The organism is Saccharospirillum alexandrii (genome assembly GCF_004000275.1).
In the GTDB taxonomy this organism is placed as follows: Bacteria; Pseudomonadota; Gammaproteobacteria; order Pseudomonadales; family Natronospirillaceae; genus Saccharospirillum; species Saccharospirillum alexandrii.
The window spans coordinates 1-114560 of sequence record NZ_RCIP01000002.1 but is presented as its reverse complement, the minus strand read 5'-3'; the positions used below and the strand labels follow the sequence as shown (position 1 = coordinate 114560).

Sequence of the window (114560 nt, the reverse complement as noted above, 5' to 3'; positions counted from 1 at the left end):
GGCTTTTACCGGCACCAACCTGATGACTCTGCTGCTTTACGGGACGCTGTCCGGCACCCTCTTTCTGGTGCCCATTGACCTGATTGAGTACCGGGGTCTGACGCCCACTCAGGTAGGGCTGGCGATGATGCCGTTCGGGCTGATAATTGGCTTTTTGTCGAGTCAGGCAGGCAAACTGGGCGACCGAATAGGCGCGCGCCCGATGTTGTTGGGTGGCTCTCTAGTGGTGGCAGCAGGGGTTTTCGGACTGGCATTCCAGTTCGATAACTTCTGGCTGGGTGTGGAGCTGCCACTGTGCATCATGGCATTGGGCATGGCCATCGTCGTATCGCCGCTGACGACAACGGTCATGAATTCGGTACCCGATACCCGTGCCGGAAGCGCCTCGGGCATCAATAACACGGCCAGTCGGCTGGCTGGGTTGTTTGCCATTGCCGGCGCGGGTGCTTGCGCGGCAGTCCTGTTTCAAACATTCAATCAGGCAGACCAGGGGAAATTTGGTCTCTTCCCTGATCCCAACACCAGCGGGTATGACTCCGTAGTCAGCGTTTATCAACTCGCTTATGCGGGCAGTCTGGTTATGTTGGCAGTTGGCGCATTGGGCGCAGCGTTAATAGCCGCCTGGCTCATTCCCTCAATACCGGGCGGTAAAAAGGTTGATTGAATACGCGCGAGTCGACATTCAGAAAAGGGAACCAGGATAGAAGCGAGTTCAAAGTTTGAGGAACCACCGTTCAACCGATCTTTTTAGCGTCCCTTAATGTTCTGCGTCTCTTATTCGATTGCGTCAATAACTTGTTTTACGTCTTTCAGTGTTTCGAGTCACTGGACGTCCAGCGCTCCAGGTCTTCGCTCATCATTTCGTCATACGCCGGTTTACCGGCAATTTTATGTCCTTCACTCGCCCACTCGCCCAGATCTATCAGCTTGCACCGTTCCGAGCAGAAGGGCCGCCAGGCATTGTCTTTTGAATAGGATATGAGCTTCTTGCACGTAGGGCAGGGCACCTGCGGTGGCGCTTTGGCTGACATGCCGGTATTCCTCTTGATTCAGTTCAGGTTATTGTGCGTTTTTTGCCACAAAGTGGTGGTGCAATGCAAGAATGGCGGTTTCCAGTTGCGCCAGAGTGCCGGTGTTTTCTATGTAATGCGTGGCTCTGGCCTGTTTGTCGGCACGGCCCATCTGGCTATCAATTATGCGCTGAACCTGGTCTGCATTGACTGAGTCGCGTTGTGTCACCCGCTGACGTTGAACGGATTCCGGTACGTCTATCAGTACCGTTTCGTCGCACAACGCCTCAAGGCCGTTTTCGAACAATAATGGCGCTACCAGAACCGAGTAGGGGGGCGGTTGCTGTTTCAGCTGAGCGAGTATTTGCTCGCGAATCAGAGGGTGGAGCAGGGCTTCAAGCCAGGTTTTGTCTTCATTAGAGGTGAAGATTCGCTCACGCAACGAGGCCCGGTTTAGCTGGCCTTTAGTGGTCAGAATGTCTGAACCGAACCGTTCGGCAATGGCACTCAGTGCCGGCGAGCCTTTTGCGACCACATCGCGGGCGACAACATCAGCATCCACACAGCCAATACCGAGCGACTCAAAAACCCGGCTGGCCGCTGATTTGCCGGAACCAATGCCCCCGGTTAACCCTATAATCATGCAAAACTGCCCAGATACCAGGCGGTGATGGCGCTGCCCCAGAACACATAGACCAGCGCCGCACCGCATAAATAGGGGCCGAACGGAATGGGTATCTGGCGGTCACGTCCGAGCATGACGATCATCGCAATGCCTACGATCGCCCCGACCAGGGAAGATAACAGAATAATCAGCGGCAACGCGGCCCAGCCGAACCAGGCGCCGAAGGCGGCAAACAGCTTGAAATCACCATAGCCCATGCCTTCCTTACCCGTCAGCAGCTTAAAGGCCCAGTAAATGCTCCACAGAGAGAGGTAGCCCGCAACGGCGCCGACAACAGCCTGCTCAAGTGGAATGAAGGTTTCCCCGATATTCAGCAGTAAACCCAGCCACAGCAGCGGCAGAGTAATGGTATCGGGCAGTAGCTGGTGATCGACATCAATCATAGTCAGCGCGATCAGTGCCCAAAAGAAAACCAACAAAGCTATTGTTTGAAGCGTGCCACCAAACTGCCAGGCGACCGCGAGAGACAGGAGGCCAGCTGTCAGCTCAACGATAGGGTAGCGTGGTGATATACGGGTTTTGCACTGGGAACACTTGCCGCCCAGAGCCAGGTAACTGACAACGGGAATATTCTCCCAGGCACGAATCAGATGGCCGCAGGAAGGGCAGGTGGAGTCTGGCTTGATCAGGTTGAACCGAGGCTGCTGCGGTTCAGGTTCACCCTGCATCTCCGCTGCTTCACGCACCCAGGCGTTTTGCATCATCACCGGCAGTCGGTAGATCACGACATTGAGGAAGCTGCCTACGAGCAGCCCCAATACGAAAACGGTCGCCAGCAGGGCGACCGTGTTGGATTGCAGTAGTTCGAAAAATGCCATCAGATGACGTTACCCATCTGGAACATAGGCAGATACATGGCAATAACGAGACCGCCTACCACGACGCCCAGGAATGACATAATTAATGGCTCCATCATAGAGGTTAGGCCGTCAACAAGGTTATCGACTTCCTCTTCATATATCACCGCGGCCTTGGCCAGCATGTCGTCCAATGAGCCAGATTGTTCACCGATCGATACCATCTGAATCAGCATCGGCGGAAACGTCTCCTGAGTCTTCATCGACACAGCCAGCTCCGTACCGGTTTCCACATCCCGGCGAACGTTCAGAATGGCCGTTTCATAAATGATATTCCCAGAAGCACCGGCGGCCGACTCGAGTGCACTGACCAACGGTACACCGGCGGCAAAAGTTGTCGACAAGGTGCGGGCGTAGCGGGCCATAGCAGACTGGTACAGAATAGGCCCGAAAATGGGCAGTTTCACGACCATTCGCTGTACCGCGTGCTTGAAAGGTTTTGAGCGTTGCATACCCTGTTGAAACAGAAATACCGCAACAATCAAAACGCCCAGAGCCACAATGCCGTTACTCTGAATCCAGGTCGACATGTCCATAACGACCTGAGTAGGTACGGGCAAGTCAGCGCCAAAACCCGAGAACATTTCCGCAAAAACCGGCACAACCTTTAAGAGAAGAATGATAGTTACAATGGCTGCAATGGTAAGTACGGTTGCTGGGTATTTCATTGCGCTTTTAACTTTCTTGCGTAAACTTTCTGCTTTTTCCTGGTAGAGCGCTACCCGATCGAGCATGGTTTCCAGTGCACCGGCTTGCTCGCCCGCTTCTACCAAAGAGCAGAAAAGGTCGTCGAAGTACTTTGGGTGCTCTCGTAGGGCGGCACCAAATGAGCCGCCCCCGGCTACGTTATTTTTCAATTGCATGACCAGTTCGGCCATCTTTTTATTTTCCAGGCCTTCCGCAACGATCTCAAAGGCCCGCATCAGTGGGACCCCGGCTTTCATCATCGTTGCCATTTGGCGGGTGAAGAGAGCAATGTCGGCAGATTTGATGCCGGGCTGAAACAGTTGAATATCGCCGCGTTTCTTGGCCAGTTTTTTGATCTTAACAATGCCTTTTCGGCGAAGATCGGCCTTAATCAGCGCCGGATTGGTGCCAGATATCTCACCTTTTTGCACCCGGCCATTCCGGTCGGTGCCTTCGTAGGTGAACATCGAAATCTTCTTTGCCTTGGTGGCCATTCAGTGCCGTCCTCAGTCTGTGGTAACGCGGTTTACTTCTTCCAGGCTGGTGATGCCCTTGGCAACCTTAATTAGCCCTGATTTGCGTAAACTGTTAAAGCCCTCTTCAGCGAAGGCTTTGCTTAAATCGATCGAATTGCCTTCTTCCATGATAATACGGGAAATAGCCGGAGTGATGCGAACCACTTCATAGATCCCCACTCGCCCTTTATACCCTTTATTGCAGCTGCCGCAACCAACCGGTTTATAAACAGTCGACGTTTTGACCATTTCATCCGTAAACCCTTCTTTCTTGAGCACATCAACGGGCAGATCAGCCGGTTGCTTGCAGTTGCTGCATAGCCGGCGGGCAAGGCGCTGAGCGATGATCAAGTTAACTGTGGTTGCCAGGTTGAACGAGGGGACGCCCATGTTCAGCATTCGGGTCAGAGTTTCCGCCGCACTGTTGGTGTGCAGCGTAGATAGCACCATGTGGCCGGTCTGAGCGGCTTTGATCGCAATCGATGCCGTTTCCAGGTCTCGAATCTCACCAACCATGATAATGTCAGGATCCTGACGGAGGAAGGAGCGTAGGGCGGCTGCGAAGTCGAGACCGACCTTGTTGTTTACGTTGACCTGGTTGATGCCATCGAGGTTGATCTCTACCGGGTCTTCTGCAGTAGAGATGTTGGTGCCTTCCTGGTTCAGGATGTTCAGGCCGGTGTAGAGAGATACTGTTTTACCTGACCCGGTCGGCCCGGTTACCAGAATCATGCCCTGCGGCTTCGATAAGGCCGTCATGTACAAATCTTTTTGATCGTCCTCATAGCCGAGGGCGTCAATGCCCATTTTGGCGGCGGCGGAATCTAGAATACGGAGTACGATTTTCTCACCAAACAAAGTCGGTAAGGTGTTTACCCGAAAGTCGATGGACTTGGTTTTGGAGATTTTCAGCTTAATCCGACCATCCTGGGGTATGCGACGCTCGGAAATGTCGAGGTTTGACATGATCTTCAAGCGGGCCGACAACTTAGGGCCCAGGCCGATAGGCGGCTTGGCAATGTTCTGCAGTACGCCATCGACCCGGAATCGAACTCTGTAAGATTTTTCGTACGGCTCGAAGTGCAAGTCTGACGCGCCTTTCTTGATGGCTGACAGCAGCATCTGGTTAATGAACCGGACTACGGGCGCATCGTCGGCACCGTCCGCCACATTGGCGTCGTCATCTTTCTTGGTGTCTACAACGTCTAGATCATCGAGGCCTTCATCGTCGCCCAAGTCACCAAAGGCGTCTGAAGAGTCATCCAGCAAGGCTTCCAGAGCCTGATTCAGCTTGTCTTCTTCAACCAGGACGGCTTCGACACTGAGGCCGGTGTGAAACTTGATTTCATCTATAGCGATCAGGTTGGTTGGATCCGAGACGCCAATAAATAGGCGATTCCCACGCTTAATCAGTGGAATGACATGGTGAGCTTGCAGCAAGTTGTTGGCGATCAAATCCCGTGGCAGGGCTTCCAGATCGAAAGCTGTCAGGTCGAAAATGGGGGTGCCGAACTCTTCAGAGGCGACATTGGCCAGTTGCTGGGCGCTGACCAGATCTGTTTCAACCAGGTAAGCGACGAGGCTTTTCTTCTCCTTTTCGGAGTTCTGAGTCGCTGTCAGCGCCTCGTCTTCGTTGATCAAATCGTCCCGGACCAACCGTTTGGCCAGGCCTCCGAGGGATGTTGCCATATTGTCAGTTCCTGTACTTGCCCGTCGGGCAGACGAATATAGGTGACTTTTACCCGCATGGGTGAGGTGAGTCTGTTTCACCCTCTACGTTCCACTATAACTCACTCAGACCAGAATCGTCTCGCCCTATAAAGGGGCTAATGGATGCTCAAAACGAAACTTGCAGTCGATATGCGCTCTGACGAATTGATCCCGGATATCGCTATTGTTTGCAATCCCCCGCGCTGAGACGCTTTGGTTACCGGCATTTATAGAGCTATTTCAGTAACTTAGTCAATTTGTCCTAGAGTGGCAAGCAGCGAAAGCACTGTGCTAGCCCGGTTTGTGAGCTATGAATTAACTCAAAAGCCATCGGGTTATTCATTAGCCACGGGCTTCTGCCCATAAGGGGCACGAAACTGACCAGATACGTCACCCCAAAGCTGTGAAGTAGCTACTTTGGAGTTTGGGTTTTTAGGCTCAAGTGAGACGCAAGTCACGGTTACCGCCATTTTAAGGGTCTTTGGTTGTGCTGGCATACTTTCTGCTTACAATACATTAAGGCACGTTGGTCTTGGCAGGTGCCAGTCCAGTTAAGTGTTCTGCTAACCCTGTGGAGAGTGCAAGATGAAGAAAACTCAAAAAGGTTTTACTCTGATCGAACTGATGATCGTTGTAGCGATCATCGGCATCCTGGCGGCTGTGGCAATTCCTCAGTTCAACGAATACCGTGCTAAGGCAAACGACTCTACTGCTCAGGCAGATGCTCGTAATGCCATCAGTGTAATGACCGCTAACCAGCTTTAATCTGCTAGGAGAAAAACTAATGAAAAAATTAATGTTAGCATCCGTGATAGTGGGTTCGGCTTTTGCCGGTACTGTATTGGCCGCTGGTACGGCTCTACCTTCAAGTGGCGGGCCGGTCACTACGACTGATTGTTCGCTTTTGGCGGGTACCGTGACTGTCAATCTGTCTTCAAACGTATCTGGTGCGTTTCAGTGCGATCTTGCTACCAACGCAATTCGTATTGGAACCTGCCATGCTGCAGGTAGCCGCCAAACAACAACGGTTGATTGTGTACTGACGGCAGGCGCTGACACTACAGATGATACATCTGACGATGAGTATAACGGTTCAAGTTGTGGAAGCACTGATGACTCGTTTGATATTACAGACTTTCGTGGCTTTGTGGCAACAAGTCAAGGTGGGTCCGTCACGCAGCAAGAGCTAGGTGGTGCGTGTTCAGATTCAACTTTGACTGCACTGGAAATTTTTGATTAATGGTCTGAGTTGTTTGGGTGATGGATGATTCATCACCCAAACAGATATCTCTATAATTCTCGCTTTGTCTAATATGCTTGGAACACACTATGATCAAGCAATCGGGAGGTTTTACGCTCTTAGAGATTATGCTGGTAGTTGGCATTATTGGGGCGCTGGCAGTTATTGCTGTCCCACTTTTCAACGAATACAAGGCTTCCGCAAGGGATAGTACAGCACATGCTGATGCTAAAAATGCTATTTCTGTCATGGTGGCTGCACAAAAATAGCACCTGTAACTTTCTGAAATACCCCTTCTCAAGTGACCTTTCAGTTAGATTAGGGTAAAGTGGTAAACCCCTTAATTCGATAGCTAGGCATAATTATTATGTCACCTCATCTCTTGCTAAGTCTGTTGGTATTGTACAAGGCTAAATTTGTTAGAGTTTTACTGGCTTTGCTAGTCAGTATTGCACTCATTACTGTACTTTCAGCTCAGTTTAGTGGGCGTCAGCCGGCAACGGTTTCATTGGATGTTGGGTTGTCTGCTATCAAGATCATGATTCCAATACTTTTTGCGCTCTTCTGTCAGGAACTTATAGTAAAAGAGTCAGAAAGAAAGAGTTTTCTGCAATCCCTTGCTTATCCACATGACCGTATCAAATTTTTTATTAATCGTTGGCTGGCCGGGCTACTGACTGTGCTTGCATTCTATTTTTCTGCTGCACTCTTACTCCTAATAATTGTATATTTTATTTCTCTGGGCTATTCACAGGCCACTCCCGTTTCATTGGATGGGAAATACTGGGTGGTGGTTGCTTTTGGTGCGATTGATATCCTCGCTATTTCGACCATCGCCACGCTGCTAGCTGTTGTTGCTCAGTCTCCAGGTTTCGTGTTGGTTGGTACAATCGGGTTAACCATAGTGGGTCGCTCTTATAGCACTGTTCTCCAATTGCTGAGTGGCGACAATTTAGTCGTTGACGACCCTGAGCAATACAGGAGCGGTTTGGGCTGGGTGACTTCTATTATTCCTGATCTGGGTGCATTGGATATCAGGCAAGTGGCTCTGTACAACGACTGGAGTTTTCTATCTTCTGGGCTATTGAATATATCTGTAACGTCGTTGGTATTCTCAGTGGCGGTGTTGAGTTTGGCGACTTTACTGTTTAACAGCAGGTCCGTCGCTTAATATGAAGGTGGTGACTTTAAAGCTGGTTTTTGGTATCGCCATGAGCATGTATGTTTTGCTGGTGGCGACGAGTTCTCAGCCAAATCGCGAGTTGGTTGCAACTCAGGATCGTATTGTGGTTTCAGCACCTTTGCAGGTTGTACTGGCATTTGGTGATCGATATCTGGCTGCGAATTTTGAAGTGATTAGGTTGGCCGCAACCGGAATGGAAGTTAACCCTCTTACCGATACGATTGATGGAAAGTATCTGCTTAGAGCGCACCAGGCTGCGACGCGATTGAATCCATGTCATGAAGATAATTACTATCTGGCAAACGCCATTTTGGCGTGGGCTGGTGCAGATCAGGAAGCTAATAACATTTTGTGGTCGGCAGCCCAGTGTCGACACTGGGATTTTCTTCCTTCGTTCCTGTATGGGTTCAACCAGTATTTTTTTAATCGCAATGTTGTAGAAGCTCAGCGTGGGCTTGACCTGGCTGCAGAGCGCTATGAAGAAAATGCTCAAGCAATTCGTCGTTTTTCCATTATGATTGCTGCCGAGGAGCTCGATGACGAAGCAATGGCATTGGCCTACCTCAAGGATCAGCAAAAGCAGGTATCTGATAAAGCCCTCGCTGAATCCCTTCAGGACAGAGTAGTGCGATTGGAGGGCTTGATTCGACTCCGCGAAGCGCAAAAAAATTATGAAGAGGAGTTGGGCGAGTCATTGAATTCGCCTCAAGCACTTATTGACAAAGGCTACTTAGGGGCTTTTCCGGATGATCCTCTGGGCATTGGCTATGAGTTTGTCGACGGGCAGTTCAAACTGCGCCGGCTACGTATTCAAGGAGTGGAGCGCCCGCAATGACGTCTATCCTCGAGTTTTCCTCTGTTTCCAAATCCTACACAAAGCGCCGTCAAACACTTCAGGCACTGGACTCGGTCTCATTTTCTATTGAGGAAGGCGAAGTATTCGGTTTTGTAGGCCCTAACGGTGCAGGTAAATCGACAACCATCAAAATCTTGTTGGACATTATTAGTGATTACGAGGGTGAGGTGCGACTGTTTGGCCAGTCAGCTCGCGAGGCCAGCAGTCGCCAGCAGGTGGCCTACTTGCCGGAAGCAGCTGCCTTATATGAGCAGTTCACACCGCTTGATATCCTCAAAACCGCTCTTCGCATGTATGGCATCAAACGAGCTGATGAACTTGAATGGTGTATGTATTGGCTTGAACGGTTTTCTGTGGCTGGCAACGCCAAACGCAAGATTCGCCAGCTCTCCAAGGGAAATGTGCAACGGGTTGCGCTGGCACATGCCATGGTGGTTGAGCCTAAGCTACTGGTGCTGGATGAGCCCTTGTCGGGTCTGGACCCGGTAGGGCGCAAGGATGTGGTTGATATCCTGCAAGAGTACAAGCAGCAGGGTGGGGCTATCTTCTTTACGTCTCACGTACTTCACGACGTAGAGCGGATTGCTGACCGCTTTGGTTTTATCAACCAGGGGCGTTTGCTTACTACTCAATCGCCACGGGACCTGATGGCTGAGCACGCGAAGGAGTTTCTAGTGCGTTACCAGAGTGATGCCATCACCGAAGGTCAGGCAGTGCGCCCGGGTGAGTATGAGGTGCAGGTATCCCAACAGAATCTTCCAGAGTGGCTGGGCCGCTTGAATGGTCAGCAGGGTCAGTTGCTGGAAGTAAAACCGCTGGTTTCGCTCGAAGCCGTTTTCTTCAAGATGCTGGAGCAGCACGGTTGAAACCGGCCAGCTTTGGGGTCTAGCAATTAGGAAATTGTTCTGAAGCTCTTTCGGGTGTTAACCTGAACCCACTTTACGGACGGAGACGCAACAATGACCTTTCTGGCGGCCATTCTGGCCTGGCTGGTGTCGCTGAGTTTGTCGGGAAACCGGATGCCGGGGCGGGGAATGCTGGCTCAGCCTTTGGATCAGGTGTTTTCTCGCCTCGGTGGCAGTGTCTGGGCGTACTGTCTGGTGATTGCTGTTCCGGTTGTGCTACTGGCGGCCATTCTGGGCTGGTTTGACCATTGGCTGGTGACGTTTTTGGTCGGGTTTGGCAGTCTGGTACTGGTGTTTGGTTCGGGTGATCAGGCTGATCAACTCAAGCTTTACAGGCAGCATCAAATTGACGGAGATACCGAGCGGGCCTATGAGCTGGCGGTTGAGACCTTTGATTTACCGGAAGGGCTGTATGAAGGCGGGCCGTCGCAGATGGACGACGCACTGAACCTTAGCCTGGCTTATCAGTTGCTTGAGCGATTCTTCGTGGCCCTCTTCTGGTTTGTTGCCTTTAGTGCTCCCGGGGTCTTGCTGGTGGTACTGGTCAGGTACGCTCGGTCTATCTTGCTGCAAATGCCTTTTGAATCCAGTTCGGCTGCCTCTCTGGCGGTTCAGGTTCATCATGCCATTAACTGGATTCCGGCTCGTCTGCTAACACTGTCACTGGCTCTGGTGGGTGACTTTTCACAGAGCTTTGCCATCTGGTTGCGGCGTATACGGGATTTTGAATTGGTTGACCGGGCGCTGTTAGAGACCTCCCTGAAGGTATCGCTTCCTGAAAACCCGAATGCCCAGCGGCCAGAAGATGTATTGTCGCTGGTTAAGCGCGCTCAGGTGCTGTGGATGGTAGTGATCGCTCTGGCGACCATTTTTGGTTAACCCTGTGTCGGTCGGTTAACTGTCAGCAGGTAGGCAAAACTGCCAATCAACCTCCTTCATTGTCATTTATTATCGCGGCCATAGCGCCGCCGGGGTTGATTTGGCGGGTGAAACCACCATCCTTAGCGCAGTTTGAATGTATCGTATCAACCCTTCGTTTTTAGTGGATAAACAGTCTATGAGCACTCAGCACCACGAATTGATCATCCTGGGCTCTGGCCCGGCAGGATACACAGCGGCCGTTTATGCAGCACGGGCCAATCTTAAGCCAGTGCTTATCACCGGTATGCAGATGGGCGGTCAGCTGACCACCACCACCGAAGTTGAAAACTGGCCCGGTGGCCATGCGGAGTTGCAAGGCCCGCAGTTGATGGAAGAGATGAAGGCCCACGCCGAGCGGTTCAACACTGAGATCATCTTCGATCACATTCACACCACCGATCTGGCCAAGCCGCCATTTACACTGGTGGGTGACCAGGGTACCTATACCTGTGATGCGCTGATCATCAGCACCGGCGCCAGCGCCCGCTACCTGGGACTGGAAAGCGAAGAAGCGTTCAAAGGCAAGGGCGTATCAGCCTGTGCGACCTGCGATGGCTTTTTCTATCGCAACAAGGAAGTTAGTGTGATCGGTGGGGGTAATACCGCCGTTGAAGAAGCGTTGTATCTATCGAACATCGCCAGCAAGGTGCACGTGATTCACCGTCGCGACAGCTTCCGCTCCGAGAAGATTCTGGCCGACCGGTTGATGGACAAGGTGCAGGAAGGCAAGGTAGTGCTGCACTGGAACCGCACGCTGGATGAGGTTCTGGGCGACGAGATGGGTGTGACCGGTATTCGTATCAAGAGCACTCAGAACGAAGAAACTGAAGAACTGAAGCTGGATGGCGTGTTTGTGGCGATTGGCCATACGCCAAATACCCAGATTTTTGAAGGTCAGCTGGATATGGCCGGTGGGTACATCAAGGTGAAATCAGGTCTTGAAGGCAATGCGACTGCTACCAGTGTGCCGGGCGTGTTTGCTTCTGGCGATGTGATGGACCATGTGTATCGTCAGGCGATTACCTCAGCTGGTACCGGCTGTATGGCGGCGTTGGATGCTGAGAAATATCTCGATAATTTGAAGCATGCAGGCTAAGACGAATACCTAAAGGTTTGCTCGTTTGAGCAAACCTTTAAAAGCTCAGGTTCCGGAGTTTAAATCCGGTATCTAGCCATTGGTCCGTGTCGGGGTACCGCGTGTACCTATTCGGGGTCGGCGTAAACCCGTCCATGGGGCCTAGACTGAAGCATCCATGCTTCAGACTTCCCCGAATAGGTACGGTACACCCGGCACCTGACACTCGTTTTTGCGTCCTAAGATGCATCAACTGATCATGCGCCTTACTTGGGCAAGTTAACGTTCACTTCCAGTATTGAGTAATTCCCTTCTTCATTAATATCGACCTGGAGCTGTTCCGGGCCGATGTCGACGTATTTCCGGATAACATCCATGATGTCGCGCTGTAGGGCGGGCAGGTAGTCGGGCGCGTTTCGCTGGTGGCGTTCGTGGGCGACGATGACCTTTAACCGCTCTTTGGCTACATGCGCTGACTTGGGCGTTTTGCTGTTGTCTCTGAACAAGTCAAAAATTGACATCTCAGCCTCCAAAGACGCGTTTCAGGAAGCCTTTACGCTGGGCTTCCAGGAACCGGTGCGGTTTTTCTTCGCCAAGGAACCGGGCCACGGTGTCCAGATAAGCCTGGCCGGCGTCGCTTTTTTCATCCAGAACCACTGGCATGCCTTTGTTCGAGGCATTCAGGACGGCCTGGCTTTCGGGGATGATGCCGAGCAGTGGGATGGCCAGAATCTCTTCGATATCGGGTACATCGAGCATATCGCCCCGGGCGACCCGTTCGGGGTCGAAGCGGGTGATCAGCAGGTGTTCGCGAACGGGTGGCTGATTGTTCTCGGCCCGGAAGCTCTTGCTTTGCAGTATGCCCAGAATGCGGTCTGAATCCCGCACTGAAGAGACTTCGGGGTTGGTGACGACGATGGCTTCATCGGCGTAGTACAGCGCCATTTGTGCGCCTTGCTCGATACCGGCCGGGGAGTCACAGACAATGTAGTCAAATTGCTCGGCCAGGTCGTCCAGTACCTTTTTTACGCCCTCTTTGGTCAGGGCGTCTTTATCGCGGGTCTGGGAGGCGGGCAATATATAGAGGTTATCGCAACGCTTGTCTTTGATCAGGGCCTGGTTGAGGCTGGCTTCCTGCTGAATGACGTTGACGAAATCGAACACAACGCGGCGTTCGCAGTTCATGATGATGTCCAGGTTGCGTAGGCCGATGTCAAAGTCGATAACAACGGTTTTGTGGCCACGCAGCGCCAGGCCCATACTGATGGCAGCACTGGAGGTGGTTTTACCAACGCCGCCCTTGCCGGAGGTGATGACAACGATCTTTGCCAAGATGACGCTTCCTTTTGACGTTAACGTTTACAATTAAGAGTTGGCTAAAACAGCATTGGACGGATTATCCGCTTTTTTACCGACACCGGCCAATCTATCTCAGTGATACAGTTCTGAATTTGACTGTCTGCCAGTGTCGCAGAGGCTTGTTGTCGCGTGCAAGTGAGGTTGAATTAACTTTTGTGGCGTGAGCTCGCTTGGAGTGGTGGGTATGCCTGTCCGGGGCCGGCGTAAACCCGTCCTTGGGGCCTAGGCTTCGGCATCCATGCCTCAGACTTCCCCGGACAGGCATACCCACCACCTCGCACTTTGTTTGGCGCCACCTTGCTTAATTAAAACTGCTCAATCACCAACTGCTCGTTTTCCAATCTGACCCGAGTCGGTCGGCTTGACTCCGCATTCAAATCATCCCGAACCTGATAATTACCAGCGATCGCCAACAAGTCGGCATCAAGGTTCTGGCAGACAATTTCAGCCAACGTATCGCCTTGCACGCCAGCCATCGCACGACCGCGCAGCGCGCCGTAAACGTGAATACTGCCATCGGCGATGACTTCGGCACCGGAACTGACCTGGTTCATGATCAGTAGGTGAGCGCCACGGGCATATATTTGCTGGCCTGAGCGAACAGGCTGGCGAATAACCTGGGTTTCCAGTCCTGTAGCGGCCGCTTCGGCTTTGCTTGCCCGGGTTGCCCGGTCTTTATCGTCAACCCAGGCCAGGTTGAATCGTTCGCACCAGGGGGTAAGGGCGTCTTTTGGGCCAGCCAGGGCGAACACGACCAGGCGCTGTTCGCGGGCGAAATCCAACATCTGTTGCAGGGTACTATCAGTCAGTTCGGCGAGCACGGCGCCCACATCGAGGGCTACCGGTGCCCGGTTGAAGAGGGCAGGTGCCTGTTCCAGCTTTTCAGTCAGTCTTTGCGCAAAGCCTGATGGGTCAAGGTCGTCGATGATCAGGCGTTGAATGGGCAACATGCGTGCGCGCACAGTCATGGGCTTGGTGTCGGTCATTTAGTGCGAATCCTGCAGCGTTGATTGAGCTTGGTGGTGATCCAGATAGGTCTGCAAGGCTTGCTCCCGGTCGAGTTGCTGTTGTTGGCTGATGTGAAGGGTTGGCTCGGCGACGCGGCTGGCGCAATCGGTCAGCGGGCAGCGCTCGCAGGTTTCGTGAACGTCCATCTGTGGGACGGTCGGGTCTTCACCGAAGGCTACGGTGTCATTGAATCGCTCGTCCATCAAGAACCCAAGCGCCATACCGGTGTTGCTGTTTTGCCCTAGCGATAACGGGCGCACAACGGCGATGTTGAAAAAGGTCTGGTTTTGGGCAATGAAATGGCTGCGTTGGGCGGAAACAGCCAGTTTCGGGTCTTCTCCGGCTGCCTGGCGTTCGCCCACTTCGTTGAGCAGGCCGATGGCGACCCAGCGCCGACAGTGGTGTTCGCTCGGGCCGATGCCGCGGGGTGTGAAGACGGTGGTAGTGTTCAGTTCCTTGGCAATGTGGAACCTGTCGACGCCGGCTTTGTTGTGCAGGCGCATGTAGTGCATTTTGTGCAGGCCGAGGTGGTGGGGCATCAGTTGTGACATGCGATATACGAACATTTCGGGGGTTGCATCGTATTGGTCCATCATCCGGCTGAGTGCATCGCCATCAAAGGTTTTGTTGGCCAGCCAGGCTTTCAGGTCGGTCAGCAGTGCCATTTCGGGAATCAGCAAGGCGCCGGCAAAGTAGGATGCTCTGAAGTTGTTATGCACCTGTTCAAAGGACTCTACCTTGATCCAGGAGGACGTCAGCGCCCGCTCCTCCAGGTCGAGAAAGCGGTAGCCAATCTCCTTGGCGAGCACGAACTTTTGCTGTTGCGGCATTAACCGGGAATTGACCACCAGTTTGCCGGGTGAGACGCAGAGCGAGCGCAGGGTTTGCAGTTCAGGTGTGGCGGAAAAATCGTCGTAAATCACCCGGCACTGGTACTGTTCCAGCAGCAGCGACTCCAGCCAGGCAAGGCTGATCAGCGGCTCGGCTGACGCGAATTGCGTTCGAAAAGCCTCAGCCTGGCCTTCGATTTCTTCAAAGTAGTTCAGATGCATCTTCTGATAAGAGCGCAGCGATGCCAGCAGGAAATGCTCGACCTGCATGTCGTAGCCCCGGCCAATTTCGAGCAGTGTACGAACGAAGGCGCCTGCCTTGCTGGGCGAATCGGTCACCAGATCGAACACATCCGAGAGGCCAATGCCAAACTGTTTCAGCGGGAAGTCGTTGAACAAGGGAGAGTTCAGCAGGGCGGAAACCGGGTTCAGCTCGTCATCCAGCTGCAGCGATACCAGTTCGTCAAAGGAAACCCCCAGCCCCTGGGCCAGTTGAATGATCTTTTCCGGTTTGGGGTACTTTTTGCCCTTCTCGATTTCACTCAGATAGGAAATGGACAGTGAGGTTCGCTCGCCCAGTTGTTTGAGCGATAACCCGGCCGCCTGGCGGTGTTGTTTGACTTTGATGCCGAGAATGAATCTCAGGCTCTCACTGTTGATTTGCATAACCCTTCCAAGTTCGCGATGAGCGAAATAGCTTGCGCATTCTAAAGAGGTGGCCGGTGCAAAACAATGCGGGTTCATGGGAGTTGCCCGGTGATGCCTGATGAGCCGCCCCCTGAGCGGGCCGTACAGATCGTCAATTACCCGCCGTCTTTCAAGTGGCCCAGTCCCGGAGTAGTGAGGGGAGGTAGGAATTTGTTGGCTGAGTGTTGGAAAAATTGACAGATCGGCTGTTTTTATAGGGGTAGTTTGATAGACTTCACAGTCTGCAGTTCCGGTGCTCAAGACGAGTGCTGGCTTGCCACTGGTCACCGAAGGATAAACGGCGTCCAGTTCAGGCGTTTTCGCAGATTTCCATCATTCATTCACTAAGGAAAGGCGAATGGACAAACTGAATCGATCCCGTCGTTTACACTCGTTATTGCAACTCTTGCCGGAACGCCCGGAACCCGAAACTGGCCTCTACTTTGGTGAGCACGTTATTCGTGTTGAAGGGCAACTGTGCCTGGTGGTGACACTGAAGGGGCAGGTGGGTATCCGCGCGACTGATCCCGAACTCGAAACCCAGCTGCAGCAAGCCTGTGGCGATCAACATTGGATTGCCCATGGACGGGTGTATGAGCAATGGTATTTGCTGCCAGAGCCGGTATTTCAGAATACCGACCAGATCGCACCCTGGGTTCGCCAGGCCGCCGACGGCGCAGCCCGGTTGGCTGAAGGCCAGCAGCAGCCAGCCAAGGCTGGCCGGCTGTGCTGACTAGTGGTCCATGGGTGAAGTTCTGTTACTAAGGAGCGACGCCGGTCAGTTCAGAGCGAGGCGGAAAGGGGCAGTAATAGCACCGCTATTTCAAGGTTTGACAACGAAGCTTTGGGCTCACTGGCAAAGTGAACAGTGATATCACTTTGCGCATGGACCACTAGCGTGTAAACGCCCAGTAAAACGCCGTGCCGACAGGGCTCAGTGCGATCAGGAATAAAACCAGAATCAGCGGTGACCAGCGAATCACTGAGGTGTCGCTGGCCGCGGGTTTGTGGTGAGTGGTGAGATCGTTCATACAGCCTCCTTACGCTGGGGTGATGCTGGTCAGTATGCGCTGCATTGCGTCAAGTGCCCTGATGCAGGTCAATTTACCGTTCATATTGGTCTACATTGATCAGTGAGCGGCGATGCACGGCTCCTGGTTTTTGAGTCGGCGCATTGCGATGAAGCGACTTGAAACGGCCGGGAGGGGTTATGGCGTATTGGTGCACGCTTTGGGTGTTGCGTTGGTGGGGGTTCTGGCGTTTACCGCAAACCGCGGCCTCGGATCGCGTTGCAACGGCAAAACATGGTCGTAAAGTGGTTTGGGTACGATGGATGTGGTCAGTAGGGCTGTTGGTTGTGCTGGCCGTTCCGGTGCCTGCATTCGCCGTCGTCTGGGTGCTGATGCTGACGTTTTTGTCTTTTGTGTTGCTCGATGAAACGGCCTGATCAGCGCTTGCCTTGCAAAATGGCTAATCTGGTTCTGGCGCCCGCCTCGTATCGGTGAATGAGTATGCGAATAAACAGCTGCTCTTACGGCAAGGCCAATCACTCTCTGACAGGTTGATCATGACTCAATTCGAACCGGACAGCTCTGCAGCACGCTACCCCCTGTTTCCCATGGGAGCCTTGCTGCTCCCGGACTCATCACTGCCATTGCAGATCTTTGAACCCCGGTACCTGATGATGGTCTCGAGCAGCACCCGGGATAACCGGCCGTTCGTGATTATGGTGTCGGAGCCCGGCAAAGACCGCAGTGGGCAGGGATGCCTGGCGCGCATCGTTGATTTTAATCAGCAGACGAATGGTTTGCTGGGCATCACCATTGTTGGTGAGCAGAGGGTCAGAGTGAGTGCCGCCGCCAAAGATGTAACGGGACTGTGGTGGGGCGACTGTAAGGCCAGTGAGGAACCGCTGGCCGATCCGGAGCGTGAGATGCGAGCGGCCTTGCGCTACCAGCCATTGTTGGACGCGTTGCTGGAGCACCCTTATCTGGCGGAACAGGTAGGCCTCCAGCTCGATTCAGCCCGAGGCAGCGTCCACCAGTTAATGGTGTGGTTACCTCTTGAATTGGAGTTGAAGCACAGGTTGCTTGCTGAAGACAGCTTTCTGGAGCGATGCGCCATGCTGGAATCGGCCTTGGCGGAACTGTCCGGGTCGCCCGATTCGCCCGGTGACCGTGATGCCTGATTGAGGTCGGCTAATTGAGGCGGTAGGTTATTGATGCAAGCGGCCAGGCTATAATTAGGTAGGCCGTCACGACCATCAGAACAAGTAACCAGAGCGCGAGGCTGTTGCCTAGGTCAGCTCTGGTTTGCCCCACCAGCCTGTGGGCGGCCTGAGCCAGTGCGGCAGCGAACAAACCCAAGCACACACCGGCCACAACGTCCGATAGCCAATGTACACCCAGCCAAACCCGGCTCAATGCTATAACCAGCATCCCAACACCCGCTGGCAAATAAAGCGGCCAGCGACTCATGGCAGGTCGCCGCTGGTTGGCAAAGCCTGTTAATAGCCCGAGGAAAAGCGCAGCACCTGCGGCATGGCCTGAGGGAAAGGCTTCCGTAGCCAGAGGCGTCGCCATCCAGTCAGGTCGATCGACACCGAACGCTGTTTTTAACAGCGAAACACCGCAAAGCATGGCCGCAGCGCTGATCAACACCACGGCACTGAGCCGGAATTGCCCGCTCAGACAAAGCCAGATAATGATCATTATCCCGGTTGTTACCAGAATCGCCGGGTCTCCCAAAAGGGTCAGGCCAATCGCAACGCCATCGAATGCGGTGGCACGCCAGGCGCCCACCTGGCCTGCTAGCAGGAGATCCAGATCCCAGGGGCGGGTGAACGCTGTAACGATGAGTCCCGCGGCGGTGACGGTGACCAGCAGCAGTGCCGCAAACGGAAAGCGATCGGGTAACCGTTTGAGGGCCGGCACCCACCGGGCCATTCTGGGGTGTTCGGGATGGAGGTGATGATAGATGGCCAGTAGCGCAATCAGAATCGCCAGGCCTGACACCAGCAACAGCATGAGCGTTCGAACCGCCAAACTCTGCGTCGCCAGAAAAAAGCTGGCCTCGCCCGCCAGGTACCCCGGCAGCATGTAGGCGGGTGCCCAGAACAAAACGGTGATCAGGTTGACGCTGACAAACACCCGGGCGGGCATCGATAGGCTACCGGCAATCAGCGGCACGACCGGGCGGATCGGGCCGACAAAGCGACCAATAACCACACTAAGCCACCCCCAGCGTTTGAAAAACCAGATGCCGTGCGACAGCCAGTCGGCGTGGCGTTTGAACCAGGGGTGCTCGTAGAGCCGATGCCTGAGCCGGTAGCCCAGATAGAAACTGCCCAAATCTCCCGCCGTCGCTCCCAGCGCGGCCGCTGCGAGAACCCAGATTGCCGGAATGTTAAGGTTGCTCGCCACGGCAGCAAGGCTGAACAGGGCGACCACGCCGGGTACAAAGACGCCGATGAGCGCAAAGGATTCAACAAAAGCGGTCAGGGCAATGGCGATCAAGACACCTTCAGGGTGAGACTGTATCCAGGCAATCATCTTGGCGGTTGGGTTACTCAGTTATCGAACTTGGGTTCAGGCCGGATGGTAAATCTTTGTCAGGCGGATAAACAGCCGGTATCCCTCATAGTCGCAGCGGCTTCAAGTCGCTATAATCGCGACATTGCATCAATAACGAGCTGTGTGGCAAGGCATGACAACCGTTCAAGACTACATGACAACACTGGGCCGACAAGCCCGGCAGGCGTCGAAGGCACTGGCGAAAGCCAATACGGGCATGAAAAACCAGGCATTGCTGGCCATGGCCCAGGTTATCGACGACCAGCGTGAGACCCTGAAACAAGCCAACCAGCGCGATCTGGCGGCCGGTCGTGCCAAGGGGCTTGAACCGGCGATGCTGGATCGACTGGAACTGACCGACGCTCGCATCGACACCATGATCGAAGGCTTGCATCAGGTTGCCGGCCTGGCCGATCCGGTCGGTGGCATCACCGATCTCGAGTTTCGCCCGAGTGGCATTCAGGTCGGCAAAATGCGTGTCCCCCTCGGTGTGATTGGCATTATTTACGAATCCCGCCCCAATGTGACGGTTGAAGCGGCGAGCCTGTGCATCAAATCCGGCAATGCCGTTATTTTGCGCGGTGGCAGTGAATCCATCGAATCGAACCAGGCACTTGCAGCCTGCATTCATGCTGGTCTCGACCAGGCGCAACTGCCGGGCACCGTGGTACAAGTGGTCGAAACCACCGACCGTGAGGCCGTGGGCGCACTCATTACCATGCCCGACTATGTAGACGTTATTGTGCCGCGCGGTGGCAAGGCGCTGATCGAACGCATCAGTCAGGACGCCCGGGTCCCGGTCATCAAACACCTCGATGGCATTTGCCATGTGTACATCGATGACGACGCCGACGTCGCCAAGGCCATTCCCATCGCCATCAATGCCAAGACGCACCGTTACGGCGTCTGTAACGCGATGGAAACCCTGCTGGTCGCGCAATCCCGTGCTGCAGAGATGCTGCCGGAACTGGCCCGGGCCTTTGCCGACAAAGGCGTCGAATTACGGGGTTGCGACCGCACCGCCGAGCTGATCGACTGTGTGCCGGCTACTGAAGCAGACTGGACCACCGAATACCTTGCGCCCGTATTGGCCATTCGCGTAGTCGCGGGCCTGGATGAAGCCATCGATCACATCAACACCTACAGCAGTCAGCACACCGACAGCATCGTGACCGAGAACTACACTCGGGGGCGCCGTTTCCTGACGGAAGTTGACTCGGCTTCAGTGATGATCAATGCCTCTACGCGCTTTGCCGATGGCTTCGAATATGGCCTGGGTGCCGAGATTGGTATCTCGACCGACAAAATTCACGCTCGCGGCCCGGTCGGTTTGATCGGGCTGACATCTCAGAAGTATGTGGTGCTCGGAGACGGCCAGATTCGTGAGTGATTCGCAACGGCCACTGATGGCCCTGTTCGGCGGAACCTTTGATCCGTTCCACGACGGCCATGCGCAGTTGTGCGATCTGGTGCTATCTCATCAGGAAGTGTGCCAGCTTCGGGTCATACCCTGCCAGATACCAGCGTTGAAATCAGCGGCACAGGCAAGCCCCGAGCAGCGCCTGGCCATGCTGGAACGATGGGTCGCTTCGCGCACTGACGGCGAACGCTTGCAGGTCGATGATCGCGAGTTGCGACGCCCGGGCCCGAGTTACACGCTCGATACCATTCGGGATCTGCACCGGGAGTACCCGGAATACCAGACGGTATTCGTGCTGGGAGCCGATGCGTTTGCGGGTATGGACCAGTGGCAGGGCATTGACGAGTTAATTCGGGAAACGCACTTTTGGGTGTTTGGCCGGGGTTCACAGCCGATCGATCCACCCGACTTGCCATTAACCCGGGTTCAATCTCTGGCAGATCTCGGCCAACAACCTTCAGGGCTCTGGATTGCCGGTCCCTCGTCAGAGCGTGACTGGGCCTCCCGGGATTTGCGCGATAACACACAACATTGGCAATACGCGATTCCCAGGCCCATTCAGGACTATATTCAACAGGAGGGACTGTATCTGGATGTCGATGAATAAAACGATGCCCGGATTTAACGTTTTCAATTTTTAGAATATGGCGGTTATTGCCGTATTCGGCCACTCGCGTTGTGCGGCCTGGTTTCTTTTCTTCAGTGATAGTAAGAGAAACCAGCGATCCGTGTCAGTTGCCGTGTAGGCCTTTCCGGGGAAGTCCGCAGCATGGATTCTGCGGTCTAGGCCCCATGGATGGGTCCACGCCGACCCCGGAAAGGCCTACCCGGTGACTGACACCGACGAAGCCTCGATTGCAGCTAAAGCGCGGGTAAACTTAAACAGGTGGACAAGGTACGAATGACCGATACAACTGATCGAAACGCACAACCTGAAGGGTTGACCGAGGCGGTTATCCGCGCTCTGGAAGACATTAAGGCGCAAGACATTCAAGTGATTGATGTGCACGAGAAAACCGCACTGATGGATACGCTGGTGGTCGCTTCCGGCACCTCGAAGCGCCATGTCAGTGCCGTTGTCAGCAGTGTTGCAGAAGACCTCAAAAAACAGGGCTTTGTGGTACGTGCCCAGGAAGGCAGCAGTGATTCCGACTGGGTCCTGATTGACCTGACTGACCTGGTGTTGCATGTCATGATTCCTGAGACGCGGGCCTATTATGACATAGAGCGGCTTTGGTCTGGTGCGGGTCCGATGGGGGCTGAGTCAGAAGCAGAGCCTGACTGACAGGCATGAAAATCCGAATTTTGGCCATTGGCCCGAAAATGCCAGCCTGGGTTGACACTGCCGTTGCCGAGTACCAAAAACGAATGCCCCGGGAACTGCCGGTAGACTTCGTTCCGCTGGCGCTCGGGCAGCGCGGTAGAAATGCCTCGACAGACAAGGCCATCGCACAGGAAGGGGATGCCATGCTGGCGGCCATCAAGCCGGAAGAACAGGTCGTTGCCCTGGACCTTTCCGGCAAAGCCTGGTCAACCGAACAACTGGCCGAACAGTTGACGCAATGGCGACTCGAGGCGCGTGATCTTACGTTGTTAATTGGCGGACCGGACGGTTTGGACCCCCGTTGTCTGGCGCGTTCGACTCAGCGCTGGTGTTTGTCGAACCTGACGTTGCCGCACCCGCTTGTGCGAGTATTGTTGGCCGAACAACTGTATCGAGCCTGGACCGTTACCCAAAATCACCCCTACCATAAATGACGACCCGGGCTGCAATGAGCCGTCCGGGCCGGCAACGCATTCGCAGACGACCTGGCAGCCGGTGCCGGGGTAGAGTACTGATGGCATGTTGAACAGCTCACTCGACAATCGCGAAAAAGAACGGCGTCTATTCCTGAGTCGGATGACCGCTTCGTTTATCTTTATTGCCCTATTGATACTGGTTCTGGTGGGACGCCTGTTCTATTTGCAAGTGGTGCAACATGAACGCCATGAAGCCCGGTCTCAAACGAACCGGTTGGAAGTCTTGCCAATTCCACCCATTCGCGGGCTAATCTACGACCGTTACGGTGAATTGCTCGCGCGTAATGAACCCAGTCATACCCTGACCGTCGTGGTAGAGCGAAGTGGGGACCTGGACGCGCTGGTCCAGGACCTGGGTGCCCTGGTAGACCTGTCAGAAGACCAGGTGTCGCGTTTTTTTGACCGTGTTCGTGGCTATCGTCGGCCCTTTGAACCCATTCCTCTCAAAGTTCGGCTGACGGAAGAAGAAGTTGCTCGCGTATCGGCCAACCGTATCTTTCTGGAGGGCGTGCAGATAGATGCCGAGCTGATTCGTCAATATCCCTTTGGCGAGGAATTTGCCCATGCGCTCGGATTTGTTGGCCGTATCAATCAGGAAGAGCTGCGCGATCTCGACGTCGGTGCCTATGCTGGCACTCGCTTTATCGGCAAGGAGGGGGTTGAGCGGCAGTATGAAGATGCTCTGCTCGGTGAGCCTGGGTTTCAACGTGTAGAAACCAATGCACGGGGTCGGATTATTCGGGTGATCGAGAAACAGGCACCCAAGCCCGGCTCTAACCTGCATTTGTATCTCGACCAGGAGCTGCAAAAAATGGCGTACGACCTGCTGGGCGAGCAGCGGGGCTCGATAGTCGCTATTGAACCGGAAACGGGTGGAATTCTGGCCATGGTCAGCAACCCGGGCTTCGACCCCAATTTGTACGTCAGCGGTTTCCCAACAGAGATCTACAACGCCTTGAGGGACTCCCCGGATAACCCCTTTCTGAATCGGGCCATTCGCGGTCAGTACCCGGCTGCATCCACGATAAAGCCCTTTTTGGGGCTGGCCGGAGTTGATCAGGGCTTTGTTACCTGGGACTACACCATCAACGACCGGGGCTATTACCAGTTACCGACCGATGATCGGATCTACAACGACTGGAAGCGCGGCGGGCATGGTCGTGTAAATCTGCGCAAAGCCGTCGCTGAATCCTGCGATACCTATTTTTATCAGTTGGCCTACGACATGAAACTCGAAGCCATTCATGACATTTACGACCAGTTTGGTTTTGGCAAGAATACCACAGCTGATGTCTACAATCCTTTTACCGGGATCAACCCCAGCCGGGAGTGGAAGCAAAACCGGCACGGGTTTTCCTGGTATGCCGGTGACACCATCAACTTGAGTATTGGGCAGGGTTACATGCTGGCGACGCCAATGCAGTTGGCCATTGCCACCTCGGTGCTGGCCAACCGGGGGCGCTGGGTCACCCCCAGGTTGCTGATGCACAGCAACGACGAAAGTTTGCTCGACAGCATTCCCGAGCCTCCCCCCGATGTGCACCTGAATAATGATGCCAACTGGGACAGAATGCATGCCGCTATGCAAGATGTGGTGCAAGGAGCACGAGGTACAGCGCGCGCCTCAGGTCTGGGGGCGACCTACGAATACGCTGGAAAATCCGGCACAGCGCAGGTCATTCGAATAGAGCGTGACGAGAACGGCGACCCGATAGGCGATGTACCTGAACAGTTTCGAGACCACGCCTGGTTTATGGGATTTGCTCCGCTCGAAAACCCTCAAATCGCCGTCGCCGTTCTGGTAGAAAACGGCGGCAGTGGCAGTGGCGTTGCAGGGCCTATGATGCGTTCGCTGTTTGATTTCTATCTGACACGCGAGCCCGAGCAATGAATTTCACTGAATACGTTCGCCAGTTACCTCAGGGCAGTATGGACCGCCGGCAAAGTATCTGGACCCGATTGCATTTGGACCCCTACCTGTTCGCTGCCTTGCTGGCGGTTGCCCTGAGCGGCATGGTCGTACTGTACAGCGCGACCAGTGGTGACATGGGGGCGGTGTATCGGCAGGCCATTCGGTTTGGCATTGGTTTTATGGCGATGATCATCGTCGCCCAGTTCGACCCGCGCTGGTTTCAGCAGTGGGGAGGTACTGTTTACCTGGTTGGTGTTCTGTTGTTGGTGGCGGTTATTGTCAGTGGCGCTCAGGCCATGGGTGCTCAGCGCTGGTTGCAGATTCCAGGCTTGTTTCGGTTTCAGCCCTCTGAGCTGATGAAACTGGCGGTGCCGGTGATGTTGTCCTGGTACATTTCGCGCTACGGACTGCCGCCCCGTTATCGCGATTTACTGGTGTCGGCGGTACTGTTGTTCGTACCGGTTGCCTTAATTATTCAGCAGCCGGATTTGGGAACGTCACTGCTGATCGCATCGTCCGGTTTGTTCGTTATTTTTTTGGCGGGCCTGAGCTGGAAGTTGATTGTTGGCTTTTCCACCATCGCCATTGCCATGATCCCGGTGCTGTGGATCTGGGTTATGCGTGACTATCAGCGTCAGCGAGTACTGACGTTATTCGACCCTAATGTGGACCCGCTCGGGGCGGGCTGGAACATTATTCAATCGATGACCGCCATCGGCTCGGGAGGATTAAGTGGCAAAGGCTATATGCTGGGCACGCAGTCACAGCTCGATTTTCTGCCGGAAAGCCATACCGATTTCATCATTGCGGTATTGGGGGAAGAGTTTGGGTTTGTTGGTGCCACGATTTTGATCTCTCTGTATGCCGTTATTATTCTGCGCGGAATGCTGATTGCGATACGTGGTCGCGATAATTTTTGCAGGCTTCTGGCCGGCAGTTTGACCCTGACGTTTTTCATTTACGTTTTTGTAAATGTTGGCATGGTCAGCGGAATACTGCCTGTGGTCGGTGTACCCTTGCCTCTGGTCAGTTATGGCGGAACCTCCATCGTGACACTGCTCACTGGCTTTGGAATGTTAATGTCCATCAGCACCCATCAGCGAAACTAGGAGGCCGGGTGTAATGTGGTCGGTGTCTCCCCGATCGACATCGCGGTGACGGGGAGATCAAGGGTATGCCTATTCCGCCTTCCTGCTTGCTTTTTTCAATTCGCAGATCATCAGTTTCGATTCAGAATCCGGACAGGAGTATCAACAGTCATGCAACGATTTTGGGGCGCACTTCTCGCTATTAGCCTGGTGACGGTCACCGCGGCTCGGGCCGAGCAGCTGACCGAGTTTCCCCGCACGTCCGCCATCATCGACGTCCTGGTGAGCGAGCACGAATTTGAAGCCTCCCAGGTTGAGGCCTGGTTTGCCGAAGGTGAATACATTGCGCGCAATGTCGAATCTCTGGCCAAGCCCGCCGAGACAACCCGAACCTACGCCGAATACCGCCCCCTCTTTGTTTCGGACGAAACGGTCGAAAACGGCAAGCGGTTTATGGAGGATCAGGCCGAATGGTTGTCGCTGGCCGAAGAACGAACCGGTGTTTCCGCTGAAGTGATTGCCGCGATCATGGGCGTTGAAACCCGGTATGGTAATTTTCTGGGCGTGCATCGTACTTTCGACGCACTGGCCACGCTGGCTGTCACAGAAGGGCGACGCGCCGATTATTTTCAGCGAGAGCTGATCAATTTTTTGCTGATCAGTCGCGATCAGTCGTTTGATCCGCTGTCGGTCAAAGGTTCTTATGCGGGTGCCATGGGGTACCCCCAGTTTATGCCGAGCAGCTACCTCGCCTATGCCGATGATCTGGATGGCGATGGTAATATCGATATCTGGAACGATCCGGTGGATGCCATCGGGTCCATTGCCCGTTATCTCAGTGAGCATGGCTGGCAACGCGACGAACCCATTGCGACCCGGGCCCACGTCAGTGGTGAGTACCGGCAAGTTGAACTGAACAGCTTTGACCGCGACCGAACACTGGCAGACGTCGTTGCTCTGGGGTGGGATCCACTGATTACGGCACCAGACGACGCCCAGGTGCATCCCATTCGGCTGGATGGTGACGAAGGTGCGGAATTTTGGTTGGGTTATCGGAATTTTTGGGTAATATCCCGGTACAACCGGTCGGTTGCCTATAGCATGGCAATCTTTCAATTGTCAGAAGCCCTGCGGTTGTCTCAATAGCCAGTGAAGCAGAGCTTATCAGGGGCGAAGTCCGGATCTGAACACAATAGTGACCGGTAAGAGGATGGTCGATGGTGAGTATGAATGACCGGTCTATCCGGGCGAGCGGCATAACCGTCTTGACGGCACTGATCATGGCAGGGTGTGCCGGGCAGTATGTGTCCCATGAAACCGGCAGCAGCCCAGTCAGTAATGCCGGGCGGTATTCGATGGATCAGGATCGGGGGCCCGACCAGACACTGACGGCCGATGAGGTCAGTGAGGTCACTCCCCGGGTTGAACCACGCAGTCGCCAGGGCAATGCCAGCCCCTACACCGTGAATGGGCGCCAATATCAGGTGTTGGCCAGTGCTGACCAGTATTCCGAGGAAGGGCTGGCGTCCTGGTATGGGGCCAAGTTTCACGGCCATACCACCTCCAATGGCGAAGTGTTCGACATGTACCAGATCAGCGCAGCGCACAAGAGCCTGCCGTTGCCGACCTGGGTGAGGGTTACCAATCTCGATAATGGCTTGAGTATCGTGGCACGCGTTAATGATCGTGGGCCTTTTCACCCCGGGCGCGTTATCGATATGTCCTATGCGGCGGCGGTTAAACTCGACTTTGTGCACAAAGGCACTGCCCGGGTACGGGTGGAGGCGTTGGCCGGTCAGGAACTCGACCAGCCTGTTTATTACGTTCAGCTTGGGGCCTTTAGTCAGCGCCAGTCAGCGCAAAATCTCAGGGACCAGATTGCGCGGCAAATCGATGACGATGTGACTATCAGCGAAGGCGAGTTCTATCGGGTACGCATCGGGCCCGTTCAGTATGATCGCGCGGAAGCGCTGCAGCGAGCCCTGACCACCCCTGAACTGGGGAGGCCGCTGTTGGTCGTGCCTAACTAGCCCCGGTACTTTGCCGGGGGGCAGGGCGACTGACTATACGTTTCATATACGTAGCGCGCTTCGCCCTGTAGATGAAATTTTGCCATGGGTTGATACAATGCCCCGGGCTCGGCCGCATCAAGTCTGACTGTCTGGCCGTCTACCGTTGAACAACGTTGGCGTGATACCGGGTAATCGAGTATGACGCCGCTCATAAAAAAAGGTTATCTCAGTGTTGAAGCATCGTTTTAAGCGTTGGACGTCTTTGTGTGTTGCCGGACTGGCCCTGTTTTCGGGCGCTGCCCTGTCCGAAACGATCATTCCCTCTCCCCCCCAGCTGGCCGCCACTTCTTATATTCTGATGGATGCGACGACTGGTCACATTCTGGTCTCTCACAATGCTGACGAGCGCCTGCCACCGGCCAGTCTGACCAAGCTGATGACCAGCTACATTGCCGAGCGGGAGATTATTGAAGGCCGTATCGCTCTGGATGACGAATCTCTGATCAGTGTCAATGCCTGGCAAACCGGCGGTTCACGCATGTTCATTCAGGAAGGCCGGTTTGTCAGCATTGAAGACTTGTTGCGCGGCATCATCATTCAGTCGGGCAATGATGCTTCCGTTGCCATGGCGGAGCATGTAGCCGGCAGCGAAACCATGTTTGCCCAGATGATGAATTCATACGCCGATCGACTGGGCATGGAGAATTCCAAGTTTCAGAATGCGACCGGTCTGCCAGCGGACGAGCATTATTCGTCAGCAGCCGACATGGCCATCCTGAGTCGTCATATCATTGAAGATAATGCAGAGTTCTATCCCCTCTATGCTGAACGCAGCTTCACTTTCAATGGAATTTCACAAGCCAATCGCAACTCTCTGCTCGGGCGCAACCCTGCGGTTGACGGGTTGAAGACCGGTCACACTGAGGAAGCGGGCTACTGTCTGGTTGCGTCTGCCATTGAAGACGGCATGCGTCTGATCAGTGTGGTCATGGGGACGGCCTCTGAGGAGGCCCGGGTTCAGGAGACGCAGAAACTGCTTACTTACGGGTTTCGCTATTTTCAGACAGCGCAACTTCATGACGGTGGTGAAGAACTCTACTCGGGTCGGGTCTGGGGTGGACGGGCCGACAACGTCCGGTTGGGCCTGGAAGAAGACCTGATGCTGACGATTGCCCGTGGCGATGAATCCAGCATGAACACGGTGTTGAACATTGATCCTGTGCTAAAAGCCCCCATAGAAGCCGGACAACGTTTGGGTGAGCTGGTTGTGACGCACGGCGATGAAGAAGTGGCCCGTCGCCCCTTACTGGCGCTTGAAGCGGTTGAACCGGCAGGGTTCTTTGCCCGTATCTGGGATTATATCCTGCTGTTTTTCTTTAATTTGTTTAATGGGAGCTGACGGGTGACCCGGCAAGACCCCCCTAAAATCACCTTTCCCTGCGATGACTATGTGATCAAGGTCGTTGGGGATGTGCACGAAGGGTTCAAGCCTTTCGTGCACAGCGTGCTGGTGCGCTACGATGACCGCCTGACAGTGTCGGCCTTTTCGGTTAGTACCAGTCGGAACGGCCGTTTTGAGAGTTTGACCGTGCGTATGCGCATTGAACGCGAAGACCATCTGACCGAGCTGTTTGAGGCGCTGAAAGCCGACGAACGGGTGCGCATGGTGCTTTGATGACGGCCGCTGAAACCGGGGCAGGGCTTGCTGCGAAACCTCGCACCGTCATTGTCCGTGACCTGGGGCGTGTTCCCTATCAGCAGACCTGGGAAGCCATGCAGGCCTTTACCCTGAATCGTGATGACGAGGCGCTGGACGAAATATGGCTGCTGGAGCACGATCCAGTGTTTACCCAGGGGCAGGCTGGCAAGGCAGAGCATTTGCTCAGCCCGGGTGATATTCCGGTGGTTTCCGCTGACCGGGGAGGTCAGGTCACCTACCATGGTCCGGGCCAGTTAGTTGCCTATGTGCTGCTGGACATCCGCCGCCTGAAATCGGATGTGCGCAAGCTGGTATCGGCACTCGAAGCCAGTGTGGTCGGCGTGCTAGGCCAATATGGCGTTGAAGCAGCGCCGCGGGCAGATGCCCCGGGAGTCTATATTGGCGCTGACAAAGTGTGCTCTCTGGGTTTGCGCATTAAGCGCGGGTGCAGTTATCACGGTCTGGCCTTGAACATTGATATGAATCTGGAACCCTTTGCCCGTATCAACCCCTGTGGGTATCAGGGTTTGAAAATGACGCAGATGGCCGACTGGGTCGAAACGGCGGATATCGACACCATCAAACAGCAATGGCTGACCGAGTTTTGTACAGGGTATAATTTGCGGCCAGTGAATCCGAATGCAGGTGCAGCGCTTCAGGCCGAGAGCGCCTGAAAGCTCTGGTACAGCCCGTGTACCGGGCGACCAACCTTCCCTACAGTTAAGAGGCAGTGCGAACCGATGAGCGACACCAATCGAATTCCCGTAGTTCAGGTGAGCAGCGGCACCAAGTTCGTTAATGAAAAGGGTGTCAGGGCCATTAAAAACGGGGTCAAACAGCACGCCAATGCTCGCCGCTCCACCGATAAGAAGCCGGAATGGTTGCGCATCAAGCTGTCCAGTGGCCCCAAGTACGACAGTGTCAAAACTATCGTTCACGAACACCGTCTGAGCACTGTTTGTGAAGAAGCCATGTGCCCGAACATTGGCGAGTGCTGGAGTGCAGGAACGGCAACCATCATGCTGATGGGAGATGTCTGCACTCGTGCGTGCAAGTTCTGTGCGGTAGATACGGGTAACCCGAGGGGCTGGCTGGATGTTGAAGAGCCCGACAACACGGCCCGGTCAGTCGCACTGATGGGGCTCAAATACGTGGTGCTAACCTCCGTGAACCGCGATGACATCGATGACGGTGGTGCGGGTCACTATGCCGCGACGGTCCGTCGGGTCAAGGAAGTGAACCCGGAAACTGCGGTCGAAGCACTGACCCCTGATTTTCAAGGAAAGCATGCTGATGTGGAGGCCGTGGTCGATTCCGGCATTGAAGTCTTTGCCCAGAACGTTGAGACCGTTAAGCGGCTGACACACCCGGTGCGTGACCCGCGAGCCACCTACGAGCAAACGCTGGATGTCCTGGCCCACGCCAAACGCTACAAGCCAGATGTACTGACCAAAACCAGCCTGATGCTGGGGTTGGGTGAGACGGATGAAGAAATCCTGGAAACGATGGACGACCTGAGAGCGATCGGCGTAGACATTTTGACGCTGGGCCAGTATCTGCAGCCGTCCATCAATCATCTGCCGGTAGAGCGTTATGTAACACCGGATGAATTCAATCGGTATCGTGATATCGGGCTTGAAAAGGGTTTTCTGGAGGTGGTATCCGGTGCTTTTGTCCGCTCCAGTTACCGCGCCGAACAGGTGCTGCAAAAGAATAATGTGGGCCTGGGGCGTTAATTCTTGCGGTTTGTCGCCCAGACCTTTCCGGCTTCCCTATAAATGTGACCATATTTTGTCGAAATTTGGTCACATTTATGACTGTTTCAATGAATTAGTGTGGGGCAGAATGCAAGGGCGCTGAAGGGATTTCTGGCGCTGCTACAGGGAAGTGGCAAAGGTGTTGTCAGCATGCACGCTGTGCTGGCATGCCGGTCAAGGAGAATGTTCCCGTCCCCTGACTCGCCTCTCACGAGGCGAGTACTTTATCGCACACAGAGGTTTAGGCAGCGCGATAGATTTGGTCCATCAACTGGCCGTTCAGAGTGTGTAGCTGGTCGCCCAGTGTCGTGCTCAGAGACTGATAGGCGTCGGTCTGACAGACCGATGGATAGTAGTCTGGGTGGGTGATGAAGAGTTTGAAGTCATCCGGTCGTTGTCTCCAGAACTGCCGGTAGGCGTCGCCCTTGTCGAACCCCTGGTTCAACTGGCGCAGCAGGTCCGGCGCAATGGCTTCCCAGAGCCCAGCGACAATTTCCTGCTTGTTGCGAAAGTAGTAATAGATAGAAGGGGCTGCACAGCCCGTTTCCGCGGCTATTTTGCGCAGCGACAACTTACTGATGCCTTGTTCGGACAGCACCTTTCTAGCTGATTCCAGTATGTTCTCTTTTTTAATCATGGCGTCAGTCATCCAAGTAAACAGCGTTTTAAAATCTAGCAGTGGTTCAGGTTCTACGCTATGCCACGCTTCGTGTCATTTTGTAATCTGCCCCCAGAGTGATGTCGGAAATGGTCAGGGATTGTCACATTCACCCTGTCGAAGTACCGCCGATATCCCCTAATGCCGGAACTCTGTGCGAATTCTTCTGACGCCTTCTGGCGGTCATTTGTGATTGCGCGCTATAATCAGCGGCTTGTAACCATCGCACGCCACCAGCCGGGTGTTATCGGTGGTCTGTGCCTGAGCTCTAAGAGGATTGACTGTATGGCTACCATCCTGGTCATCGATGACTCACCGAGTCAAGTGACGTTGTTCAAGAAAATATTGGAAAAGCACGGCCACACACCGGTGATTGCCGAGGATGGCGCAACCGGGGTAGCGGAAGCCAAGAGTATCTTGCCGGACTTGATTCTCATGGACGTGGTGATGCCAGAGTTGAATGGCTTTCAGGCCACCCGCAAGCTGACCAATGATCCGCAGACCGCGCATATACCGGTCATCATTGTGACCACCAAGGATCAGCCGACCGATAAGGTCTGGGGCGAGCGCCAGGGCGCCAAAGGTTTCCTGGTCAAGCCAGTTGATGAAGGCGAACTGATCGCACTGATCAACCAACTCCTGCCCTGAGGCTGGTTACTGGGCCGCATGAACGTTACTCACAATGCGGTTCAGTTTCTGCCAGCTCTGAGATTCCTGATAATGCTCCGTCCGGACGCTGTGAGTCTGGATGCGAGCCAGCAAGGAATCTTCGCTGGTCGGTTCTGCAGGCTCTGAGAGCTGCATCAGTCGACCGGCATCCTGAAGCGTAATCAGATTGTATTGCAGCAGGTGTCCGGTCAACCGGCCAAGGTTGGCCGGTTCAGTAGCCTGACTTGACGCAATATCCGGCGCCTGAGCGGCAACCCATTCAAGCACGGCGACGGCATCGCTGACGTATACGGCATCGTCTCCGGCTTCCTGCAATGATGCATCGCTGGTTTTGTTGGTTTTATCGACCGTGCCGGTGCCGGTATCGGCGCGATGGAACTGTTGATGTGCCTGGTAATGTTCGAGACCGCTGATGTTCAGGCTCATGGTAAGGCATTGCCGCAGTTGATGAGATTACTGACTATCAGCAAGGTTCGTGCCTGAATCCGCTCACTGCTGCGGATGTTGAGCAGGAAGTTCAGACCTAAAAAAAGCGCCTTTGGGCGCTTTTTTTAGGTCTGTCATTGAGAAGAGACTCGCTGGATCAGGCGTCGCGGAAGTTGCGTTCCTGACGCTCCTGGCGTTGTTTCTCTTCAGCACAGAGCGTTGCTGTGGGCCGCAACAGCAGCCGACGTACGCCAATGGGTTCGCCGGTCACCGCGCAATAGCCGAAATCGCCGCTGTTGATGCGTTTGATGGCATCGTCGATCTTAGGCAGCAGCTTGGTCTGGCGATCCAGAAAGCGCAGATTCATGCGGCGCTCTTCCTCGATGCTTGCTTTGTCCAGCTCGTCGGGTTCGTTCTCGAAGGTAGCCAGCGTCTCGCGGGCTTCTTTCAGCGAGGCGCGCACTTCGTCGGCCTGCTCTTGCAGAAGGTTGCGAAAAAACTCCAGTTGAGCGTCGTTCATGTACTCGTCATCTGGGGCTGCCAACAGCTGTTCTTGAGTCAGCATAAAGCGATTCCTGTGCTGTGATGCCGCTGGGATGAAACCCATGCGAACTGTGTTGCGATCTTGCAACCTGGCCGGTTATTGATCGAGTCGGTGCTTCAGCGTTGAGAGCTTGGCCGCGGTGTCAATGACAGTAAGCCAGACCCTGATCAAGACTGATTTTGACCACCTGCAGGTGTGCCTGGATGGTTAAATAATAGCCAGTGTCGTCAAAAGAGGGCACATCATATATCATCGCCCATTCGGTTAAAATAGCTTTTTTTCTGCAAATTCAAGCCCTTGGAGTAGAACTGAATGGAACGCGTTTTTCGCCTGGTGATGTCCTGTCCGGACCGTGTTGGCATTGTTGCCCGGGTCAGCCGGTTTCTGGCCGACCACAATGGCAGCATTCTGGAAGCCAACCACCACGCCGATCTGGAGCAAGGGTGGTTTTTCATGCGCAACGAAATTAAAGCCAGCTCGTTGCCGTTCGATGCGCAAGAGCTGGCACGTCAGTTTGCACCCATCGCCGAAGAGCTGGGAATGACCTGGCGTGTGACCGACAGTGACCAGCGGCCGCGATTGGCCCTGATGGTGAGTCGTGACAGCCATTGCCTCGCCGATATTCTGAACCGCTGGCACAGCGGTGATTTGCATTGTGACATTGCCTGCATTATTTCCAACCACGATTCACTGCGCAGTCTGGCCGAGTGGCACGCCATTCCGTTCTTCCACGTACCGGTCGACCCTGCCGACAAAGCGCCGCACTTTGCTGAGGTCGAACGGCTGATTGAACAGCATGCGGCTGACACGGTCGTACTGGCGCGTTACATGCAAATTCTGCCTGCAGACCTGTGCGCCCGAATGCCGTATCGGGTCATCAACATTCACCACAGCTTTTTGCCCTCGTTTATCGGTGCCAGACCCTACCACCAGGCCTATGAGCGTGGCGTCAAACTCATTGGGGCGACCTGCCATTACGTGACTGCCGACCTCGATGCTGGCCCGATCATTGATCAGGATGTGATCCGGGTATCTCATCGGGATGAAATTGAGGATATGGTGCGGCTTGGAAAAGATTGCGAGCGTACCGTGCTGGCCAGGGGGTTGCGCTGGCATCTGGAAGACCGGGTTCTGGTTCACGGTAACAAAACGGTGGTATTCAACTGATGCAAAAACACGTCAATGTAGCGCTGGTACTGTTGGCCGGGTCTGGCCTGGCATGGGGCGCGGAATCCCGGGTGACCGGGCAGTTGCAGGTGCAGGGTGCCTATCTTGAACCGGCGCTGGATGGCGAGGGGCGCTGGTACCTTCAAGCTCCCAATAGCTGGCTCGGGTTGGAAGTGCTGGAATCGGTAACCGGCAGCCAGTATCGCGCGGTACTTGAGGCGGACCTTAACCCGCTGTCTCTGGACGAGCCGGTTTCCAGCCGGCAGGTGTTCATTGAATGGCTGCAACCGCTGTATAGCATACGGGGTGGCCAGTTGCGCAGCCTGGAACAGCGCTTGCTGGCTGACCCGATCGACCAGATGCATGGTTTTGATGGCGCACAACCGACCAGTGCCGACCGGTTCACCGATGCGCTGGCCATTGATACCTACAGTGCCCGCACCGGGCTTGGCCTTGAACAACCCAGTCTTGAGTTCACCGCAAGTAACGGCGAGCTGATGTACATCAGTGGTCAGTGGACCTTTGAAGATGAAACGGCTTCCTCCACGTTGCAGCAGTGGGCAGTAGCGGCGGGGCTCGACACGCCGGAGGGCAGTGTGGCGCTGACCTACCGACGTAACGATGCCTTTGATGCTGGCCTTTTCGGCAGTTCTATCCTGTGGGAGAGCGACGGTTTGCAACTGGGTGGCAGTGCTTTGTATCGTGAAGAGGTGGTTGCCTGGGATCTGGTGGGTGCCTATCGGGCCGGTACGGTAGTCAGCAAGGTGAGTTACGGGCGTGATAACTTGCAAGACGCGTTGGATGAGGCCAGCTATTGGGCCTTTGGTATCGATCAGGTATTCAGTGGTGCCATTCTCAACTATTCAGAAATTCGCTGGCAGCCGGAACCGGAACAGTGGCGTTGGATGACCGGTTTCAAAATGACGTTCTGATCTCAGCCTCAGGGGCCGGGGGTGACGGTCAGGCCCGGCATCGGCAGGGTTTCCAGCCTGTCCGTGATAAAGACGCCAGCCTCTGGCTGCTGTTCGGGGAAGGCGCGTAACAGTACGTTGTAATAGCGCCTTATGTTCGCGACGTACACCACCGGTTCCCGACCACGGGCATACCCAAAGCGGGTATAGGGGTGCCATTCTTTCAGTGCCAGTTTGGGTAAGTGCCGGCGAACGTCGAGCCACGAATCCGGATCATCACCCAGGGTTTCGGTAATAATCCGGGCATCTTCGAGGTGCCCGGCGCCGACATTGTAGGATGCCAGGGCCATCCAGGTGCGGTCCGGTTCCTGTATCCGTTCCGGGATGCGCCGGTGCAGGCTCGCCAGGTAGCGGCTGCCGGCCTGAATGCTCTGCTGTGGGTCGAGCCGGTTATCGATTCCCATTTCACGCGCGGTCGTCAGCGTGACCATCATCAAGCCCCGCACACCGGTTGGCGAGACCGCATTGCGTCGCCAGTGACTCTCCTGATAAGCCACGGCTGCCAGTAAGCGCCAATCCAGTCCGTGCAGGTCGGCTTGTTCCCGAAAATCGGCTTCAAATTCTGGCAAGCGTGAGCCAATGTGGCGTTCGAAGGTCAGGTTGCCCACATAGTCAAAATCACGGGTGTGGCCGAGGTAACGATCTTCCAGTCGGGGGATCAGTTCGGTCTGTTCGAGTTCGCGCAAGGCGTTATTAACCGCATCGACCAGGGAGCGATCGCGCTGGTTGCGAAACAAGGGTGCGACTGGCCGCGGATACTCGGTCAGTGGGTCGAAGCGCTGGTTGGGGAAGAATGGGCGCATCACCAGAAAATCGCGTTCATCGAGCAGTACCATATCGAGTTCGCCCATGTCGATTCGTGTCATCAGTTCGGCCGGGCCTGCGCTGGTCAGTGTTATGTCCAGCGCTGGGTTGTTTTTGGTCAGGCGATCGCTGAGGCCGCCGTGGCTGACCGGATCGAGCGTAGCTATGCGCTGCTGATCGAGTTCTGGCGCTGTGCTGGCCATCTTCCGTGCCAGCCCGACACGGGTCATCAGATAGGGGAGTCCGGGGGTGAATGCTTGCTGGCTGGCGTTATAGGTGGTGCCGGTGAGCGCCATATCGACAGCCCCGGCCGCCAGTGCACGGTAAAGGTCGGGCAGATCGCTGACGGCGAACAACTGAACGTCGAGGCCCAGTTGCTGGCCCAGCAGTTGGGCGAGATCGTATTCCAGACCCGCCATGGTCTGGTCGTACTGGATATAGACACCGTCTGTTTCTCGAATGGCGATGATCAGGGTGTCTCGCGCCTGCACCCGTTGCCAGTGATTGTGCCAGCTGAAACCGGTGGCTACCCAAAGCCCGATGCCCGCCAGCAAAAGCACCAGTATGGCGCTCTGGCAAAAAGAAAAAATTGAACGTCTGGTCAGTAACAAGCGGGGTCCCCGGGGTTTGAAGCGGCTTTGAATGCAGTGCCATTTTACCTGTTTTTCGGCTACCATACGCGCCGATTTTTGCCCGCATCCAGAACAGGCCCCGATATGCTGATACTCCGAGGAAATCCCGTTTTATCCACGTTTCGCCGTCAGCGCTTGCTGGCCCGCCTGCCGACCGTGCTGGATGCCGGGCTTGCCGCCCGGATTCGGGATGTCTACGCAGAGTACATGCATTTTGCCGACACCTCAGGGGACCTGACGGCAAGCGAGCAGGGCACACTGGAGCAATTGCTGCACTATGGCCCCCGGGTTGACGTCGAAACGGCCGACGGCGTCCAGGTTTGGGTATTGCCGCGGTTTGGCACCATTTCACCCTGGTCGAGCAAGGCCACCGACATTGCCAGAAACAGTGGTCTGTCGTCCATACGACGCCTGGAGCGTGGCGTCTGCTATTGCATTCGTACCGATGAACCACTGAGTGAAGAAGAGGTGCGTCAGCTTGGCCAGGCGTTGCATGACCGGATGACCGAATCGGTCGTGTACAGCACGCCTGATGCCGCTCAGTTGTTCAGCCACCACGAGCCGCAACCCCTCAGCCAGGTGGGCGTTATCACAGGCGGCCGTGAAGCATTGGCTGAGGCTAATCAGTCGCTGGGGTTGGCTTTGGCCGATGATGAAATGGATTATCTGGTTGAGGCTTATCAGCGCCTTGAGCGCGACCCAACCGATGTCGAACTGATGATGTTTGCCCAGGCCAACTCAGAGCACTGCCGACACAAGATTTTCAATGCGACCTGGACGATTGACGGCGAGGAGCAGCCCTGGTCACTGTTCAAGATGATCAAGAACACCTATCAGCATAATTCGGCGGGTGTGCTCTCAGCCTACAAAGACAATGCGGCCGTCGTTGAAGGCTTCCGCACAGGCCGGTTCTACCCGGATGCGGATCATCAGTATCGCTATCACGAAGAGAATGTGCACATCCTGTTCAAGGTTGAAACCCATAACCACCCGACCGCCATCGCCCCCTTTGCCGGTGCGGCGACCGGTGCCGGTGGCGAAATTCGCGACGAGGGCGCTACGGGCACCGGTGGCAAACCCAAGGCAGGTCTGGCCGGGTTTAGCGTGTCGGACCTGAATATTCCGGGCTTCGTACAGCCCTGGGAAAGCCAGTATGGCAAGCCGGGGCGCATTGTGTCGGCGCTCGATATCATGATTGACGGCCCTCTGGGCGCTGCGGCGTTTAACAATGAATTCGGTCGGCCCAATCTGCTTGGTTATTTTCGGACCTATGAAATGTCGGCAGCCGGTGTCAACGGCACCGAAGTGCGCGGCTATCACAAACCGATCATGATTGCCGGCGGATACGGCAACATTCGTGAAGACCACGTCGACAAGGCGTGGGACGCCATTCCGGCCGACTCGGCGCTGATCGTGCTCGGTGGCCCGGCCATGCAGATTGGCCTGGGTGGCGGTGCTGCCTCGTCGATGGACAGCGCCGAAGGCAATGAAGATCTGGATTTCGCCTCGGTTCAGCGTGGCAACCCCGAAATGGAGCGCCGCTGCCAGGAAGTGATCGATCGCTGCTGGCAACTGGGTGTCAACAACCCGGTGGCTTTTATCCATGACGTGGGCGCCGGTGGTCTGTCGAATGCCTTCCCGGAGCTGGTTAATGATGGCGGGCGTGGCGGTGACTTCGAGTTACGTGACATTCCCAACGATGAGCCGGGCATGTCGCCGCTGGCGGTCTGGAGCAACGAAAGCCAGGAGCGCTATGTACTGGCGGTCACCCCGGAGCGACTGGCCGAGTTCGAAGCGATTTGTCAGCGTGAGCGCTGCCCGTTTGCCGTTATCGGTACTGCGACCGAAAAACGCCAGCTGGTGTTGAATGATCGGCACTTTGGCAATAAAGCGGTCGATATGCCGCTGGATATTCTGCTCGGCAAGGCACCGCGCATGGAGCGTCAGTTCGAGCGACAGAGTTTTGAACCAAGCCCGTTTTCGACCCGGGGCATTGATTTGCATGAGGCGGCCGAACGCGTGCTGCGCTTGCCAGCCGTCGCCAGCAAGAGCTTTCTGATCACCATTGGCGATCGTTCCATTACCGGTATGGTTGCTCGCGACCAGATGGTGGGTCGCTGGCAAATTCCGGTAGCGGATGCGGCGGTGACCACTACGGGCTTTTCAGGCTACACCGGCGAAGCCATGGCCATGGGTGAGCGCACACCACTGGCCCTGTTGAATGCCCCGGCCTCCGGCCGTGTGGCGGTTGCCGAAGTGCTAACCAACCTGGCATCCGTGTCTATTGGCGAGCTGGAGCTGGTTCGCTTGTCAGCCAACTGGATGGCTGCCGCGGGCCACCCTGGCGAAGATCAGGCCCTGTATGACACCGTCAAGGCCGTGGGGCTGGAACTGTGCCCCGACCTGGGCCTGACCATACCGGTCGGCAAAGACTCCATGTCGATGCGCACCTCCTGGGACGAAGCCGGGCGCACCAAGGCCGTTACCGCGCCGCTCAGCCTGATCGTATCTGGCCTGGCGCCGGTGGCGGATGTGCGCAAAACCGTGACGCCCGAATTGCGGACCGACAAGGGCGAGACCGACCTGATACTGATCGACCTGGGCCGTGGCCAGAACCGCCTGGGCGGGTCGGCGTTGGCCCAGGTCTATCGCAAGGTCGGTTCTGAGCCGGTCGACCTGGACGACAGCGAAGACATGAAAGCCTTTTGGGCGGTGATGCAGGGGCTGGTTGCCGATGGCAAGCTTCTGGCCTATCACGACCGTTCCGATGGCGGCTTGTTTGCAACGCTGTGTGAAATGGCGTTTGCCGGTCGCACCGGCATCGACATCAAAGTTGAGCGTTTTGCCGGTGATGACGTCACCGCCGCCTTGTTTTCCGAAGAACTGGGTGCCGTTATTCAGGTTGCGCAAGCGCAAACCGAAGACGTCCTGCAGCAACTGACGGCGGCAGGACTGGGGGACTGTTCGGCGGTGATTGGCCAGTGCAATGACGATGATTTCATTCGTTTCTCTGATGACGATGAGGAAGTGCTGGTCAAACCCCGAACGGATTTACTGCGCCTGTGGACCGAAACCAGCTACCGCATTCAGGCCCTGCGCGACAACGAGGCCTGTGCCCGGCAGGAATACGATGCCTGGTTGAACGCCAACGACCCTGGCCTGCATGCCCAGTTGACGTTTGATCCGAACAGCGATGTCACCCGGTCTGTCGATTCGAGCGTACGCCCGAAAGTCGCCGTACTGCGGGAGCAGGGCGTTAATGGCCAGGTTGAAATGGCCGCCGCTTTTGATCGTGCCGGCTTTGATACCGTCGACGTTCACATGAGCGACCTGCTGACTGGCCGGCGTTCGCTGACCGAGTTCCGCGGTCTGGTTGCCTGCGGTGGTTTCTCCTACGGCGACGTTCTCGGTGCAGGGGAGGGTTGGGCCAAGACGATTCGCTTTAACGATCGTGTTCGCGATATGTTCCAGGCGTTTTTTCATGACCCCTCGACCTTCTCGCTCGGGGTGTGCAACGGTTGCCAGATGTTGTCAAACCTGCGCGATCTGATGCCCGGCACCGAGCACTGGCCGCACTTCGTGCGCAATGAATCGGAGCAATTCGAAGCCCGTACCGTCATGGTCGAGATCCCCGAATCACCGTCCATTTTCCTGGCGGGCATGGCTGGGTCGCGTTTACCGATACCCGTTGCCCACGGCGAAGGCCTGACCGAGTTTCGCGATCAGGCGCATGCCGATGCTGCGATCAACAGTGACCTGGTCGCCCTGCGTTACGTCGACAATTACGGTGACGTGACGCAGCGGTATCCGTTCAACCCCAATGGCTCCGTTGCCGGGATGACCGGTTTTACCAACAGCGACGGTCGCATCACCATCATGATGCCGCACCCGGAGCGGGTATTCCGGTCGGTCACTAATTCCTGGCGGCCGGACCACTGGCAGGAAGACGGCCCCTGGCTGCGGATGTTCCGCAATGCCCGGGTCTGGGTCGGGTAGCGGTGGCTGAATTTCTGCTCGTCTTTGTTGTCACGCTTGTCGTGATTGTCGGCGTTACGCTGGCGATGATCTGGGGCAAGGCCCCGGTGTATCGCCCGACACAGGATAGCGTTCAGGCACTGATTACCCGGGCGCTCGAAGGTGAAGCGGGCGAGGATGAGTGGCAGTTCTTTCTGGATATGCCCATACGCCATGATCCGGATCTGGAAGCGCTGCGCAAAGACTGTGCTCAATTGCACGACGAGCAAGGCTTGCGCCCCCGAGCGGGCAAGGTGCGATTCAAGGAGGCGGGGCAGATTCGGTTGCGCCATTATCTAAGCCGCCTGGAGCAGGGCGGCTCCAAGTCTTTTTAATTGTTCGCCTCCAGAAACCGTTCCAGAATTCTCAGAAACGCGGCCGGTTTTTCGGCGTGTGGCCAATGGCCAGCACCTTCAATGATCTTCGCGGTGGCTTTTGGGAATCGTTCGGTGATGGCCGATTGATCGCTGGTCTGTATGTACTGGCTGTTCATGCCCTTGATAAAGAGCGTTGGTCCTTCAAAGGGACGCTCGAAATCGGGTTCGCGAGCAATGCTGTCGTATTGTTGCTGCAACGCTTCCAGGTTGAAGCGCCAGGCCAGCTGGCCCTCGTCGTTGCGGTACAAGCTTTTTAGGATGAACTGGCGAATGCCCGTGGTTTCAATACCGTCTGTGAGTGCTTCGTCGACCTCTGAGCGGTTCTTGAACTGGTTCAGGTCGGTGGTTGACAGGGCGCGGAAAATGTCTTGATGGTGCGGCGGGTAGGCGCGCGGAGCGATGTCGACAATGATCAGTTTATTGGGGCGAGAGCCGGCGTCGTTCAGTGCCATTTGCATGGCCACCTTGCCTCCCATGGAATGACCGAGTAGAGCCGTGTCTTCGATGCCTTGTGAAATCATCCAGTCGGTGACTGCCCGCGCAAATACCGGATACGACTGTTGCTTTACCCAGGGAGAACGCCCATGGTTGGGCAAATCGAGCAGATGAACCCGGTAGTGTTCCGATAACGATTTGGCGATGCTGCGCCAGTTGTCGCCGCTGCCAAACAAGCCATGGAGTATGACCAGATCGGGCCCTGCCCCCAGGGTGTCGCTGTACAGTTCCATGATGCCTCGGAGTCTCCTGCGTTGGGTTGTGGGGATATTGAATCGTTCATGGTATCAGAGGTGGGTTATGCAATGTCGTTCCGGGTGCGGTGCCTGCTGCATCGCACCGTCGATCAACCAGGCGTTTCATGGGATGCCTGAGGGCAAACCCGCCGGTGTCCGATGCGTTCATTTATTGGACGACGCCCGTTGTGCGCTGTTCGGACGACCCGAGCGTCCTGCCGTGTGCTCGGCCTTTCAGGCCGAGGCAGCGTTTTGCGGGGCAAGCCGGGAAGAAGCCCTGCAGATATTGGATGATCTGGAGGTCAGCTCTAGGCCGGCTCTCTAGAGGAACGCGGCCTGTGCGGTTGCCGCTTCGCGCTCCAGTTCTGCATAGAGTGGGTCTTCGCGATCATTCGGCAAGGCCAGTCGTTCAAAGGCCGAGACCTTGGTCCAGTCCATCCGGGACCAGCCGCTGGTGCTGTCTTTCAGTACGATCAGATTGGCAACGGTGATGATGTCGGTCAGATCGGCCTCAGCCGGTGAACGGTCGAATTTGCGATAGTCGCGCGGCACCCGGCTGAGCTGAGGCGAAAAGTCCCAGCGTTCCAGAATGACACTGCCCAGGTGACCGTGCAGTTGATCAATGATCTGACCCAGGGTGATGTTATCGAGAATCAGGTCATCGCGCTCTTCGGCGAAGGTCAGTATGGGCAGAGCGCCCAGCCTGTGCACCAGCGCGGCCAGCAATGCCTCTTCAGCGCCCACGACAGCGGTTTGACGCGCCAGTATGGTTGCCATAGCCGATACCTGGCCGGTCAGGCGCCACAGTTGGCGCATGCGCTTGTCGATCATGTCTGAGGTCGCCTGAAACATCTGCTCCATGGCCAGGCCAATCGCCAGATTTGAGGTGTAGTTCATGCCCAGACGGCTGACGGCCATCGACAAGTCCCTGACCTCCTGCGGGGCACGCAGCAGGGGGCTGTTAACCACCCGGATGATGCGAGCACTCAGGGCGCTGTCGCGGGAAATAATGTCAGTCAGTTGCTTGATCGTCGCATCCGGATCCTCCGCCGTATCCCTAACTTTCAGGGCTACTTCTGGCAGACTGGGTAGAACCAGTTGGTCGTTGTTCAGCGCGTCGATGATGTCTTGCTTGACTGTCTCTAACAGTTTGCTCATGGGGCCAACGTTTCCTTGATACCGGGATGCCGTTCATCGGTAGGGCAGTGTAACACGGGCTTGCTGCGTCAGGCAGTCAGGCCTGCGGGCACTTGATCACCTAGTCTAGCAGCTCCAACGGTATCTGCCGCTCACTGTCCAGGTAGAGTGCCGGGGCTTCGTCAGACTGTTTAAGCATAGCAAGTCCCAGGCAGTGTCCACCGTCTGCTACCCAGTTGATCCAGGTACCGGCGGTGCCCGTGGCGGTGTAGACCTCTGGCCCGGCCGGTGTTGCATTGCCCTGCCAACGCAGGCGTTGCAGGCCGCGCTTACTCTTTCCCTTGTAGTGAAGCCGGGAAATCACTTCCTGACCAGTGTAGCAACCCTTGTTGAATGAAATCCCGTCGAGTTGTTCAAGCCCGATCGACTGGGGCACAAACTCACCGGTCAGGCTGGCGTTAACCCAGGGATAGCCAGCGAAGATGTCCAATCGTTGCCAGTCGGCAGCGGGGAGCACCCGGGCAGATTCGATCTGCTCCATTAACCGTTCGTAATCGTCTGCCAGCGCTGACAGCCAGAGCTGAAAACGGCCGTCGGGCAGGCTGAAGGCAAAGTGGCCGCCCTTACGCCAGACGCCATTGTTGCCTTCACCCAGTACCCGGGACAGCCAGAGCTCGGCTTCCGGGCCGGACAACCCCAGCCCATGCAGTGCCTGGCTCTGGTCCGTCAGTTTTGAACCGCGAAAGAAGGGGATGTATTTGCCCAGATGGCGTTTTAGGGTGTCGGCAGCACTGCGCTCGGTCACCAGCTTGACGGTGGCCGGTTCAGTTAACAGCAGAACGTTCCAGACGTTCGCAACCACGCGGCCTTTTGGCGTGCAGAATGCCCCGGGTAGTGGCGCCTGTGGCAAACGTTTCAGGTAGTCCTGGGTGCCCTGGCCTTGCAGAAATGTCAGGGCGTCGGTGCCGGTAACATCGAGTATCGCCAGATGGTCAAGCGGGTAAAAAATCGGGGTGTCGACGGGTGACGAAGGTTCTGTGGTCTGTTGGGTAGCCAGAGGCATGATGTCGGTGTCCGTATTCGGCTGGGTAGTGGGTGTCTGGTCCGGAAAGTGAAGGTTAATGAACCTTGGCCTGCCAGACAAACTGGCGTGGTGAGAGGTTCGGTTTGCGCTCGCTTTGCTGTTACACTTTGCCTTCACCAGCCGGATTCATCAAGGGTGTCTCGCGTCACTCCAAATGGAGTGTCGGGACTAGCAGGTATCCGGCGTCTCATTATGGGTTTGAGTGTGGGCGTTTAATTGTGGAAATGACAGAAGAACAGGCTTTGATTCATCGCCGCCTCTGGTGGCACAGTCGGCGTGGCATGCTCGAGCTGGATGTATTGTTGGTGCCCTACACCGAGTCGGTGTACCCGACCCTGGGTGAAGACGATCAGCGCATTTATCGCCGCCTGATCGATAACGAAGATCAGGATTTGTGGAACTGGTTTCTGGAAAAATCCACTCCCGAAGACCCTGAGATGGCCTACATGGTCCGCAAGATACTGGATCGTGTCCAACCCGATTGAGTGCCGGTTACAACCCTCCCGTCTGCGCTGGTTGATGATGTCGGCGCCCCTGGTCTTGTGTCTGCTATTGCTGGGTTTCAGTGCGTTGCCGCTTTGGTCTTTGGGTGCGCTTGCCCTGGTATTGGGCCTTTGCCTGGTGGTGGCAGTTCGCTCGGAACCGCCGCCGGTCTATCTGCGTTGGGTGGGGGCGGAGCTTTGGCTGTACGATCAGTTGACGCCCTCCGGGGCCGAACGCTACTTATGGCGCGGGCTCGGCCGACGCAATGCGCTCTATGTTCGTTTTGAGCTGGAATGCGCCGATACCGGAAACCGACGCGACCTGATGATCTGGCGCGACAGCGTAACCGACCCCAGCTGGCGCAGTCTCAATGCCTGGTTTCGAATTCAGGCCAGCGCTGTACGTCGGGAGCCAGAAAGAATGTAAATCAGGTTTCGACGTTCGCTCCATGGACTAGCGGTGGCTGCCTGGGGTACTCCTGTAGGGGAGACCGCAGAATGGATGCTGCTGCCTAGGCTCCATGGACGGGTTCACGCCGACCCTACAGGAGTACCCCAGGTAGCTGGCGCGAACCATTGGCACTAGGGCCACCACGAACTCCGAAACTTGACTCAGGCATTGTTCCTGAATTCAGAGTTCAGCGTTTTCGTTCCGGAGACAGTACCGTAATCTCCGTTTGCTCCTGGGGCTCAGGGTAGCTGCGGGTGTAGTGCAGGCCGCGGCTTTCCTTGCGAGACAGAGCCGATTCTATGATCAGTTCGGCCACGACCACCAGATTGCGCAACTCCAGCAAGTCGGAACTGACCCGGAAATTGGCGTAATAGTCCTGAATTTCCTGCTTGAGCAAGCGCACCCGACGCAGGGCGCGTTCCAGGCGTTTATCGCTGCGAACAATGCCCACGTAGTCCCACATGAAACGGCGAATCTCATCCCAGTTGTGACTGATGACGACTTTTTCATCGGAGTCGGACACTCTGGATTCATCCCAGAGCGGCAGGTCGTCCGGGTCATTGGGAGGCGGGTCATTGTCCAGAATGTCGGCGGCGGCCATTTGCGCAAAGACAATACACTCGAGCAGGGAATTGGATGCCAGCCTATTAGCGCCGTGCAGGCCGGTATAGGCGCACTCGCCGGCCGCGTACAGTCCGGCGAGATCGGTTCGGGCATGCAGGTCGGTGCGAATACCACCACAGGTATAGTGTGCTGCCGGCACGACGGGAATGGGTTCCTGGGTCATGTCGTAGCCATAGCTCAGGCAGCGCTCGTAAATGGTGGGGAAGTGGCTGCGAATGAAGGCGGCAGGCTTGTGACTGATGTCCAGATACAGATGGTCGGCGCCGAGTCGCTTCATTTCGTGGTCGATGGCGCGGGCGACGATGTCCCGCGGGGCCAATTCGCCGCGCTCGTCGAAACGATGCATAAACCGTTCGCCATTGGGCAGCTTTAACAGCCCGCCTTCACCACGCACCGCTTCGGAAATCAGAAACGACTTGGCTTTGGGGTGGTACAGGCAGGTCGGGTGGAACTGGTTGAATTCCATGTTGACCACGCGGCAACCAGCCCGCCACGCCATGGCGATGCCATCGCCAGTGGCACCATCCGGGTTGCTGGTAAAGAGGTACACCTTGCTGGCTCCGCCGCTGGCGATGACCGTAGACCGGGCGCCAATGGTTACCACACGGTCGTTTCGCCGGTCCAGAACATAGGCGCCGAGGCAGCGGTCAGGCGCATCGGAAGTGCCGTTGATCTTGTTGTGGGTGATCAGATCGACCGCAATGTGCTGTTCAAGTACGTGGATGTTGGCGCGTTGTTGAACGTTACGGACCAGAGTTTCGGAAATAGCCCGGCCAGTGGCATCGGCGGCATGAATGATGCGCCGGTGCCGGTGGCCTCCCTCCCGGGTCAGGTGGTAGTCGACTTCTGAGCCGTCTTCGTGGGTGAAAGGAACCCCCTGGTCGATCAGCCACTGAATGGCACTGGCCGACCGCTCAACCGTATGGCGCACCGCTTTGGGCTCGCACAATCCGGCGCCTGCCTTCAGCGTATCCGCGACGTGATCGTCGACTGAATCGACTTTATCCAGTACGGCCGCAACCCCCCCCTGTGCCCAGGCTGTCGAGCCCCAGCCCAGTTCACCCTTGCACACCAGATAAATGTTCAGGTCGCGTGGCAGGCTCAGAGCCAGTGTAAGTCCGGCCGCACCCGTGCCGATAACCAGAACATCAGCGGACAATCGTGAAGGCATTGAAGCGTTCTCCGTAGACAGTATGGGGTGGCCTGAAGCGAAGCAGGTCAGGCGCATGGAGCGCAGTATAACCAAACTCCGGTTGATTACTCACTCCCGGGTAACCCAGGGCGTTGCGGTCTTTTGTTGAGCGCCGTTGAATCGTTATACTGTCTGTCTCGAATCAGGCAGCGACGGATACCCGGTGGTCGAAGAGCGTGGACAGGTTATTGACGTAAATGCTGATGGGAGCGTTGTTTCCGTTGTGCAAACCAGCGCCTGTCAGAGTTGCAAGGCCCGGCAGGGGTGTGGCCAGGCGGTGCTGAGCGAGTGGGGCGGCACCGACCGCCAGGATGCCAAGAATCATTTCTTTATCGACAGCGCCAACACCCTGGCGACTCGGGCGTTGCGCCCGGGCGATGTCGTTCGCCTGGGCATACCGGAAGATGCCCTCTCGCAGGCTGCTGTCTGGATGTATCTGTGGCCACTATTGCCCGCTTTCCTGGCGCTGTGGGTGACTACTCGACTGTCTCTGGCTGAACCGGTACAGCTGGTGACGGCCTTACTTGCAGGTGCCGTCGCGGTGGTCATCACCCGCTGGCGCTTTGCCCATCCGGGCGAGACCGCACAGCCTCGCATTTTGTCGATTGAAGAGCCGGCGGGTGACGTATTCGCCCGGGAAGCCAGCTAGAGGCTTCAGCGCACTGACTCACCAGGCGTAAATGGCATGTAAAACGAACACCCCGGGCGCTTTGATAAGACACACTTAGGCCTAACATCCCAGTTCAACTCAAAGCTGAGTGGAGTACTCATTCATGTTTCAACGGACATCCATTGTTACCGCAGTCGTGGGCGTTTTGTTTTTGGCCAGCCAGGCCATCGCTGAAGGCTTACCCGATTTTACTGAACTGGTGGAAGAGCATTCACCGTCAGTGGTAAAAATCACCACCTCAACCGCACCGGCTGAACGGTCGGCCCGACCGGACAGCAACCAGCAGGTGCCGGAGTTTTTCCGCTATTTCTTTGGCGATCAGTTGCCACCGAATTTCGATTTCCAGCGGCCCAGCCCAACGCCAAGGGAGGGGCTCGGCTCGGGGTTTATTCTCTCTGAAGATGGTTACATTCTGACCAACAACCACGTCATTGACGGGGCCGACGACGTTCGGGTGATGCTGACCAATGGCACCTCTTACGCGGCTGAGGTGATTGGCACCGACCCGCAAAGTGATGTGGCGCTGCTGAAAGTTGACGCGGAAGACCTGCACGCGGTGACCATCGGTAGCAGCGAGGACCTTAAAGTAGGCGAATGGGTGCTGGCCATCGGATCGCCGTTCAACTTCGAATATTCGGTTACTGCCGGTATCGTCAGTGCCAAGGGGCGCGCACTCGGTGGGTCGGACCGCTACGTGCCTTTTATTCAGACCGATGTTGCCATCAACCCGGGTAACTCCGGCGGTCCCTTGTTTAACCTGGATGGCGAAGTGGTTGGTATCAATTCCCAGATCTATACCCGCTCAGGGGGATTCATGGGCGTTTCCTTTGCCATCCCGATTGATATCGCCATGAACATTGCCGACCAGTTGAGAGACAATGGTGAGGTTCAGCGCGGCTGGCTGGGCGTCGAAATGTACCCTCCCTTTAACGAGAACCTTGAGCTGGCCCGGTCAATGGGTCTGGATCGTGCCGAAGGGGCGTTGATTGCCCGGGTATTTGAAGGCAGCCCGGCCGAGCAGGGCGGTATTCGAGCCGATGACATCATTCTCGAGTTCGACGGTAAACCGGTGCGTCGCTATTCCGATCTGCCACCCCTGGTGGGTCAGGTTATGCCCGAAAGCTCGGTTGAGGTTGTTGTGCTGCGTAATGGAGAGCGTGAAACCCTTGATGTCACCATCGGAATACTCGATGAGACCCGCGTAGCGGCCCAGGCAGCGCCTCCGGAGCCGAGTTCAGACAATTCGCTGAACATCCTGGTGGTGGATGCGGGCGACCGTGATGGTGTCTTGGTGGAAGAAGTGCTGGCCGGGCCTGCTCAGGAAGCGGGGCTGCAGTCCGGTGATGTCATCACCATGATGGGGGGGTCCTTTGTTCGCGATAAAGAAGACTTCGACCGTATTGTGCGTGAATTGCCGCAGAATGGGGCAGTAGCGGTCCGCATTCTGCGCGGCACCAACATCGTCTACCTGGCGATTCCCACCGAGTGAATCAAAGCCCCGGCCGGTCGCTTTCGGCCGGGGCTGTCATGGTGTTCACAGGTCAAATGGTTTAAACTCGCGACCCCATTTTTAAGCTGAGTATTTGCTTCTGTGAGCAGTGATCTCTCCCACATCCGTAACTTCTCCATCATCGCCCATATTGACCATGGCAAATCCACATTGGCAGACCGTTTTATTCAGGTGTGTGGCGGCCTGACCGAGCGTGAGATGGCCGAGCAGGTGCTGGATTCCATGGATCTGGAGCGTGAGCGGGGCATTACCATCAAGGCACAGAGCGTGACCCTCGACTATAAGGCTCGCGATGGCAAAGTCTACCAGTTGAATTTCATCGATACGCCGGGGCACGTCGACTTCGCCTATGAAGTCTCGCGCTCGCTGTTTGCCTGTGAAGGGGCTCTGTTGGTCGTCGACGCTGCCCAGGGAGTTGAAGCCCAGTCTGTCGCCAACTGCTATACCGCCATTGAGCAGGGCCTTGAGGTGGTACCGGTGTTGAACAAGATGGACCTGCCCCAGGCAGAGCCCGACCGTGTCGCCCAGGAAATTGAAGAGATCATCGGCATCGACGCACACGATGCAGTGCATGCCTCGGCAAAGAGTGGCCTGGGCATCGAAGACGTGCTCGAGCAACTGATCGAACGCATACCACCGCCGGTGGGCGAGCTCGAGGGCGACTTGCAGGCGTTGATTATCGATTCCTGGTTTGATAACTACCTGGGGGTGGTTTCTCTGGTTCGCGTTCGCCACGGCACCCTGAACAAGGGCGACAAGATCATTATCAAGAGCACCGGTCGCGTACATGTGGTCGACAAGCTGGGTATCTTTACGCCGAAGATGGCTGAAAAGAACCGGCTTAGAGCAGGTGAAGTCGGGTTTATCTGCGCCTCCATCAAGGAGATTCGCGGCGCACCAGTTGGCGATACCATAACTCTGTCGAGTACCCCCAACGTCGCCGCCGTACCCGGCTTCAAGAAGAGCAAGCCGCAGGTCTATGCCGGCCTGTTTCCGGTCTCTGCCGACGATTACGAAGACTTTCGCACCGCCCTTGAAAAACTCAGCCTGAACGACGCCAGTCTGTTCTATGAGCCGGAAAGCTCTGATGCACTGGGCTTTGGTTTTCGCTGTGGTTTCCTCGGCATGTTGCACATGGAAATCATCCAGGAACGGTTGGAGCGCGAATACGATCTGGACCTGATCATCACGGCGCCGACGGTGGTGTACGAAATACTGAAAACAGACGGCGAGGTTATTTTTGTCGATAACCCATCGAAACTGCCCGCCGTTAACAACATTGAGGAATTCCGGGAGCCCATTGTCAGGGCGTCGATTCTGGTGCCTCAGGAGCATGTCGGCAACGTGATTACCCTTTGTGTTGAAAAACGGGGTGTGCAGCGTGACATGCAGTTCCTGGGCGGGCAGGTATCGCTGGAATACGATTTGCCGATGGCTGAAATCGTGATGGATTTCTTTGATCGGCTCAAATCGGTCAGTCGTGGTTTTGCCTCGCTCGATTTCGCCTTCGACCGCTTTGAAGCCTCGGAACTGACGCGTCTCGACGTGCTGGTCAACGGCGACCGGGTGGACGCCCTGGCGGTCATCATGCACCGCGATCACGTGCAACGCCGCGGTCGTTCGCTGTGTGAAAAGATGAAAGAGCTTATTCCCCGTCAGATGTTTGATGTGGCGGTACAGGCAGCCATTGGCAACCAGGTCGTTGCGCGTACCACGGTGAAAGCCCTGCGCAAAAACGTTACCGCAAAATGTTACGGCGGCGACGTCAGCCGCAAGAAGAAATTGTTGCAACGCCAGAAAGAAGGCAAAAAGCGAATGAAACAGGTCGGCTCGGTATCGATCCCGCAGGATGCCTTCCTGGCGATTTTGAAAGTGGATAGTTGACCGGCCCCCAGTGGTCCCATTCGTGCAGTACTGTCACTAAAGAACGACGCCAGCAAGTTAGAGTAAGGCGGAGTGCCGCCGGAATAGCACCGCTATTTCAGGGTTTTACACCGAAACTCCGGGCTCGCTGGTACAGGGAAGAGTGACAGAACTTTGCGCATGGGACTGCAAGGCCCGCCTGGCCCTTCGTGCCAGTGTTTTGCATAAGGACAGTATGGAATGAACGTGATTGTGCTTTTTTGGGCCAGCCTGGTCATGACGGTGGTGCTGGCAGCGGCGATCTTTATCCGGCAGCGGCGATGCCTGGCTGTCGCGGTTGACCAGAGTGACTGGAGCCGGGAGCAGCTGGAGGCACTGTTTGCCCCCAACTTACTGGAGCGGGGGCTGGGTTACGCACTGCTGGCTCTGCTGTTGGCGTTGATCTGGCAGACCATTCAGCAGAGCTTCGATTTTGCGTTGTTGCTGGCAGTAGCCACGCTGGTTACCGGACTGGTGTATCTGGCCGATATCCTGCTGTTGCGGGCTTACCGTCGCAAGGTTCTGGCTGCAGCTGAACAGTCCATGGCGGATTTCAAAACCGTTCGTGAGGACTTGAATGTAGAGCCGGGGCTGATAGAAAACAGCCGTTCCTTCTTCCCCGTGTTGCTCATTGTGTTCGTGCTGCGCAGCTTTTTGTTCGAACCGTTTCAAATTCCCTCGGGATCGATGAAGCCGACACTGGAAATTGGTGACTTCATCATTGTGAACCGCTTCACTTACGGCCTGCGCATGCCCGTGACCAATGACGTGGTCATTCCGGTAAGCCAGCCCGAGCGTGGTGATGTCATTGTCTTTCGGCCTCCGCATGAACCCAGCAAGAACTTCATCAAACGTGTCGTTGGCTTGCCGGGAGACCTGATTCAATACGATTACGGTCGCCGTCAGCTCAGCATCAATGGCGAAGCCATTGATTTTGCCTTTGAACAGCGTACCGCTGACAACGAAGGCCGCTATACGCTGTACAGCGAACAATTGGGCGATGTAGAGCACTTTATCTATCAGAATCAGGCGGGTCCAAGCCGGCATCCGCACGAGTGGGTGCCCGCCGAAGGCGTAGTGGTGCCGGAAGGGCATTACTTTGTGATGGGTGATAACCGTGACGCCAGTCACGATTCCCGGTACTGGGAAGGGCAGCGTCGTCTGGAGCAAAGCGACTATAATAACCAGGGCAATAATGCCTGGGGGTTTGTGGACGAAAACGCGATACTCGGTGAAGCCGTGGCCGTCTGGATGACCTGGAAGGGCTGGTATCCGGCCTTCTCACGCGTCGGCGCTATTGACTAAGTCACCAGACTGCGCGAGTTTACCCCGAAGCAGTGGCAAGCCGTGAACCGGTGTTCCAACCTGCCCCATAAGACCGGCAATGCACACGGCATTGCCCCATAACAGGATGAATGACAATGCGGACTCCGAAACGCGAGCAGGGCATGACGATTCTTTCAATGGCCATCTTGCTGTTTATGGTCATTTTTTTCGGCACTCTGATCATCAAACTATCCGGCCCTTACTATGATCAGTTCACCATCGACCAGATGATCAGTCGTACCGCCCAGGAGTTAAACGGTGACCAGGCGCTTGAATCCGAGTTCAGAGACCGGATGTCGAAAAACCTGAGCATTAATAATATTGAGCTCGATCTGCGCAAAGATCTGACGTTCGATTTGCGCTCCAATGAGCCCAAAGTCACCCTCGACTATGAAAAAAGGGTGCACATCTTCGCCAACATTGATGTCGTGCTGACGTTTTATGAAGAATACGGACTCTAACCGGTGTCATTAATGATTGAACGACTCAGCCAGCGGCTGGGTTATCAGTTTAAAGACGTGGCGCTGTTGCAACAGGCGCTGACGCATCGCAGTTTCTCTCGAAAGAATAACGAGCGACTCGAGTTTCTGGGGGATGCCATTCTCAACTGCACCATTGCCCAGCAGTTGTATGATCGCTTCCCCAAGGCGCGCGAAGGCCAGCTTTCCCGATTAAGGGCGCACCTGGTAAAAGGAGAAACGCTGGCTGAACTGGGCCGAGAATTCGAACTCGGTGAGTGTTTGCGGTTGGGCAGCGGCGAGTTGAAAAGCGGTGGCTTCCGGCGCGATAGTATTCTTGCCGACGCGATTGAAGCCATCATCGGTGCCATCAGTCTGGATCAATCACTGGATGCGGCACAGAGCGTCATCGTTCAGTGGTTCGAGCAACGGTTGCAGGAGCTGAACCTGAGCGACAACATCAAGGATTCCAAGACCCGCTTGCAGGAGTTTTTGCAATCCCGAAAAGCCCCCTTGCCGCAGTACAGCGTGCGGGAAGTGAGCGGCGAGGCACACGATCAGACCTTTACCGTTGATTGTGAAGTCGAGGGTCTGGAACAGCCGACCGTCGGTGCCGGAAACAGTCGTCGTATTGCGGAGCAGGAAGCCGCACGCGCGGCCCTCAAAGCGCTCGGAGAGCATGCCAAGTGAACGAACCCTACGAATTAAATACCCGTTGTGGCTTTGTAGCCATTGTGGGTCGGCCGAACGTGGGTAAGTCCACGCTGATGAACCATGTTCTGGGCCAGAAAGTGTCCATTACCTCGCGCAAGCCTCAAACCACGCGTCACCGGGTCATGGGGATTCACAGTGAAGGCGATGTGCAGATGATCTTCGTCGATACACCGGGGATGCACCGCGGCGAAGAAAAGGCCATCAATCGCTATATGAACCGGGCCGCCGATTCTGCTCTGGCTGATGTCGATGTGATCGTATTGGTCGTCGACCGCACCGTCTGGACGGACGAAGATCAGTGGGTACTCGATAAGCTCAAGGCCAACAAGGCACCGGTTATTCTGGCGATCAACAAGGTGGATCACCTTGAAGACAAACAGAGCCTGTTGCCTCACATGCAGCGACTGGCTGAGCAGTTCGATTTTGCCGAGGTCGTTCCTTTGTCGGCGCTGAGGGGTAATAACCTCGAAGCCCTGGTTGAGCAGATCGCGAAGCGTTTGCCCAAGAGTTTGTTTTATTTTCCTGAAGACCAGATCACCGACCGGACCGAGCGTTTTATGGCGGCCGAGATGATTCGGGAAAAACTGATGCGTCAGCTCGGTGCCGAATTGCCTTATTCAATGGCGGTTGAAATCGAACAGTTCAAGTTTGAAGATCGGGTGCTGCACATTCACGGCCTGATTCTGGTGGAACGCCAGGGGCAGAAGAAGATTGTTATTGGTGACAAAGGCAGTCGCATCAAGAAGGTCGGTCAGGATGCCCGAATGGACATGGAGCAACTGTTCGACGCCAAGGTCATGTTGAACCTCTGGGTTAAAGTGAAGGGTGGCTGGGCCGATGACGAACGCGCTTTGAAAAGCCTGGGCTACTTTAACGAACCATGACCGGTCGGCGTGCGCCAGATCAGCCCGCCTACGTGCTGCATGCCCGTCCGTTTCGCGAATCTCACTGGTTACTGGAGCTGCTTACCCCAAACCAGGGGCGTTTCACGGTGGTCGGCCGAGGCTCGCGTCCTGCTCTATTTTGCCCCTGTCTGGTTCGAACCCACGGCACTGCTGAGTTGAAGCAACTGAGCGATTGGCGATATCAGGGGGCAGCACCCGTGCATCAGGGCGCCGCTCTGGTCCAGGGGTTGTACATCAATGAGCTCTGTGTACGACTGGTGCCCCGATTTCAGGCCGACGAGGCGTTTTTCGGTGTCTATGCCAGTACGCTCCTGCTGCTGGCTGAACCCGCGCAACAAGCGCCTGCGCTGCGCTATTTCGAGCGACGCTTGCTTGAAGCGATAGGATTTGGGCTGGATTATCGTCAGACTATGGACACCGGTGACTGGATTGAGCCGGGCAGTTACTATCGCTTTGATCCGGCTCGGGGGTTTTGCCACGGCATCCGGAATGATGCCTTGCCGGGACGTCTGATTCAGGCCATTGCCGACAATAACTGGCAACCCGGTTCTGCCTTGTCGGTGGCACGTGAAATAAATGCCAGCCGCATTCAACATGTGCTCGAAGGCCGTTCCTGGCACAGTAAAAACTGGGTATGCTGAGGGTTGCAACCTGCCACTAAAGAGACTCAGTGTGTGAACATCGGGACCGACATCGTCAATATTCAGCGTATTGAACAGGTGCTTGCCCAGCAGGGCGAGCGTTTTCTGCGACGCATACTGACCAGCTCCGAACAGGAAGAGTACCAGCGACGGGGTGCACCGGTGAAGTTTCTGGCCAATCGCTTTGCCGGAAAAGAGGCCATTGCCAAAGCATTGGGTACCGGCATAGCCCAGGGCGTTACGTTTCAGGGCATAGAGATACTGCCAGACGAGCTGGGCGCACCGAGGGCTCAGTTACACGGGGTGGCACTGGCAAAGCAACAGGCACTAGGCGCAGTGCGGGTTCATATCAGCCTGGCCGATGAACACGATTACGTGGTGGCTTTTGCCGTGATTGCCTGAGGGGGTCAGCTGGGCTGGCGTTTGCCCGATTTCTGCTGCATTTGATAGGCGTATACCTTCACCGCCTGATCCAGTACCTTTTCCCAGTCGTGATCGCTTGACCAGTGCTGCAATTCATTGATTTCTTCGTTCAGCAAAAACAGCGCGTCTTCCAGAATGGCGTAGTGCCCTTGTTTAAGCAGTGACTCGGTGTACATGGCGGTCATCTGAATGCGGGGTACACCGCAATAGTGAGTGGCGCCGTGCAGACGGTGAACATCTTCCAGCAGGGCTTTGTAGTCGCCTTGCTGATAGAGGGCGTTCATGCGTCTCTGATCTTTCTCCAGGCTGTCCATAAGCATGGCGAACATATCGCGTGCCAGGCCCAGCTTGCCACTGGCTTTTTCCAGGCCTGAGACAAAGTCGACCACGGGCAAACCATGCAGCGCTTCCATATCGAGCGATGCAGGCGCTTCGGTGTCGGCCGGTGACGCGACGGATGGCGTATCTTCATAGCTCAGCGCAGTGCCCGTCCATTTGAATAAGGTTCGGTGCAGCTGGTCTTCATCAACCGGCTTGGTCAGGTAGTCGTCCATGCCGCTGTCGAGCATGCTTTGCCGCTCTTCGGCCAGGGCGTGCGCTGTCAGCGCGATGATCGGTACGCGAGCCTGGGCGGGTTCCATCTGGCGGATTCGGCGCGTGGCCTGTTTACCGTCCATGCCCGGCATCTGAATGTCCATGAAGATCAGGTCATACTGGGCACTCTGGACGGCTTTCACGGCGTCTTCGCCATTGCGTGCACCGTCGACCTGAACCCCGATGCTCTCCAGCAGCGTAATGATCAGTTTCAGGTTGGCGGGGTTGTCATCCACTGCCAATACCCGGACTGTGGAGCGTACCAGACCCAGAGCCAGGGAGGAGTTCTCGTCGACTTGCCCGGCTTTTTCCGGACGTAACATGGTCACCAGCGTCTGGTAAAGCTGACTGTAGCGCACCGGTGTCGACAGGTAATGCTTGGCGCCCTGCTCCAGCAGCTTGTAGCTGATGTCTTCATCGCGCGTAGTAGCCAGTACCAGCGTCGGACAGTGCAGTTCCCGTTCAATGTGCAGGATTTGCCGGTAGAGGGAATCGTCGTTGCCAAAGCCACTGACATCCACCAGTGCCATGTCAGGACGGACCGTATCCGGTTGTTTTAGGTGCTGGTGCAATTCGTCGAGCTGGTTCATGACCAGGCATTCCATGCCCCATTGCTCCGCCTGGTGGCGCAGTGCCAGTTGCGACATTTCACGCGGTTCAACAACGGCCAGCGTGAAGCCGCTGAGATCGGTCAGTTTGGGCGGCTGTTGAATGGCCGGAGCCACTTCTGCCTTGATGTTGAACCAGAAGGTAGAGCCTTCATCTTTCTGGCTTTCGAGGCCGATATCACCGCCCATTTGTTCTACCAGCCGCTTGGAAATGACCAGGCCGAGGCCAGTACCGCCAAACTCACGGGCGGTTGACGAGTCGGCCTGGGTGAAGGCATGAAACAGGGCTTTCTGCTCGGCTTTGGACAAGCCAATACCGGTGTCGGTCACACTGATCCGGACCATCAGTTTATTGCCCTGCGCCTGCTCGATCATGGTACGCACCACAATGCTGCCTTTGGGCGTGAATTTGATGGCGTTGTTAACCAGGTTGGTCAGCACCTGTTTGAGCCGCAGCGGGTCGGTGATCAGCTGTTCGGGCACATCGGAGTAATACAGGCTGACCACTTCGAGCTGCTTGGCCTGGGATGCCGGCGCCAGCATCACCAGTACATCCTCGATCGTCTCGCGCAGGTTCATACTGCGGTTGTCGAGCATCAGCTTGCCCGCTTCGATCTTACAGAAATCGAGTACGTCATTGATGATGGTCAGCAACCCCTGAGAGGACGACAGAATGGTCGAGATGTAGTCTTCTTGTTTGCGCGTCAGGTTGGACTTGGCCAGCAGGCGGGCAAAGCCAATGATGCCATTGAGCGGTGTGCGAATTTCGTGGCTCATGTTGGCCAGAAACTCGGTTTTTACCTGGTTGGCCTGTTGCGCTTCGCGCCGGGCCATGTCCAGCTCAATGTTCTGGATTTCAATGGTTTCCAGGGTCTCGCGCAAATCTTCGGTGGCTTGTTCGACACTGTTTTGCATTTCCTCGTAGGCATCACGCAGGGTTTCCGCCATGGAGTTAATGCCCACTTCCAGATCATGCAGCTCGCCATTGGCTTTCAGATCGACCCGGGCATCCAGGTTGCCCTCGCGAATCGCGTCTACAGTGGCAATCATGTTGCGTACCGGGCGGCTGATTTCGCGGCTGAGCCAAACGGCGAGGCCGGACACTGCGACCAGGCCCAGAGTCAGGATCATCAGGTTGATCAGCAAGGTCCGATAGTGAGCAACCTGGGTGTTGGCGTAGTCGAACTCTATTTCCAGCCAGCCGGTCGGGGCTGAGGTGCTCATGCGCAATTGCAGGTCGGCTGGCGGGTACACGGGAATCAGGTAGCGCAATGTCGACTGAGTGCGGTAACGGGTCAGGCGATTGGTGTCCTGAATGGAATAGGGGTAAGCCGGGCCGCGCATGGTCGGGCCGGATTCCAGCCACTCGCTGCCGAAGGGGTCAAACAGGCGCACGGCGCGGGCATCGCGCTCGTTCAGGGCTCGGCGCAGCAGGGCATGAACCAGTTCGGTGCGGCCTTCCTGCAGTGGCAGCGACAACGCGTCTGACAGCCGGTTGACCGCTGTTTCAGTCCGGTTATGGAAGGCGTTGGTTTGCTGGTCCATATCGTTTTTCGTAAACCAGGCGGTAAAGGCTATGCCAAAGACCAGTACCGGCGCCAGAGCGATAAAGAGGATACGGTTTTGAATACCCGTGGAAATCATGTGACTGCCTGTCTTTGTAGTAAAGGAACTGTAATCGGCCCATTGCAGGCGGTCAATTGAAACCCCCTGTCAGAGCGCGTCTGACGCGCAATTTACGGTGTCTTAATAGCCGCTATATAGCGCTGACGTTGCTGGTTAAAAGCAGGCGCTATTACGCACCGGCGCCTGAACGCAGTATCATAGCCGCACTTTTTTGCTAGGAGGCAGGTAATGCCCTCATATCCGACGATTGAAGATTTTGTCGGCAACACGCCACTGGTTCGTCTGCAGCGCATGGCGGGCGAGACAACCAACACCATCCTGCTCAAACTGGAAGGCAATAACCCGGCTGGCTCGGTCAAGGATCGGCCGGCGATCAGCATGATCCAGCATGCCGAAGAGCGGGGTGACATCAAGCCCGGTGATACGCTGATTGAAGCCACCAGCGGAAACACCGGCATTGCCCTGGCCATGGCGGCCGCGATCAAGGGCTACAAGATGATTCTGATCATGCCGGCAAACCTCAGTGAGGAGCGTCGTGCCAGCATGCGTGCCTATGGGGCCGAAATCATCAGCGTAACCCAGGAGCAAGGCATGGAATACGCGCGCGATTTGGCGCTGCAAATGCAGGCCGAAGGCAAGGGTCGGGTGCTCGATCAATTTGCCAATCCGGATAACCCTCGTGCCCACTATGAAAGCACCGGGCCGGAGATCTGGCGCGATACGCAGGGCCAGGTGACCCATTTTGTCTCATCCATGGGCACAACTGGCACCATTATGGGCGTTTCTCGTTATCTCAAGGAGCAGAGCCCGGCTGTTCAGATCGTCGGGCTGCAACCCGATGAAGGCTCCCAGATTCCCGGTATTCGTCGCTGGCCAGAGGCTTACCTGCCCAAAATCTATGAGGCCAGTCGGGTAGATCAGGTGTTGGATATAAATCAACACGAAGCAGAAGTGGCGATGCGTCGCCTGGCGGCCGAAGAAGGTATTTTTGCCGGTGTGTCGTCCGGTGGCTCAGTGGCTGGTGCCCTGCGCCTCAGTGCGCAGCTTGAGAATGCGGTCATCGTAGCCATTATCTGTGACCGGGGTGACCGGTACCTTTCGACCGGCGTTTTCTCTGGCAAAGATTGAACTGGCCCGAAACTGGCTAAGGCGAAGGGTCCGTGGCAAAAGGTCCTTGCGCCGGGAGGGTTCAATGGCTAAGGTGCGCCCGGTTTCGGGGAGGCCCTCCGCGACAGGACGTCTGTGCATAGCCTGGCTATGTGACGATTTGAACAACACATGAGTAGCTGATGGTTAAGGTACGCGAAGATCAACCCGTGTTCAGTGACGGAACGGTGGACCTGGAGTCCTGGCTGGTCCGTGTCGAACAGCAAAATCCCTTGCTTGACCGGGAAGAACTGCTGCGGGCCTGTCGCATCGCCAGAGTGGCCGAAGAAGAAGCCGAAACTCCCAAGAACCATTGGGGAGAAGGTGAGTCGGCCTATCGTACGGGCCTGGAAATGGCCGAGATCCTGTCAGAACTGAATTTGGATCAGGATGCCATCATCGCCGCCATCCTGTATCGCACGGTGCGTGAAGAGGAGCTGCCGTTGGATACCGTGCGTGACCAATTTGGTCCGCAGGTAGCCATGTTGATCGAAGGCGTCTTGCGCATGGCGGCCATCCACACCAAGCATAAGTCGACGCGCCGTGCCGTGCTTGGGCAGCATGAAACTCAGGGCGAAGCGGTGCGCAAAATGCTGGTCGCGATGATTGACGACGTTCGCGTTGCCCTGATCAAGCTCGCCGAGCGGACCTGTGCCATCCGGGCAGTGAAGAACGCGCCCGCCCAGCGTCGCTACAAGGTGGCGCGTGAAGTCTTCGATATTTATGCACCACTGGCGCATCGCTTGGGGGTTGGTCACCTGAAATGGGAGCTCGAAGACCTGTCTTTCCGGTACATCGAACCCCTGGACTACAAGAAAATCGCCAAGCTGCTCGATGAGAAGCGTCTGGACCGGCAGCGTTACATCGAGAATGTTCAGAACATTCTTCAGGAAGAGGTCGGAAAGGCTGCCATCAAGGCCGAAATTCAGGGCCGGGCCAAACATATCTATTCGATCTGGCGCAAAATGAAGCGCAAGAACATCAGCTTCAGCCAGGTGTACGATATTCGGGCCTTTCGCGTGCTGGTGCCGGATGTGCGCGATTGCTACACCGTACTGGGCATTGTGCACTCGCTGTGGCGCCACATCCCCCGCGAATTTGACGATTACATCGCCTCGCCCAAGTCCAACGGCTATCGCTCTCTGCACACTGCCGTCATTGGGCCGGAAGGCAAGGTGGTGGAAGTTCAGATTCGTACCCACGAGATGCACGACGATGCCGAACTGGGCATCTGTGCGCACTGGGTTTACAAGGGCACCGATGCCAAGGGCAAGGCCCATTCGCGCGGTTACGAAGAGAAGGTCAACTGGTTGCGCCAGGTGCTGGAATGGCACGACGAGCTCGGCGACATCCAGGAGATGGTGGAGGAGTGGGGCGCCGATGTCGCCACCGACCGCATCTATGTACTGACCCCCGAGGGCCATGTAATCGATCTGGTGAAGGGCGCCACACCCATCGATTTCGCCTACAAGATTCACACCGACGTCGGCAACCGTTGTCGGGGGGCCAAGGTGAATGGTCGCATTGTGCCGCTGACGCATCGACTCAAGATTGGCGACCAGGTGTCGGTATTGACGGGCCGCGACCCGGCGCCGAGCCGCGACTGGCTGAATCCAGACCTCGGCTACGTGCACAGCTCGCGTGCCCGGGCCAAGATCCGGCACTGGTTCAAGTCGCTTGACCGCACTGAAAACCTGCGCGAAGGCAAGGCGATGCTGATGCGCGAACTGCAGCGCTTCAACCTGCCCAAGCTGGATATGGACGAGTTGGCCAGAAGGGTCAACTTCCAGATGGCCGATGATATGTACGCGGCGCTGGGTGCCGGTGATTTGCGCCTGATGCAGGTGGTTCATTCGGCCGAAGCCATGGTCAACCCGCAGCGTCCGGATGAGATCCAGCTGTCGACAGCCAGTGAGCTGAAACCCAGTGGCGACCTGGTCATCCACGGCGTCGGCAACATGATGACGCAAATTGCGAACTGCTGTAAGCCGGTACCCGGCGACCCGGTGGTGGGTTTCATCACCCTGGGGCGGGGCGTCTCGATCCACCGGCAGGATTGCGTGAATCTGCTGCAAATGAAAGACCGGGAACCCGAGCGCATTATTGAAGTGAGCTGGGGCGGCGAGACTCGTCGCACCTACCCAGTCGAACTGAACATTCTGGCTTACGACCGCACCGGCCTGCTGCGCGACATCATGATGATCATGGCCAACAGCAATATTAACGTGACGTCGGTTAACACTCTGTCGAATAAAGACGAAAGTCAGGCCGACATGCGGCTGACGGTGGAGATCGAAGACATCGATTCCCTGGGCAAGGTGATGGCCCAGTTGTCTAAAATCGCCAACGTGGCCGACGTTCGGCGGGTAATGCCGCGCGTTAAGCACTAGTGGCCGGCGGGAATTTATAATTCGGAGTTTGGAGGCCTTGAGTGCGTTTGGCCCGCATCCGGTACCCGCGGCTTGTCTCATAGGCCAATTCCGAAACTTTAGAAAGGAACAGGCAGGCTAATTTGACTCAACGATACGATTATCACGATCTCAAAACGCTGATGCAGCGATTGCGCACGCCGGGTACGGGGTGTCCGTGGGACTTGGAACAGACCTTCGAGTCGATTGTGCCTCATACCCTGGAAGAGGTGTATGAGGTAATTGACACTATCGAGCGAGGCGATTATCAGCACCTGCGCGAGGAGCTGGGAGACTTGGTGTTTCAGGTTGTTTTTTATGCCCAGATCGCTTCCGAAGAACAGCGCTTTGATCTCGATGACGTGATTCACGATCTGGTTGCCAAACTGATCAGTCGCCATCCCCATGTCTTTCCTGCCGGCACGCTTGAAAGCCAGATTGACCCCAACCAACAAACCGATGCCGGTACAGTCAATGGTCAGTGGGATCAGTTAAAAGACGTTGAGAAACAAAGCAGTGGCCGTGCTGTATCACTGCTGGACGATGTGCCCCGTTCATTGCTTGGCTTGCTGCGCGCCCGCAAGCTGCAGAAGCGGGCTGCCCGGGTCGGGTTCGACTGGCCTGATGTTAGTGGCGTGTTCGATAAAGTTGATGAAGAACTGGCTGAGTTGCGTGACGCTGCTGCTTCGGGTGATGCTGGCCATACAGAAGAAGAGCTTGGCGATTTGCTATTCGTGATCGCTAATCTGTCCCGACATCTGAATGTTGACCCTGAACAGGCGTTGCGCAAAGCCGCTCGAAAATTTGAAGCCCGGTTCAGTCAGGTCGAGCAGCAGGTACAGGCTGGCGGTGGCGACTGGTCTGCGCACAGTCTCGACAGCCTGGATGCGTTCTGGAATAAGGCCAAGCAACAAGAACCCCGCTAACGGGGTACTTTTTTAGGCGTTTTCCAGGGCTTTCGCCCCGGCTTTCAGCAGCGGCTTCAGGTATTTACCGGTCGCTGATGCCTTGTTGTTGGCGACGTCTTTTGGCGTGCCTTCGGCGATGATGTATCCGCCACGGCTACCGCCTTCCGGCCCCAAATCGATGATCCAGTCAGCCGTTTTGATCACATCCAGGTTGTGTTCGATCACCACCACGGTGTTGCCGTGGTCACGCAGCCGGTGCAGCACCGCCAGCAGTTGCTTGATGTCGTGAAAGTGCAGGCCGGTGGTCGGTTCATCGAGAATGTACAGCGTATTACCGGTGTCGCGTTTCGACAGTTCCCGCGCCAGCTTAACCCGCTGGGCTTCACCGCCCGAGAGGGTAGTCGCGCTTTGCCCCAGTTTGACGTAGGTCAGGCCGACATCAATCAATGTTTGTAACTTGCGTGACAGGGCTGGAATGGCGTCGAAGAAAGCCCGGCCCTCTTCAATGGTCATTTCCAGCACTTCGTGAATGTTCTTGCCTTTATAGCGGACATCAAGCGTTTCCCGGTTATAACGCTTGCCGGTGCAGACATCGCAGGGCACGTAGATGTCGGCCAGGAAGTGCATTTCCACCTTGATCAGGCCATCGCCCTGGCAAGCCTCGCAGCGACCACCCTTGACGTTAAAGCTGAACCGGCCCGGCTGATAACCGCGCGAACGCGCTTCCTGGGTCCCGGCAAACAACTCGCGGATGGCGGTAAAAATGCCGGTGTACGTCGCGGGGTTTGAGCGCGGAGTACGGCCAATAGGGCTCTGGTCGATATCGACCGCCTTGTCGAAATGGTCCAGTCCGCTGATGCTGTCGTGCGCGGCCGGTGTCAGAGTCGTGGCTTTGTTCAATACGGTAGCGGCCAGCGGGTGCAAGGTCTGGTTGATCAGTGTTGATTTGCCGGAACCGGAAACCCCGGTGACGCAGGTAAAGAGCCCGACGGGCAGGTTCAGCGTCACGTCGTTGAGGTTATTGCCGCGCGCGCCGCTGATGGTCAATAGCTTCTTCGGATCCATTGGAGTCAGCTTTGTCGGTACTTCTATGCGCTGTTTGCCACTGAGGTACTGGCCGGTCAGGGAGTCCGGGGTGGCCATGATGTCGGCGGGGGTGCCCGAGGCGACGATATGCCCGCCGTGAATGCCGGCGCCGGGGCCGATGTCGAGTACAAAATCGGCGGCGCGAATGGCGTCTTCATCGTGCTCGACCACCAGCACCGTGTTGCCCATGTCGCGCAGGTTGGTCAGGGTTTCCAGCAGCCGATCGTTGTCGCGCTGGTGCAGACCGATGGAGGGTTCATCCAGAATGTACATCACGCCAACCAGGCCGGCGCCGATCTGGCTGGCCAGTCGAATGCGTTGGGTTTCACCACCCGAGAGTGTATCGGCGCTGCGGTCGAGGGTTAGGTAATCGAGCCCGACATTGACCAGAAAGGTCATGCGCTGAACAATCTCGCGCAAAATCTTGTCAGCGATCTGGGCGCGTGATCCGGTCAGTGTCAGTTCTTTGAAGTAGGTGAGGGAGTCACCAATGGCCATATGGGTCACTTCGGGCAGGTTAATGCCCTTGACGAATACATGGCGCGCACTTTGTTTCAGACGGCTGCCATGGCAGCCTGGGCAGTCTTGCTCGGTGAGGAATTTGGACAGTTCCTCACGCACCATCTGACTGTCGGTTTCCCGGTAGCGGCGCTCCATATTGGGCATCACGCCTTCGAAGGCGTGGCTGCGAGAGTAGGTGGCGCCACGACTGTTGACGTAGGAAAATTCGATTTCGGTTTTGCCGGTGCCGTCCAGTACATAGCGCTGAAAGCGTTTGGGCAGGTCTTTGAATGGCTGGTCGATGTCGACGCCGTAATGCTCGCCCAGTGACTGCAACTGACTGAAATAGTAAACCGAGCGCCGGTCCCAACCCGGAATCGCTCCTTCGGCCAGCGACAGGGCGGCATCGCGCACCACCTTGCCACCGTCGAAATATTGTTTCATGCCCAGACCATCGCACTGCTCACAGGCACCGGCCGGGTTGTTGAACGAGAACATGCGCGGTTCAAGTTCGGTGATCGAGTAGCCGCAGACCGGGCAGGCAAAGCGGTTGGAAAACAGCATGTCCGGCCCGTCGCCATCCATGTAGACCATTTTCACGATGCCGCCAGAGAGCGTCAGGCAGGTCTCGAAGGACTCGGCCAGGCGCAGTTTCAGGTCGTCTCGCACTTTAAAGCGGTCAACCACGGCTTCGATACTGTGTTTGCGCTTTTTATCAAGCTCTGGCACTTCATCGAGATCCATGACGGTGCCATCGACCCGCACCCGCACAAACCCCTGAGACCGCAGCTCGTTGAAGACATGCAGGTGCTCGCCCTTGCGATCATCGATGATCGGAGCCAGCATCATCAGCTTGCTGCCTTCGGGTAACGCAAGTACCTGGTCGACCATCTGGCTGATGGTCTGGGCTTCGAGGGGTTCATCGTGCTCGGGACAGCGCGGTTCGCCGACCCGCGCATACAGCAAGCGCAGGTAGTCGTAAATTTCGGTGGTGGTGCCCACGGTCGAGCGCGGGTTGTGGCTGGTGGTCTTCTGCTCAATGGAAATGGCCGGAGACAGCCCTTCGATGTGATCGACATCGGGCTTTTCCATCATTGACAGGAACTGGCGGGCGTAAGTCGACAATGATTCGACGTAGCGGCGCTGGCCTTCGGCATAAAGAGTATCGAAAGCCAGGGACGATTTGCCCGACCCGGATAGGCCGGTAATAACGACGAGTTTATCGCGTGGGATGTCCACATCGATGTTTTTCAGGTTATGGGTGCGAGCCCCCTGGACGGAAATCTTGTCCATGCCTTCCTCTTTTTCCGGCTGATGCAATGATGGTTGCGGCTGCAAGCCTGAGCAGATACGCAAGCGATCCAGTTTACTGTATAAACGTACAGAACCCAAGTTCGATGGAGGCTGTTTTGGATACTGTGGCTATAACTCGCGCTGGGCATCGGGTACAGACCTGATGGGACGCTGCAAGTACCTCCCTGTAAGCTCGGCGAGCCCCATCCATGGGGCTCGACGCCCATCAGTTCTGCACCCGATACCCAGCGCTGGTCAACCGTGGTTACCTAGCCTGAGTACTTAAGACCCCCTGAAAAATGCTGTATGTGGCAAGCATAACGGGAACCAATTCTGGTACCATGCGCGACTTTGGATCGACACTCGTTAACAGACTTAATTAAATAGCCTGGGCACTGAACCTGGGACATTACGGACATTGCCACTTTATGGCTTTTAACAGTTTGGAAAAAAAGGCGCTGACCGGCCTGGCGCTGCTGTATGCCTCGCGCATGCTCGGGTTGTTTATGGTGCTACCTATACTGACCCTGTATGGCCAGTCCCTGACGGGTGCCACGACGGTGCTTTTGGGTATTGCTCTGGGGATCTACGGCATTACCCAGGCGGTGTTGCAGATTCCGCTGGGGATGTTGTCGGATCGGTTCGGTCGTAAGCCGGTGATTGCCGCCGGGTTACTGATTTTTATCATCGGGTCGGTAATCGCTGCACTGTCGGAGCATGTGTTGGGTGTGGTTATCGGCCGTGCTCTGCAGGGGGCTGGGGCCATCGCCAGCGTTATTCTGGCGTTGCTGGCTGACTATACCCGCCCGGAAGAGCGTACCAAGGCGATGGCCATCGTGGGCGCCATTATTGGTGGCTCCTTTGTGTTGGCGGTGATTATCGGCCCGGTCATCGCCAGTGCCTTTGGCTTGTCCGGTGTGTTCTGGGCAACGTCGCTGATGGCGTTGGCGGGCCTGATGATTGTGTACTGGCTGCCGACGCCGCCGCCGGCAAAGGTGCATGAAGAACGCCGCTGGCAGGGCAATCAGCTGGGGCGGGTAGTCCGTGACCGGCAACTGGTGCCCTTGAATGTTGGTGTGTTTGTATTGCACCTGACAATGACCATGATGTTTGTCGGGTTGCCGGTTGTGCTGGTGCAACAGGGTATCCTGGGTGATCAGCTTGGCTGGGTCTATGCACCGGTGATGGTATTGTCATTTCTGGGGATGGTGCCAATGATCGCTCTGGCCGAACGCCGCAAGGCCCACCGGGTGTTTCTGATCCTTGCCGGTACCTTTATCACCCTGGCGATGGCGGGTTTGGGGCTGAGTTCAGTCGCCTGGCTGAGTATCGGACTGGTCTGGTTGTTTTTCGTGGGTTTTAACTTTGTAGAGGCCAGTCTGCCGTCTCTGATTAGCCGCCGCGCACCCGCGTATGCACGGGGCACGGCCATGGGCGTGTTTTCAACCGGCCAGTTTCTGGGCGCAGCGCTCGGCGGGCTCTGTGGAGGCTGGGCTTATCAGCACTGGGGAATGGTTGGTATTGCTATGATCGGCATCGCAGCGATGCTGGTGTGGATGGTGTTACTATGGTCGCTGGACCGGAGCGTGGCTGACCCATCGGCCGGCTCGGCCAGCCAACAGGCCAGTGGCGAGAACCCGGATTTGTCGCTGCACTGATTATTAGGCTCCTGGTATACAGCCCTTGATTTATCGCCGGAGCGGTTCAAAGATAACAACGACTGATGCAGGGAACACTGGCAGGTTTTGAGAAAGGCTTCCTGCCTTTGTCAAAACATGGAAAGCAAAAAGAGTGATTTTGCTTTCCTCCCGAAATCCATGACGTGGCCGTCATGGATTTCGCCGGAACATCCATGTTCCGGGTGCAGGTGCACGGGTGTCCGCCCTGAAACGACTTTTACAGAATAGGATGCAACTCTATGGCACGCGGAACAGTTAACAAAGTCATTATCCTGGGGCGCCTTGGGCAGGACCCGGACGTGCGGGCAACTGCCTCGGGCACTCAGGTAGTTAACCTGAATGTAGCTACCAACGAGCTGGGCCCGCGCGACGAGCAGGGCAACCGGTCCGACAGCACCGAATGGCACCGTATCGTGATTTTTGGGCGCATGGCTGAAAACGCGGCGACGTATTTGCGCAAGGGCTCGCAGGTCTACATCGAAGGGCGGCTGCAAACCCGCAAATGGCAGGATCAAAACGGTGTGGAGAAATACAGCACCGAGATCGTCGCCAACGAAATGCAGTTTATAGGCGGGCGCGGTGACAACCCGGGTGCCTCGCAGGGTGGCGGTTTCGCTAACCAGGGTGGCCAGAATACGGGTTATCAGGGTAATGCACCACAAAACGCCGGCGGCTTCGGCGGCGGACAGCCACAGGGCGGTTTTGGCGGCAAGCCATCGCCGGCCCCGGCTCCGAGCCAGCCTGCTCCGCAGACCGGTCATCAGCCAGCCAATAATTTCGACGATTTTGACGACGACATCCCGTTTTAAGGCGGTTTTCGGGTGAAATTACTGGTTACCGATGCTGAAGGTCAGTTGGGGCGGGCGATGGGTCGGTTGGTGTCGGCCCGGGGTATCGAGGCTGTGCTGATCCCCGATGACCAACTGAATCTGAATGACAGGGAAGCCGTGACGGCGCTGTTGAGGCAGCACCGGCCCGACTATGTCATCAATGCCTATGTTCATAATGATCTGGAACCTGAGGTCTGTGTTGATTCATGCTGGTCGCACCAGATCGATACCGGAGTAGCGGTATTGGCTGCTGCCTGTCAGGAAGCCGGTATTGCGCTACTTCACGTGTCGAGCGAACAGGTGTTTGACGGTAACAAAACGACTGCCTACTCCGAACAGGATGTCGTACAGCCGATAACCGCGGCCGGTCGCGCCTTTGTACAGGCAGAGCTGGACGTGCGCGAGCAGTGCGAGCGCCATCTGATTCTGCGATCTTCCTGGGTGTTTGGCGCTGACCGGTCCAATTTCCTGACCCACATTATACAGCAAGCCCAGGAGCAGGATGTGATTCGCGTCCTGGACACCCAGCGCGGGTGCCCGACGGCAGCGGCTGACTTAGCGCGAGTGGTTATCGCCATACTGGAGCAGGTTGACTGCGACGTGGATCCACCCTTGTGGGGAACCTACCACTATGCTGGCAGCGATGTGACCCATTGGCATATTTTTGCTGAAGCCATCGTCAAGGCGACCAAATCCTGTATTGATGTCGAGGTGGAGTCGGTCGAGGCCACTTACCCGCCCGGTCAGGATGAGCGTCAGCGGCCGCAGAACCTTGAGCTGAGTACTCGCAAGTTACTCGCGACCTTCGGTATCAAACAATTGCCCTGGCGTCGTGGTGTTCAGGATGCGCTGAAGCTCTGTTTTGAACCACCGCCAGAGTCGTCTTTCACCGGGGGGGCTTCGTGAGGGGGGTGCGGCGCCTTGCCGTGGGCGTGGTTACTGTTGTATTGGTACTGATTCTGTTGGCTTGGTGGATGACGGTTCCCGCTGACAGCGCGCCCCGGACAATCATTCCCTTTTCCGATCTGAGCAAATACCGGCAGTGGCTGGATGACTACCATCCGGCGCGCCTGGAGCCAGGCCAGGCGATTGCACTGACAGTGCAGCAGGATGACGTCCAGAAACTGGCCATTTTGCTGGCCTCGACGCAGCCCGCATTAACCCACACTCAGTTCCGGGCAAGCATTACGCCAGACATCCTGACCCTGGAGGCCTGGTATCCAACCCGATGGATGGACCGCTTTCTACCGCTGCAACTGACCTGGTCGCCTGATGAGCCTTTTGAGTTGCGTCGTTTCTGGATAAGTGGGATCGCCGTTCCACAGTGGATCGTGGGCCGGATCAACCTGCGCCTGGCTGGCCTGCCTGCTGTTCGCGACGCCGAAAAGCTGTGGCAAACGCTAAGCCCGATCGTGGAGATGGGCGATGGCAGCCTGACGTTTTCAACTGAATGGACCGACCCTGAACTGACTGGCTGGCTCAATGATTTTGCGCCATTCTGGTCGGGAGCGGGGCAGCGCGAGCGTCTGGTCGAGGAAGTCGAGTGGGTGCGCGATTTCTTTGTCGCCGATGGCCGCCAGCGGATTCCGCTGCGGGACGTATTGATTGCCCTGGCCCAGCGCCCCAATCTCGACTTTAATCAGGATGGCAGTGCCGTTTTTGGTGCCCTGTCTTATGCAACGCTTGGTTCGGTATCGGGCATGAGACCGGGTGTGGATCTGCCCCGGCTCTCCGGCCAGAGGCTGACCCTGCACGGTCGCTATGATCTGGCGCGGCACTATACCCTGGCCATGTGGTTGGGTACGCAGATGAACCCCGATACAGCGCTGGAGCTGGCCACCTACAAGGAGTGGTCGGATGCGGAAACACGCAGCTCCGGTTTCAGTGCCGAAGACATGGTTGCCAACGTGGCCGGGCTCGAAATGCTTGGGTATTTACGCCGCATTGATGCACAAGATCGTAAAGATTTTCGGCCCGCGACCGATGACCGTTTAATGCCGGCGCGAGAATTCTGGGAGCCCTGGCTGTCTAATGGCGCGGCACTGAACGAGCGACAATTGCGCGAGCTGATAGAATCAACGCGTGAACAGATGCTGTTCAATAAACCGTAATTGGTGCAATCTGAGCTGGCATGGGGTGTTTGCAAGCCTCTGCTGCTCTTAAGGAAGGAAGTCTGGCCATGGCCAGTGTTGATTATCCGTCATTGAGGCTGCCGGTCGGCCTCGGTATGAAGCTGGAAGTCGCCGGTGACGAGAAGCGGTACAATTGTCAGTTGATAGGCCACATTCAGGGCCGGTCGGTGTTGGTAACGACGCCACTGGTGGGTGATGGTCGGCCATTGCTGGTGCGCAAGGAACAGCCCGTTATTTTGCGCTTCTTTGCCAACAAGAACGCCTGTGCGTTCCGGACTCAGGTACAACATCTGTGTTCTATACCAACGCCCTATCTGCACCTGGCTTGGCCAAACCGGGTTGAGGCGGGTGAGATTCGCAAAGCGGAGCGGGTACTGGCCAATGTTCAGGTGTCTATCGTTAACCAGAGTCAGCCAGGGCAGGAGCGGGCGTTTGGCGCCATTGTAGACCTGTCGACAACGGGTGCCCGCCTGGAGACCTTGCAGCCTTGCGGCGAAACCGGCGACACCCTGTTACTGACTGGCAAGGTGACGGTGGGGCACGTTACCCGGGTCATCACCATTGAAAGCCGGGTTCGGGCCGAACTCGACAAGTTCGAGCTGAGCAATAGCATGGCTGCCTACGGGATCGAGTTTAATTTTGTGTCAGATATGGATTTTCTGGCGTTACAAGCCTTTGTGAATGCCCAGATCGCCCGGGGAGCAGAGCGCTAGTCGCGCCACTCCTGCGGACTCCCGGATTCAGGTATCGCGCTGCACGGCGATGTCGGTCAGGCTCATCAGGGCGGTTTTATAGGCGGAGTCACTGAATCCAGCCAGTTGTTCCCGTGCCTGCGCCGCATGAGCCAGTGCCTTGTCGCGCACATAATCGATGGAGCCGCAGCGATGCACGATGTCGATGATGGCGTCCAGATCCTCCAGTCCGCCTTTGCGAATGGCCTGGCGAATCAGTTGGGCTTCGTTAGCGCCAGCATTCTGCATGGCATGGATCAACGGCAGGGTGGGCTTGCCTTCGGCCAGGTCGTCACCGACATTCTTGCCCAGTGTCTCCGTGTTGCCGTCGTAATCGAGAACATCGTCGATCAACTGAAACGCTAACCCCAAATTCAAGCCATAAGCGGCCAGTTTGTCTGTGTTGTCTTCCGTTTGCTGATTGATCAGCGCCGCGGTTTCACTCGATGCCTGGAACAGAATCGCGGTCTTACCCTTGATCACATCCATATACTGGGCTTCGGTGGCGTCCGGATTGCGCACATTCATCAATTGCATGACTTCGCCTTCGGCGATGGTGCGGGTGGCCACCGCGAGGCGGTTCATCACCGGCATGGCACCGATATCGACCAGCAGTTCGAACGCCCGGGCATACAGAAAGTCGCCCACCAGTACGCTGGGTGCGTTGCCCCAGCGCGCATTGGCGGTGGGTCGGCCACGGCGCAAATCGGATGTGTCAACGACATCGTCGTGCAGCAGGGTGGCGGTGTGCAGGAATTCAATGACGGTTGCCAGCTGATAATGGCGGGTATCGATGCCACCGCTGGCGCCAGCGGCGAGCAGGGTGAGTAGGGGGCGCAAACGTTTGCCACCGCTACTGATAATGTAGTCGGCGATCTTTTCAACCAGCGGCACACGGGATTCGAGCTGAGACAATATGGTCTGGTTAACCGCCTCGAATTCCTGACTGACGGTGGCAAATACAGCTTTTTGATCCATGCGGGGGGTCTTTGTGATAAACGCCAGCGGGCGATGCTAGGTAGCCCCTGCGGCCGTGTCAAGAAGCGCAGGCCTGCTGTCGTCGCACAGCGTAGAGTGGGGGTTGCTTCCATGCTGGGAAATCCGTATTATTGCGCGCCCTGATCGACCTGCTTCATTCCCTGTTATAGGGTGCTCCCAGCGTAGGCGTTGCCTTTAGACACAGGTTAAGAAATGAACCGCTGCGGGTCGGATTGGTTTTAATCATTGGAGAGAGACATGTACGCTGTAATCGTAAGTGGTGGCAAGCAGTACCGCGTCAGCGAAGGCGAGACGCTGAAGCTGGAAAAAATTGAAGCCGAGACCGGTGCTAGCATTGATTTTGATAAAATCCTGTTGGTGGTTAACGGTGAAAAAGTGAACATTGGCGCGCCGATTGTTAAGGGTGCCAAGGTAACTGCCGAGGTGGTTGCTCATGGTCGTCACAAGAAAGTGAAGATCCTGAAGTTCAAGCGTCGTAAGCACCACATGAAGCAAATGGGCCACCGTCAGTGGTTCACTGAAGTTAAAATCACTGGTATTTCAGCATAACGGAGAGAAACCATGGCTCACAAGAAAGCAGGTGGTAGTACTCGTAACGGTCGCGATTCCCAGAGCAAACGCCTTGGCGTGAAAGCCTTCGGTGGTCAGACTGTCACAGCCGGTTCCATCATTATCCGTCAGCGCGGTACCCGTTTTCACGCTGGCAACAATGTAGGCATTGGTAAAGACCACACCCTGTTTGCCAAGGCAGACGGCAAGGTCGAATTTGTTACCAAGGGCGAGCATAGCCGCAAGTTTGTGAACATCGTTGCCTGATTGGCACGTTGACACACTCTGAAAAGCCCTGCCTTGCAGGGCTTTTTTTATGGCTGTTCGAAGGTTAGTGCCGGGAGTTTGTATCGGCTGCCGAGTAGGCCTGTCTAGGGTCGGCGTGAACCCCTCCCTGGGGCCTAGACCGGAGCATCCATGCTGCGGACTCCCCCAGACAGACCTACCCGGCAGCCGACACTTGGTTTGGCGGTTGCCTTAACCCATTATTGATTGAGAAATCCTTGATCCAATGCCAGGAGCCTGAGGATTTTGTACAAATGCTATAGTGATGCTTTGTGGCAATAGCCGCCGAGCAAACAACCCAAATTTCGAGGCCGGTTCAAGTGAGCCGGTCTTTATTCCCCAGAGGCTGATCAGATGAAGTTCGTAGACGAAGCCACAATTACCGTGGAAGCCGGCAAAGGCGGCAATGGCTGTGTCAGCTTCCGGCGGGAAAAGTACATTGAGAAAGGCGGCCCGGACGGCGGCGATGGTGGTCATGGCGGCAGTGTCTATGTCCGTGCCGACGAAAACGTGAACACCCTGATCGATTACCGTTTTGTGCGTCGTTATAACGCCGAGAATGGCGAAGGTGGTAAGGGCCGGGATATGACCGGCCATAAAGGCGCCGATATCACCCTGGTGGTGCCCGTGGGTACCACGCTCATTGATGCCGATAGCGAGGAAGTGCTGGCCGATTTGCGCGAGGCGGGTGATACCGTCAAGGTCGCTCAGGGCGGCCATCGCGGTGTGGGTAATACTCGCTTCAAGTCCAGTACCAACCGGGCACCGCGGCAGTTTACCAAAGGCTCCCCCGGCGAAAGCCGGAATTTGCGGCTGGAACTGAAGGTATTGGCCGATGTTGGGCTCCTGGGTCTGCCCAATGCGGGTAAATCGACGCTGATTCGTGCGGTCAGCGCGGCCAAGCCCAAAGTGGCTGACTACCCCTTTACCACCATGGTACCCAACCTGGGCGTGGTGCGGGTGGATGCGCTGCGATCCTTTGTGATGGCGGACATTCCCGGGCTGATTGCCGGCGCTTCTGACGGTGCTGGACTGGGTATCCGGTTTCTGAAGCACCTGGTGCGTACCCGGGTGCTGCTGCATCTGGTCGATATGTACCCCTTTGATGAATCTACCCCGGCCGACAATGCCGTCGCCATTGTTAACGAGTTAGAGCAGTTCAGCCCGACACTGGCGCAACGGGAGCGCTGGCTGGTGTTGAACAAGATCGATATGGTGCCTGAAGATGAACGCCAGGCACTGGTCGATTCAGTAGTCTCGGCCCTTGACTGGGAAGGTCCGGTCTATGTGATTTCGGCCATTTCAGCCGATGGCACTCAGCCGCTGGTGCGCGATTTGATGAACTGGCTTGAAGAGCACCGCGCTGCGCTGGCGGCTGACCCGGATTTGCTGGAAGCGGATACCGAGCACCGCGATCAGGTTGAGCGGGAAGCGCGTGAGCGCATTCAAACCCTGTCTGAACGCCGACGCAGCAAGCGCAAGGCTGAGCAGGCGGATGACGACGACTTTGACGATGACGACGATGATTATGACGTCGAGGTTGTTTATACCCCCTGATCCTGTTGGTGGGCGCAACGAGGTCGGGTATTAGGCAGATTGAAGGAAGAAGGAAGCAGGTGTGTCTGAAAGCGTGGTTAGGCATCCGGCCGTAACGGCGGGGCAGCGTTGGGTGGTTAAAATTGGTTCGGCCTTGCTGACCAATGACGGCCGTGGCCTCGATGTGGTGCGCATTCGCCAGTGGGTCGACCAGATGGCGACCTTGCGAGCCAGCGGTGTCGAACTGATATTGGTCTCGTCGGGTGCCGTGGCGGCGGGCATGCATCGCCTGGGTTGGAGCCAGCGACCGGAATCGATGGAGTTGCTGCAGGCGGCGGCCGCGGTCGGGCAGACCAAGCTGGTGCAAACCTATGAAGACCTGTTTCAGCAACACCAGTTGCATACCGCCCAAATTCTGCTGACCCACGAAGACCTCTCCGACCGGCGACGGTACCTGAACGCGCGCAGCACGCTGCGCGCGCTGCTGCCCCTGCCGGTCATCCCCATCGTCAATGAAAACGACACGGTAGTGACCGACGAAATCCGCTTTGGTGACAACGACACCCTGGGCGCGCTGGTGGCCAATCTGGTTGAGGCCGACGCTCTGATATTGTTAACCGATCAGGATGGCCTCTACACAGCCGACCCCAGGACAAACCCCGATGCCCGACTGCTTAGCCAGGCATCGGCCAGCGACCCGGCCCTGCGGCAAATGGCCACTGGTGGTGGCGCTCTGGGTCGTGGTGGCATGGTCACCAAAGTGCGGGCGGCGAGTCTGGCATCACGCAGTGGAGCGGTAACGGTGATTGCCGGTGGTCGCAACGAGAATGTGCTGATGCGCTTGCGCGAGGGCGAGGCGCTAGGCACCCAGTTGACGCCCGATCTTGAGCCTCTGGCGGCGCGCAAGCAGTGGCTCGCGGGTCAATTGCAGACGCGCGGTGAGCTGGTGCTGGATGCCGGTGCGGTGCGGGCTTTGACCGAGCAGGGCAAGAGCCTGCTGGCCGTGGGCGTGACCGACGCCAAAGGGATGTTTCGCCGGGGTGAATGTGTTTCACTGGTGACCGAACAGGGCGTTGCCATAGGCCGTGGCCTGGTGAATTACGACCGGGACGATGCGATTCGCCTGTGTCGTAAACCGTCGGCGAGCTTTGAGTCAGTGTTGGGCTTTGTGAACGAGCCGGAAATGGTGCACCGCGATAATCTGGTTCTGTTGTAACCATCGTCCCTGCTGAGATGGCGCCCTGTTGGGCTGATCATTACATGGCGGCCGGGCAAGTGTACATGGGGCAGGGAGATGATTCTTGGTAGATGAACAAGACAGAGCGGAGCTGAACCGCTGTGGCTGGTGCGGGCAAGATCCCCTGTATCAGGCGTATCATGACGAAGTGTGGGGGCGGCCCGTAGCGGATGGCCAGTCACTGTTCGCTAAGCTTTGCCTGGACGGACAGCAGGCCGGACTAAGCTGGATCACCATTCTGCGCAAACAAGCTGGCTATGAGGCTGCTTTTGCCGATTTTGACCCGGATGCGCTGGTGCATTTTACCGATGCAGATGTTGAGCGGTTGATGGGTGACTCGGGTATCGTGCGCAACCGGCTTAAAATTCAGTCGGTGATACGCAATGCCCGCGCCTACGTCGCCATGCGCGAAGCAGGCGAAGACTTTGCTGGTTTTTTGTGGGGGTTTACCGGTAACCGCCCAATCATCAATGCCTGGCAGGAACTGGCCGAAGTGCCCACTGAAACGGACGAGAGCCGTGCCATGTCCAAGGCGCTTAAGCAGCGTGGGTTCAATTTTGTCGGGCCAACCATTTGTTACGCTTTTATGCAGGCAACCGGCCTGGTGATGGACCATCTGACCGGATGCCATTGTTACCAGGCATGCCGGGAGGACGCTGAATCCTTTCAATTGCGCTAATAAGGTGACTTTCGACGGCTGTATCCGGGGCCTGAGCCCCTTACACTGAGGTACGTTCTGGTCAGGCTGATCCGAATGCCAAACCGTGCCTGTTATGGGCTTTGAATCTGTTATAAGTGGTGTTTCATGTCTCACAAGCCGCCTTTTCTACCTCCGGCGCTCGGTCTGCTGGTCATGCTGGCCATTTTTTCACTGCATTTTATCAAGCCACTGGCGCTGCTGTTCCCGTACCCGTGGAACTTTATCGGCCTGCTTCCCATTGCACTGGGGGCCGTCCTGAATCTGATTGCGGATCGGGAGTTGCAACGGGCGGGCGCCTCTGTTGAATTTGGCAACGTTCAGGGGCCCCTGGTTGAACGTGGAGTGTATCGGCTGAGCCGCAACCCTATGTATCTGGGTCAGCTAATGATCGCTGCAGGCCTGGCCATCTGGGTAGGCACGCTGTCATCCTGGGTGGTCTTGCCGGTTTTCGTGTTTGCCTTGCACAGACTCTTTATCCGGCCTGAGGAAAAGCGGTTGCTCGAACGGCACGGACCGTCTTACACCGCATATTGTCAACGGGTGCGTCGCTGGCTCTGAAGCCGGCTGAACACTCTGCGAGCATGTGCTTGGATCACCGACAGGGAGCCTGACATGGGCCAGCGTATGTGGGCGCTTTATCAGCGTATTTTGACAGGGTATACACTTTGGGTACTCATCGGCCTGGTGCTGGTGATCGGTTTGCTGGCGACTCAGGCGCGGCACTTCAGTCTGGATGCCTCCGCCGACGCACTGTTGCTAGAAGATGACGAGGATCTGGCCCTGTTTCGGGAAACCGCAGAGCGCTATGGGGCTCAGGATTTCCTGGTGATGACTTACACCCCGCCAACATCGCTGTTTTCCGATGCCTCTCTGACCGGGCTGGAAGCTCTGCGTGACGATCTGCGCGACATTCGGGGTGTTGATTCCGTCCTGACCGTACTGGACGTGCCTCTGCTGTCAAACCCGCCGGTACCCATGACCGAACTGGTCTCAAACATCAAGACGCTGGAAGACCCGGAGACGGACGTCGAGATGGCCCGCACCGAGCTCGCCAACAGCCCCCTCTACGTCAACCTGCTGCTCAATCTGGAAGAGAACACCACCGCCCTGCAAATCAATCTCCCTCGCGATACGACTCGGGACCAATTGCTAACCTTGCAGGCATCGCTGACCGAGCAGGCGGGTATGGGCGAGGTGCCCGAGTCGATAGCGGCCGACCTAGAGCGCGTTGACGCCATGCTCAAGGAGCAGAGCAATCGTCGTGCGGCCATGGTCCACGAAACCATTGCGTCGGTGCGAGAGGTCATGGCAGAGCACCAGGACGAAGCCCAGCTGTTTTTGGGCGGTGTGCCCATGATTGCCGATGACATCATCACCTTCGTGCGCAATGACCTGATCACCTTTGGGCTGGGTGTGCTGTTTCTGTTGATCGCCACATTAACCGTGATATTCCGGCAACCGCGCTGGGTGATCATGCCTTTGTTGTGCTGTAGCGCCGTGGTGGTCACCATGCTGGGCATTCTGGGGCTGGGGCGGTGGCCGGTTACGGTCATTTCCAGCAATTTTATCTCCCTGTTGCTGATTCTCACGTTGTCGATGTCGATTCACCTGATCGTGCGCTACCGCGAACTGTTGCGTAAGCATCACGATTGGGATCAGGCCCAACTGGTGATGACGGCAGTCAAGCGCATCGCCGTGCCCTGTCTGTACATGGCGCTGACCACAGGGGTGGCCTTTATGTCACTGTTGTTCAGTGGCATCCGCCCGGTGATCAACTTTGGCTGGATGATGTCTCTGGGCATCGCCTGCGCCTTTCTGGTGACCTTTTCTCTGTTCCCGGCTCTGCTGATGCTGGCGGGGAAAGACCAGCGCACCGCAGAGAAATCATCCGGTGGCAAAACCACTCGCTTGCTGGCTCGCATTACCCTCAAATCCGGTAATGCGGTGCTGGTAACCAGTCTGGCGTTGGCTGCTTTCACGGTGATAGGCATTACCCGGCTGGTCGTCGAAAACAGCTTCATCGACTATTTCGATCAGAGTACAGACATCTACCAGGGCATGACGGTCATTGACGAGCGCCTGGGTGGTACGACGCCCCTGGAAGTGCTGATTAATTTTGAGGACGTACCAGAGCGGGATTCCGCTAGCCAGCCAACTGAGGCGGAGCCTGAAGGCTTTGTAGACGAAGGGTTCGTAAACGAAGGCTTCGCCGAGGACGATGGGTTCGTCGATGAGGGGTTTGGCAGTGGGGGGGCGTCGGTAGGCAGTTTCAGAGACGACTTTGGGGCGGAAGATGACCCGGAGAAATACTGGTACACCCAGTCAAAAGTGGCACGCATCAAGGCGATGCACCGTTATCTGGATGAACAGCCGGAAACCGGCAAAGTCTTGTCGCTGGCCACCATGATCGAAATTGCCGAGGGCTTCAATGACAATGAGGCGCTGACGAACGTTCAGCTGGCGCTGCTGTATACCGTTATCCCCAGTGAATTTCGCGACCTGGTCATCGACCCTTATGTCTCGGTAGAGCATAACCAGGCGCGACTGAACGTGCGTATTCTTGATTCGATGGATGGCCTGAAGCGAAACGCCTTTCTGGAGCGGATTGAACGTGAGGCCGTTGACGTGGTGGGCTTTGAACCGGGCCAGATACAGCTAACCGGCATGATGGTGTTGTACAACAACATGCTGCAAAGCCTGTTTGGCTCCCAGATTCTGACACTGGGCGTGGTGTTTCTGGGCATTTTGCTGATGTTCCTGATTCTGTTCCGAAGCGTCAAACTCAGCTTACTGGCAATGGCGCCCAATCTGCTGGCGGCGACCTTTGTGCTCGGCATCATGGGCTGGTTTGGCATTCCGCTTGATATGATGACCATCACCATCGCCAGCATTACCATCGGCATGGCCGTCGACAACACCATTCATTATCTGGTTCGGTACCAGCGTGAATTCGCTAAAGATGGTGATTATGTGCGGGCGCTGTCGCGCAGCCATAACACCATCGGCAAGGCCATGTTTTATACCTCCCTGACCATCATTCTGGGTTTCTCCATTCTAATGATGTCGAACTTCCGCCCGACCTTGTATTTTGGGTTATTAACCGCCCTGGCGATGGCCGTGGCTCTGCTTGGGTCACTGACCCTGCTGCCGCGTCTCATTGTGCTGACGCGGCCCTTCGGGACCATTGAGGGCCATCACCGAACCGAGGACTGACGGTTCAGTCGGCTTGCCGATTTGGGTGGGCCAGCCGGGCCGGGTCGAGCAGGGATTCCAGCTCCTCCCTGCTCAGGTCGGTTTTTTCCAGGGCGACCTCGATGATGGGCCGGTTGTCGGCATAGGCTATTTTTGCGATCTCCGCTGCTTTCAGATAACCCAAGACCGGGTTCAACGCGGTGACCAGAATCGGGTTGCGGTGCAGTGGCCCGGATAGGGCTTCATGATTCACCTTCAGATCATCGATGACCTTGTGCGCCAGGTGCTCGCAGCTCTGGCTCAACAACCCAATGCTGTCGAGCAGGTTGCGGGCGATCAGCGGCAAGCTGACGTTCAGCTGGAAATTTCCGGACTGGGCACCCAGCGTGATGGCCGTATCGTGACCGATTACCTGGTAGCAAGCCATCAGCACGGCTTCTGGAATCACCGGGTTGACCTTCCCGGGCATGATGCTGCTACCGGGCTGCAAAGCCGGTAGCATGACTTCACCCAAACCCGCCAGCGGGCCACTGTTCATCCAGCGCAGGTCGTTGCTGATCTTGATCAGGCTGGTTGCCAGCCCTTTGAGCAAGCCCGATGCCTCGACTGACACATCCTGAGTGCTGATGCCGTAGAAGGCGTTGTTGTGCGGGCAAAAATCGTTGGCAATCTGCAAGTTCAGATGCCGGCAAGCCAGCTCGGCAAAGCCTTGGGGGGCGTTAATGCCGGTGCCGATGGCGGTTCCTCCCAGGGGCAGGGCCTTGAGTCTGGGCAGGCACTGATTGATACGACGCTGGCCGCTGTCCAGTGCTTCAATCCAGGCAGAGAACTCCTGTTCCAGCGTCATCGGCATGGCATCCATCAGGTGGGTGCGGCCGGTTTTGACTGCGTTCCGGTGGGTTTCACCCTGTTGGCTCAGGCTGTTTTTAAGCGCGGTGATGGCTGGTAGCAGGTCTTCTTCCAGAGCAAGGGCCGTGCTGATCTGTATTGCCGCAGGAATGGTGTCGTTGCTGCTCTGACTGGCATTGACGTCATCGTTGGGGCTGATGTCGAGGCCGCTGGCCGTTGCCGCCAGGCGGGCAACGACTTCATTAACGTTCATGTTGGTGCTGGTGCCGGAACCAGTCTGGAATACGTCGACCGGGAACTGTTGGTCGTTGTTGTGGTCACGAGCGGCCAGACAGGCGTTTTGAATGGCGCTCGCTTTGTCGCCTGCAATAACCCCCAGTTCTGCATTGGCTCCCGCCGCGGCGGCCTTGATGGCAAGGCAGGCCTCGATAAAGCGAGGTGGCATTACCTCGCCGGACAGTCCGAAATTGGACAGTGCCCGGGCGGTCTGGGCGCCGTACAGTACGTCGTCGGGAACGGACATTTCGCCAAAGCTGTCTTTTTCGATGCGCATGAAAGCAACTCCACGGGTTAGGTTTGCACACAGTCTAGCAGGCTGTTGAAATTCGCAGAATTTAAGCAACCTGCTGCCGGAACATGGATGTTCCGGCAAGATCGATGAGTGCTAAATCATTGATCTTGAGAGAGAAGTAAAAATCGCAATCTTTGGTTCTCGTGTTTTGAAAAAGGCAGGACGCCTTTTTCAACAACCTACAAGAGTTCTGAACCGGGATGTCCAATCGGGCGGGCTGGCAAGACAGGAGAAGGGGCGGGTCCGGATGCCGGACCCGCAGGCGTCAGTCAGTCTGGGGTTGCAGTCGGTTCACCTCAAAAGCGCGAACCCGGCGGTTATCGGCATTCACGACCCGAATCAGCAATTCACCCAGGGTGATGGACTCGTCACGCTGGGGCACTTTGCCAAACTGATGCATGACGATGCCACCGATGGTGTCGAATTCCTCATCACTGAGTTCGGTCGAGAAATGCTCGTTGAAGTCTTCGATCGGGGTCAGCGCCTGAACCAGAAAGCCGCCATTGCCGTTGGGGCGAATGTTGGCATCGACGGTGTCGTCGTGCTCGTCTTCTATTTCCCCGACAATCTCTTCGAGGACGTCTTCAATGGTGACCAGGCCCGCGGTCTGCCCGTACTCGTCTACCACCACCGCCATGTGGTTGCGGTTGCTGCGGAAGTCTTTGAGCAGAACGTTCAGGCGCTTGCTTTCGGGCACGAAGTTGACGTTGCGAATGATGGTGTTCAGCCGCTTTTTCATCTCATCCAAATCGAACTGGGTTTGCAGGCCAAGGCCAAGCAGGTCTTTGGCCAACAGCACCCCAACCACTTCGTCGGAGTTTTCACCCAGTACCGGGAAACGGGAGTGACCGGACTCCACGATCAGCGATAGCCAGTGCTGAATGCTGTCGTTGGTTTCCAGGCTGACCACCTGGGAGCGGGGGATCATGATGTCCCTGACGTGCATGTCCGAGACATTCAGAGCGCCTTCGATGATTTTGAAGGCTTCGTTATCCAGAATGTCGTTTTCCTGGGCACTGTTCAGGATAGTGAGCAAATCGTCGCGATCTTTGGGCTCCCCGGTGAAGGCATCCGACAGGCGTTCCAGCCAGGATTTCCTACCGGGGTTGCTACTCGTGGGTCGTTCGTCGCTCATGCTAGTGCGTGTCCTCTGCAAATGTTTCCCGGGTCAGTCCGCCCATTATAGGGGGGGTGTGCCGGTCGGCAAGTGGTTCTCAAGCCAGTAAGGGTCGGGAATGTCGAGCGTCGCCAGAATGCGGCGCTCCAATGATTCCATGATCTCGGCATCAGCCGGGTCAATGTGGTCGTACCCCAATAAATGCAAGGTACCATGGACCACCATGTGCGCCCAGTGATGGGCAACAGGCTTGCCCTGTTCAGCCGCCTCGCGGGCCACCACGGGCGCGCAGATGATCAGGTCGCCGAGCAGGGCCTTAACGTCAGGGTCGTCTATGCCCGGGGGCAGTTCAAACGGGAACGACAGTACATTGGTAGGTGCATCCTTGCCCCGGTAATCATGGTTGAGCTGCTGGCTTTCCGGGTTATCAACCAGGCGAATGGTCAGACTGGCGGTGTCTTGTTCGCCATTGAGAGCCTCGGCGACCCAGAGCAGCAGGTCATCGAAAGCGGGCAGATCTGCGGCGTCAGACGCGATTTGGAGGTCCAGGTCGACGATGGCCGCTAAAGCCGGGTTAGCATTCATGGCGGCGGTCAGCTGTCTCCGTGCGCGTCATAGGCATCGACAATGCGTTGCACCAGCGGGTGACGCACAATGTCTTTGGAGCCAAAGCGGGTCACGCTGATATCGCTGACGCCATCCAGGATTTTGAGGGCATGAGCGAGGCCAGACTGATTGCCCCGGGGCAGGTCGACCTGTGTTGGGTCACCGTTGATGACCGCAGTGGACCCAAAGCCGATGCGGGTCAGGAACATTTTCATCTGTTCCTTGGTGGTATTCTGGCTTTCGTCAAGAATAATGAACGCATTGCTCAGCGTTCGACCACGCATGTAGGCCAAGGGCGCCACTTCAATAACGTTGCGCTCTATCAGGCGGTCGACTTTTTCCAGGCCGAGCATTTCATAAAGCGCGTCGTACAGCGGGCGCAAGTAAGGGTCGACCTTCTGGCTAAGATCTCCGGGCAGAAAGCCCAGCTTTTCGCCCGCTTCTACGGCAGGCCGGACCAGAATAATGCGTTTGACCTGGTCTTTCTGCAACGCCTGCACGGCGCAGGCGACGGCCAGAAAGGTCTTGCCGGTGCCGGCCGGGCCAACGCCAAAGTTGATGTCGTGGGTCAGCACGCTGTGCACATAGGCCCGCTGATTGGGCCCGCGCGGTTTGACCACAGATTTGGGCGTATGCAGCACATAGAGTTTGTGCTCATGCAGCTGTGCGCCTTCCTGCTCACTCAGGGTCTCAACCTCGGACTGCTGCAAATAGAGGTTCACCGTATCGGGCAGTAAGTCCTTGCCACCTTTGGTCTCCCGATACAGCCGCTTGATGATGTCTTCGGCTGCCGCAACGCTGCCACCATCACCGGCCAGTTCGAAGCGGTTGCCGCGATTATTGACGCGAATGTCCAGGCGATCTTCAATCTGCCGGAGGTTGTCGTTGGCCAGGCCGCACAGGCTGGCCAGTCGCTGGGGATTATCGGGTTGCAGCTCAAAGTGCCGCAGATCGGACGCTGCTGTTGCAGCCTCAAGATTAGACGGGGTAGTCAAAGTGTTCTGGTTCCTCTCACGTTGCGCTGCAATCAGCAGAATAGGCTAAGAATACGCCGCATCCCTGCCATGTCAAAAAGTCGATTACCGTGGTAACTATTTATTACTCAGCCACCGTCGTAGTGGTTGATGTTACCTTTGTGCCGGCAGTTCGTGCCAGCCACCGGATAGGCACACCTGGTGCCGATTTGGGCTCCTGGCTGGAGCTGACTACAACCACCAACGTCAATAGGCCAGGTCAGTATTGATAACCTCGCCGCGCAAGCTGTTGGCGAAGGCTTCGGTAATACGGACCTGCACGAACTTTCCGATCAATTCGTCGTCATTATGTTCAAAGAAGGTCGGTCGGTTGTTTTCTGTGCGGCCCTGCAGCTCAGCCGGATTGCGCTTAGAGCGCTCGCTGACCAGTATGGTTTGGGTGCTGCCGACCATGCGGCGGCTGATCTGAGCCGCCTGCTGGATGATTCTGTCTTGCAGAATGGCCAGACGTTGCTTTTTGATGGCCTCCGGCGTGGTGTCATCCAGATTGGCCGCCGGGGTACCCGGTCGGGGGCTGTAGACGAAGCTGAAGCTGTGGTCGAAGCCGATGGTCTGAATCAGGTTCATGGTGGCTTCGAAGTCGGCCTCGGTTTCGCCCGGAAAGCCGATGATGAAGTCGGACGAGAAACTGATATCCGGTCGGTTGGCGCGGATGCGCTCCATCTTTTCGACGTATTCCGCGGCGGTGTGACCGCGCTTCATGGCGCTCAATATCGTGTCTGAACCACTTTGTACGGGCAGATGCAGGTGACTGACCAGTTCCGGCACGTCGAGGTAGGCGTCTACCAGCGAGTCGGTGAACTCGACCGGATGGCTGGTGGTGAAACGGATGCGGTCGATGCCGTCAACGCGGGCAGCCAGGGTGATCAGCTCAGCCAGGTCGGCTTCGCCGCCGTCGTGGCGTGGGCCGCGGTAGGCATTGACGTTCTGGCCCAGGAAGTTGATTTCCCGCACGCCCTGTTCCGCCAGTTGGACGACTTCGGTGATGACGTCATCGAACGGGCGGCTGACTTCCTCGCCCCTTGTATAAGGCACAACGCAGAAGGTGCAGTATTTGGAACAGCCTTCCATCACGGAAACAAAGGCCGTGACACCGTCGCTTTTCGGGGCGGGCAAGTGGTCGAATTTCTCAATTTCCGGAAAGGTCACATCGACCATGGCAATGCGGTTGCCGGCGGCATTGGCGACCTGGCCTGTGGAGGCATCAAGCATCTGCGGTAGGCGATGCAAGGTCTGGGGGCCAAAAATCATATCAACGTAGGGCGCACGGTCGGATATCGCCTGGCCTTCCTGAGAGGCCACGCAGCCGCCAACCCCGATCTTAAGGTCCGGATTCTTGGCTTTCAGCTTTTTCCAGCGACCGAGCTGATGGAACACCTTGTCCTGTGCTTTTTCACGGATGGAGCAGGTGTTCAGCAGCAGCACGTCGGCCTCATCGGCGTTGTCGGTCAGGGTATAACCGTGGCTGTCGCCCAACAGGTCGGCCATGCGCGATGAATCGTATTCGTTCATCTGGCAGCCGTGCGTTTTGATAAAGAGTTTTTTGGTCATGAGCCTGCAGTTTTAGTCAACACGAGCGCTGGCGAGGCCGACGCTCAAAAGGGGCGCAGATTATACGCATAACCGGGCGCCGACCCAACCATCCGCTGCACAGAATTCAGGCAGATTGAGGTGCTGTACCCCTGGCTATTGAATAAGACCGTTGCGGAGCCCATATTGCCGGGATGAATGAGGCAGCGGGCACTGGTGTTCCGCTGTTGTGAACCCCAAGTATCAGTCAGGACGTTACCCGGCGATGAAACAACCCAAGGCCATTTACAGAGTGTCCTTTATCAATCAGGACAAAGTGTACGAAGTGTATTGTGAACAGGTCTATCAAAGTGACTTGTATGGCTTTATCGAGATCGAGGAGCTGATTTTTGGCGAGCGCAGCCAGTTGCTGGTGGATCCGGGAGAAGAGCGGCTGAAAAAAGAGTTCAGTGGTGTCAAGCGCAGCTTTATTCCGATGCATTCCATTACCCGTATTGACGAGGTTGAGCAGGAAGGCGTTGCCAAAATAAGCGATAGCAAGGGCGGGCCGGTCATCGCGTTTCCGGCATCGGGACCGTCAAAACGCAGTTAGAAGACACGCTTGCTGTGAATCTGACGGCATTTACACGACAACGACATGGGTTTTGACTGGCCGCTGGGATCAATAAGGCTATACTTCAGTTGATCACCCATGGTGATAGGGCCAACCCGGGTTGGCAAATACACCCGTTATGAGGGGTAAACGATGACCGTACTGTTGTTGACAATGTTGCTGGGGGCTGTTGCCTGGCGGGTATACAGCCAGGGTACGGCAGTAAAGCCGGAACCTATCCGGGTGAAAGAGGACGAGGCTCGACGCCGGCGGTAAAGCCCGATGTTGTCTTACTGAAAACAGAGGCCCCGGGAGCGGGCCTCATGCTTGTGTCTTTCTGATACAGCGCTGATTAATACCCCTGTTCACTATAATCCGGGCCTCGTTAAACCGAGTCAGCCCGTGAACTGTTTTGTGCAGCCTTCAGACTGAGCTTGTGCCAGAGTAGAGTCGCTGACAATACCGCCAGAGCCGGTACCGTGGCATAGAGTAATATTTCCCAACTGAACCGGAACAGTAACCAGGCTGCGCCGAGGGTTGCCAGTGCCTGGGCGCCAAACACCAGAAATTCATTCGCCGCCTGAACCCGAAATCGCTCCGAGTCCTGATAGGCTCTGGGCAGCAGCGTGGTGCCCGAGACAAACAGAAAGTTCCAGCCTATGCCCAGGAGAATTAGGCTGATGGTGTAATGACTGACCCCATGCCCACTGAGCCCGGCCAGGACCATTAGGGCGTAAATAAACAGCCCGAGCATCAGCAATCGCTCCGGTCCAAAGCGCCGGATCAGCCAACTGGTCGCCAGTGATGGCAGGAACATGGCAAGAATATGTGCCTGGATGGCAGTTTTGGTGGCCTGCAGACTGTGCTGATCCATATCGTGCATGCTCAGCGGCGCCGCCGTCATTACCAGCGTCATTACGCTGTAGGAAATCGCTCCGGCCAGCAGGGCCAGCCAAAGCACCGGCTGTTGCAGCAAGGAACCCCAGGGCCGGCCGACCGACTGTTTGATAGGTGCCTGGTAAGGCAGGTCCTGGTAGGCAAAGATTAGCAACGGGGTGACCCCTAGCAACACGCCAGCCAGCAACAGGAAGGCACCGGCGTAGGGAACACCCAGCAGGGACTCACCCAGGGCACCGAGTTCCGGGCCAACCAGGGCCGCGAATATGCCGCCAAGCAGCAGCCAGGAAACCGCTTGTCCCTGGTGTTCAGGTGCCACACGCTCCATGGCGGCAAAGCGAAACTGGTTTACAAAGGCCATGTTGAAGCCGAGGCCGCCGGTCGCTACCAGTAACAGTACAAAGCTCTGGGCATAGATGGCCGCAATGGCAATGCCGCAAGACGCCAGCGAGACCAGGTTACCGATGAGGAAACCTCTCTTCCGACCCAGATGCTGCATGATCATCGCGGTCGGGAAGGTACTGAAGGCCGTGGTGATGACCAGTACCGATAGGGGCAGGGTCGCCAGTTGCGGATTGGGGGCGAGTTGAGTCCCGATCAGGCCGCCGATCAGTATCACCATGGGTGGCGCGCACATCGACAGCGCCTGCATGGCGATCAGGGTCCAGAGGGCGGGGCTTGGTTTGTTCATCGTGGGTTACTCTTTCCTGATTAGCCTTTATGACCCTGTTTAGACCTTCCCGCGGGGGGAAAGTCAAGTGATCCGATACGACACGCTACCTCGAACCCTCTGCGACCTGAGTGAGAGTTGGTTGATTATCGTACAGGTCACTCTATACTCACGCGGCTTGTAAATTCATTAACGGCATGAAAACGACGGAAACAATTATGTGGAATCCAGGGATTTGGGTCGCGACTTTACTGCTATTGGTGATGCCGATAGCTCTGGTGTGGGCGGAAGCGCCCGGACAACTGGAATCGGTCGATTCAGACTTGCCAGACATGGCAAGTATTGATGACGTTGCGACCAAAAAACAGGTGTTTTTTGATTTTTTGAACCCCATCATTCAGCGCGTCAACCAGCGCATCGTGGCGGAACGAATCTGGTTGCTGCAGATGCAGACTGATCTGGATCAGGGCAAAACGGCCGCGCCCTGGCAGACATCCTATCTGGCCCAGTTGGGACGTGACTACGAGGTAGAGGAAACGCCCGGCAGTGATGCCTACTTCGAACTAATGCTCAACCGCGTCGATGTTATTCCGGCCTCACTGGTACTGGCTCAGGCAGCCAATGAAAGCGCCTGGGGCACGAGCCGGTTTGCCGTTGAGGGCAATAATCTGTTCGGGCAGTGGTGCTTCGCCGAAGGCTGTGGCCTGGTGCCGGCGGGTCGACCGGAAGGGGAGCGCTATGAAGTGAAGTTGTTTGAAGACGTAGCCGAATCGGTCGCATCCTATTTCCAGAACGTCAATACCCACCCGCCTTACCGTGATATGCGCAATATTCGCTCTGAGCTGCGCTATCTCGGTGAACCAGCCTCCTCCCTGATGCTGGTTTGGGGACTTGAGGGCTATTCCATTCGTGGTGAAGCGTACATTCGCGAGCTGACGGAAATGATCACCCACAACGAGCTGACCGAATACGACCAACGCCCCTTTTACGCGGCCAATTAGCCCGCTCTCCCTTGCCTTTGGGGTACGAAAGCCTTAAAACAGGCCACTGTTTCGTACCCCCGAGGAATCTCATGTTTTCAGGAATTGTGCAAAACCGGGCGCCGGTTACCATCGAAGCTCGTTTGCCCCAGTTATGGACCCTGTCGGTACCGCTGACGGCCAAGCAAACCGAAGGTCTGGTCATTGGCGCCAGTATTGCACTGAACGGTGCCTGTCTGACAGTTACCCGGCAACAGGGTGAGCGCGCCTATTTTGATGTGATGATGGAGACACTGAGGGTCACCAACCTGGCAGACCTGAGTGATGGCGATCTGGTTAATGTTGAGCGGGCGGCGCGCTTTGGTGATGACATCGGTGGCCATGTCATGTCGGGACATGTGCATCACACGGTTCCGATTCTGGATATTGAACGCCCCGAGAATAATTGCATCCTCTGGTTCGGCATTGACGACGAACAACGGCGCTACCTCTTCCCCAAGGGTTATGTGGGCTTGAACGGCTGCAGTCTGACCATCGGCGAAGTCCGCGACGACCGGTTTAATGTGTTTCTGATTCCCGAGACGCTGGCGGTGACTACCTTTGGCGACGCCGGAGTCGGCGACCGGGTTAATGTGGAGTTCGACGCCCACACCCAGGCCATTGTCGACACCCTGGGCCGGATGAAAGCGGCGGGGCAGCTGTGATTCACGAGCCGATAACCGGCCAGGGCTGTACCTGGCAATGCCTGACGTTTGAGCAGCTCGATACGCGCACCCTGTATGATGTGTTGGCATTGCGTGCAGCCGTTTTTGTGGTGGAGCAGAATTGCCCGTATCAGGATGCCGACGGTCTGGATGACCTGGCCTGGCACCTGCTCGGCTACCGGGCCGGTCAATTGGTGGCCGTTGCCCGGTTGCTGCCACCCGGTGTTGCCGGCGACTGGCCAGCGATTGGCCGGGTGGTTACTCGTGCCAATGCCCGCGGTCAGGGGCTGGGCCGGGAGCTGATGCGCGAATCCGTCACTGCCATGACCAGACTATTTCCCGGTTCTGGCCTGGCTCTGGGTGCTCAGGCGCACCTTGTTCCGTTCTACCAATCCTTTGGCTTCGAGCCGGTTGGGGATCGGTACCTCGAAGACGATATCGAGCATCAATGGATGCAGCGTCCGCCTAGCCAGAGCCCCTCAGACGCTGGCGCTCACGGTTGAGCTGGTCTGAAAATTCGCTGACATAAGCCAGGTGTTCTTCAATGGCCGTCTGCGCAGCTTCAGGTTTTCGCTGGTAGATTGCCTCAAACAGGCGGGCATGCTGCCCCATCAGGCGTGCCCGGATATCAGGGTGACTGCTGAGCCCGCCTATGTTGGTGATGACGTTATTCTTGAGCAAGCCAAAGAGGCCCTGCAGAGTCTGAAGAAAAACGCGGTTGTGGCTGGCAGCGGCAATGGCCAGATGAAACCGGGCATCGGCCTGGGCTTCGGCGTCGAGATCCCGCTGCTGGTGTGCTTTGCGCAAATGCTGGTAGGCCAGGTCCAGCCGTTGCAGGTCGTCGACGGTGGCGCGTTCGGCCGCCAGCGCCGCGCACCGTGCTTCAATGGTGATGCGATATTCCAGTAATTCGGCATTCAGCCGCACCGGGTCCTGACGTTTGCCGAGCAGGGATGACAGAGGTGAACCGGCCGGTTCAGCGTAGTTCTGGCATACGTAGGTGCCGCCTCCCTGTCGACTTTCGATGATGCCCAGCCCTTTAAGTTGCTGCAGCGCTTCACGGACCAGTGGCCGGCTGGTTTCAAAGCGCATCGCCAGTTGGCGTTCCGAGGGCAGCTTGTCTCCCGGTTTCAGATCGCCGTCCAGCAGTTGCTGGTTCAGCAACTGGCAGAGCCGGTCTATCCTGCGTATTGTCATTGGTCTGACCACTTTTAAAAAGACGGGTTGTTGATGCTCCCCAGTTTACGGCTTTTTGTGGCGTACCGGCGCACTTTTAGGGAACGGGGACCCGGTAGGGAGAGGTTTTTTGTCGACGGACATGGCACCTTAGTCGCCAAACGAGCCTTCACTGATACCAACAAACGCCAGAACAGGACCGGTTATGACGATTGATCGCTTTATTCGCGCACTGAAGCACCGCTTGCCTGAATCGCGTCTGACCACAGACCCGATGCGCTGTTTTGCCTTGGGTACTGATGCCAGTTTCTATCGGATGACCCCTAAACTGATTGTGGCGGTTGAAACCGAGGCAGAGCTGAGCTTTCTGCTGGTGCAAGCCCAGCTGTGCCAGGTACCTGTGACGTTCCGGGCGGCCGGTACCAGCTTATCCGGTCAGGCGGTAACCGATTCGGTTATGGTGGTTCTGACCGATCAGTGGCGTGGTTGTCGGATTGACCCCCTGGGAGAGCGGGTGCACCTGCAACCCGATCTGATCGGTGCCGATGTGAATCAGCGTCTCAAACCCTATGGCCGTAAAATCGGACCGGACCCGGCTTCAATAGGCAGTTGCAAAATGGGCGGTATTGTCGCCAACAACGCCAGCGGCATGTGCTGCGGTACACGCCATAACAGCTACCACACCCTGGCCGGGATGCGCGTCGTGCTGGCCGATGGCAGTATCATAGATAGCCGGGACCCAGTTAGCGTTGCCGAGTTTCGCTCCAGCCACGGCTGTTTTCTGGATAAACTGGGCGAATTGTCGGCTGATCTGAAGGCCAACACCACCCTGGCCGAGCGCGTTCGACACAAATACCGGTTGAAAAACACCACTGGCTACGGCCTGAATGCACTGCTCGATTTTGATGACCCCATCGACATGCTGACGCATCTGATGGTGGGCTCTGAGGGCACCCTAGGGTTCATCAGCGAAGTCAGCCTGAATACCGTACCAGACTGGCCCCATCGGGCCTCAATCATGATCGGGTTTGACGATCTGGATCTGTGTGCCCGGGCGGTTACCGCCTTGCGGTCCTGCCCGGTAGATGCCGTGGAACTGCTCGATCGGCGTGCCATCGAATCGGTGGCGCACATGCCCGGCCTGCCTGAGTTTGCGCGGCAGTTACCGCCAGAAGGCGGCATGCTGCTGGTGGATGTTCGCGCTGAGATGGCCGACGCACTGACGGGTCACTGTGACCAGGTGATGGCGGCGCTGGATCACTTCCCGTCAGGCTGGCGCAGTACCGGTTTTACTCGCGATAGCCTGCGCATCGCCCAGTACTGGAATCTGCGCAAAGGTACCTTTCCTGCAGTGGGTGCCATGCGCGCGACGGGTACCACCGTGATTATTGAAGATGTCGCTTTTCCTGTCGAACGCCTGGCGGAAGGGGTGGCCGCACTGCAGGCTCTGTTCGATCGTCATGGCTATACCGAAGCGATCATTTTTGGCCACGCATTGGAAGGTAACCTGCATTTTGTGTTTACTCAGGGGTTTGAAGCGCCCGGTGAAGTTGCCCGGTACGATGCTTTTATGCAGGACATTGCCGAGGTGGTGACCGGCGCATTGCAAGGCTCACTAAAGGCTGAACATGGTACCGGGCGTAACATGGCCCCCTTTGTCGCGAAAGAGTGGGGCGAGGACGCCTACGGGCTGATGAAACGCATCAAGCAGGTATTTGATCCGGCCGGCATTCTCAACCCTGGGGTGATTCTCAATGACGACTCCAAAGCCCATATCCAACACCTGAAATCCCTGCCTGCGGCCGATCCGATCGTCGATACCTGCATCGAGTGCGGTTTCTGCGAGCCGGTGTGTCCGTCCCGGGATCTGACGCTGACGCCGCGTCAGCGCATCACCCTGTACCGGGAGTTACAGCGGCAAAGCCGTAACGAGGGCATAGATCCGCAATGGCAAAAAGCCTTCAATTATCAGGGTATCGACACCTGTGCAGCGACGGGGTTGTGCGAACTGCGCTGTCCGGTGGGTATTAACACCGGGGAGCTGGTACTGAGTCTGCGCCAGCGCAACAATCACCGTTATGGCCGGTTGGCGCGCTTTATGGGGCGTCACTTTGCTACCCTGGCCACGCTCACGCGCGGCAGTTTGTGGGCAGCCCAGGGGTTACAACGGCTGGCCGGGGCGCAGCGGCTGGAGCGCTATTCGGCGTCAATGCGGCGACTCAGTGGCGGGCGAACGCCGCTCTGGCCATCGACAACACCAGGGGCTGCCCGCCCAGTGTATGCACCCATACGCCAGACGCGTCCCACCGATCTGGATACAGTCGTTTACTGGGCCGCTTGCGTCACCCAGGCCATGGGCCCGGCATTGGGCGACGGGCGCCAGCCAGTGCCCGCCGCTGCGCTGAGCGTTCTGCGCAAGGCTGGGCTGGCAGTGGTGGTGCCACAGCCGACCCGGGGCCTGTGCTGTGGCCAGCCGTTTCATTCCAAGGGGCATGTCGACGTGGCTGAGCAGCAGCGCCGGGAATTGGTCGACGAACTCTGGGAAGTCTCCAGTGGTGGTCGCTTTCCGGTGCTGGCCGACACCAGCCCTTGCAGTTTGCGGGTGCGGGCCGATGCACAGGCACGCGGCATCCAGTTTTACGACAGTGTCGATTTTATTGACCGCTTCCTGCTGGACCGGCTGGTTATTCAGCCCGAGACCGGTCGTGTAGCGGTTCATACAACCTGCAGCGTGCAGAAACAGGGCATAGAAGCCAGTTTTCAGCGGGTGTTAAACGCGGTAACGCCGCACTGGGTGCAGCCTGAGGGCATGGCCTGCTGCGGGTTTGCCGGTGACAAGGGGTTCTCGCAACCGGAGCTGAATGCGTCCTCCCTGCGTCATCTGGCTGAGTCGGTTAGCGATTGCCGCTATGGTATTTCTACCAGCCGGACCTGTGAAATCGGGCTCAGTCAGCACAGTGGGCTGACCTACTTTTCGCTGTTCGAAGTGCTGGATCGGCAATCCGACCGGGCCGATTAAACCAAAAAACCCCGGCAAAGCCGGGGTTTTCTTTGGGTGCCAGATGAAGCCAGATTAGGGCTTCAGGAAAGGGTTCAGTAGCCAGCCCAGCGCACCGGTTAACTTGACCGGAGCGGCGACGACCGAGAGCATCAGGCAATCTTCGTGGGCATCGGCCCGCGGCGAGTGGGTATCACTCGGTGTGCGCGTGATAAAGTCGCCGGCACCGTAGGAACCAAGCTGGTCCGAGAAACCGCCCTCTAGCACGACACTGATTTCCTCACCCCGGTGGTAATGGTTCGGTACACGGCCACCAGCTTTCATGTGATGCAGACCAATGATCATGCCGCTTTCGTCAGTCATTAGGTGACTGACGCGCAGGTTTTTCATCGGCTGGCGCCAGTCCAGCTCATCCAGCGAGGCGGGCAGCAGTGTGGCCAGCGCTTTGGGAAAGCGATTGCTCAGCACGGGCGCGGGCTCCGGTTCAGTTACGGGATCCTTCTGTATGCGTTGCATCAGCTGGTCGAAAGCCGAATCCGTTACCGGTACGGCCGCCTGCTGTTCAAATAGAACCGCAGAGGTGCTCTCCAACTCACTTAGAGCAGCACGGCATTGCGGGCAGTAATGCAGGTGTACGGAGATCGCCACACTCATGCCGGTGTGGCAGGTACCGGCTGCAAATTCCACAAGTTGATCGGGTTGCGGGTGCCACTGACTCATAGATCGAGTGCCTCTAACGAAAGTTTCATCTTTTTCATGGCCAGGCGAACCCGGCTCTTGACGGTACCCAGGGGTAGCTTCATTTCGTCGGCAACCTCCTGGTGGCTTTTGTCTTCCAGAAAGACCTTAGCCATGACTTGGCGCTGGTCGACCGGAAGCTCATAGAGACCCGCTTTTACCTTGTCCTGAATGCGCGACTGGCGGATTTCACCAAACAGTTCGGTATCGGATTCCAGGTCCCAGATTGCATCGGCAGAGACGTCGGCCCGGTATTTGTTCAGGCGACGCAGCATGTCGATGCGCTGGTTACGGGCAATGGTAAAGATCCAGGTTGACGGTGCCGCCTTGCGTCTGTCATAGGATGCCGACTTGCGCCAGATGGCAAGCATCACATCCTGGACCAGCTCTTCAGGGAGGTGATCGCCCTGACTGTGCAAGCCGGAAGACAACGCAAAGGCTTTAATCAGGGGAGCAAAATGCTTGAACAGAGCCTCAAAGGCTTTGGTGTCCTGCCGTCGGGCCACGGCCTCGAGCAGGTCCGCCCACTCGTCGGCTGTTTGGCTCGTCTGTGTCATAGTGCGTGCTTTTTTCGATGAAAGAATCGAGATTACATTGGCCGCTGACATTTTTAAACCTGTAGATGGAGTCTCAGGTTAGGATACGTCAGCGCTCAATATCCGGATCACGCTGGATGATTATTTTTCTGCCAGCGTCTCTTTAATCCAGCGCAGCAAGCGCTTGCTGTTCTTGCCACCGCGTATTGGGGCTTCCGGGTCGTCCGGTTGCTCCTTGCGAGCAGCCCGCACCAGTGAGCGGAAGGGCTGGCGGTCGGTATTCGGGTAGGTTTCGAACCAGTTGCTTTCAGCACTGTCGTCGCGAATCAGGCGTTCACGCCAGACTTCCGCCTGTTGCAGGTCCCGTTTATACACCTCACTGCTGGGGTCGAGCCGGTCGACGGCCTCGCGAATGGCGTCGACGTCGTTGTCACGCATCAGCTTGCCGATCAGTTGCAAGTGCCGCCGGCGGGCTTCGCGCTGAGTGACTCGCTTGCTCTCATCCAGTGCCTGAATCAGCCGTTCGGTCATGGGTATGGTGGCCAGCTGGTCTGCACGCAGCGTAAGCAAGCGCTCACCCAGGGCCTGCCAACGGTGCATTTCCCGTTTCATTTCAGACTTGCTGACCAGTTCGTATTCGATGTTATCGTCTTCAGGGTGGCTCATGAGCGCTCTACGGTGGTGACTGCCCGATCGGGTTCAAAGCAGAAAGAATGTGGCCAGGCTTAGGACAGTCAGCTACCCAGTCGATGTGATGCTTTTGACTGGTACAGCTTCGACTGACAGCGCCGGGTCGATGGTGGTGATTTTAAAAGAAAGGGCGGGGTGGCACCAGCCGCAACCGCAACTATCGGGATGTTCGTGTTGGAAAGGGCTGTAACCGCACGAACATCCTGCATTTACCGACTATTCCGGCTCATCGAATCGGTTCTGAACCAGGGACAGTAGCGCTACCCAGGCTTCTGAGGCATCGTCTCCCTCAATGCGCACATTCAGTTCGGTGCCCTGACTCGCCGCCAGCATCATGACCGACATGATGCTTTTCGCGTCGGCTTCGCGGCCATCTTTGACCAGTACGATCCGGCTCTCAAACTGACCGGCGACGCCGACCAGTTTGGCTGCCGCCCGGGCATGCAGCCCGAGCTTGTTGATAATGGTCAGTTGTTCCTGAATCACGCTTCGTCGTGCCCCATGTCCCGGTGTCTGATCTGAACGCTTGGATAGTTGGCAGAGAAAGTACCATAGAGTTGTTCACAAATGTAAACACTGCGGTGCTGCCCGCCGGTGCAGCCAATGGCAACGGTGAGATAGGCGCGCTGATTCGCTTCATACTGACGCAACCAGCGGTCAACAAATCGACGAATGTCTTCAAACATTTCGGTAACGGCGGGTTCGCGCTGCAAGAACGCCTGAATAGGCTCATCCCGCCCGGTATGGACTCGTAGCGCCTTGTCCCAATAGGGGTTGGGCAAGCATCGAACATCAAACACCAGATCGGCATCCCGGGGCAGGCCGTGTTTGAACCCGAACGACAGGAACTGCAAGGCGATGCCTCGGGGCTTGCGAATGACCCTGGAGCGTATTTGGTCGCGCAGTTCCTGCAGCGACAGACTGCTGGTGTCTATCTTTAGTTGTGCCAGAGCCGCAACCGGGGCCAGCAGCTGTGCTTCGTGGGCGATGGCTTCGGCCAGTGAGCGATGCTGATCGGTCAGCGGGTGCTTGCGGCGAGTGGCGGAAAACCGTTGCAACAGAATGGTTTCGTCGGCATCCAGAAAGAGAATCTCGGGGATCAGGTCGGTTTTCAGGGAGGCCAGAATCTCGGGCAAATGGGCAATGCCCTGAGGCGACATGCGCGCATCGATACAAACGGCGGTGTTGGGCTGATCGGTACTGGCCGACATCCAGCGCACCAGCTCGGGGAGCAGTGACGGCGGCAGATTGTCGATGCAATTAAAGCCCGCGTCTTCCAGGGCGTTCAAGACCGTGCTCTTACCCGACCCTGATCGACCGCTGATGAGTATGAGGCGGTGTGGTTTGGCCTGCGTCGCCATGGTGATCAGAATCCCTTGAAGAAGAGCCGGTAGAGTTCGTCGGGATCACGGGTATCGCGCAGGGCGGCAACCGTCTCTGAGTCGTTAAATCGTTCTACAACGGCGGCCAGTAATTGCAGGTGTTCATCGGTGGCGGCTTCGGGAACCACCAGGGCGAACATCAAATCGACAGGTTGTCTGTCCGGCGATTCAAAGTCGACGGCGTCATCGAGTTTCACCAGAGCGGCGACGGGCCGGTCGATGTTGGCAAGGCGGCAATGGGGCAGGGCAATGCCCTGACCCAGTCCGGTGGACCCAAGACGCTCCCGGGCAATCAACTGATCGAACAGGTCAAGTTCGGTGACGCCTGGTACTGCGCTGGCAAGGCGTTCCGCCAGGGTTTGCAGTACGCGTTTTTTGCTGGCGCCGAACGCGCCGACAAAGACGCGTTCAACGGTCAGGACTTGGTCCAGTGGTATCATGATTAACGTGAATTCCCGTGCATTCGATCAACTGTCTTCTCTTTGTGTTTGAGCAGTTGACGGTCCAGTTTATCCGCCATCATATCAATGGCGGCATACAAGTCATCGTGTTCAGAGTCCGCATGAATCTGGGCACCCTTGATGTTGAGTGAAGCTTCAGCTTTTTGCCGCTGTTTTTCAACACTGAGGGTGATTTGTACATTGCCAATCTGGTCGAAGTGTCGCTCCAGCCGGTCCAGTTTCTGACCGACATAGTCGTTCAGTGCTTCAGTAACTTCTACATGGTGACCACTGATGTTGACTTGCATAGTCCGCTCCTCTTGCAGTGATGGATCTGCGGTTCCTGACAAGGCGATGTCCGCAGGGCAATGTTATCCGATTTCCCTTTGCCTGTTTCAGTCTAGCTCCTATTACAGAATTTGGCGCCTGGACCGACGGCTTTCAAGCACGGCTCGGCCCACTCCACTGATCTAGATCAGACGTTTACGTTCATTTGACGGAGGAATCATCATGGCTTCACGGTATTTGGCGATGGTACGTCGGGCTACCTGAATGCCTTTGTCGCCCAGCAAAGTGGCGATCTTCGAGTCACTCAATGGCTTGCGCGGGTTTTCGGCCGCGACCAGCTTTTTAATGATGGCACGAATGGCAGTGCTCGAGGCTTCGCCACCACTGTCGGTACTGACGTGACTGCTGAAAAAATACTTAAGTTCAAAGATGCCGCGCGGCGTGTGCATGTATTTTGGGGTGGTCACCCGGGAAATGGTCGACTCATGCATTTCGACCGCTTCGGCAACATCGTGCAAGACCAGAGGTTTCATGGCTTCTTCACCGTATTCCAGGAAACCGCGTTGATGCTCGACAATGTTGGTGGCCACTTTCAGCAGTGTTTCATTGCGGCTCATCAGGCTCTTGATAAACCAGCGAGCCTCTTGCAGGTGGTCTTTCAAATAGGTGTTATCGCTGCTGGAGTCGGCCCGCTTGACCATGGACGCATAGGAGGCGTTGACCCGCAGTTTCGGCGCAATTTCCGGATTCAGCTCAACCAGCCAGCGATTGTTTTTGATGTCTTTGCGAACGATGACATCTGGTACCACGTATTCATCTTTACCGCTTTCTATCTGATTACCAGGGCGCGGGTTCAGGCTCTGAATCAGCGCAATAACATCGCGCAGTTCCGGCTCTTTCAGTTTGGATTTTCGCATCAACTGGCTGTAATCGCGGGAGGCAAGCAGATCGAGGTAGTTGTTGACCACCGTCAAGGCGGCGTCGCGCCAGGGGGTGTCGTCGCTCATTTGCTTCAGTTGTATGGTCAGGCAGTCGGCCAGGTCCCGGGCACAGACGCCGGGTGGGTCGAAGTGCTGAACGCGGTGCAAAACGGCTTCGACTTCGTCCATTTCCAGCGGATCATCGTCATTGGCCATGTGCGCGGTCAGGCCCTCGAAAATATCGTCTAGGCTTGACGACAAATACCCCTCAGCATTGACGCTTTCGATCAGGCTCTCGGCGATTTGCCGGTCGCGATCCGTCATGGTGGTTAGGTTCAGTTGCCAGTTCAGATGATCCCAGAGTGAGTCAGTGGTGCCGTAGACGTTTTCGAAATTGAAGTCATCGTCTCCGGACGGCAGGCCGTGACTGGTGGGGGCGTGGGTGTAAATGTCGTCCCAGGAGCTGTCGACGGCCAGGTCGTCGGGAATGTGTTCGGCAATCTCCAGCTCGCGCTGATCACCCTCGTTGGAATTTGCGGTGTTTTCCGCATCGCTGGTGGCTTTCTGGTCAACAGATTGGCTGTTTTTTGAGTCGGTGGCGCCCGAATCGTCCACGTCTTCACGAACTTCGAGCATGGGGTTGCTTTCGAGTGCCTCCTGTATCTCCTGTTGCAGATCCAGAGTCGACAGTTGCAGCAGGCGAATGGCTTGTTGCAGCTGAGGCGTCATAGTCAGCTGCTGGCTCATTTTTAGTTGTAAGGAGGTCTTCATAGAGCGTTATATGTGCCTTTGGCCATGGTTATAAGCGGAATTGGTCGCCTAAATACACTTCACGAACGGTGGCGTTGTTCAAAACGTCCTCCGCTGTCCCTTCTGCAATGATGTGGCCGTTACCCACGATGTAGGCTTTTTCGCAGATGTCGAGGGTCTCCCGGACGTTGTGGTCGGTGATCAGTACGCCAATACCACGATCTCTCAAGTGATGGATTATAGCTTTAATATCGCCGACGGAAATGGGGTCTACCCCGGCAAAAGGTTCATCCAGCAGAATGACAGCCGGTTCCATCGCCAGCGCCCGGGCGATTTCGACCCGGCGCCGTTCACCACCAGACAATGCCATACCCAGGCTGTCACGAATATGGGTAATGTTAAATTCACCCAGCAGAGACTCCAACTGCTGTTTTTGCGCGCTGCGCGACAGGTCTTTGCGGGTCTGCAGAACGCCCAGAATATTATCCTGTACTGTCAACTTGCGAAAGATGGACGCTTCCTGCGGCAGGTAGCCGATCCCCTGTCGGGCCCGGGCATGCATGGGCAGGCGGGTGACACTTTTATCCCCGATCAGAACCTCGCCGTTGTCCGCCGGTACCAGACCAACAATCATGTAGAAGCAGGTGGTTTTGCCGGCACCGTTAGGTCCTAACAGGCCAACGATCTGGCCTTTTTCAACGCTGAGGCTGACATCCCGCACAACGGGCCGCTTCTTGTAGCTCTTTGCCAGGTTCTTTGCTTCCAGCAGCGCCATTCAGTCCATCGCTCCCGGTTGTAAGGTCCAGGTGGCCTGGGGCGCATCCCCGTTATTATCGGTGCTGCGCCGGGACCGGACATCCAATGATTCGTCCAGCAAATTGTAGCGGATGTAGTCAGCTTCAATTTCGCTGCCGGACTGGGTCAGGTGGCCGTTGCCTTCGGTGATGATCAGGTCGTCATCGGGCCGGTATTCTATGCGCGAGCCCCTTACTTCAATCAGGCCATCTTCTTCACTGGGCAGTTCCTGGTAGCGGGCCGGTTCGCCTTTGGCTTCCAGGAAGGTGATGTCACCGGTTTCCGGGTCCCGGCGCACATCCAGGGTGTCCGCCCAGACTTCCAGTGTACCCTGTTTCAAGTAAACGTTGCCGGTGAAGGTGGCTTCACCCCGGCTGCTTTTAAAATTGCCTTCATCAGCTGTGATCGTCATTGGCTGATCACGATCACCCGGCAACGCCCAGGCAGGCTGGACAACCAGGCAGGTTAAGGCCAGAAGCATCATCAGGGAGATGCGGTGGTGGTGTAGGCGGGTTGTCTCAGTTCGCATCATAGCGAATCGATACCTCTGATTTGAGCGTTATGTCGGAATCCTCACCGGTCAGTATGGCGTCCATTCCGGTGCCGCGGGCCTCCTGTCCGGGTTGCAGCAGTCTAACAGGCCTGGGCGTTGTGACGAAGCGACCATTCTGCTCGACCCGTAGCCAGTCGGTATAGAGCTGCATGCCGTCCGGTGTTTGCTGTTCGATTACTTCAACGTTTTGTTCAAAATTCATACTTCCGTCGTTGAATAGGACTGCCTGGTCAGAAGTGATTTTCCACGGCTGGTCAGGGCTGGACAGCACGGTCATTACCGGCCGTGTCATCAGGCTTTCGCCATTGCGTTCATAATAGGCCAGAGACTCGGCCCGCGCCCGCAGTTCGGGTTGGCCTGCCGCATCAAAACGAGTTTGATCCGGTTGTTCGATGTAAAGATCGGGCGCGTTTTCAGGCAGTTCCAGCCGGGCACGTCCTGCGGTTTCATCCTGGCCGGTTTGCCACCAGATGGCGAGTGCGACAAGTCCCAGGCTTGTGGCGACAATCAGGGTGCGGCGCCGGTTGGCCATCAGGCAACCCCGGCGCGAAGGATGTCGTGCAGGTGAATCACACCCGCGGTCTGGCCGGCATCTACGATCACCAGTGAGGTGATTTTGCGTTCTTCCATTTCATAGAGCGCCTGAGCGGCCAGTTGGTCTGGGTTCATGGTGTAGGCGCCGCTGTGCATAACGGAGCGGATGGGCGTGGTCAGAATGTCGATGCCCTGATCCAGGGTGCGGCGCAGGTCACCGTCGGTGAAAACCCCCAGTAAATCGCCCTCAGCGCTGATGATGGTGGTCATGCCGAGCCCTTTTCGGGTCATTTCCAGTAATGCATCGCGCAGCAGGGTGTCAGGTTCCACCACAGGGATTTCCAGGCCCGTGTGCATGATGTCGCCAATTTTCAAGAGCAATTTGCGACCCAGGCTGCCTCCCGGGTGAGAAAAGGCGAAGTCATCGGCGGTGAAACCTCGGGCCTCCAGCAGGGCAATAGCCAGCGCATCGCCCATCACCAGTGCGGCTGTCGTCGAGGAAGTGGGTGCCAGATTCAGCGGGCAGGCTTCCTGTTCGACACCGCAATAAATATGGGCATCGGCCGAACGCCCCAGGGTGCTGTCAGGGTTGCCGGTCATGCCGATCAGGCCTGCACCGAGCCGTTTGATCAGCGGGATCAGGGTGACGATTTCGGCCACTTCCCCTGAGTTTGACAGGGCGATGACGACATCCTGCTCGGTGATCATGCCCATATCGCCATGGCTGGCTTCACCCGGATGTACAAAGAAAGCCGGCGTGCCGGTGCTGGCTAGCGTTGCCGCCAGTTTGTTGCCGATGTGGCCGGACTTGCCCATACCGGTTACCACGACACGTCCCTTACAGGCCAATACCCGCTCGCAGGCCTGCTCAAAGGCGCTGTCGAGGTGCGTGGTCAGCCCTTGCAGTGCTTTGATTTCCAGATCAAGTGTGCGCCGCGCTGACGTCAGGTAATTCAGGTGTGGTTTCATTGTAATATGGCTGCCTGGTCCGGTCGGACGTTGTTCGGTGCTGTGTTATAGAGAGATAGAATACCACAATGCCTCCTGGTCTGAAGGGGGTGCACAACGGCAGCTCAGTGCAAATTTTTCTTTATTTACGCAGGGTTATGACTGATGGGGGGTCGATTCAGGCCGGATTCAGGCCTAAGCTGTAGGCTGGACAAAAAAGGGACATCGGGAGCCTTTATGATGAAACACAGTGGAGCGGTACGCGCATTCATGCTGGCTGGCATTGTGATGTTGGCCAGTCAAGCACAGGCATTTACACCCAGTAAGCCTGCCGGGCAGAGTGTTATGGACGGTGTCAACGCCGTGCTGGAGGTGGTTAAGAAACACAGCGAGCACGGCAGTGCAGGAGATCGGGAGGCCTACCTGGAAGAAGTGGGTGAGGTGTTGGACCCCTTGATTGGGTATACCGTTATCGTCAGTCGTATTATGGGTCGGGAGTTGCTGGAATCCTCTACTCAGGAGCAGAAATTACGCTTTCTTGAAGTGTTCAAGCGAAGCATGATTAACACTTATGCGGGTGGCCTCTATAATTTCGGGTCCTTTGAGGTCGAATTGCTGCCCAGTGAAAACGACAGCGAGAATACCGTACGCAATACCCGCGTGAACTTGAATGTGGTGTCCCCGGATGGCCAGGAATACCCCATGATTCAGAGCGTGTACTACAGTCGCGAAGCGGACGACTGGCGCATGCAGAATGTGATTGTGAATGGCGTTAACCTTGGCGTGACCTTCAAATCCCAGTTTGACCAGATCTATCGCGACACAGGCGGAGACCTGGATGCCACCATTGATGAATGGGAGCGTACAACGGCTGAAACGTTCGATGAAGAGCAGTTCCAGTAACGGGTGGGCCGGCCATTCAGGCTGGCCCTGGTTTTGAGGCACAGATCATTTCGATCTGGCTGCTTTTTCCGTATAATCCCCGCCCCTTTACATTCATACCCAAGCAGGAAGTACCATGTCCGCAGACGAAATTAAGGCCATGCTCGCCGCCGCCTTCCCCGGCGCAACCATTGAAGTCGATGGGGGTGGCGCCAAATTTACGGTCCGGATCATCGATGATGCCTTTGCCGGCAAGCGCCCGGTCCAGCGTCAGCAGCAGGTCTACGGGGTGCTGAATGAAAAAATCACTTCGGGTGACATTCATGCAGTGTCAATGGCGCTGTTCACCCCGGCAGAATGGTCCGGTCAGGAGAAGTGAACCTTGGATAAATTATTGATTACCGGCGGTAGTCGCCTGAATGGCGAAATCCGTGTCTCCGGTGCCAAGAATGCGGCTTTGCCGATCATTGCGGCCACTTTGCTGACCAAAGACCCGGTAACGGTGCGCAACCTGCCGCATCTGAACGATATTACTACCATGATCGAGTTGCTCGGTTGCATGGGCGTAGACGTCACCGTCGGTGAAGACATGAGTGTCGAAGTCTGTGCGGGAAACATCAAGAATTGCACGGCCCCTTACGAGTTGGTTAAGACCATGCGCGCGTCAATTCTGGTCCTGGGACCGTTGCTGGCTCACTTTGGCGAGGCCAATGTATCTCTGCCCGGTGGCTGTGCCATCGGCAGCCGGCCGGTCGACCTGCACATTCGCGGGCTTGAGGCGATGGGCGCCCATATCGATGTATCCGATGGTTACATCAAGGCCCGGTCAGATGGCCGGCTGAAGGGCGCTCGTATTTTCTTTGATACCGTCACCGTCACCGGTACTGAAAACATTCTGATGGCCGCGACACTCGCCGAAGGCACATCGGTCATCGAGAATGCAGCCAAAGAACCGGAAGTGGTGGATCTGGCTCAATGCCTCATCGCGATGGGAGCCAACATCACCGGTGCCGGTACCGATACCATTACTGTGGAGGGGGTTGAACGTCTCCATGAAGCCGATTACTCCGTGTTGCCGGACCGTATCGAAGCAGGCACCTACCTGGTCGCTGCGGCCATTACCGGTGGCCGAGTGAAATTGCGCGACGTCGACCCGGATACACTGGAGTCGGTGCTGATCAAGTTGCGCGAAGCGGGCGCCGAAATTACTCAGGGCGACGACTGGATCGTACTGGACATGCACGGGCAGCGAGTCCGGGCGGTTAATATCACCACAGCCCCGTACCCGGCCTTCCCGACCGACATGCAGGCCCAGTTTACCGCCTTGAACGCCATTGCTGACGGCGTTGGTACGGTTGAAGAGACGGTATTTGAAAACCGGTTCATGCACATCAACGAACTGGAGCGGATGGGCGCCAATGCCCGGATCAAGGGTAATACCGTGGTCATTACCGGCTGCGCAAAGCTGACCGGCGCGCCCGTAATGGCGACCGACCTGCGAGCGTCTGCGTCACTGGTGCTGGCGGGTCTGGTCGCTGAAGGCGATACGCTGGTCGACCGGATTTACCACATAGACCGTGGTTACGAATGCATCGAAGAAAAGTTGCAGCAATTGGGTGCGACGATCAAACGGGTCACAGGCTAAGCCGCCCGAGTCCCATCAGGGCCGGCAGCGACCCCCTTAGCTGCCTGGCCCGACGCCGGAATCGGGATCCAACACAGGACACTGCAGTGCAAAACCCTCAAGCGACATCAACTTCGCCGGATAAAATTACCATCGCCCTGTCCAAAGGGCGGATTCTCAAGGAAACCCTACCGCTGTTTGCAGCGGCCGGTATCGAGCCGCTTGAAGACATTCATACTTCCCGCAAGCTGATCTTCGAGACCACCCGGTCTGATGTTCAGTTCATCGTTATTCGGGCCACCGATGTGCCAACCTATGTCGAGTATGGTGTGGCGGATCTCGGAGTGGCGGGCAAGGATGTGCTGATGGAGCACGGCGCGGAAGAAATGTATGAAGTGCTTGATCTGCAAATCGCGCGCTGTCGGCTGATGACTGCTCGCCTTAAAGATGCCCCTGAAGTCGCCGGCAGAATGAAAGTCGCGACCAAGTTTGTGCGGGTTGCCAAGCAATATTTCTCAGAGCAGGGTCGACAGGTTGATCTGATCAAGCTGTACGGCGGTATGGAACTGGCCCCGATCATGAAATTGGCCGATTGCATTGTCGATATTGTCGATACCGGCAACACGCTGAAGGCTAACGGGCTGGTGGTTGAGGAACATATTGCCGACATCAGCAGTCGTCTGGTGGCCAGTCGTCTGGCGCTCAAATTGAAAGATGACCGCATCAACCCCATTATTGAGACGCTCGCGGCGGCCGTTCAGTCGTCTGCCGTCAGGTCCTGATTGAAACAGACGATTGCAACATCTTGCTCATTCTTAGTTGGTACTAATCAAGAGGCTTGAACCGCATGTCCGAGATCACGATACGGCGCCTGGAAGCGTCAGCCGGTGACTTTAACCAGCAACTGGATGCGTTGCTGGCGTGGGAGTCTGTTTCAGACGCCGACGTGCAGCAGACCGTCGCGACCGTGATCGATAATATCCGGCATCGTGGCGATGAGGCGTTGCTGGACTATTCACGGCAGTTCGACCGATTTGATGTATCCACAGCGTCTTCGCTGGTGCTTGACAAAGCGGCCATTGAAGCGGGCTACCAGCGCTTACCAGCGGAACAGCAGCAAGCGCTCGGCATCGCCGCTGAGCGGGTTGAGTCCTATCACCAGCGCCAGCTCAGCGAGAGCTGGAGTTACACCGAAGCAGACGGTACTGTTCTGGGTCAACAGGTGACGGCGATGGACCGGGTGGGTATTTACGTACCGGGCGGAACCGCGCCGCTGGCCTCTTCGGTAATCATGAATGCCATGCCCGCCAAAGTGGCGGGTGTGCGCGAAGTGGTGATGGCCACGCCCGCGCCGGACGGCAAGGTGAATGACTTTGTTCTCGGTGCTGCCCATGTAGCTCGCATCGACCGGGTCTTTCTGATGGGCGGAGCCCAGGCAATCGCTGCGCTGGCGTTTGGTACCGATACCGTACCGGCGGTTGATAAAATTGTCGGCCCGGGCAATATCTTTGTTGCTACGGCCAAAAAGCAGGTATTTGGCAAAGTCGGGATCGATATGATTGCCGGCCCCAGTGAAATACTGGTGGTGTGCGATGGCAAAACTGACCCGGACTGGATCGCCCTCGATCTGTTCTCACAGGCAGAACACGACCCGGACGCTCAGGCCATTCTGATCAGCCACGATGCCGACTATTTGAACTCGGTTGAAGCCGCCATTCAACGTTTGCTGCCGACGCTGGAACGCGCTGACATCATTCGCGATTCGCTGAATGCGCGCGGCGCCTTTATCAAGGTGAATGCGCTGGACGACGCCGTCGACCTGATCAATCGCATCGCCCCCGAGCACCTCGAATTGTCAATTGAAGACCCGCATGCCTGGCTGCCCCACATTCGCCACGCCGGTGCGATTTTTCTGGGACGCCACACTCCGGAAGCGCTGGGTGATTATTGTGCGGGGCCCAATCACGTCCTGCCGACCAGCGGTACCGCGCGCTTCTTTTCGCCGCTGGGAGTTTACGATTTTCAAAAACGCAGCTCCATCATTGGCGTGTCGGCTGAAGGTGCTAAAACCCTGGGCGCAGTGGCGTCAGTGCTGGCGCGTGGCGAGTTGTTGACGGCTCACGCTCGCAGTGCGGAGAAACGGCTGGATGACTGAGCTGCGCGATCAGGTTGATACTCGGGTTCACCGCTGGGTGCGGCCCGACATCACAGGCCTGGCGGCCTATCCAGTGCCGGATTCCACCGGCCTGTTGAAACTGGATGCCATGGAAAACCCCTATGGCTGGCCGGACGCCCTGACGGCACAATGGCAAGAGGTTCTGGCCAACGCACAGGTGAACCGCTACCCCCATCCGGAAGCGCCCGGGGTCAAGGATGCTCTTCGAACCGTCATGAACATCGACCCACGCTGGGAGATCCTGCTTGGCAATGGCTCCGATGAATTGATTCAGTTAATCGCTATGGCCGTATCCGGAGCAGACCGCACGATACTGGCGCCGGAACCCAGCTTCGTTATGTACCGGATGATTGCCCGCTTTCTGGGCATGGACTACGTCGGTGTGCCATTGACGGCCGAGTTTGAGCTGGACCTTGAACTCATGCTCAGCCGTATTGAGCGAGAGCAGCCGGCTGTTGTGTTTCTGGCGCAGCCCAATAACCCAACCGGCAATCTCTGGGGTGATGAGAAACTGCGTCGCATTATTGAAGCAGCGCCCGGTCTGGTGGTGATGGATGAAGCCTACACCGCGTTCACCGAGGCCGACTATCTGAACTGGCTGGACGACTACCCCAATTTGCTGATCATGCGCACCCTGTCAAAGGTCGGTTTGGCGGGCTTGCGTCTGGGTATTCTGATAGGTGATCCGGCCTGGCTTGAGCAGATCAACAAACTGAGGTTGCCTTACAACATCAATAATCTGACGCAATTGTCCGCGCAGTTTGCCTTGGAGCATTTTGACGTCTTCGAACAGCAAACCGCTGAACTGACGCGCCAGCGCCATGTGTTGCAACAACAATTGGCAGCACTTCCCGGACTGAAGGTCTACGACAGCCAGGCCAATTTCTTACTGGTTCGCACCGGCCCCGGCCAGGCAGTCGCCTTGCATGCCGCCTTGCGAGACGCCGGTATACTGATCAAGAAACTCGATGGCAGCCATCCGTTACTGGCCGATTGCGTGCGCATCACCGTGTCGTTTGAATCAGAAAATCAGCAACTGTTAAGCGCTCTCGAACGGCACTTGAACAACGCCTGATTGGTTTCCGGTGTGCCGGGGTTCAACCCGGCGCTCATTCTACCCTCGCGTCTTTTCCTTCTGCGATTTGTCGCCACAGTCTGCTCTCACAAGGTCCGCCTGGGTTAAAGGATTATCGTCAAATGCCGGTAAACGCGTTTCACTCGTCTTTTCCGGAGTATTGAGACCGTTCTGATGCCCCTCTTATCCTGACGTGAGTCCCGGCATTGACAGGTGTCTGGTTCAGTTCGCAGACAGGCAGTGTCGGGCGGGTCTCCCTGTCGCTAGCGGCTGAATCGATTGCGCTCTGGTCACGGTCAGCGCAGTGATCGAATTGGTGTACACTGATATTCCGTTTTCTATCGAGCAGAGTTGATCAACATGACCTTGCACCGTGACGAGCTGACTGACTATCTGAACGACTATCTGGCGGTTTCCCGGTTCAGCGATTATTGCCCCAATGGCTTGCAGGTTGAGGGGAAGGCCGACATCCGCCGACTGGTAACCGGTGTCACCGCGAGCCAGCGCCTGATAGACGAAGCCATTGACCGGCAGGCCGATGCCATTCTGGTTCATCATGGCTACTTCTGGAAAGGCGAGGCCGCGCCATTGACGGGTATCAAACGCAACCGGTTAGCCGCGTTGCTGGCGAACAACATCAATCTCTATGCCTATCACTTGCCGCTGGATGCTCATCCGGAGGTTGGCAACAATACGCAATTGGCGCGTCTGATGGGGTGGAACGTAACCGGGCAAGTTGACGACAGCCTGGTGATGCTGGGTGAGGTTGACGGTGGGCACACCGGTGCCAGCCTGCGCCGGCAATTGTCTGAGGCACTGGAATTCGAGGTGTTGCACATCGGGGAGTCAGAAGACCCGATCGAGACCATTGCCTGGTGTACCGGGGCCGCGCAGGGATTTTTGCAACAGGCTATTGATGCCGGTGTTGATGCGTTTGTGTCCGGGGAGATCAGTGAGCCGACGGTGCACCTGGCCCGTGAAAGCGGCGTGCATTATTTTGCAGCCGGGCATCATGCTACTGAGCGGGGAGGGCCCGCAGCGCTGGGCTTGCACCTGGCGCAACGGTTTGGCTTATCGGTGGAGTTTATCGACCTGCCCATTCCGGTGTAAGCACCGGTACCCGGCAGGATGCCAGCTTCTGCCGGCATCCTGCCACGGGCAGGTCAGTCTTCGATGACGCCTTCATCGCGCAGCAGTGCAATCACCTCTCTGGGGTTGGCATCCTTGATCTTGATGCCAAAAGGCGCGTCCGATTCACCGGCGATAATCGCGATCAGCCCGGCCGCTTCCAGGTAAGGAGCGACCGCCAGCGCATCGTCTGGCCGGATAATGGCACTGACGTGACCCAGATCGAACAAGGCCCGTTCGATTTTCACCGCCTGCTCGGCAGCATTGTCTACGGCAAGCACCAGAGATACCGGCTTCTGACGATAGCGGGCCCGACGTTCATTCTCGCTGACCGGATGGCTGTCTGACACATCGGCGGCACTCTCGATCATGCCGGCTCCGACGGTGATGTTGCTCAGCCGATCTACTACGATGAAGGCTCCCGTCGCCCGGTGACTGCGATAGGGGTCGGCAACAATGGTTTTGTTCAGTTGCAGTCGAACGTCACCAATGCCATTCAGAGGCAAGGTTTCAGTGTCGATGGTGTTCAGGCTGTTCACGTCGATCTGGCGATCGAGGCGGGTGAACTGGCCGGTGGCCGTCTGGGTTCCCACTTTAAAATCGTACTGTCGACCCGGCACCATGGCATCGTCGTGCATCCACACCAGCTTGGCCTGAAACGCCTGAGCGACCAGCGGCGACTGGTTGGCACCGACCAGCATGTCGCCACGACTGATGTCGATTTCGTCGGTCAGCGTCAGCGTAATGGCCTGGCCTGCATGTGCCCGATCGAGATCACCATCGAAGGTTACAATGCGCTCCACGGTGGAGGACAAACCGCTTGGCAGCACGCTGACCTTGTCGCCGGGTTTAATCTCACCAGACGCCACGGTGCCGGCAAATCCCCGAAAGTTGAGGTCGGGCCGGTTGACGTACTGCACCGGCAAGCGGAACTGGCTCTGGTCGCTGTCGCGGTTGATCTCCAGCGTTTCCAGCAACTCGATCAGCGTTGGGCCGGGGTACCAGGGAGAGCGTTCACTGAGCGTGACCACGTTGTCGCCATCGAGGGCGGAAATGGGCACAAAACGGATATCTGGCAGCGTCAGTTGCTCGGTAAAGGCCAGATAAACAGCCTGAATCTCTTCAAAGCGTGACTGGCTGAAATCCACCAGATCCATCTTGTTCACCGCCACAATCACATGTTTCAGGCCCAACAGGCTGGCAATGTAGCTGTGCCGCCGGGTTTGGGTCTGCACCCCGTAGCGCGCATCGATCAGGATGATCGCAAGATCGCTGGTGGAGGCACCGGTCGCCATATTGCGGGTGTACTGTTCATGCCCCGGTGTGTCGGCAATGATGAACTTGCGCTTGTTGGTCGAGAAGTAGCGGTAAGCCACATCGATGGTGATGCCTTGCTCGCGCTCGGCCTGCAGGCCATCGACCAGCAGGGCCAGATCGATCTTCTCACCGGTAGTGCCAGACTTGCGGCTGTCTTTTTCGATTGCCGCCAACTGATCCTCATAGATCATTTTCGAGTCGTGCAGCAGTCGCCCGATCAGGGTGGACTTGCCGTCATCGACGCTGCCGCAGGTTAAAAACCGCAGCAGTTCTTTCTGTTCATGTTGCTTCAGGTACTCATCGATGTCCTGAGCAATCAAATCGGACTGGTGTGCCATGGGTCTGTATTCCTCATGCATTGCGCCGCTGGAGCCTGTTGGCGCTCAAACAAAATCGGTCGGTTGAATCAGAAATAGCCTTCCTGCTTTTTCTTTTCCATGGAACCTGATGAATCGTGGTCGATGGCGCGGCCCTGACGCTCACTGGTGGTGGTCAACAGCATTTCCTGAATGATCTCTGGCAGGGTGGTCGCCGTTGATTCAACCGCGCCGGTCAATGGGTAACAGCCGAGGGTTCTGAATCGTACCGACTTGTGCTGAACTTCTTCATCCGGGCGCAGCTTCATGCGGTCGTCGTTGATGTTCAGCAACATGCCGTCGCGCTCAACAACGGGACGTTTGGCCGAGAAATACAGTGGGACGATGGGGATGGACTCCAGGTGGATGTACTGCCAAATATCCAGCTCTGTCCAGTTGGACAGCGGGAATACCCGGATGCTTTCACCCCGGTTGATCTTGCCGTTGTAGATGTTCCACAGCTCCGGACGCTGATTCTTAGGGTCCCAGCGATGGTTCCGGTCGCGGAAGGAGTAGACGCGCTCCTTGGCTCGGGACTTCTCTTCATCTCGCCGGGCACCGCCAAATGCCGCATCAAAGCGATGCAGGTCCAGGGCCTGTTTGAGCGCCTGGGTTTTCATGATATCGGTATGTTTGGCGCTGCCGTGGTCGAACGGGTTGATGCCCTGGCGAATGCCGTCTTCATTGCGATGGACGATCAGGTCGAGATCATACTCCTCGACCAGCCGATCCCGGAATTCGTACATTTCCTTGAATTTCCAGCCGGTATCGACGTGCATCAGCTTGAACGGCAATCGCCCGGGGAAAAAGGCCTTGCGCGCCAGATGCAGCATGACGGCGGAGTCTTTGCCGATGGAGTAGAGCATGACCGGGTTGTCAAACTCGGCCGCCACTTCACGAATGATGTGGATACTTTCGGCTTCAAGCTGTTTGAGATGGGTAAATACGTCGTGTGACATAGTTCGTCCAGTACAGAAGTGATCTGGGCGAACTATATCAAAGCTTTTTGTTATTGTTGCTAGGCTTTTAAGAACGTTTGGGAATAGATCTATCGCGACTTTTTAGAAGCCGTTTCTGCTTTGGTGCCGGTCGGGGTCTCATCTGCTGTGGCAGCGGCTTCTTCTACCCGAGTGAAACCAAAGGATTCTGACAGCATGCCAATGTCTTTGGGGGTTTTGGTGGCGTAGTCTCTGGGCATGTCAACGTCACTGCTACTTGCAGAGGGTTTTGGGGCCAGGTCCTGCAGGTCTTCACCGCCAGCGCGGGCCGATTCCAGTCGATACTCAGGTGCGACCAATTGGTCGGCGCCCTGGTTCAGATGGTCGCGAATGCTGGCATAGCTCTGATTCAGGTTGTCGATCAATTCTGTGGTGCGGCTAAAGTGCTCGGTCACGTTGATCTGGTAGTTCTGATGCTGGCGCTTCAAATCCTCCAATTGACGCTTCAGCCCATTGGGATCTTCTCCCTGTGCCTTGCCCCACAGACGGCTCAAGACTGCACCGGCGAGCAGTGCTATGACGATGATGATGATGAAGGTGATCCAGTCCAGTTGCAGCATTGTGTTCTCCATTAAGCTTCTTACCAGGCACAGTATAGATGAAGCGGTGTGTCTGTCGTGCTGCCCTGCTGGGCAGTCCAGTCAGTATAAAGTCTTTAAAAATGCATGGCGTGAGAAACATTTGTGCCTGACAGTCATTGATTGTGCAAATGGTTCCCGTAAAATTCCGACCCCTTTACACCCTGCCCGGAGCACCGGATGAGCACACCCTGGACGCGATATCAGGCCGATCTTAGCAAAGAGGGCTTCTCCCATGATCCGGCTCAGGAAGAAGCCGTCAAGGCATTGCAGCAACTTTACGACCAATTGATAGCCCAGCGCGCCGAAGAAGCAAGCATCACCGGGCGCCTAACCCGGCTGTTTCGCAAGCAAACGGAGCCGGTGACCGGCTTATATTTCTGGGGCGGTGTAGGACGTGGCAAGACCTATCTGATGGATACCTTTTTTGACACCTTACCGTTTGATGATAAGCGCCGCATGCATTTTCACCACTTTATGCGACGCGTTCACCAGGGTTTGAAAGACCACCGTGGTCAGGCCAATCCGCTTGAAGGTGTCGCTGAGGAGATCAGTCACGAAGCGCGAGTACTGTGTTTTGACGAGTTTTTTGTATCCGACATCGGCGATGCGATGATTCTTGCCAATTTGCTGCGCGCCTTGTTCAAACGCGGTGTGACACTGGTTGCCACCTCCAACATTGAGCCCGATGGCCTCTACAAAGACGGCCTGCAGCGTCCGCTGTTTTTACCTGCCATCGACCTGGTTAAAAAGTATACCCGGGTGATGAACGTTGATGGTGGGGTTGATTACCGCCTGCGGACGCTGACTCAGGTGAAAATTTTTCACACCCCTGCCGATGCAGCAGCAGAAGCGTCGCTGGCGTCCAGTTTTGAGAAGTTGGCTCCTGACTTGGAGGCGGTTGAAGAACAGCAATCACTTGATGTGCTTGGCCGGAATATCAGGACTCAACGGTTGTGCGAAGACGTTGTCTGGTTTGATTTTGATGCGCTGTGTGATGGCCCCAGAAGCCAGAACGACTATATTGAAATTGCCCAGTGCTTCCATGCCGTGCTGATCAGTAACGTCCCCGTGTTTCATGGGAAGAACGATGACAAGGCCCGGCGCTTTATCAATCTGGTCGATGAATTTTATGATCGGCAGGTGAAACTGCTGATGAGTGCAGAAGCGAATATAGAAACCCTATACCAGGATGGGCGGCTTGGGTTTGAATTCCGACGAACGGTCAGTCGTTTGCAGGAAATGCAATCGGAGGAATATCTTGCCAAGGCGCATCGAGGGTAGGTAAGCATGACTAGTGTGGTAAGCATTATCCTGGGGAATTCGAATTCGAGGTTTTCCGGGGTTACCAGCACCATGTTACAAGTTCTTGAGGTGCAAAAAGCGAAGGCCGATATCGTCGTGCTCGGGGCACACCACCTCCCTGCGGATGTGCGTTCAGTGAGCCTTCGTGAAGCTGCTGAGTGGGCCAGGCAATCCCGGCGGGAAGGGCGGATCATTGTTTTCCACGCCCGTCGCAATAACGAAATGATTCAGGCGCTACTGCTCAAATATGTGTTTCTGGCCCCGTTGCGTATCGTTTTTACATCGACAGCCCAGCGGAAAAAATCATGGATTACTCGCTGGCTGATGCGTCGTATGGACGGGATTCTGTCAACCTGTGAAGCGGCGGCCAGGTTTATAGCCTCTCCTCCTGACCAGATTATTCCCCATGGTATCGATGCGAAACTCTACCGGCCGGCCACAGACCGGGATGCTGCCTATCAAAAACTAGGCCTTCCTGGTCGTTATGGTATTGGCATATTTGGACGGGTTCGCCAGCAGAAAGGGATCGATACTTTGCTGGAATCGGCGTTGGACCTGCTGGCGGACTATCCTGACTGGTCCGTAGTGATCGTGGGCGAGATTACGCCTGAACAGAATGGGTTCGTCGAGGGTTGGCAACGGAGGATTGACCAGGCTGGTCTGAGCGAACAGGTCGTGTTTACTGGAAAGTTGCCATTTGAGCAGATCCCCGAATACTTTAAAGCTATGTCAGTCGTCACTGCACTAAGTCGTACCGAAGGCTTTGGCTTGACGGTACTTGAAGCAATGAGTTCAGAAACGGCCGTTGTTGCAACCGAAGCTGGGGCCTGGCCGGATATAATAGAGTCAGATCGAGATGGGTACATTATACCAGTAGCTGACAGTCTTGCGCTTACAGCACATTTGAAGAGACTAATGGAAAGCCCGGAGTTGAGAGCAGAGATGGGAGCTGCCGGCCGTGCCAAAGTGTTGGCCAACTATACCGTGGAGCGAGAGGCACAGGCGTTGCTGGACTATTACTGTTGGCTGGCTGATTCCTGAGTTGTCCATGCCGGTAGCGATATCGGTAAATAAGACCGGCTAAGGTCTTGACCGGGTGTCGATTTTCCCTATAATGCGCCTCCGCTGTGACCGAACAGCGGCTCCAACCAGCCGAGAGGCGGGATGAAGTGAAGGCTCTAAAGAACTGATTCTAAAGAACNAAGTAATTCGTGTGGGCGCTTGTAGGTCGACGCTGAATCACTCTGCTTATTGAGCTTCACTTCGGTGAAGGGATTGAGTCGAGCGAGGACGCATAAAGAATTGTTCTTCATAGAAGAACACTCGATCTGTAAGCGACCTGTCAATGAATTCATTTGTTGAAAGGCGCCTTTTGGTTTCGGTCAGAGGGTAGCTTGCGTCGAGCAAGATTGGGCGGATGCCTTCGGGTATCGGCCAAACGATTTAAACTGAAGAGTTTGATCATGGCTCAGATTGAACGCTG

113 protein-coding genes and 1 pseudogene (1 of these 114 running past the window's edge) are annotated in these 114560 nt (G+C 56.4%); 70 read left to right on the top strand and 44 right to left on the bottom strand.

What is annotated here, in order from left to right; translation table 11 throughout:
• On the top strand, positions 1-664 hold the final stretch of the coding sequence (locus tag EP166_RS08395) for an MFS transporter (RefSeq protein WP_127556389.1). 803 nt of this gene lie to the left of the window's left edge; only the last 664 of its 1467 coding nucleotides appear in the window; the start codon falls outside the window, past its left edge; its stop codon occupies positions 662-664.
• A 145-nt stretch (positions 665-809) separates the two neighbouring features.
• Here EP166_RS08395 and EP166_RS08390 read toward each other — a convergent pair whose 3' ends face one another.
• The 5 genes from EP166_RS08390 to pilB are packed head-to-tail and all read right to left on the bottom strand — an operon-like array spanning position 810 to position 5443.
• Positions 810-1031, bottom strand: a complete 222-nt coding sequence (locus EP166_RS08390; RefSeq protein WP_127556388.1) for a DNA gyrase inhibitor YacG — start codon at positions 1029-1031, stop codon at positions 810-812.
• A gap of 28 nt (positions 1032-1059) precedes the next feature.
• A complete protein-coding gene (coaE, locus tag EP166_RS08385) occupies positions 1060-1653 on the bottom strand; it encodes a dephospho-CoA kinase (RefSeq protein WP_127556387.1) in 594 nt (197 codons plus the stop codon).
• Entirely contained in the window at positions 1650-2513 is an 864-nt protein-coding gene (locus EP166_RS08380) for a prepilin peptidase (RefSeq protein WP_127556386.1), read from the bottom strand. The genes coaE and EP166_RS08380 overlap by 4 nt, the downstream gene beginning before the upstream one ends.
• Positions 2513-3733, bottom strand: coding sequence for a type II secretion system F family protein (locus EP166_RS08375; protein WP_127556385.1), 1221 nt, complete (start codon positions 3731-3733; stop codon positions 2513-2515). Before EP166_RS08375 ends, EP166_RS08380 begins: the two co-directional genes overlap by 1 nt.
• Positions 3734-3745: 12 nt before the next feature.
• Positions 3746-5443 carry a type IV-A pilus assembly ATPase PilB gene (pilB, locus tag EP166_RS08370; protein WP_127556384.1) on the bottom strand — a complete coding sequence of 566 codons (1698 nt, stop codon included), beginning with the start codon at positions 5441-5443 and terminating at the stop codon, positions 3746-3748.
• Positions 5444-6049: 606 nt separating this feature from the next.
• On the opposite strand from pilB, the pseudogene EP166_RS21455 reads away from it, so the two are divergent.
• The 8 genes and pseudogenes from EP166_RS21455 to trxB all read left to right on the top strand — a co-directional run.
• Positions 6050-6143 (top strand): annotated as a pseudogene (locus EP166_RS21455) (pilin); the annotation flags it as partial.
• 105 nt (positions 6144-6248) lie between these two features.
• Positions 6249-6704: a hypothetical protein gene (locus EP166_RS08360; protein WP_127556382.1), complete on the top strand. Its 456-nt coding sequence runs from the start codon at positions 6249-6251 to the stop codon at positions 6702-6704.
• Positions 6705-6793: 89 nt separating this feature from the next.
• Complete coding sequence (locus EP166_RS08355) at positions 6794-6973, top strand: type IV pilin protein (RefSeq protein ID WP_127556381.1); 180 nt, start codon at positions 6794-6796, stop codon at positions 6971-6973.
• A 98-nt stretch (positions 6974-7071) separates the two neighbouring features.
• Entirely contained in the window at positions 7072-7875 is an 804-nt protein-coding gene (locus EP166_RS08350; RefSeq protein WP_127556380.1) for an ABC transporter permease subunit, read from the top strand.
• Position 7876: 1 nt separating this feature from the next.
• Complete coding sequence (locus EP166_RS08345) at positions 7877-8722, top strand: hypothetical protein (protein WP_127556379.1); 846 nt, start codon at positions 7877-7879, stop codon at positions 8720-8722.
• On the top strand, positions 8719-9609 hold the full coding sequence (locus tag EP166_RS08340; protein WP_127556378.1) for an ABC transporter ATP-binding protein: 891 nt from the start codon (positions 8719-8721) through the stop codon (positions 9607-9609). The genes EP166_RS08345 and EP166_RS08340 overlap by 4 nt, the downstream gene beginning before the upstream one ends.
• 93 nt (positions 9610-9702) lie before the next feature.
• Positions 9703-10527 (top strand): regulatory signaling modulator protein AmpE, encoded by an 825-nt coding sequence (gene ampE / locus EP166_RS08335; RefSeq protein WP_127556377.1) that lies wholly within the window; start codon positions 9703-9705, stop codon positions 10525-10527.
• A gap of 178 nt (positions 10528-10705) precedes the next feature.
• A complete protein-coding gene (gene trxB, locus EP166_RS08330) occupies positions 10706-11665 on the top strand; it encodes a thioredoxin-disulfide reductase (protein WP_127556376.1) in 960 nt (319 codons plus the stop codon).
• A gap of 245 nt (positions 11666-11910) precedes the next feature.
• Here trxB and minE read toward each other — a convergent pair whose 3' ends face one another.
• From minE to EP166_RS08310, 4 genes are all read right to left on the bottom strand, one after another.
• Positions 11911-12165, bottom strand: a complete 255-nt coding sequence (gene minE, locus EP166_RS08325) for a cell division topological specificity factor MinE (RefSeq protein ID WP_127556375.1) — start codon at positions 12163-12165, stop codon at positions 11911-11913.
• A 1-nt stretch (position 12166) separates the two neighbouring features.
• The gene (gene minD / locus EP166_RS08320; RefSeq protein WP_127556374.1) at positions 12167-12976 is read right to left on the bottom strand and encodes a septum site-determining protein MinD; all 810 of its coding nucleotides are present in this window, start codon (positions 12974-12976) and stop codon (positions 12167-12169) included.
• A 332-nt stretch (positions 12977-13308) separates the two neighbouring features.
• Entirely contained in the window at positions 13309-13989 is a 681-nt protein-coding gene (minC, locus tag EP166_RS08315) for a septum site-determining protein MinC (RefSeq protein ID WP_127556373.1), read from the bottom strand.
• Positions 13990-15507 carry an XRE family transcriptional regulator gene (locus EP166_RS08310; protein WP_164743870.1) on the bottom strand — a complete coding sequence of 506 codons (1518 nt, stop codon included), beginning with the start codon at positions 15505-15507 and terminating at the stop codon, positions 13990-13992. It lies immediately after the preceding gene.
• A gap of 379 nt (positions 15508-15886) precedes the next feature.
• On the opposite strand from EP166_RS08310, the gene EP166_RS08305 reads away from it, so the two are divergent.
• Positions 15887-16261 carry a hypothetical protein gene (locus tag EP166_RS08305; RefSeq protein WP_127556371.1) on the top strand — a complete coding sequence of 125 codons (375 nt, stop codon included), beginning with the start codon at positions 15887-15889 and terminating at the stop codon, positions 16259-16261.
• A 160-nt stretch (positions 16262-16421) separates the two neighbouring features.
• Here the strand turns inward: EP166_RS08305 and EP166_RS21125 are convergent, their stop codons facing one another.
• Positions 16422-16559 carry a hypothetical protein gene (locus EP166_RS21125; RefSeq protein WP_164743869.1) on the bottom strand — a complete coding sequence of 46 codons (138 nt, stop codon included), beginning with the start codon at positions 16557-16559 and terminating at the stop codon, positions 16422-16424.
• Between the two features lie 179 nt (positions 16560-16738).
• Between EP166_RS21125 and EP166_RS08300 the strand changes: the two genes are divergently transcribed.
• Entirely contained in the window at positions 16739-16975 is a 237-nt protein-coding gene (locus EP166_RS08300; RefSeq protein ID WP_127556370.1) for a hypothetical protein, read from the top strand.
• A gap of 120 nt (positions 16976-17095) precedes the next feature.
• Positions 17096-17716: an LON peptidase substrate-binding domain-containing protein gene (locus tag EP166_RS08295; protein WP_127556369.1), complete on the top strand. Its 621-nt coding sequence runs from the start codon at positions 17096-17098 to the stop codon at positions 17714-17716.
• A 10-nt stretch (positions 17717-17726) separates the two neighbouring features.
• Here the strand turns inward: EP166_RS08295 and EP166_RS08290 are convergent, their stop codons facing one another.
• Positions 17727-19079: a bifunctional DedA family/phosphatase PAP2 family protein gene (locus EP166_RS08290; RefSeq protein WP_127556368.1), complete on the bottom strand. Its 1353-nt coding sequence runs from the start codon at positions 19077-19079 to the stop codon at positions 17727-17729.
• Positions 19080-19233: 154 nt separating this feature from the next.
• Here EP166_RS08290 and EP166_RS08285 point away from each other — a divergent pair, with 154 nt between their 5' ends.
• The 12 genes from EP166_RS08285 to lipA all read left to right on the top strand — a co-directional run bounded on the left by EP166_RS08285 (position 19234) and on the right by lipA (position 30767).
• Positions 19234-20490 (top strand): glutamate-5-semialdehyde dehydrogenase, encoded by a 1257-nt coding sequence (locus EP166_RS08285; RefSeq protein ID WP_246026251.1) that lies wholly within the window; start codon positions 19234-19236, stop codon positions 20488-20490.
• Positions 20483-21127, top strand: a complete 645-nt coding sequence (gene nadD / locus EP166_RS08280) for a nicotinate (nicotinamide) nucleotide adenylyltransferase (RefSeq protein ID WP_164743868.1) — start codon at positions 20483-20485, stop codon at positions 21125-21127. The genes EP166_RS08285 and nadD overlap by 8 nt, the downstream gene beginning before the upstream one ends.
• A gap of 294 nt (positions 21128-21421) precedes the next feature.
• The gene (rsfS, locus tag EP166_RS08275) at positions 21422-21805 is read left to right on the top strand and encodes a ribosome silencing factor (protein ID WP_127556366.1); all 384 of its coding nucleotides are present in this window, start codon (positions 21422-21424) and stop codon (positions 21803-21805) included.
• A 5-nt stretch (positions 21806-21810) separates the two neighbouring features.
• Positions 21811-22278 (top strand): 23S rRNA (pseudouridine(1915)-N(3))-methyltransferase RlmH, encoded by a 468-nt coding sequence (gene rlmH / locus EP166_RS08270; RefSeq protein ID WP_127556365.1) that lies wholly within the window; start codon positions 21811-21813, stop codon positions 22276-22278.
• Positions 22279-22363: 85 nt separating this feature from the next.
• Positions 22364-24211, top strand: a complete 1848-nt coding sequence (gene mrdA / locus EP166_RS08265; RefSeq protein WP_127556364.1) for a penicillin-binding protein 2 — start codon at positions 22364-22366, stop codon at positions 24209-24211.
• Positions 24208-25341, top strand: a complete 1134-nt coding sequence (gene rodA, locus EP166_RS08260) for a rod shape-determining protein RodA (protein WP_127556363.1) — start codon at positions 24208-24210, stop codon at positions 25339-25341. The genes mrdA and rodA overlap by 4 nt, the downstream gene beginning before the upstream one ends.
• A 150-nt stretch (positions 25342-25491) precedes the next feature.
• Positions 25492-26466 (top strand): lytic murein transglycosylase B, encoded by a 975-nt coding sequence (mltB, locus tag EP166_RS08255; protein ID WP_127556362.1) that lies wholly within the window; start codon positions 25492-25494, stop codon positions 26464-26466.
• A gap of 71 nt (positions 26467-26537) precedes the next feature.
• Positions 26538-27350, top strand: coding sequence for a septal ring lytic transglycosylase RlpA family protein (locus tag EP166_RS21615; protein WP_127556361.1), 813 nt, complete (start codon positions 26538-26540; stop codon positions 27348-27350).
• A gap of 205 nt (positions 27351-27555) precedes the next feature.
• A complete protein-coding gene (locus EP166_RS08245; protein ID WP_425470039.1) occupies positions 27556-28731 on the top strand; it encodes a D-alanyl-D-alanine carboxypeptidase family protein in 1176 nt (391 codons plus the stop codon).
• Positions 28732-28734: 3 nt separating this feature from the next.
• Positions 28735-29007: an HP0495 family protein gene (locus tag EP166_RS08240; RefSeq protein ID WP_127556360.1), complete on the top strand. Its 273-nt coding sequence runs from the start codon at positions 28735-28737 to the stop codon at positions 29005-29007.
• Positions 29007-29705, top strand: coding sequence for a lipoyl(octanoyl) transferase LipB (gene lipB, locus EP166_RS08235; RefSeq protein ID WP_127556359.1), 699 nt, complete (start codon positions 29007-29009; stop codon positions 29703-29705). The genes EP166_RS08240 and lipB overlap by 1 nt, the downstream gene beginning before the upstream one ends.
• A gap of 66 nt (positions 29706-29771) precedes the next feature.
• Complete coding sequence (gene lipA / locus EP166_RS08230; RefSeq protein ID WP_127556358.1) at positions 29772-30767, top strand: lipoyl synthase; 996 nt, start codon at positions 29772-29774, stop codon at positions 30765-30767.
• 262 nt (positions 30768-31029) lie between these two features.
• Here lipA and EP166_RS08225 read toward each other — a convergent pair whose 3' ends face one another.
• Positions 31030-31425, bottom strand: coding sequence for a TetR/AcrR family transcriptional regulator (locus EP166_RS08225; RefSeq protein ID WP_164743867.1), 396 nt, complete (start codon positions 31423-31425; stop codon positions 31030-31032).
• Positions 31426-31731: 306 nt separating this feature from the next.
• On the opposite strand from EP166_RS08225, the gene EP166_RS08220 reads away from it, so the two are divergent.
• Complete coding sequence (locus EP166_RS08220; RefSeq protein WP_127556356.1) at positions 31732-32094, top strand: response regulator; 363 nt, start codon at positions 31732-31734, stop codon at positions 32092-32094.
• Between the two features lie 6 nt (positions 32095-32100).
• Here EP166_RS08220 and EP166_RS08215 read toward each other — a convergent pair whose 3' ends face one another.
• Both EP166_RS08215 and EP166_RS08210 read right to left on the bottom strand, forming a co-directional pair.
• Entirely contained in the window at positions 32101-32541 is a 441-nt protein-coding gene (locus EP166_RS08215; RefSeq protein WP_127556355.1) for a hypothetical protein, read from the bottom strand.
• A gap of 157 nt (positions 32542-32698) precedes the next feature.
• Positions 32699-33106, bottom strand: coding sequence for a TraR/DksA C4-type zinc finger protein (locus tag EP166_RS08210; protein WP_127556354.1), 408 nt, complete (start codon positions 33104-33106; stop codon positions 32699-32701).
• A 291-nt stretch (positions 33107-33397) separates the two neighbouring features.
• Between EP166_RS08210 and purU the strand changes: the two genes are divergently transcribed.
• Both purU and EP166_RS08200 read left to right on the top strand, forming a co-directional pair.
• Positions 33398-34252, top strand: a complete 855-nt coding sequence (purU, locus tag EP166_RS08205; protein WP_127556353.1) for a formyltetrahydrofolate deformylase — start codon at positions 33398-33400, stop codon at positions 34250-34252.
• A complete protein-coding gene (locus EP166_RS08200; protein WP_127556352.1) occupies positions 34252-35184 on the top strand; it encodes a hypothetical protein in 933 nt (310 codons plus the stop codon). The genes purU and EP166_RS08200 overlap by 1 nt, the downstream gene beginning before the upstream one ends.
• Before the next feature lie 8 nt (positions 35185-35192).
• Here the strand turns inward: EP166_RS08200 and mltF are convergent, their stop codons facing one another.
• Entirely contained in the window at positions 35193-36638 is a 1446-nt protein-coding gene (mltF, locus tag EP166_RS08195; protein ID WP_181952712.1) for a membrane-bound lytic murein transglycosylase MltF, read from the bottom strand.
• Between the two features lie 105 nt (positions 36639-36743).
• Between mltF and purL the strand changes: the two genes are divergently transcribed.
• Both purL and EP166_RS08185 read left to right on the top strand, forming a co-directional pair.
• Positions 36744-40655 carry a phosphoribosylformylglycinamidine synthase gene (purL, locus tag EP166_RS08190; protein WP_127556350.1) on the top strand — a complete coding sequence of 1304 codons (3912 nt, stop codon included), beginning with the start codon at positions 36744-36746 and terminating at the stop codon, positions 40653-40655.
• Between the two features lie 2 nt (positions 40656-40657).
• Positions 40658-41008, top strand: coding sequence for a hypothetical protein (locus tag EP166_RS08185; RefSeq protein ID WP_127556349.1), 351 nt, complete (start codon positions 40658-40660; stop codon positions 41006-41008).
• Here EP166_RS08185 and EP166_RS08180 read toward each other — a convergent pair.
• Positions 41005-41778 (bottom strand): alpha/beta fold hydrolase, encoded by a 774-nt coding sequence (locus EP166_RS08180; RefSeq protein WP_127556348.1) that lies wholly within the window; start codon positions 41776-41778, stop codon positions 41005-41007. The two genes, EP166_RS08185 and EP166_RS08180, sit on opposite strands and share 4 nt — an antisense overlap.
• 67 nt (positions 41779-41845) lie before the next feature.
• On the opposite strand from EP166_RS08180, the gene EP166_RS08175 reads away from it, so the two are divergent.
• Positions 41846-42106: a YkgJ family cysteine cluster protein gene (locus tag EP166_RS08175; protein WP_127556347.1), complete on the top strand. Its 261-nt coding sequence runs from the start codon at positions 41846-41848 to the stop codon at positions 42104-42106.
• Here EP166_RS08175 and EP166_RS08170 read toward each other — a convergent pair.
• Together EP166_RS08170 and ygfZ are read right to left on the bottom strand one after the other, a co-directional pair.
• Complete coding sequence (locus EP166_RS08170) at positions 42103-42939, bottom strand: HDOD domain-containing protein (protein WP_127556346.1); 837 nt, start codon at positions 42937-42939, stop codon at positions 42103-42105. The genes EP166_RS08175 and EP166_RS08170 overlap by 4 nt on opposite strands.
• A 100-nt stretch (positions 42940-43039) precedes the next feature.
• The gene (ygfZ, locus tag EP166_RS08165; protein ID WP_127556345.1) at positions 43040-43981 is read right to left on the bottom strand and encodes a CAF17-like 4Fe-4S cluster assembly/insertion protein YgfZ; all 942 of its coding nucleotides are present in this window, start codon (positions 43979-43981) and stop codon (positions 43040-43042) included.
• Between the two features lie 245 nt (positions 43982-44226).
• Between ygfZ and EP166_RS08160 the strand changes: the two genes are divergently transcribed.
• The gene (locus EP166_RS08160; RefSeq protein ID WP_127557849.1) at positions 44227-44487 is read left to right on the top strand and encodes an FAD assembly factor SdhE; all 261 of its coding nucleotides are present in this window, start codon (positions 44227-44229) and stop codon (positions 44485-44487) included.
• A complete protein-coding gene (locus tag EP166_RS08155; protein ID WP_127556344.1) occupies positions 44471-44911 on the top strand; it encodes a hypothetical protein in 441 nt (146 codons plus the stop codon). The genes EP166_RS08160 and EP166_RS08155 overlap by 17 nt, the downstream gene beginning before the upstream one ends.
• Before the next feature lie 211 nt (positions 44912-45122).
• On the opposite strand, the gene nadB is transcribed toward EP166_RS08155, so the two are convergent.
• Positions 45123-46730 (bottom strand): L-aspartate oxidase, encoded by a 1608-nt coding sequence (gene nadB, locus EP166_RS08150; RefSeq protein ID WP_127556343.1) that lies wholly within the window; start codon positions 46728-46730, stop codon positions 45123-45125.
• A gap of 136 nt (positions 46731-46866) precedes the next feature.
• On the opposite strand from nadB, the gene EP166_RS08145 reads away from it, so the two are divergent.
• From EP166_RS08145 to acpS, 9 genes are all read left to right on the top strand, one after another.
• Complete coding sequence (locus EP166_RS08145; RefSeq protein ID WP_127556342.1) at positions 46867-47400, top strand: SoxR reducing system RseC family protein; 534 nt, start codon at positions 46867-46869, stop codon at positions 47398-47400.
• Positions 47401-47524: 124 nt separating this feature from the next.
• Positions 47525-48910, top strand: a complete 1386-nt coding sequence (locus tag EP166_RS08140) for a Do family serine endopeptidase (protein ID WP_127556341.1) — start codon at positions 47525-47527, stop codon at positions 48908-48910.
• A gap of 102 nt (positions 48911-49012) precedes the next feature.
• The gene (gene lepA, locus EP166_RS08135; RefSeq protein ID WP_127556340.1) at positions 49013-50815 is read left to right on the top strand and encodes a translation elongation factor 4; all 1803 of its coding nucleotides are present in this window, start codon (positions 49013-49015) and stop codon (positions 50813-50815) included.
• A gap of 219 nt (positions 50816-51034) precedes the next feature.
• On the top strand, positions 51035-52138 hold the full coding sequence (gene lepB, locus EP166_RS08130; protein ID WP_342775605.1) for a signal peptidase I: 1104 nt from the start codon (positions 51035-51037) through the stop codon (positions 52136-52138).
• Positions 52139-52254: 116 nt separating this feature from the next.
• A complete protein-coding gene (locus EP166_RS08125) occupies positions 52255-52620 on the top strand; it encodes a DUF4845 domain-containing protein (protein ID WP_164743866.1) in 366 nt (121 codons plus the stop codon).
• A gap of 12 nt (positions 52621-52632) precedes the next feature.
• Positions 52633-53307, top strand: coding sequence for a ribonuclease III (gene rnc, locus EP166_RS08120; protein WP_127556338.1), 675 nt, complete (start codon positions 52633-52635; stop codon positions 53305-53307).
• Positions 53304-54215 (top strand): GTPase Era, encoded by a 912-nt coding sequence (gene era / locus EP166_RS08115; protein ID WP_127556337.1) that lies wholly within the window; start codon positions 53304-53306, stop codon positions 54213-54215. Before rnc ends, era begins: the two co-directional genes overlap by 4 nt.
• Positions 54212-54877: a DNA repair protein RecO gene (gene recO, locus EP166_RS08110; RefSeq protein ID WP_127556336.1), complete on the top strand. Its 666-nt coding sequence runs from the start codon at positions 54212-54214 to the stop codon at positions 54875-54877. Before era ends, recO begins: the two co-directional genes overlap by 4 nt.
• Before the next feature lie 33 nt (positions 54878-54910).
• Positions 54911-55279 carry a holo-ACP synthase gene (acpS, locus tag EP166_RS08105; protein ID WP_127556335.1) on the top strand — a complete coding sequence of 123 codons (369 nt, stop codon included), beginning with the start codon at positions 54911-54913 and terminating at the stop codon, positions 55277-55279.
• 5 nt (positions 55280-55284) lie between these two features.
• Here acpS and EP166_RS08100 read toward each other — a convergent pair whose 3' ends face one another.
• Positions 55285-58146 (bottom strand): response regulator, encoded by a 2862-nt coding sequence (locus EP166_RS08100; RefSeq protein ID WP_127556334.1) that lies wholly within the window; start codon positions 58144-58146, stop codon positions 55285-55287.
• Positions 58147-58356: 210 nt separating this feature from the next.
• Between EP166_RS08100 and cysM the strand changes: the two genes are divergently transcribed.
• The 3 genes from cysM to mazG all read left to right on the top strand — a co-directional run bounded on the left by cysM (position 58357) and on the right by mazG (position 62608).
• Positions 58357-59256, top strand: a complete 900-nt coding sequence (cysM, locus tag EP166_RS08095; protein WP_127556333.1) for a cysteine synthase CysM — start codon at positions 58357-58359, stop codon at positions 59254-59256.
• 161 nt (positions 59257-59417) lie between these two features.
• On the top strand, positions 59418-61664 hold the full coding sequence (relA, locus tag EP166_RS08090; protein WP_127556332.1) for a GTP diphosphokinase: 2247 nt from the start codon (positions 59418-59420) through the stop codon (positions 61662-61664).
• Positions 61665-61786: 122 nt separating this feature from the next.
• Positions 61787-62608, top strand: a complete 822-nt coding sequence (mazG, locus tag EP166_RS08085) for a nucleoside triphosphate pyrophosphohydrolase (RefSeq protein WP_127556331.1) — start codon at positions 61787-61789, stop codon at positions 62606-62608.
• A 12-nt stretch (positions 62609-62620) separates the two neighbouring features.
• On the opposite strand, the gene uvrA is transcribed toward mazG, so the two are convergent.
• Positions 62621-65470, bottom strand: coding sequence for an excinuclease ABC subunit UvrA (gene uvrA / locus EP166_RS08080; protein WP_127556330.1), 2850 nt, complete (start codon positions 65468-65470; stop codon positions 62621-62623).
• A 428-nt stretch (positions 65471-65898) separates the two neighbouring features.
• Between uvrA and EP166_RS08075 the strand changes: the two genes are divergently transcribed.
• The 5 genes from EP166_RS08075 (at position 65899) to EP166_RS08055 (ending at position 70824) form a co-directional block, all read left to right on the top strand.
• On the top strand, positions 65899-67128 hold the full coding sequence (locus EP166_RS08075; protein WP_127556329.1) for an MFS transporter: 1230 nt from the start codon (positions 65899-65901) through the stop codon (positions 67126-67128).
• Positions 67129-67388: 260 nt separating this feature from the next.
• Positions 67389-67958 carry a single-stranded DNA-binding protein gene (locus EP166_RS08070; protein WP_127556328.1) on the top strand — a complete coding sequence of 190 codons (570 nt, stop codon included), beginning with the start codon at positions 67389-67391 and terminating at the stop codon, positions 67956-67958.
• A 12-nt stretch (positions 67959-67970) separates the two neighbouring features.
• Positions 67971-68885, top strand: a complete 915-nt coding sequence (locus EP166_RS08065; RefSeq protein WP_127556327.1) for an SDR family oxidoreductase — start codon at positions 67971-67973, stop codon at positions 68883-68885.
• Positions 68886-68905: 20 nt separating this feature from the next.
• The gene (locus EP166_RS08060) at positions 68906-70090 is read left to right on the top strand and encodes a hypothetical protein (RefSeq protein WP_127556326.1); all 1185 of its coding nucleotides are present in this window, start codon (positions 68906-68908) and stop codon (positions 70088-70090) included.
• 68 nt (positions 70091-70158) lie between these two features.
• On the top strand, positions 70159-70824 hold the full coding sequence (locus EP166_RS08055; RefSeq protein ID WP_164743865.1) for a flagellar brake protein: 666 nt from the start codon (positions 70159-70161) through the stop codon (positions 70822-70824).
• Between the two features lie 27 nt (positions 70825-70851).
• On the opposite strand, the gene EP166_RS08050 is transcribed toward EP166_RS08055, so the two are convergent.
• Complete coding sequence (locus tag EP166_RS08050) at positions 70852-71820, bottom strand: polyprenyl synthetase family protein (RefSeq protein ID WP_127556324.1); 969 nt, start codon at positions 71818-71820, stop codon at positions 70852-70854.
• Positions 71821-72078: 258 nt separating this feature from the next.
• Here EP166_RS08050 and rplU point away from each other — a divergent pair, with 258 nt between their 5' ends.
• The 7 genes from rplU to EP166_RS08015 all read left to right on the top strand — a co-directional run bounded on the left by rplU (position 72079) and on the right by EP166_RS08015 (position 79361).
• The gene (gene rplU / locus EP166_RS08045; RefSeq protein WP_127556323.1) at positions 72079-72390 is read left to right on the top strand and encodes a 50S ribosomal protein L21; all 312 of its coding nucleotides are present in this window, start codon (positions 72079-72081) and stop codon (positions 72388-72390) included.
• Positions 72391-72402: 12 nt separating this feature from the next.
• Entirely contained in the window at positions 72403-72657 is a 255-nt protein-coding gene (gene rpmA / locus EP166_RS08040; protein ID WP_127556322.1) for a 50S ribosomal protein L27, read from the top strand.
• A 372-nt stretch (positions 72658-73029) separates the two neighbouring features.
• The gene (cgtA, locus tag EP166_RS08035) at positions 73030-74232 is read left to right on the top strand and encodes an Obg family GTPase CgtA (protein ID WP_127556321.1); all 1203 of its coding nucleotides are present in this window, start codon (positions 73030-73032) and stop codon (positions 74230-74232) included.
• Positions 74233-74293: 61 nt separating this feature from the next.
• Positions 74294-75427, top strand: a complete 1134-nt coding sequence (proB, locus tag EP166_RS08030) for a glutamate 5-kinase (protein WP_246026249.1) — start codon at positions 74294-74296, stop codon at positions 75425-75427.
• A gap of 85 nt (positions 75428-75512) precedes the next feature.
• Positions 75513-76127 (top strand): DNA-3-methyladenine glycosylase I, encoded by a 615-nt coding sequence (locus EP166_RS08025; RefSeq protein ID WP_281276774.1) that lies wholly within the window; start codon positions 75513-75515, stop codon positions 76125-76127.
• 126 nt (positions 76128-76253) lie between these two features.
• Positions 76254-76706, top strand: coding sequence for a methyltransferase family protein (locus EP166_RS08020; RefSeq protein ID WP_127556320.1), 453 nt, complete (start codon positions 76254-76256; stop codon positions 76704-76706).
• A 54-nt stretch (positions 76707-76760) separates the two neighbouring features.
• Complete coding sequence (locus EP166_RS08015) at positions 76761-79361, top strand: efflux RND transporter permease subunit (RefSeq protein WP_127556319.1); 2601 nt, start codon at positions 76761-76763, stop codon at positions 79359-79361.
• A gap of 4 nt (positions 79362-79365) precedes the next feature.
• Here the strand turns inward: EP166_RS08015 and EP166_RS08010 are convergent, their stop codons facing one another.
• The 5 genes from EP166_RS08010 to miaB form a co-directional block, all read right to left on the bottom strand.
• The gene (locus EP166_RS08010; RefSeq protein WP_127556318.1) at positions 79366-80742 is read right to left on the bottom strand and encodes a class II fumarate hydratase; all 1377 of its coding nucleotides are present in this window, start codon (positions 80740-80742) and stop codon (positions 79366-79368) included.
• A gap of 283 nt (positions 80743-81025) precedes the next feature.
• On the bottom strand, positions 81026-81895 hold the full coding sequence (locus EP166_RS08005) for a CorC family transporter (protein WP_127556317.1): 870 nt from the start codon (positions 81893-81895) through the stop codon (positions 81026-81028).
• 45 nt (positions 81896-81940) lie between these two features.
• A complete protein-coding gene (gene ybeY, locus EP166_RS08000) occupies positions 81941-82462 on the bottom strand; it encodes an rRNA maturation RNase YbeY (RefSeq protein WP_127556316.1) in 522 nt (173 codons plus the stop codon).
• A gap of 8 nt (positions 82463-82470) precedes the next feature.
• Positions 82471-83478: a PhoH family protein gene (locus EP166_RS07995; RefSeq protein ID WP_127556315.1), complete on the bottom strand. Its 1008-nt coding sequence runs from the start codon at positions 83476-83478 to the stop codon at positions 82471-82473.
• 225 nt (positions 83479-83703) lie between these two features.
• Positions 83704-85068 carry a tRNA (N6-isopentenyl adenosine(37)-C2)-methylthiotransferase MiaB gene (gene miaB / locus EP166_RS07990; protein ID WP_127556314.1) on the bottom strand — a complete coding sequence of 455 codons (1365 nt, stop codon included), beginning with the start codon at positions 85066-85068 and terminating at the stop codon, positions 83704-83706.
• A 244-nt stretch (positions 85069-85312) separates the two neighbouring features.
• Here miaB and EP166_RS07985 point away from each other — a divergent pair, with 244 nt between their 5' ends.
• Positions 85313-85639, top strand: a complete 327-nt coding sequence (locus EP166_RS07985; protein WP_127556313.1) for a DUF1820 family protein — start codon at positions 85313-85315, stop codon at positions 85637-85639.
• Between the two features lie 385 nt (positions 85640-86024).
• On the opposite strand, the gene EP166_RS07980 is transcribed toward EP166_RS07985, so the two are convergent.
• The gene (locus EP166_RS07980; protein WP_127556312.1) at positions 86025-87227 is read right to left on the bottom strand and encodes an MFS transporter; all 1203 of its coding nucleotides are present in this window, start codon (positions 87225-87227) and stop codon (positions 86025-86027) included.
• 197 nt (positions 87228-87424) lie between these two features.
• Here EP166_RS07980 and EP166_RS07975 point away from each other — a divergent pair, with 197 nt between their 5' ends.
• The 3 genes from EP166_RS07975 (at position 87425) to EP166_RS07965 (ending at position 89393) form a co-directional block, all read left to right on the top strand.
• Positions 87425-88207, top strand: a complete 783-nt coding sequence (locus EP166_RS07975) for a glucosaminidase domain-containing protein (RefSeq protein WP_164743864.1) — start codon at positions 87425-87427, stop codon at positions 88205-88207.
• Between the two features lie 71 nt (positions 88208-88278).
• Complete coding sequence (locus EP166_RS07970) at positions 88279-88890, top strand: riboflavin synthase subunit alpha (RefSeq protein ID WP_127556310.1); 612 nt, start codon at positions 88279-88281, stop codon at positions 88888-88890.
• Positions 88887-89393, top strand: coding sequence for a GNAT family N-acetyltransferase (locus EP166_RS07965; RefSeq protein WP_246026248.1), 507 nt, complete (start codon positions 88887-88889; stop codon positions 89391-89393). The genes EP166_RS07970 and EP166_RS07965 overlap by 4 nt, the downstream gene beginning before the upstream one ends.
• Here EP166_RS07965 and EP166_RS07960 read toward each other — a convergent pair.
• Positions 89356-90087: a FadR/GntR family transcriptional regulator gene (locus tag EP166_RS07960; RefSeq protein WP_127556309.1), complete on the bottom strand. Its 732-nt coding sequence runs from the start codon at positions 90085-90087 to the stop codon at positions 89356-89358. The two genes, EP166_RS07965 and EP166_RS07960, sit on opposite strands and share 38 nt — an antisense overlap.
• Positions 90088-90271: 184 nt before the next feature.
• Here EP166_RS07960 and EP166_RS07955 point away from each other — a divergent pair, with 184 nt between their 5' ends.
• A complete protein-coding gene (locus EP166_RS07955; RefSeq protein WP_127556308.1) occupies positions 90272-93085 on the top strand; it encodes an FAD-binding and (Fe-S)-binding domain-containing protein in 2814 nt (937 codons plus the stop codon).
• Positions 93086-93139: 54 nt separating this feature from the next.
• Here the strand turns inward: EP166_RS07955 and EP166_RS07950 are convergent, their stop codons facing one another.
• The 12 genes from EP166_RS07950 to EP166_RS07895 form a co-directional block, all read right to left on the bottom strand.
• Positions 93140-93784: a ChrR family anti-sigma-E factor gene (locus EP166_RS07950; RefSeq protein ID WP_127556307.1), complete on the bottom strand. Its 645-nt coding sequence runs from the start codon at positions 93782-93784 to the stop codon at positions 93140-93142.
• Positions 93781-94359: a sigma-70 family RNA polymerase sigma factor gene (locus EP166_RS07945; protein WP_127556306.1), complete on the bottom strand. Its 579-nt coding sequence runs from the start codon at positions 94357-94359 to the stop codon at positions 93781-93783. Before EP166_RS07945 ends, EP166_RS07950 begins: the two co-directional genes overlap by 4 nt.
• A 120-nt stretch (positions 94360-94479) precedes the next feature.
• Positions 94480-95004, bottom strand: coding sequence for a ribosome biogenesis factor YjgA (gene yjgA / locus EP166_RS07940; protein WP_127556305.1), 525 nt, complete (start codon positions 95002-95004; stop codon positions 94480-94482).
• Positions 95005-95244: 240 nt separating this feature from the next.
• Complete coding sequence (locus EP166_RS07935; RefSeq protein ID WP_127556304.1) at positions 95245-95514, bottom strand: HPr family phosphocarrier protein; 270 nt, start codon at positions 95512-95514, stop codon at positions 95245-95247.
• Entirely contained in the window at positions 95511-96389 is an 879-nt protein-coding gene (gene rapZ, locus EP166_RS07930) for an RNase adapter RapZ (RefSeq protein ID WP_127556303.1), read from the bottom strand. The genes EP166_RS07935 and rapZ overlap by 4 nt, the downstream gene beginning before the upstream one ends.
• Positions 96390-96394: 5 nt before the next feature.
• On the bottom strand, positions 96395-96850 hold the full coding sequence (locus tag EP166_RS07925; RefSeq protein WP_127556302.1) for a PTS sugar transporter subunit IIA: 456 nt from the start codon (positions 96848-96850) through the stop codon (positions 96395-96397).
• 2 nt (positions 96851-96852) lie between these two features.
• Positions 96853-97158 carry a ribosome hibernation-promoting factor, HPF/YfiA family gene (hpf, locus tag EP166_RS07920; protein ID WP_028669370.1) on the bottom strand — a complete coding sequence of 102 codons (306 nt, stop codon included), beginning with the start codon at positions 97156-97158 and terminating at the stop codon, positions 96853-96855.
• A gap of 162 nt (positions 97159-97320) precedes the next feature.
• Positions 97321-98829 carry an RNA polymerase factor sigma-54 gene (locus tag EP166_RS07915; protein ID WP_127556301.1) on the bottom strand — a complete coding sequence of 503 codons (1509 nt, stop codon included), beginning with the start codon at positions 98827-98829 and terminating at the stop codon, positions 97321-97323.
• A 28-nt stretch (positions 98830-98857) separates the two neighbouring features.
• Positions 98858-99583 carry an LPS export ABC transporter ATP-binding protein gene (gene lptB / locus EP166_RS07910; protein ID WP_127556300.1) on the bottom strand — a complete coding sequence of 242 codons (726 nt, stop codon included), beginning with the start codon at positions 99581-99583 and terminating at the stop codon, positions 98858-98860.
• Positions 99584-100084 carry a lipopolysaccharide transport periplasmic protein LptA gene (lptA, locus tag EP166_RS07905; RefSeq protein ID WP_281276794.1) on the bottom strand — a complete coding sequence of 167 codons (501 nt, stop codon included), beginning with the start codon at positions 100082-100084 and terminating at the stop codon, positions 99584-99586.
• 37 nt (positions 100085-100121) lie between these two features.
• The gene (gene lptC / locus EP166_RS07900) at positions 100122-100688 is read right to left on the bottom strand and encodes an LPS export ABC transporter periplasmic protein LptC (RefSeq protein WP_127556298.1); all 567 of its coding nucleotides are present in this window, start codon (positions 100686-100688) and stop codon (positions 100122-100124) included.
• Positions 100688-101659, bottom strand: a complete 972-nt coding sequence (locus EP166_RS07895) for a KpsF/GutQ family sugar-phosphate isomerase (protein ID WP_127556297.1) — start codon at positions 101657-101659, stop codon at positions 100688-100690. Before EP166_RS07895 ends, lptC begins: the two co-directional genes overlap by 1 nt.
• Positions 101660-101875: 216 nt before the next feature.
• Here EP166_RS07895 and EP166_RS07890 point away from each other — a divergent pair, with 216 nt between their 5' ends.
• The 7 genes from EP166_RS07890 (at position 101876) to EP166_RS07860 (ending at position 108505) form a co-directional block, all read left to right on the top strand.
• Positions 101876-102541: an MlaC/ttg2D family ABC transporter substrate-binding protein gene (locus EP166_RS07890; protein WP_164743862.1), complete on the top strand. Its 666-nt coding sequence runs from the start codon at positions 101876-101878 to the stop codon at positions 102539-102541.
• Between the two features lie 115 nt (positions 102542-102656).
• Complete coding sequence (locus EP166_RS07885; protein WP_127556295.1) at positions 102657-102899, top strand: BolA family protein; 243 nt, start codon at positions 102657-102659, stop codon at positions 102897-102899.
• 3 nt (positions 102900-102902) lie between these two features.
• Positions 102903-104165 carry a UDP-N-acetylglucosamine 1-carboxyvinyltransferase gene (gene murA, locus EP166_RS07880; RefSeq protein WP_127556294.1) on the top strand — a complete coding sequence of 421 codons (1263 nt, stop codon included), beginning with the start codon at positions 102903-102905 and terminating at the stop codon, positions 104163-104165.
• An 86-nt stretch (positions 104166-104251) separates the two neighbouring features.
• Positions 104252-104926, top strand: coding sequence for an ATP phosphoribosyltransferase (gene hisG / locus EP166_RS07875; RefSeq protein WP_246026247.1), 675 nt, complete (start codon positions 104252-104254; stop codon positions 104924-104926).
• 65 nt (positions 104927-104991) lie between these two features.
• The gene (gene hisD / locus EP166_RS07870; protein ID WP_127556292.1) at positions 104992-106299 is read left to right on the top strand and encodes a histidinol dehydrogenase; all 1308 of its coding nucleotides are present in this window, start codon (positions 104992-104994) and stop codon (positions 106297-106299) included.
• Positions 106292-107395 (top strand): histidinol-phosphate transaminase, encoded by a 1104-nt coding sequence (gene hisC / locus EP166_RS07865; RefSeq protein WP_127556291.1) that lies wholly within the window; start codon positions 106292-106294, stop codon positions 107393-107395. The genes hisD and hisC overlap by 8 nt, the downstream gene beginning before the upstream one ends.
• A gap of 360 nt (positions 107396-107755) precedes the next feature.
• Positions 107756-108505, top strand: coding sequence for a Nif3-like dinuclear metal center hexameric protein (locus EP166_RS07860; RefSeq protein ID WP_127556290.1), 750 nt, complete (start codon positions 107756-107758; stop codon positions 108503-108505).
• A gap of 53 nt (positions 108506-108558) precedes the next feature.
• Here EP166_RS07860 and cysN read toward each other — a convergent pair whose 3' ends face one another.
• The 3 genes from cysN to EP166_RS07845 all read right to left on the bottom strand — a co-directional run bounded on the left by cysN (position 108559) and on the right by EP166_RS07845 (position 111754).
• Positions 108559-110178, bottom strand: coding sequence for a sulfate adenylyltransferase subunit CysN (cysN, locus tag EP166_RS07855; RefSeq protein ID WP_127556289.1), 1620 nt, complete (start codon positions 110176-110178; stop codon positions 108559-108561).
• Between the two features lie 68 nt (positions 110179-110246).
• Complete coding sequence (gene cysD, locus EP166_RS07850) at positions 110247-111155, bottom strand: sulfate adenylyltransferase subunit CysD (RefSeq protein WP_127556288.1); 909 nt, start codon at positions 111153-111155, stop codon at positions 110247-110249.
• Between the two features lie 89 nt (positions 111156-111244).
• A complete protein-coding gene (locus EP166_RS07845) occupies positions 111245-111754 on the bottom strand; it encodes a Z-ring associated ZapG family protein (protein WP_164743861.1) in 510 nt (169 codons plus the stop codon).
• Between the two features lie 198 nt (positions 111755-111952).
• On the opposite strand from EP166_RS07845, the gene zapE reads away from it, so the two are divergent.
• On the top strand, positions 111953-113056 hold the full coding sequence (zapE, locus tag EP166_RS07840; protein WP_127556286.1) for a cell division protein ZapE: 1104 nt from the start codon (positions 111953-111955) through the stop codon (positions 113054-113056).
• Positions 113057-113128: 72 nt separating this feature from the next.
• Positions 113129-114118: a glycosyltransferase family 4 protein gene (locus EP166_RS07835; RefSeq protein WP_220432528.1), complete on the top strand. Its 990-nt coding sequence runs from the start codon at positions 113129-113131 to the stop codon at positions 114116-114118.
• Positions 114119-114560: the final 442 nt, after the last annotated feature.

Excerpts from the sequence above, each read along its gene's own strand:
- EP166_RS08390 (WP_127556388.1), bottom strand. The coding sequence starts at position 1,031 with ATGTCAGCCAAAGCGCCACCGCAGGTGCCCTGCCCTACGTGCAAGAAG.
- coaE (WP_127556387.1), bottom strand. The coding sequence starts at position 1,653 with ATGATTATAGGGTTAACCGGGGGCATTGGTTCCGGCAAATCAGCGGCC.
- EP166_RS08380 (WP_127556386.1), bottom strand. The coding sequence starts at position 2,513 with ATGGCATTTTTCGAACTACTGCAATCCAACACGGTCGCCCTGCTGGCG.
- EP166_RS08375 (WP_127556385.1), bottom strand. The coding sequence starts at position 3,733 with ATGGCCACCAAGGCAAAGAAGATTTCGATGTTCACCTACGAAGGCACC.
- pilB (WP_127556384.1), bottom strand. The coding sequence starts at position 5,443 with ATGGCAACATCCCTCGGAGGCCTGGCCAAACGGTTGGTCCGGGACGAT.
- EP166_RS08360 (WP_127556382.1), top strand. The coding sequence starts at position 6,249 with ATGAAAAAATTAATGTTAGCATCCGTGATAGTGGGTTCGGCTTTTGCC.
- EP166_RS08355 (WP_127556381.1), top strand. The coding sequence starts at position 6,794 with ATGATCAAGCAATCGGGAGGTTTTACGCTCTTAGAGATTATGCTGGTA.
- EP166_RS08350 (WP_127556380.1), top strand. The coding sequence starts at position 7,072 with ATGTCACCTCATCTCTTGCTAAGTCTGTTGGTATTGTACAAGGCTAAA.
- EP166_RS08345 (WP_127556379.1), top strand. The coding sequence starts at position 7,877 with ATGAAGGTGGTGACTTTAAAGCTGGTTTTTGGTATCGCCATGAGCATG.
- EP166_RS08340 (WP_127556378.1), top strand. The coding sequence starts at position 8,719 with ATGACGTCTATCCTCGAGTTTTCCTCTGTTTCCAAATCCTACACAAAG.
- ampE (WP_127556377.1), top strand. The coding sequence starts at position 9,703 with ATGACCTTTCTGGCGGCCATTCTGGCCTGGCTGGTGTCGCTGAGTTTG.
- trxB (WP_127556376.1), top strand. The coding sequence starts at position 10,706 with ATGAGCACTCAGCACCACGAATTGATCATCCTGGGCTCTGGCCCGGCA.
- minE (WP_127556375.1), bottom strand. The coding sequence starts at position 12,165 with ATGTCAATTTTTGACTTGTTCAGAGACAACAGCAAAACGCCCAAGTCA.
- minC (WP_127556373.1), bottom strand. The coding sequence starts at position 13,989 with ATGACCGACACCAAGCCCATGACTGTGCGCGCACGCATGTTGCCCATT.
- EP166_RS08310 (WP_164743870.1), bottom strand. The coding sequence starts at position 15,507 with ATGCAAATCAACAGTGAGAGCCTGAGATTCATTCTCGGCATCAAAGTC.
- EP166_RS08305 (WP_127556371.1), top strand. The coding sequence starts at position 15,887 with ATGGACAAACTGAATCGATCCCGTCGTTTACACTCGTTATTGCAACTC.
- EP166_RS21125 (WP_164743869.1), bottom strand. The coding sequence starts at position 16,559 with ATGAACGATCTCACCACTCACCACAAACCCGCGGCCAGCGACACCTCA.
- EP166_RS08300 (WP_127556370.1), top strand. The coding sequence starts at position 16,739 with ATGGCGTATTGGTGCACGCTTTGGGTGTTGCGTTGGTGGGGGTTCTGG.
- EP166_RS08295 (WP_127556369.1), top strand. The coding sequence starts at position 17,096 with ATGACTCAATTCGAACCGGACAGCTCTGCAGCACGCTACCCCCTGTTT.
- EP166_RS08290 (WP_127556368.1), bottom strand. The coding sequence starts at position 19,079 with ATGATTGCCTGGATACAGTCTCACCCTGAAGGTGTCTTGATCGCCATT.
- EP166_RS08285 (WP_246026251.1), top strand. The coding sequence starts at position 19,234 with ATGACAACCGTTCAAGACTACATGACAACACTGGGCCGACAAGCCCGG.
- rsfS (WP_127556366.1), top strand. The coding sequence starts at position 21,422 with ATGACCGATACAACTGATCGAAACGCACAACCTGAAGGGTTGACCGAG.
- rlmH (WP_127556365.1), top strand. The coding sequence starts at position 21,811 with ATGAAAATCCGAATTTTGGCCATTGGCCCGAAAATGCCAGCCTGGGTT.
- mrdA (WP_127556364.1), top strand. The coding sequence starts at position 22,364 with ATGTTGAACAGCTCACTCGACAATCGCGAAAAAGAACGGCGTCTATTC.
- rodA (WP_127556363.1), top strand. The coding sequence starts at position 24,208 with ATGAATTTCACTGAATACGTTCGCCAGTTACCTCAGGGCAGTATGGAC.
- mltB (WP_127556362.1), top strand. The coding sequence starts at position 25,492 with ATGCAACGATTTTGGGGCGCACTTCTCGCTATTAGCCTGGTGACGGTC.
- EP166_RS21615 (WP_127556361.1), top strand. The coding sequence starts at position 26,538 with ATGGTGAGTATGAATGACCGGTCTATCCGGGCGAGCGGCATAACCGTC.
- lipB (WP_127556359.1), top strand. The coding sequence starts at position 29,007 with ATGACGGCCGCTGAAACCGGGGCAGGGCTTGCTGCGAAACCTCGCACC.
- lipA (WP_127556358.1), top strand. The coding sequence starts at position 29,772 with ATGAGCGACACCAATCGAATTCCCGTAGTTCAGGTGAGCAGCGGCACC.
- EP166_RS08225 (WP_164743867.1), bottom strand. The coding sequence starts at position 31,425 with ATGATTAAAAAAGAGAACATACTGGAATCAGCTAGAAAGGTGCTGTCC.
- EP166_RS08220 (WP_127556356.1), top strand. The coding sequence starts at position 31,732 with ATGGCTACCATCCTGGTCATCGATGACTCACCGAGTCAAGTGACGTTG.
- EP166_RS08215 (WP_127556355.1), bottom strand. The coding sequence starts at position 32,541 with ATGAGCCTGAACATCAGCGGTCTCGAACATTACCAGGCACATCAACAG.
- EP166_RS08210 (WP_127556354.1), bottom strand. The coding sequence starts at position 33,106 with ATGCTGACTCAAGAACAGCTGTTGGCAGCCCCAGATGACGAGTACATG.
- purU (WP_127556353.1), top strand. The coding sequence starts at position 33,398 with ATGGAACGCGTTTTTCGCCTGGTGATGTCCTGTCCGGACCGTGTTGGC.
- EP166_RS08200 (WP_127556352.1), top strand. The coding sequence starts at position 34,252 with ATGCAAAAACACGTCAATGTAGCGCTGGTACTGTTGGCCGGGTCTGGC.
- purL (WP_127556350.1), top strand. The coding sequence starts at position 36,744 with ATGCTGATACTCCGAGGAAATCCCGTTTTATCCACGTTTCGCCGTCAG.
- EP166_RS08180 (WP_127556348.1), bottom strand. The coding sequence starts at position 41,778 with ATGGAACTGTACAGCGACACCCTGGGGGCAGGGCCCGATCTGGTCATA.
- EP166_RS08175 (WP_127556347.1), top strand. The coding sequence starts at position 41,846 with ATGCAATGTCGTTCCGGGTGCGGTGCCTGCTGCATCGCACCGTCGATC.
- EP166_RS08170 (WP_127556346.1), bottom strand. The coding sequence starts at position 42,939 with ATGAGCAAACTGTTAGAGACAGTCAAGCAAGACATCATCGACGCGCTG.
- ygfZ (WP_127556345.1), bottom strand. The coding sequence starts at position 43,981 with ATGCCTCTGGCTACCCAACAGACCACAGAACCTTCGTCACCCGTCGAC.
- EP166_RS08160 (WP_127557849.1), top strand. The coding sequence starts at position 44,227 with ATGACAGAAGAACAGGCTTTGATTCATCGCCGCCTCTGGTGGCACAGT.
- nadB (WP_127556343.1), bottom strand. The coding sequence starts at position 46,730 with ATGCCTTCACGATTGTCCGCTGATGTTCTGGTTATCGGCACGGGTGCG.
- EP166_RS08140 (WP_127556341.1), top strand. The coding sequence starts at position 47,525 with ATGTTTCAACGGACATCCATTGTTACCGCAGTCGTGGGCGTTTTGTTT.
- lepB (WP_342775605.1), top strand. The coding sequence starts at position 51,035 with ATGAACGTGATTGTGCTTTTTTGGGCCAGCCTGGTCATGACGGTGGTG.
- EP166_RS08125 (WP_164743866.1), top strand. The coding sequence starts at position 52,255 with ATGCGGACTCCGAAACGCGAGCAGGGCATGACGATTCTTTCAATGGCC.
- rnc (WP_127556338.1), top strand. The coding sequence starts at position 52,633 with ATGATTGAACGACTCAGCCAGCGGCTGGGTTATCAGTTTAAAGACGTG.
- recO (WP_127556336.1), top strand. The coding sequence starts at position 54,212 with ATGACCGGTCGGCGTGCGCCAGATCAGCCCGCCTACGTGCTGCATGCC.
- EP166_RS08100 (WP_127556334.1), bottom strand. The coding sequence starts at position 58,146 with ATGATTTCCACGGGTATTCAAAACCGTATCCTCTTTATCGCTCTGGCG.
- cysM (WP_127556333.1), top strand. The coding sequence starts at position 58,357 with ATGCCCTCATATCCGACGATTGAAGATTTTGTCGGCAACACGCCACTG.
- relA (WP_127556332.1), top strand. The coding sequence starts at position 59,418 with ATGGTTAAGGTACGCGAAGATCAACCCGTGTTCAGTGACGGAACGGTG.
- uvrA (WP_127556330.1), bottom strand. The coding sequence starts at position 65,470 with ATGGACAAGATTTCCGTCCAGGGGGCTCGCACCCATAACCTGAAAAAC.
- EP166_RS08075 (WP_127556329.1), top strand. The coding sequence starts at position 65,899 with ATGGCTTTTAACAGTTTGGAAAAAAAGGCGCTGACCGGCCTGGCGCTG.
- EP166_RS08070 (WP_127556328.1), top strand. The coding sequence starts at position 67,389 with ATGGCACGCGGAACAGTTAACAAAGTCATTATCCTGGGGCGCCTTGGG.
- EP166_RS08055 (WP_164743865.1), top strand. The coding sequence starts at position 70,159 with ATGGCCAGTGTTGATTATCCGTCATTGAGGCTGCCGGTCGGCCTCGGT.
- EP166_RS08050 (WP_127556324.1), bottom strand. The coding sequence starts at position 71,820 with ATGGATCAAAAAGCTGTATTTGCCACCGTCAGTCAGGAATTCGAGGCG.
- rplU (WP_127556323.1), top strand. The coding sequence starts at position 72,079 with ATGTACGCTGTAATCGTAAGTGGTGGCAAGCAGTACCGCGTCAGCGAA.
- rpmA (WP_127556322.1), top strand. The coding sequence starts at position 72,403 with ATGGCTCACAAGAAAGCAGGTGGTAGTACTCGTAACGGTCGCGATTCC.
- cgtA (WP_127556321.1), top strand. The coding sequence starts at position 73,030 with ATGAAGTTCGTAGACGAAGCCACAATTACCGTGGAAGCCGGCAAAGGC.
- EP166_RS08020 (WP_127556320.1), top strand. The coding sequence starts at position 76,254 with ATGTCTCACAAGCCGCCTTTTCTACCTCCGGCGCTCGGTCTGCTGGTC.
- EP166_RS08015 (WP_127556319.1), top strand. The coding sequence starts at position 76,761 with ATGGGCCAGCGTATGTGGGCGCTTTATCAGCGTATTTTGACAGGGTAT.
- EP166_RS08010 (WP_127556318.1), bottom strand. The coding sequence starts at position 80,742 with ATGCGCATCGAAAAAGACAGCTTTGGCGAAATGTCCGTTCCCGACGAC.
- EP166_RS08005 (WP_127556317.1), bottom strand. The coding sequence starts at position 81,895 with ATGAGCGACGAACGACCCACGAGTAGCAACCCCGGTAGGAAATCCTGG.
- ybeY (WP_127556316.1), bottom strand. The coding sequence starts at position 82,462 with ATGAATGCTAACCCGGCTTTAGCGGCCATCGTCGACCTGGACCTCCAA.
- miaB (WP_127556314.1), bottom strand. The coding sequence starts at position 85,068 with ATGACCAAAAAACTCTTTATCAAAACGCACGGCTGCCAGATGAACGAA.
- EP166_RS07985 (WP_127556313.1), top strand. The coding sequence starts at position 85,313 with ATGAAACAACCCAAGGCCATTTACAGAGTGTCCTTTATCAATCAGGAC.
- EP166_RS07980 (WP_127556312.1), bottom strand. The coding sequence starts at position 87,227 with ATGAACAAACCAAGCCCCGCCCTCTGGACCCTGATCGCCATGCAGGCG.
- EP166_RS07975 (WP_164743864.1), top strand. The coding sequence starts at position 87,425 with ATGTGGAATCCAGGGATTTGGGTCGCGACTTTACTGCTATTGGTGATG.
- EP166_RS07970 (WP_127556310.1), top strand. The coding sequence starts at position 88,279 with ATGTTTTCAGGAATTGTGCAAAACCGGGCGCCGGTTACCATCGAAGCT.
- EP166_RS07960 (WP_127556309.1), bottom strand. The coding sequence starts at position 90,087 with ATGACAATACGCAGGATAGACCGGCTCTGCCAGTTGCTGAACCAGCAA.
- EP166_RS07955 (WP_127556308.1), top strand. The coding sequence starts at position 90,272 with ATGACGATTGATCGCTTTATTCGCGCACTGAAGCACCGCTTGCCTGAA.
- EP166_RS07950 (WP_127556307.1), bottom strand. The coding sequence starts at position 93,784 with ATGAGTCAGTGGCACCCGCAACCCGATCAACTTGTGGAATTTGCAGCC.
- EP166_RS07945 (WP_127556306.1), bottom strand. The coding sequence starts at position 94,359 with ATGACACAGACGAGCCAAACAGCCGACGAGTGGGCGGACCTGCTCGAG.
- yjgA (WP_127556305.1), bottom strand. The coding sequence starts at position 95,004 with ATGAGCCACCCTGAAGACGATAACATCGAATACGAACTGGTCAGCAAG.
- rapZ (WP_127556303.1), bottom strand. The coding sequence starts at position 96,389 with ATGGCGACGCAGGCCAAACCACACCGCCTCATACTCATCAGCGGTCGA.
- EP166_RS07925 (WP_127556302.1), bottom strand. The coding sequence starts at position 96,850 with ATGATACCACTGGACCAAGTCCTGACCGTTGAACGCGTCTTTGTCGGC.
- hpf (WP_028669370.1), bottom strand. The coding sequence starts at position 97,158 with ATGCAAGTCAACATCAGTGGTCACCATGTAGAAGTTACTGAAGCACTG.
- EP166_RS07915 (WP_127556301.1), bottom strand. The coding sequence starts at position 98,829 with ATGAAGACCTCCTTACAACTAAAAATGAGCCAGCAGCTGACTATGACG.
- lptB (WP_127556300.1), bottom strand. The coding sequence starts at position 99,583 with ATGGCGCTGCTGGAAGCAAAGAACCTGGCAAAGAGCTACAAGAAGCGG.
- lptA (WP_281276794.1), bottom strand. The coding sequence starts at position 100,084 with ATGCTTCTGGCCTTAACCTGCCTGGTTGTCCAGCCTGCCTGGGCGTTG.
- lptC (WP_127556298.1), bottom strand. The coding sequence starts at position 100,688 with ATGGCCAACCGGCGCCGCACCCTGATTGTCGCCACAAGCCTGGGACTT.
- EP166_RS07895 (WP_127556297.1), bottom strand. The coding sequence starts at position 101,659 with ATGAAACCACACCTGAATTACCTGACGTCAGCGCGGCGCACACTTGAT.
- EP166_RS07890 (WP_164743862.1), top strand. The coding sequence starts at position 101,876 with ATGATGAAACACAGTGGAGCGGTACGCGCATTCATGCTGGCTGGCATT.
- EP166_RS07885 (WP_127556295.1), top strand. The coding sequence starts at position 102,657 with ATGTCCGCAGACGAAATTAAGGCCATGCTCGCCGCCGCCTTCCCCGGC.
- hisD (WP_127556292.1), top strand. The coding sequence starts at position 104,992 with ATGTCCGAGATCACGATACGGCGCCTGGAAGCGTCAGCCGGTGACTTT.
- hisC (WP_127556291.1), top strand. The coding sequence starts at position 106,292 with ATGACTGAGCTGCGCGATCAGGTTGATACTCGGGTTCACCGCTGGGTG.
- EP166_RS07860 (WP_127556290.1), top strand. The coding sequence starts at position 107,756 with ATGACCTTGCACCGTGACGAGCTGACTGACTATCTGAACGACTATCTG.
- cysN (WP_127556289.1), bottom strand. The coding sequence starts at position 110,178 with ATGGCACACCAGTCCGATTTGATTGCTCAGGACATCGATGAGTACCTG.
- cysD (WP_127556288.1), bottom strand. The coding sequence starts at position 111,155 with ATGTCACACGACGTATTTACCCATCTCAAACAGCTTGAAGCCGAAAGT.
- EP166_RS07845 (WP_164743861.1), bottom strand. The coding sequence starts at position 111,754 with ATGCTGCAACTGGACTGGATCACCTTCATCATCATCATCGTCATAGCA.
- zapE (WP_127556286.1), top strand. The coding sequence starts at position 111,953 with ATGAGCACACCCTGGACGCGATATCAGGCCGATCTTAGCAAAGAGGGC.
- EP166_RS07835 (WP_220432528.1), top strand. The coding sequence starts at position 113,129 with ATGTTACAAGTTCTTGAGGTGCAAAAAGCGAAGGCCGATATCGTCGTG.